89 protein-coding genes, 16 tRNA genes, 3 rRNA genes, 11 pseudogenes and 1 riboswitch are annotated in these 115,343 nt (G+C 48.1%); of the genes and pseudogenes, 84 read left to right on the top strand and 35 right to left on the bottom strand.

Annotated elements, in window-relative coordinates; translation table 11 throughout:
- The first annotated feature begins 53 nt into the window (after positions 1-53).
- A complete protein-coding gene (locus tag L0M14_RS25160; RefSeq protein WP_235119173.1) occupies positions 54-491 on the top strand; it encodes a BrxA/BrxB family bacilliredoxin in 438 nt (145 codons plus the stop codon).
- A gap of 103 nt (positions 492-594) precedes the next feature.
- Positions 595-1,403 (top strand): annotated as a pseudogene (nadE, locus tag L0M14_RS25155) (ammonia-dependent NAD(+) synthetase).
- A gap of 143 nt (positions 1,404-1,546) precedes the next feature.
- Here the strand turns inward: nadE and L0M14_RS25150 are convergent.
- On the bottom strand, positions 1,547-3,010 hold the full coding sequence (locus L0M14_RS25150) for an RICIN domain-containing protein (protein WP_235119172.1): 1,464 nt from the start codon (positions 3,008-3,010) through the stop codon (positions 1,547-1,549).
- A 402-nt stretch (positions 3,011-3,412) separates the two neighbouring features.
- Positions 3,413-4,390, bottom strand: a complete 978-nt coding sequence (locus L0M14_RS25145) for an aldo/keto reductase (protein WP_235119171.1) — start codon at positions 4,388-4,390, stop codon at positions 3,413-3,415.
- A 255-nt stretch (positions 4,391-4,645) separates the two neighbouring features.
- Between L0M14_RS25145 and L0M14_RS25140 the strand changes: the two genes are divergently transcribed.
- From L0M14_RS25140 to L0M14_RS25125, 4 genes are all read left to right on the top strand, one after another.
- The gene (locus L0M14_RS25140; protein WP_235119170.1) at positions 4,646-4,876 is read left to right on the top strand and encodes a hypothetical protein; all 231 of its coding nucleotides are present in this window, start codon (positions 4,646-4,648) and stop codon (positions 4,874-4,876) included.
- A gap of 330 nt (positions 4,877-5,206) precedes the next feature.
- On the top strand, positions 5,207-5,911 hold the full coding sequence (locus L0M14_RS25135; protein WP_235119169.1) for a GntR family transcriptional regulator: 705 nt from the start codon (positions 5,207-5,209) through the stop codon (positions 5,909-5,911).
- A 26-nt stretch (positions 5,912-5,937) separates the two neighbouring features.
- Positions 5,938-7,011: a mannonate dehydratase gene (gene uxuA / locus L0M14_RS25130; protein WP_235119168.1), complete on the top strand. Its 1,074-nt coding sequence runs from the start codon at positions 5,938-5,940 to the stop codon at positions 7,009-7,011.
- Between the two features lie 3 nt (positions 7,012-7,014).
- Positions 7,015-7,863, top strand: a complete 849-nt coding sequence (locus L0M14_RS25125) for an SDR family oxidoreductase (protein ID WP_235119167.1) — start codon at positions 7,015-7,017, stop codon at positions 7,861-7,863.
- A 296-nt stretch (positions 7,864-8,159) separates the two neighbouring features.
- Here L0M14_RS25125 and L0M14_RS25120 read toward each other — a convergent pair whose 3' ends face one another.
- Together L0M14_RS25120 and L0M14_RS25115 are read right to left on the bottom strand one after the other, a co-directional pair.
- Positions 8,160-8,576 (bottom strand): DUF4345 domain-containing protein, encoded by a 417-nt coding sequence (locus L0M14_RS25120; RefSeq protein WP_235119166.1) that lies wholly within the window; start codon positions 8,574-8,576, stop codon positions 8,160-8,162.
- Between the two features lie 112 nt (positions 8,577-8,688).
- Positions 8,689-9,132: a hypothetical protein gene (locus tag L0M14_RS25115; RefSeq protein WP_235119165.1), complete on the bottom strand. Its 444-nt coding sequence runs from the start codon at positions 9,130-9,132 to the stop codon at positions 8,689-8,691.
- Between the two features lie 197 nt (positions 9,133-9,329).
- Here L0M14_RS25115 and acpS point away from each other — a divergent pair, with 197 nt between their 5' ends.
- Positions 9,330-9,722 (top strand): holo-ACP synthase, encoded by a 393-nt coding sequence (gene acpS, locus L0M14_RS25110; protein WP_235119164.1) that lies wholly within the window; start codon positions 9,330-9,332, stop codon positions 9,720-9,722.
- Between the two features lie 171 nt (positions 9,723-9,893).
- On the opposite strand, the gene L0M14_RS25105 is transcribed toward acpS, so the two are convergent.
- The 3 genes from L0M14_RS25105 to L0M14_RS25095 form a co-directional block, all read right to left on the bottom strand.
- Complete coding sequence (locus tag L0M14_RS25105; protein ID WP_235119163.1) at positions 9,894-10,460, bottom strand: stalk domain-containing protein; 567 nt, start codon at positions 10,458-10,460, stop codon at positions 9,894-9,896.
- 274 nt (positions 10,461-10,734) lie between these two features.
- A complete protein-coding gene (locus L0M14_RS25100) occupies positions 10,735-11,163 on the bottom strand; it encodes a c-type cytochrome (protein WP_235119162.1) in 429 nt (142 codons plus the stop codon).
- A 34-nt stretch (positions 11,164-11,197) separates the two neighbouring features.
- A complete protein-coding gene (locus L0M14_RS25095; RefSeq protein ID WP_235119161.1) occupies positions 11,198-11,563 on the bottom strand; it encodes a hypothetical protein in 366 nt (121 codons plus the stop codon).
- Between the two features lie 327 nt (positions 11,564-11,890).
- Between L0M14_RS25095 and mutY the strand changes: the two genes are divergently transcribed.
- A complete protein-coding gene (gene mutY / locus L0M14_RS25090; RefSeq protein WP_235119160.1) occupies positions 11,891-12,994 on the top strand; it encodes an A/G-specific adenine glycosylase in 1,104 nt (367 codons plus the stop codon).
- On the opposite strand, the gene L0M14_RS31695 is transcribed toward mutY, so the two are convergent.
- From L0M14_RS31695 to L0M14_RS25070, 5 genes and pseudogenes are all read right to left on the bottom strand, one after another.
- On the bottom strand, positions 12,975-13,199 hold the full coding sequence (locus L0M14_RS31695) for a helix-turn-helix domain-containing protein (RefSeq protein WP_311198925.1): 225 nt from the start codon (positions 13,197-13,199) through the stop codon (positions 12,975-12,977). The two genes, mutY and L0M14_RS31695, sit on opposite strands and share 20 nt — an antisense overlap.
- A gap of 168 nt (positions 13,200-13,367) precedes the next feature.
- Positions 13,368-13,510, bottom strand: a pseudogene (locus L0M14_RS25080) (cyclic nucleotide-binding domain-containing protein); the annotation flags it as partial.
- Between the two features lie 171 nt (positions 13,511-13,681).
- The gene (locus L0M14_RS25075) at positions 13,682-13,984 is read right to left on the bottom strand and encodes a hypothetical protein (protein WP_235119158.1); all 303 of its coding nucleotides are present in this window, start codon (positions 13,982-13,984) and stop codon (positions 13,682-13,684) included.
- A 37-nt stretch (positions 13,985-14,021) separates the two neighbouring features.
- Positions 14,022-14,099 (bottom strand): annotated as a pseudogene (locus tag L0M14_RS32080) (hypothetical protein); the annotation flags it as partial.
- A gap of 4 nt (positions 14,100-14,103) precedes the next feature.
- Positions 14,104-14,799 (bottom strand): HD-GYP domain-containing protein, encoded by a 696-nt coding sequence (locus tag L0M14_RS25070; protein WP_235119157.1) that lies wholly within the window; start codon positions 14,797-14,799, stop codon positions 14,104-14,106.
- Positions 14,800-15,028: 229 nt separating this feature from the next.
- Between L0M14_RS25070 and L0M14_RS25065 the strand changes: the two are divergent.
- A pseudogene (locus L0M14_RS25065) lies at positions 15,029-15,676 on the top strand (Rpn family recombination-promoting nuclease/putative transposase).
- 184 nt (positions 15,677-15,860) lie between these two features.
- Here the strand turns inward: L0M14_RS25065 and L0M14_RS25060 are convergent.
- Complete coding sequence (locus L0M14_RS25060) at positions 15,861-16,472, bottom strand: superoxide dismutase (protein ID WP_235119156.1); 612 nt, start codon at positions 16,470-16,472, stop codon at positions 15,861-15,863.
- Positions 16,473-16,554: 82 nt separating this feature from the next.
- Complete coding sequence (locus L0M14_RS25055; RefSeq protein ID WP_235119155.1) at positions 16,555-16,755, bottom strand: hypothetical protein; 201 nt, start codon at positions 16,753-16,755, stop codon at positions 16,555-16,557.
- Positions 16,756-17,077: 322 nt separating this feature from the next.
- Between L0M14_RS25055 and L0M14_RS25050 the strand changes: the two are divergent.
- From L0M14_RS25050 to L0M14_RS25005, 11 genes and pseudogenes are all read left to right on the top strand, one after another.
- Positions 17,078-17,491: pseudogene (locus tag L0M14_RS25050) on the top strand (GNAT family N-acetyltransferase); the annotation flags it as partial.
- Positions 17,492-17,647: 156 nt separating this feature from the next.
- A pseudogene (locus L0M14_RS25045) lies at positions 17,648-18,201 on the top strand (DUF402 domain-containing protein).
- Position 18,202: 1 nt separating this feature from the next.
- Positions 18,203-18,559, top strand: coding sequence for a signal peptidase I (gene lepB, locus L0M14_RS31255; RefSeq protein ID WP_260115395.1), 357 nt, complete (start codon positions 18,203-18,205; stop codon positions 18,557-18,559).
- Positions 18,541-18,804 (top strand): signal peptidase I, encoded by a 264-nt coding sequence (lepB, locus tag L0M14_RS31250; protein WP_260115394.1) that lies wholly within the window; start codon positions 18,541-18,543, stop codon positions 18,802-18,804. Before lepB (L0M14_RS31255) ends, lepB (L0M14_RS31250) begins: the two co-directional genes overlap by 19 nt.
- Positions 18,805-18,834: 30 nt before the next feature.
- Positions 18,835-20,049 carry a tRNA epoxyqueuosine(34) reductase QueG gene (queG, locus tag L0M14_RS25035; protein WP_235119154.1) on the top strand — a complete coding sequence of 405 codons (1,215 nt, stop codon included), beginning with the start codon at positions 18,835-18,837 and terminating at the stop codon, positions 20,047-20,049.
- Position 20,050: 1 nt separating this feature from the next.
- Positions 20,051-20,593 (top strand): methylated-DNA--[protein]-cysteine S-methyltransferase, encoded by a 543-nt coding sequence (locus tag L0M14_RS25030; protein ID WP_235119153.1) that lies wholly within the window; start codon positions 20,051-20,053, stop codon positions 20,591-20,593.
- 22 nt (positions 20,594-20,615) lie between these two features.
- The gene (locus L0M14_RS25025; RefSeq protein ID WP_235119152.1) at positions 20,616-21,650 is read left to right on the top strand and encodes an HD-GYP domain-containing protein; all 1,035 of its coding nucleotides are present in this window, start codon (positions 20,616-20,618) and stop codon (positions 21,648-21,650) included.
- 103 nt (positions 21,651-21,753) lie between these two features.
- Positions 21,754-21,963: a YneF family protein gene (locus L0M14_RS25020; protein WP_235119151.1), complete on the top strand. Its 210-nt coding sequence runs from the start codon at positions 21,754-21,756 to the stop codon at positions 21,961-21,963.
- A 120-nt stretch (positions 21,964-22,083) separates the two neighbouring features.
- Complete coding sequence (locus L0M14_RS25015; RefSeq protein WP_235119150.1) at positions 22,084-22,662, top strand: TetR/AcrR family transcriptional regulator; 579 nt, start codon at positions 22,084-22,086, stop codon at positions 22,660-22,662.
- A gap of 23 nt (positions 22,663-22,685) precedes the next feature.
- Complete coding sequence (gene folE / locus L0M14_RS25010; RefSeq protein WP_235119149.1) at positions 22,686-23,273, top strand: GTP cyclohydrolase I FolE; 588 nt, start codon at positions 22,686-22,688, stop codon at positions 23,271-23,273.
- A gap of 238 nt (positions 23,274-23,511) precedes the next feature.
- Entirely contained in the window at positions 23,512-24,828 is a 1,317-nt protein-coding gene (locus L0M14_RS25005; RefSeq protein ID WP_405031134.1) for a deoxyguanosinetriphosphate triphosphohydrolase family protein, read from the top strand.
- Between the two features lie 104 nt (positions 24,829-24,932).
- Here L0M14_RS25005 and L0M14_RS25000 read toward each other — a convergent pair whose 3' ends face one another.
- The gene (locus L0M14_RS25000) at positions 24,933-25,946 is read right to left on the bottom strand and encodes an alpha/beta hydrolase (RefSeq protein ID WP_235119147.1); all 1,014 of its coding nucleotides are present in this window, start codon (positions 25,944-25,946) and stop codon (positions 24,933-24,935) included.
- Positions 25,947-26,199: 253 nt separating this feature from the next.
- Between L0M14_RS25000 and L0M14_RS24995 the strand changes: the two genes are divergently transcribed.
- Positions 26,200-26,943 (top strand): IclR family transcriptional regulator, encoded by a 744-nt coding sequence (locus L0M14_RS24995; protein WP_235119146.1) that lies wholly within the window; start codon positions 26,200-26,202, stop codon positions 26,941-26,943.
- A 230-nt stretch (positions 26,944-27,173) separates the two neighbouring features.
- A complete protein-coding gene (locus tag L0M14_RS24990; RefSeq protein ID WP_235119145.1) occupies positions 27,174-28,085 on the top strand; it encodes a cation diffusion facilitator family transporter in 912 nt (303 codons plus the stop codon).
- 96 nt (positions 28,086-28,181) lie between these two features.
- Here the strand turns inward: L0M14_RS24990 and sleB are convergent, their stop codons facing one another.
- Together sleB and acnA are read right to left on the bottom strand one after the other, a co-directional pair.
- Positions 28,182-28,844 carry a spore cortex-lytic enzyme gene (gene sleB, locus L0M14_RS24985; RefSeq protein ID WP_235123030.1) on the bottom strand — a complete coding sequence of 221 codons (663 nt, stop codon included), beginning with the start codon at positions 28,842-28,844 and terminating at the stop codon, positions 28,182-28,184.
- 302 nt (positions 28,845-29,146) lie between these two features.
- A complete protein-coding gene (gene acnA / locus L0M14_RS24980) occupies positions 29,147-31,864 on the bottom strand; it encodes an aconitate hydratase AcnA (protein ID WP_235119144.1) in 2,718 nt (905 codons plus the stop codon).
- A gap of 180 nt (positions 31,865-32,044) precedes the next feature.
- Between acnA and L0M14_RS24975 the strand changes: the two genes are divergently transcribed.
- The 5 genes from L0M14_RS24975 (at position 32,045) to L0M14_RS24955 (ending at position 36,185) form a co-directional block, all read left to right on the top strand.
- Complete coding sequence (locus L0M14_RS24975) at positions 32,045-33,052, top strand: amidase domain-containing protein (protein WP_235119143.1); 1,008 nt, start codon at positions 32,045-32,047, stop codon at positions 33,050-33,052.
- A gap of 33 nt (positions 33,053-33,085) precedes the next feature.
- On the top strand, positions 33,086-34,237 hold the full coding sequence (locus L0M14_RS24970) for a D-alanine--D-alanine ligase (protein WP_235119142.1): 1,152 nt from the start codon (positions 33,086-33,088) through the stop codon (positions 34,235-34,237).
- Between the two features lie 7 nt (positions 34,238-34,244).
- Entirely contained in the window at positions 34,245-34,562 is a 318-nt protein-coding gene (locus L0M14_RS24965) for a hypothetical protein (RefSeq protein WP_235119141.1), read from the top strand.
- 462 nt (positions 34,563-35,024) lie between these two features.
- Positions 35,025-35,678 (top strand): FusB/FusC family EF-G-binding protein, encoded by a 654-nt coding sequence (locus tag L0M14_RS24960; protein ID WP_235119140.1) that lies wholly within the window; start codon positions 35,025-35,027, stop codon positions 35,676-35,678.
- Between the two features lie 342 nt (positions 35,679-36,020).
- Positions 36,021-36,185, top strand: coding sequence for a hypothetical protein (locus L0M14_RS24955; RefSeq protein ID WP_235119139.1), 165 nt, complete (start codon positions 36,021-36,023; stop codon positions 36,183-36,185).
- Between the two features lie 135 nt (positions 36,186-36,320).
- On the opposite strand, the gene L0M14_RS24950 is transcribed toward L0M14_RS24955, so the two are convergent.
- Positions 36,321-36,752 carry an RrF2 family transcriptional regulator gene (locus L0M14_RS24950; protein WP_235119138.1) on the bottom strand — a complete coding sequence of 144 codons (432 nt, stop codon included), beginning with the start codon at positions 36,750-36,752 and terminating at the stop codon, positions 36,321-36,323.
- Positions 36,753-36,927: 175 nt separating this feature from the next.
- Between L0M14_RS24950 and L0M14_RS24945 the strand changes: the two genes are divergently transcribed.
- From L0M14_RS24945 to L0M14_RS24910, 9 genes and pseudogenes are all read left to right on the top strand, one after another.
- A complete protein-coding gene (locus L0M14_RS24945) occupies positions 36,928-37,719 on the top strand; it encodes an alpha/beta fold hydrolase (protein ID WP_235119137.1) in 792 nt (263 codons plus the stop codon).
- Positions 37,720-37,844: 125 nt separating this feature from the next.
- Positions 37,845-38,813 (top strand): UV DNA damage repair endonuclease UvsE, encoded by a 969-nt coding sequence (uvsE, locus tag L0M14_RS24940; RefSeq protein ID WP_235119136.1) that lies wholly within the window; start codon positions 37,845-37,847, stop codon positions 38,811-38,813.
- A 103-nt stretch (positions 38,814-38,916) separates the two neighbouring features.
- Positions 38,917-39,686, top strand: a pseudogene (gene fabI / locus L0M14_RS24935) (enoyl-ACP reductase FabI).
- Between the two features lie 328 nt (positions 39,687-40,014).
- Positions 40,015-40,638 carry a hypothetical protein gene (locus L0M14_RS24930; protein WP_235119135.1) on the top strand — a complete coding sequence of 208 codons (624 nt, stop codon included), beginning with the start codon at positions 40,015-40,017 and terminating at the stop codon, positions 40,636-40,638.
- Positions 40,635-40,835, top strand: coding sequence for a VanZ family protein (locus L0M14_RS32075; RefSeq protein WP_350340482.1), 201 nt, complete (start codon positions 40,635-40,637; stop codon positions 40,833-40,835). The genes L0M14_RS24930 and L0M14_RS32075 overlap by 4 nt, the downstream gene beginning before the upstream one ends.
- Positions 40,832-45,739, top strand: coding sequence for a hypothetical protein (locus tag L0M14_RS24925; protein ID WP_235119134.1), 4,908 nt, complete (start codon positions 40,832-40,834; stop codon positions 45,737-45,739). The genes L0M14_RS32075 and L0M14_RS24925 overlap by 4 nt, the downstream gene beginning before the upstream one ends.
- Positions 45,740-45,808: 69 nt before the next feature.
- Positions 45,809-46,687 (top strand): glycosyltransferase family 2 protein, encoded by an 879-nt coding sequence (locus L0M14_RS24920; protein ID WP_235119133.1) that lies wholly within the window; start codon positions 45,809-45,811, stop codon positions 46,685-46,687.
- A gap of 22 nt (positions 46,688-46,709) precedes the next feature.
- The gene (locus tag L0M14_RS24915) at positions 46,710-47,474 is read left to right on the top strand and encodes a GT-D fold domain-containing glycosyltransferase (protein WP_235119132.1); all 765 of its coding nucleotides are present in this window, start codon (positions 46,710-46,712) and stop codon (positions 47,472-47,474) included.
- A 23-nt stretch (positions 47,475-47,497) separates the two neighbouring features.
- On the top strand, positions 47,498-49,003 hold the full coding sequence (locus tag L0M14_RS24910; protein WP_235119131.1) for a lipopolysaccharide biosynthesis protein: 1,506 nt from the start codon (positions 47,498-47,500) through the stop codon (positions 49,001-49,003).
- Between the two features lie 11 nt (positions 49,004-49,014).
- On the opposite strand, the gene L0M14_RS24905 is transcribed toward L0M14_RS24910, so the two are convergent.
- From L0M14_RS24905 to L0M14_RS24860, 10 genes are all read right to left on the bottom strand, one after another.
- Positions 49,015-50,421, bottom strand: coding sequence for an O-antigen ligase family protein (locus L0M14_RS24905; protein ID WP_235119130.1), 1,407 nt, complete (start codon positions 50,419-50,421; stop codon positions 49,015-49,017).
- Positions 50,422-50,424: 3 nt separating this feature from the next.
- Entirely contained in the window at positions 50,425-51,504 is a 1,080-nt protein-coding gene (locus L0M14_RS24900; RefSeq protein ID WP_235119129.1) for a glycosyltransferase family 4 protein, read from the bottom strand.
- A gap of 41 nt (positions 51,505-51,545) precedes the next feature.
- Positions 51,546-52,064 (bottom strand): glycosyltransferase, encoded by a 519-nt coding sequence (locus L0M14_RS24895; protein WP_235119128.1) that lies wholly within the window; start codon positions 52,062-52,064, stop codon positions 51,546-51,548.
- 113 nt (positions 52,065-52,177) lie between these two features.
- Positions 52,178-52,735 (bottom strand): hypothetical protein, encoded by a 558-nt coding sequence (locus L0M14_RS24890; RefSeq protein ID WP_235119127.1) that lies wholly within the window; start codon positions 52,733-52,735, stop codon positions 52,178-52,180.
- Positions 52,736-52,802: 67 nt separating this feature from the next.
- The gene (locus tag L0M14_RS24885) at positions 52,803-53,555 is read right to left on the bottom strand and encodes a CpsD/CapB family tyrosine-protein kinase (RefSeq protein WP_235119126.1); all 753 of its coding nucleotides are present in this window, start codon (positions 53,553-53,555) and stop codon (positions 52,803-52,805) included.
- A gap of 20 nt (positions 53,556-53,575) precedes the next feature.
- Entirely contained in the window at positions 53,576-54,103 is a 528-nt protein-coding gene (locus tag L0M14_RS24880; RefSeq protein ID WP_235119125.1) for a YveK family protein, read from the bottom strand.
- Positions 54,104-54,161: 58 nt separating this feature from the next.
- Positions 54,162-55,433 (bottom strand): nucleotide sugar dehydrogenase, encoded by a 1,272-nt coding sequence (locus tag L0M14_RS24875; protein WP_235123029.1) that lies wholly within the window; start codon positions 55,431-55,433, stop codon positions 54,162-54,164.
- Positions 55,429-56,199 (bottom strand): WecB/TagA/CpsF family glycosyltransferase, encoded by a 771-nt coding sequence (locus L0M14_RS24870; protein WP_235119124.1) that lies wholly within the window; start codon positions 56,197-56,199, stop codon positions 55,429-55,431. Before L0M14_RS24870 ends, L0M14_RS24875 begins: the two co-directional genes overlap by 5 nt.
- 2 nt (positions 56,200-56,201) lie before the next feature.
- The gene (locus L0M14_RS24865; protein WP_235119123.1) at positions 56,202-56,855 is read right to left on the bottom strand and encodes a sugar transferase; all 654 of its coding nucleotides are present in this window, start codon (positions 56,853-56,855) and stop codon (positions 56,202-56,204) included.
- Positions 56,856-57,063: 208 nt separating this feature from the next.
- The gene (locus L0M14_RS24860; protein ID WP_235119122.1) at positions 57,064-57,636 is read right to left on the bottom strand and encodes a hypothetical protein; all 573 of its coding nucleotides are present in this window, start codon (positions 57,634-57,636) and stop codon (positions 57,064-57,066) included.
- 529 nt (positions 57,637-58,165) lie between these two features.
- On the opposite strand from L0M14_RS24860, the gene L0M14_RS24855 reads away from it, so the two are divergent.
- From L0M14_RS24855 to L0M14_RS24820, 8 genes and pseudogenes are all read left to right on the top strand, one after another.
- Complete coding sequence (locus L0M14_RS24855; RefSeq protein WP_235119121.1) at positions 58,166-59,026, top strand: inositol monophosphatase family protein; 861 nt, start codon at positions 58,166-58,168, stop codon at positions 59,024-59,026.
- 498 nt (positions 59,027-59,524) lie between these two features.
- A complete protein-coding gene (bioB, locus tag L0M14_RS24850) occupies positions 59,525-60,520 on the top strand; it encodes a biotin synthase BioB (RefSeq protein WP_235119120.1) in 996 nt (331 codons plus the stop codon).
- Between the two features lie 135 nt (positions 60,521-60,655).
- Positions 60,656-61,621 carry a sugar kinase gene (locus L0M14_RS24845; RefSeq protein ID WP_235123028.1) on the top strand — a complete coding sequence of 322 codons (966 nt, stop codon included), beginning with the start codon at positions 60,656-60,658 and terminating at the stop codon, positions 61,619-61,621.
- A 121-nt stretch (positions 61,622-61,742) separates the two neighbouring features.
- A complete protein-coding gene (locus L0M14_RS24840) occupies positions 61,743-61,988 on the top strand; it encodes a hypothetical protein (protein ID WP_235119119.1) in 246 nt (81 codons plus the stop codon).
- 223 nt (positions 61,989-62,211) lie between these two features.
- A pseudogene (locus L0M14_RS24835) lies at positions 62,212-62,873 on the top strand (bifunctional 2-keto-4-hydroxyglutarate aldolase/2-keto-3-deoxy-6-phosphogluconate aldolase).
- A gap of 124 nt (positions 62,874-62,997) precedes the next feature.
- Complete coding sequence (locus L0M14_RS24830) at positions 62,998-63,882, top strand: DinB family protein (RefSeq protein WP_235123027.1); 885 nt, start codon at positions 62,998-63,000, stop codon at positions 63,880-63,882.
- A gap of 347 nt (positions 63,883-64,229) precedes the next feature.
- Positions 64,230-66,458 carry an RNA polymerase recycling motor HelD gene (gene helD, locus L0M14_RS24825; RefSeq protein WP_235119118.1) on the top strand — a complete coding sequence of 743 codons (2,229 nt, stop codon included), beginning with the start codon at positions 64,230-64,232 and terminating at the stop codon, positions 66,456-66,458.
- A 131-nt stretch (positions 66,459-66,589) separates the two neighbouring features.
- Positions 66,590-66,865 carry an ATP-binding domain-containing protein gene (locus L0M14_RS24820; RefSeq protein WP_235119117.1) on the top strand — a complete coding sequence of 92 codons (276 nt, stop codon included), beginning with the start codon at positions 66,590-66,592 and terminating at the stop codon, positions 66,863-66,865.
- A 21-nt stretch (positions 66,866-66,886) separates the two neighbouring features.
- On the opposite strand, the gene L0M14_RS24815 is transcribed toward L0M14_RS24820, so the two are convergent.
- The 5 genes from L0M14_RS24815 to L0M14_RS24795 all read right to left on the bottom strand — a co-directional run bounded on the left by L0M14_RS24815 (position 66,887) and on the right by L0M14_RS24795 (position 75,579).
- Positions 66,887-67,078 (bottom strand): hypothetical protein, encoded by a 192-nt coding sequence (locus tag L0M14_RS24815; protein ID WP_235119116.1) that lies wholly within the window; start codon positions 67,076-67,078, stop codon positions 66,887-66,889.
- A gap of 69 nt (positions 67,079-67,147) precedes the next feature.
- A complete protein-coding gene (locus L0M14_RS24810; RefSeq protein ID WP_235119115.1) occupies positions 67,148-67,261 on the bottom strand; it encodes a DUF6254 family protein in 114 nt (37 codons plus the stop codon).
- A 684-nt stretch (positions 67,262-67,945) separates the two neighbouring features.
- Positions 67,946-72,484 carry a glutamate synthase-related protein gene (locus L0M14_RS24805; protein WP_405031131.1) on the bottom strand — a complete coding sequence of 1,513 codons (4,539 nt, stop codon included), beginning with the start codon at positions 72,482-72,484 and terminating at the stop codon, positions 67,946-67,948.
- Between the two features lie 588 nt (positions 72,485-73,072).
- Positions 73,073-74,458 carry an aspartate aminotransferase family protein gene (locus L0M14_RS24800; RefSeq protein ID WP_235119114.1) on the bottom strand — a complete coding sequence of 462 codons (1,386 nt, stop codon included), beginning with the start codon at positions 74,456-74,458 and terminating at the stop codon, positions 73,073-73,075.
- A gap of 125 nt (positions 74,459-74,583) precedes the next feature.
- Positions 74,584-75,579 (bottom strand): LCP family protein, encoded by a 996-nt coding sequence (locus L0M14_RS24795; protein WP_235123025.1) that lies wholly within the window; start codon positions 75,577-75,579, stop codon positions 74,584-74,586.
- A gap of 235 nt (positions 75,580-75,814) precedes the next feature.
- On the opposite strand from L0M14_RS24795, the gene L0M14_RS24790 reads away from it, so the two are divergent.
- From L0M14_RS24790 to L0M14_RS24740, 11 genes and pseudogenes are all read left to right on the top strand, one after another.
- On the top strand, positions 75,815-76,870 hold the full coding sequence (locus L0M14_RS24790; protein WP_235119113.1) for an ABC transporter ATP-binding protein: 1,056 nt from the start codon (positions 75,815-75,817) through the stop codon (positions 76,868-76,870).
- Positions 76,863-77,657, top strand: coding sequence for an ABC transporter permease (locus tag L0M14_RS24785; RefSeq protein ID WP_235119112.1), 795 nt, complete (start codon positions 76,863-76,865; stop codon positions 77,655-77,657). The genes L0M14_RS24790 and L0M14_RS24785 overlap by 8 nt, the downstream gene beginning before the upstream one ends.
- Positions 77,658-77,660: 3 nt before the next feature.
- A pseudogene (locus L0M14_RS24780) lies at positions 77,661-78,447 on the top strand (ABC transporter permease).
- A 141-nt stretch (positions 78,448-78,588) separates the two neighbouring features.
- Positions 78,589-79,458, top strand: coding sequence for a pentapeptide repeat-containing protein (locus L0M14_RS24775; protein ID WP_405031128.1), 870 nt, complete (start codon positions 78,589-78,591; stop codon positions 79,456-79,458).
- A gap of 406 nt (positions 79,459-79,864) precedes the next feature.
- Complete coding sequence (locus L0M14_RS24770; RefSeq protein WP_235119110.1) at positions 79,865-80,749, top strand: carbohydrate ABC transporter permease; 885 nt, start codon at positions 79,865-79,867, stop codon at positions 80,747-80,749.
- Positions 80,749-81,591 carry a carbohydrate ABC transporter permease gene (locus L0M14_RS24765; RefSeq protein WP_235119109.1) on the top strand — a complete coding sequence of 281 codons (843 nt, stop codon included), beginning with the start codon at positions 80,749-80,751 and terminating at the stop codon, positions 81,589-81,591. The genes L0M14_RS24770 and L0M14_RS24765 overlap by 1 nt, the downstream gene beginning before the upstream one ends.
- A gap of 114 nt (positions 81,592-81,705) precedes the next feature.
- Positions 81,706-82,989 carry an ABC transporter substrate-binding protein gene (locus L0M14_RS24760; protein ID WP_235119108.1) on the top strand — a complete coding sequence of 428 codons (1,284 nt, stop codon included), beginning with the start codon at positions 81,706-81,708 and terminating at the stop codon, positions 82,987-82,989.
- A gap of 138 nt (positions 82,990-83,127) precedes the next feature.
- Positions 83,128-88,632, top strand: coding sequence for an alpha-amylase family glycosyl hydrolase (locus tag L0M14_RS24755; RefSeq protein ID WP_235119107.1), 5,505 nt, complete (start codon positions 83,128-83,130; stop codon positions 88,630-88,632).
- Positions 88,626-89,123 carry an S-layer homology domain-containing protein gene (locus L0M14_RS24750; protein ID WP_235119106.1) on the top strand — a complete coding sequence of 166 codons (498 nt, stop codon included), beginning with the start codon at positions 88,626-88,628 and terminating at the stop codon, positions 89,121-89,123. The genes L0M14_RS24755 and L0M14_RS24750 overlap by 7 nt, the downstream gene beginning before the upstream one ends.
- 191 nt (positions 89,124-89,314) lie before the next feature.
- Complete coding sequence (bcp, locus tag L0M14_RS24745) at positions 89,315-89,782, top strand: thioredoxin-dependent thiol peroxidase (protein ID WP_235119105.1); 468 nt, start codon at positions 89,315-89,317, stop codon at positions 89,780-89,782.
- 69 nt (positions 89,783-89,851) lie between these two features.
- On the top strand, positions 89,852-90,238 hold the full coding sequence (locus L0M14_RS24740) for a VOC family protein (protein WP_235119104.1): 387 nt from the start codon (positions 89,852-89,854) through the stop codon (positions 90,236-90,238).
- 199 nt (positions 90,239-90,437) lie between these two features.
- Here the strand turns inward: L0M14_RS24740 and L0M14_RS24735 are convergent, their stop codons facing one another.
- Positions 90,438-91,655 (bottom strand): methyl-accepting chemotaxis protein, encoded by a 1,218-nt coding sequence (locus tag L0M14_RS24735; RefSeq protein ID WP_235119103.1) that lies wholly within the window; start codon positions 91,653-91,655, stop codon positions 90,438-90,440.
- A 50-nt stretch (positions 91,656-91,705) separates the two neighbouring features.
- Positions 91,706-91,954: a hypothetical protein gene (locus L0M14_RS24730; RefSeq protein ID WP_235119102.1), complete on the bottom strand. Its 249-nt coding sequence runs from the start codon at positions 91,952-91,954 to the stop codon at positions 91,706-91,708.
- A gap of 173 nt (positions 91,955-92,127) precedes the next feature.
- On the opposite strand from L0M14_RS24730, the gene L0M14_RS24725 reads away from it, so the two are divergent.
- The 29 genes and pseudogenes from L0M14_RS24725 to L0M14_RS24585 all read left to right on the top strand — a co-directional run bounded on the left by L0M14_RS24725 (position 92,128) and on the right by L0M14_RS24585 (position 115,287).
- On the top strand, positions 92,128-93,543 hold the full coding sequence (locus L0M14_RS24725; RefSeq protein ID WP_235119101.1) for a polysaccharide deacetylase family protein: 1,416 nt from the start codon (positions 92,128-92,130) through the stop codon (positions 93,541-93,543).
- A 105-nt stretch (positions 93,544-93,648) separates the two neighbouring features.
- Positions 93,649-94,627: pseudogene (locus L0M14_RS24720) on the top strand (AAA family ATPase).
- Positions 94,628-94,639: 12 nt separating this feature from the next.
- A complete protein-coding gene (locus L0M14_RS24715; RefSeq protein WP_235119100.1) occupies positions 94,640-96,232 on the top strand; it encodes a DUF58 domain-containing protein in 1,593 nt (530 codons plus the stop codon).
- Complete coding sequence (locus L0M14_RS24710) at positions 96,141-98,216, top strand: transglutaminase TgpA family protein (protein ID WP_350340526.1); 2,076 nt, start codon at positions 96,141-96,143, stop codon at positions 98,214-98,216. Before L0M14_RS24715 ends, L0M14_RS24710 begins: the two co-directional genes overlap by 92 nt.
- A 134-nt stretch (positions 98,217-98,350) precedes the next feature.
- Positions 98,351-99,888, top strand: a pseudogene (guaA, locus tag L0M14_RS24705) (glutamine-hydrolyzing GMP synthase).
- Positions 99,889-99,983: 95 nt separating this feature from the next.
- A riboswitch (purine riboswitch) is annotated at positions 99,984-100,084 on the top strand.
- Between the two features lie 125 nt (positions 100,085-100,209).
- Positions 100,210-101,607 (top strand): NCS2 family permease, encoded by a 1,398-nt coding sequence (locus tag L0M14_RS24700; protein ID WP_235119099.1) that lies wholly within the window; start codon positions 100,210-100,212, stop codon positions 101,605-101,607.
- Positions 101,608-102,018: 411 nt separating this feature from the next.
- Positions 102,019-103,560 (top strand): 16S ribosomal RNA (locus L0M14_RS24695).
- A gap of 315 nt (positions 103,561-103,875) precedes the next feature.
- Positions 103,876-106,802: ribosomal RNA gene (locus L0M14_RS24690) — 23S ribosomal RNA — on the top strand.
- Positions 106,803-107,079: 277 nt separating this feature from the next.
- Positions 107,080-107,195 (top strand): 5S ribosomal RNA (gene rrf / locus L0M14_RS24685).
- Together the 16S, 23S and 5S rRNA genes with 16 tRNA genes alongside form the textbook arrangement of a ribosomal RNA operon.
- 43 nt (positions 107,196-107,238) lie before the next feature.
- Positions 107,239-107,315 (top strand) — tRNA-Ile (locus L0M14_RS24680).
- A 65-nt stretch (positions 107,316-107,380) separates the two neighbouring features.
- Positions 107,381-107,456 (top strand) — tRNA-Ala (locus L0M14_RS24675).
- A gap of 4 nt (positions 107,457-107,460) precedes the next feature.
- Positions 107,461-107,533 (top strand) — tRNA-Asn (locus L0M14_RS24670).
- A 73-nt stretch (positions 107,534-107,606) separates the two neighbouring features.
- Positions 107,607-107,694, top strand: a tRNA-Ser gene (locus L0M14_RS24665).
- Positions 107,695-107,707: 13 nt separating this feature from the next.
- A tRNA-Met gene (locus tag L0M14_RS24660) sits at positions 107,708-107,781 on the top strand.
- 10 nt (positions 107,782-107,791) lie between these two features.
- Positions 107,792-107,883 (top strand) — tRNA-Ser (locus tag L0M14_RS24655).
- A gap of 11 nt (positions 107,884-107,894) precedes the next feature.
- Positions 107,895-107,970, top strand: a tRNA-Val gene (locus L0M14_RS24650).
- 8 nt (positions 107,971-107,978) lie between these two features.
- Positions 107,979-108,055 (top strand) — tRNA-Asp (locus L0M14_RS24645).
- A 16-nt stretch (positions 108,056-108,071) separates the two neighbouring features.
- Positions 108,072-108,144 (top strand) — tRNA-Thr (locus tag L0M14_RS24640).
- Positions 108,145-108,156: 12 nt separating this feature from the next.
- Positions 108,157-108,238, top strand: a tRNA-Tyr gene (locus L0M14_RS24635).
- Positions 108,239-108,245: 7 nt separating this feature from the next.
- Positions 108,246-108,317 (top strand) — tRNA-Gln (locus tag L0M14_RS24630).
- Between the two features lie 8 nt (positions 108,318-108,325).
- Positions 108,326-108,401 (top strand) — tRNA-Lys (locus tag L0M14_RS24625).
- An 18-nt stretch (positions 108,402-108,419) separates the two neighbouring features.
- Positions 108,420-108,499: transfer RNA gene (locus L0M14_RS24620), tRNA-Leu, on the top strand.
- Positions 108,500-108,540: 41 nt separating this feature from the next.
- Positions 108,541-108,615 (top strand) — tRNA-Gly (locus L0M14_RS24615).
- Between the two features lie 11 nt (positions 108,616-108,626).
- Positions 108,627-108,700, top strand: a tRNA-Arg gene (locus L0M14_RS24610).
- Positions 108,701-108,720: 20 nt separating this feature from the next.
- A tRNA-Pro gene (locus tag L0M14_RS24605) sits at positions 108,721-108,794 on the top strand.
- A gap of 161 nt (positions 108,795-108,955) precedes the next feature.
- Positions 108,956-110,023, top strand: coding sequence for an FUSC family protein (locus L0M14_RS24600; RefSeq protein WP_235119098.1), 1,068 nt, complete (start codon positions 108,956-108,958; stop codon positions 110,021-110,023).
- Between the two features lie 239 nt (positions 110,024-110,262).
- Complete coding sequence (mreB, locus tag L0M14_RS24595) at positions 110,263-111,309, top strand: rod shape-determining protein (RefSeq protein WP_235119097.1); 1,047 nt, start codon at positions 110,263-110,265, stop codon at positions 111,307-111,309.
- A gap of 157 nt (positions 111,310-111,466) precedes the next feature.
- Positions 111,467-113,353 (top strand): WG repeat-containing protein, encoded by a 1,887-nt coding sequence (locus L0M14_RS24590; RefSeq protein WP_235119096.1) that lies wholly within the window; start codon positions 111,467-111,469, stop codon positions 113,351-113,353.
- A 179-nt stretch (positions 113,354-113,532) separates the two neighbouring features.
- Complete coding sequence (locus L0M14_RS24585) at positions 113,533-115,287, top strand: methyl-accepting chemotaxis protein (protein ID WP_235119095.1); 1,755 nt, start codon at positions 113,533-113,535, stop codon at positions 115,285-115,287.
- Positions 115,288-115,343: the final 56 nt, after the last annotated feature.

Below are 115,343 nucleotides of genomic sequence, written 5' to 3'. Positions count from 1 at the left end.
TGACTTAATCAACATTCATGTTTGTCAAACTTATATCCTAAGGGGTGGAACATATGGCAATGTCTTTTGATTCTTATATGAAAGATATGGTAAAACCGATGAGAGAGGACTTGACCCGTCTGGGCATCAAGGAGCTTCTTACACCGGAGCAAGTAGATGAAGCGATTGAAAATTCCAAGGACGGTACGATGCTGCTGGTCATCAACTCCGTATGCGGCTGCGCCGCTGGACAATGCCGACCTGGCGTTGCAAGAGCGCTTCAGAACGATACACTGCCTACTTACACGTACACCGTGTTTGCAGGACAGGAAAAAGATGCAACAGCGAAAGCGCGTGAATATTTGGCTCCTTACCCGCCTTCTTCACCGTCCATCGCCTTGTTCAAAAATGGGGAATTGGTTCACTTCATCCAACGTCACCAAATCGAGGACCGCTCTGCAGAAATGATCGCCGGCGACCTGATCGGCGCCTTCAACGAATATTGCAATTAAGCAAGTGGTATTACTCATACATCATGAGGCATGAAGCCCGCATTGCAAAGCTCTTGCAAGGTGGGCTCTTTGTTACTATTACAAAGATAAGGTGGAGAGAGAGATGAGCTTGCAGCAGGATATCATTGCCAAACTCGGCGTGAAGCCGGAGATTGATGTGGACGAAGAGATTCGCAAACGCGTCGATTTTCTCAAAAATTATGTAAAAGGCGCGAATGCCAAGGGGCTTCTGATCGCGATCAGCGGCGGTATCGACAGTGCGGTAGCCACAGGTCTTTGCAAGAAGGCAACCGATGAATTGACGGAAGAAACAGGAACAGAGTACAAGACGGTAGGCGTATTCCAGCCTTACGGCGAACAGGTTGACATTGAAGACAGCTACGCGGTCGCCAAGGCCTTCGATTTGAAGTATCAGATCGAGAATAACATTCAGGAAGCGGTTGATGAAATCGCCATCGAAGTGGAGTACGGCTTGAAGCACATCGGTGTTCACCAGCATATCAGCCGCGGCGGCAAAGGCAATGTGAAAGCGAGAACGCGCATGGTGATGCAGTACGCGATTGCTTTTGAATTGGGGCTAATCGTTGTAGGGACAGATCATGCATCCGAAGCGATTACAGGCTTTTTCACCAAATACGGGGATGGAGCTGTAGATATTACACCGCTTAGCACTCTCAACAAGCGCCAAGTCCGCTCCTTGGCATCCAAGCTTGAGTTCCGCAAAGCGTACTCGATAAAGCGCCGACAGCCGGCTTATGGGATGGTCAGACCGATGAGAACGAGCTGGGCATTACATACGGAGACAACAGCGACTACCTGGAAGGTAAGCAAATCGATCCGGCCGTACAGGAAAAGCTGGAGAAGCAATATTTGAAAACCGAGCACAAGCGTGCGCCAATACCGGGAGTTTAACGGAGTAATGTGGGGCTCAGCCGTTTTTCGAGAGGCGAAGCGGCGGCTTTTGACAGGTGCAATCAAGTAACATCACTCAATCAATAACCCAAAGGAGCTAAGTCAAGTAAACGACTTAGCTCCTTTGTTGTATGTAATCGGTTCTATGGGCTAACGATCTGCCATTGCTGGTTGCTGCTGCCGCTGCTTGCGTATTGGCCGAGATTGCTGCCGCTTGCTGTGCGGCCCATGCCGTCTAGGTACAATCCTGTCGCTGCATTCTTGAACCTGACATTCGCTCCGGAGGAGACCAGCTGCCAGATTTGATTGCTGCTGGAGCTGCTGCTGTATTGTCCGGCATCGCTTCCGTTCGCGGTTCGGCCCATACCGTCCAGATACAAGCCGGTTGCACGGTTTTTCAGCTTGTAATTGTACCCTGACGGCTCGAGCGCCCACTGTTGATTCGTGCTGCTGCTTGCCGAATATTGCCCTGTTGCCGATCCGTTTGTCGTCCGGCCCATGCCATCGATGTAAAGGCCGGCTGTCACATTTTTGATTTTCACATAAATGACCGCCGGATCGTCTGAGCCCATACCCCAAGCATATTGAAGCCTTGTGAGTCCCGACGGATTATTCACTGTCAGGCTAATGCCGGAGCCGCTGCCCGACTTGGTGGTCATGCTGTAGCCATCACCGTCCCGGAGTCCGGGCCAATATACGCTGCCCATTCCCCATTCTCGCAGCTGGCTGCTGATTCCCCTCACATAGGCGACCCACAGTGAGCCTCCCGGTGTGTTGTAATCCTGAAGCGGATAGGTCGTATTGTATCTCGAACTGTACCCCGCTTGCATCATCGAGCCCCATTCCGTCATGATCGTCCGGGACGCATAGCTGCCGACATAACCCTTCAGATGATCCGCCCACTGAGCTTCGCTCATGTAAGGCGTGCCCACAAAGAACGAATAATCATGAACGGCAAGTAATGTATCATTCAAGCGGGAATCGCCGCCGGGAACAGAAACGTTCTGCGCATAGCCCGCGCCATCAAGGATAATTCTCCCCTTGGGAATCGTGGAGTATGTCGTCAGCCAATCGTTGTACATATTGTTCAGATCTGTGTTGCTGTAGCCATAAGGCTCATTGATGACTTCAAAATAGACATTGGCATTGCTGCCGTACTTATTGACGACCGTCGTCCACATGTTCCAGAAGTCAGTCATGTTTGCAGGCTTACCGCTGCTGTACGCCCAGTAGGCGAGGATCACATTTCCTTTGGTTAGCGCCTTGTCGATGGCCCCGGTATAAGTGCCCCAATAGCTGGAGACCGTCGGCTCATTGATCGGCATGCGGATGGTATTGGCGCCGAGTGTTGACACGAATTGTCCGACGACTTTGTCGGCGACGGTAGACGCAGATGCATAGGTGTCGGAAGAGCTTAGCCCGGATACGTAGAGCACTCCATTCACAAAATTATCCCGCGAATCTGCCCAGTTCACCCCCTTGAATGCGCTCGTTGCCGCTTCCGCCGTCTGGGGCTTGCCCAGACTTAAGGTGCTAAGCATCACAAGCGACAAAGTGAGCAGCGTTGCAAGCAGCAGAGGCATCCATTTCTTCCTTAATTTCATCATTTCATTCCTCCTTCAAAATTTGTTTTAAAGCGCTTACATTTATGAGCATAGCAAATAATGGATAAAATTGGATGCTGTTTTCTTTACCGTTACCGAACAATATTGACTTCTTGAGAGGTGTTCGCTTTGAAGGAATTCATTTAATTCGATGATGCTTGTCAAAGCCCACGGATCAATCGAGATGAAACATATGTGAGTATCTGGATCAACCGAGATGAAACATATGTAAGTATCTGAATCAACCGAGATGAAACATATGTAGGTATCTGAATCAACCGATATGACAAGGGTATAAGTCCCTGGGCCAACGTAGATGAGGCAAGCATAAGCCTTTGAATCAACTAAAATGATACCAATAGGAGCCCCCAGATCAACCGGAGGCTCCTGCAAATTACAAAAATATTAAGGCACCCGCACGCCACGTGCGCTTGTATAAAGCGCATACCAATCTTCGCGGCTCATCAGCTCCGCTTGGCGAACCGCATCCTTGCAGGCCTTCACACGTTCAGCGGAAGATGTGCCGATGACCGGTTGAATCTTCGCAGGATGCTTCATTAGCCAACCGAGGAGAATCGCCTCGGGCGTCGTTTCGCGCTCCTGCGCCATCTTCGCGATGAGCGCGGTCGTTGCTTTCACCGGCTCGGAGGCCCCTTCGAGGCTTTTGCCCGTAAAGCGTCCCTGCGACAGCGGTCCCCATGCTTGCAGCTGGATGTCTTCCATCAGGCAGTGCTGCAGAATGCCGTCATCGAAGTTGAGAGAGGATCCTTCGGCGCGGTTCACGAGAATCCCTTGATCCAGCCAGTCCAGCCTGCTGAGGTGAAGCTCCAGTTGATTGACAACGAGCGGCTGCTCGATGGATTTTTGCAGGTAGCGCATTTGAGCGGCTGTCATATTCGATACGCCGAAGTGGCGAACCTTGCCGGAGGCCTTCAACTGCTGAAACGCTTCTGCAATTTCATCAGGCTCCATCAGCGGATCCGGACGGTGCAGCAGCAGCACGTCCAAGTAATCGGTTCCAAGCCGCTGCAGAATGCCGTCAACCGAGCTTAGAATATGGCTCTTGGAGAAATCATACCGCTGCGGCAGTACGCCGTCGGTGAAGCGGATCCCGCATTTGGACTGAAGTACAATCTGCTCGCGAAGTCCCGGCTTCGTTTTCATAACCTCACCGAACACAGCCTCGGCTTTTCCCATTTTATAAATATCTGCATGATCGAACATGGTGATGCCGGTTTCCAGCGCAGCCTCAATTGCCTTCTCTGCGATTGTTACCTGTTCGTGCGTGTAAGGGTCGTAGTTCCAATCTCCACCAAGCCCCATGCATCCGAAGACGATGCGGCTGTCGGAAATTTCTCGTTTTTGTATCGGCATTACCTTCATAACTATCAGCCTCCTAACGTTGGACTAGGTTCATTATACCTGCTGCAGAGAAGAGGCATAAGAGCTGAAAATGCTGTTACTTACTCACCTGCAGGTAAGGAGTGAATTATTGAAGCGTACAGAGACAGGCTTTCTAACATACGTTCTGTGAATGTTGACGTTGAATCTCCAACTGAAAAGTTAAGTTAGGGATTAACATATTTAAGTATTAAATGTAAAATAGTGGTTGATCTGAAAGAATTGGAGGTCTCCGACATGAAAAGAGCAAAGTTACCTATCGCAATTGTTGGTGGAGTGGTATGGATATTGAGTATGATTGCATGTGTAGTTATTCAGGTACAGAATATGACAAGTATCGAAAAAGGATTTCCTCCTCAAACTTCTTTTTCACTGTTCATGATAATTGGAGCTATCGGATTTATTGGATTTCTTATCATGGTTATAGGAATTGGATACATGATTTATAGTCGGACACAGTCCAAATAGGCCTCAACCTGATTCCTGAATTCAAGGAGGAAGTCATGTTTATATTAGGAATTGTTTTATTATTTGCGGCTTGGCTATCTCAGTATTTGGTTTGTACCTTCTTTTTTTTGGGCGATTACCAATGTGACTGTGCCCCTTGGCGTCGTCTTATTTATAACAGGACTGGTGTTGTCTATTTCTAGTATAAAGAAGAAGTTGAATGGATGACGGAATCATTCGATAAAAAACGCTTGCGAGTCCTGACTAGTCAGGGCTCTTATTCAACCCAATTGACTTGTATACAAGAACACAAGTATACTTGTTGTAACAAAATACATCGAGGTGATTGCCATGCCTAACCTATCACCATTGCCACCGCAGCTTCAGCGGAAATCGCTTGGCGATCAGGTTTACGAAACAATTCGGGAAAGCATTGTCTCCCTGCGACTAGAGCCCGGTAGTATGATCTACGAGAATGAGCTTTCGGAGACGCTGCATGTTAGCCGTACGCCGATCCGGGAAGCCATCCGGCTCCTGGTAAGCGAGCAGCTGCTAGAGGTGCTTCCGCAAAGAGGGACGCGAATATCGCCTATCTCGGAGCGGAAGGTGAACGAAGCCCGGTTTATTCGCGAGCATTTGGAGCTTGGCGCCTTCAAGTTGGCGGCAAGAATGTGGGGGCTGCAGGATCGGCAAGCCGAGCGCGCGAAGCTCGACCAGCTCCTCGCTGGTCAGCAGGAGGCCGGGGCAGCGGGAGATATAGAGCTGTTCCTGCAGCACGATGAGGCCTTTCACCGCACGATCATGGAAGTGACAGGCAACGTGACCTTAATGCAGGTCATCAATCACATGCGCGGACATCTGAATCGTCTGCGGTATTTGGCACTGAAGGAGTTCCACTACCTGGATCAGGTCATTCAAGAGCACAAGGATCTGATCGCAGCCATCGATCAGGGAGATGAGGCGCTGGCAGGCTCAAGGCTGGAGCGGCATATCGGCAAACTGGATAACGAGATGCCTGCGTTAAGGCAGATGTTTCCACACTTTTTTACGGATTGAATCGATATATTCGGAGGAATCAGACGATGAAAATGGTGTTCAGATGGTACGGGGAAGGCAACGATACGGTATCGCTGCAGCAGATCAAGCAGATCCCCGGCGTGGAAGGAATTGTATGGGCGCTGCACGATGTGCCTGCGGGTGAAGAATGGCCGATGGACAAAATCATGGCCTACAAGCAGCTTGCCGACCAGTACGGACTGCATCTGGAGGTCGTGGAGAGCGTTAACGTTCATGAGGACATCAAGCTGGGGCTCCCGACACGGGACCTATATATCGAGAATTATAAGAAAACAATCGAGAAGCTAGCGTCCGTAGGGGTTAAGACGATCTGCTATAACTTTATGCCGGTCTTTGACTGGATTCGCACGGACTTGTTTAAAGAGCTGGAAGACGGCTCGACGGCGCTCTTTTATGAGAAAGCGAAAGTCGATCAGATGGACCCCGAGGAGCTGGTTCGCAAAATCGCAGATACGCCCGATTTCACAATGCCGGGTTGGGAGCCGGAGCGTCTAAAGAAGCTGTCTCCGCTGTTTGAGGCATACAAAAATGTGAGCGAGGACGATCTGTGGAACAATCTTCAGTATTTCCTCGAGCGTGTTATTCCGGTAGCGGAGCAGCATGATATTCGAATGGCCATCCATCCGGACGATCCGCCTTGGTCCATCTTTGGGCTGCCGAGGCTCATGACGAGCCAGGACAATTTCCGAAAGCTGCTGAAGCTCGTAGATAGTCCGTCCAACGGGATTACACTGTGCAGCGGTTCCTTGGGAGCGAATCCGAAGAACGATATCCCTTCCATGGTCCGAGAGTTCGCTGACCGTATTCCATTTGCGCATATACGAAACATCCGTGTCTATGACAACGGGGATTTCATCGAAACCTCGCATCGCGCCTGCGACGGAACTGTCGATATTGTTGAGATCGTAAAAGCCTACCACGAGAGCGGCTTCACCGGTTATGCAAGACCGGACCATGGCCGTCATATCTGGAATGAACAATGCAGACCTGGTTATGGTTTGTATGACAGAGCTTTAGGCATTATGTACTTATGGGGCATTTGGGATTCATTAGAACAAGCCAAAAAACGGGGGAATTAAGCGATGATACCAATACATGATAATTTGAAGGGCAAAGTAGCCGTCGTTACGGGCGGAAGCGGGGTACTCTGTGCGGCGATGGCGAAGGAGCTGGGACGTCACGGTGTGAAGGTAGCGATTTTGAACCGGACCGTCGAGAAAGGCGAGCAGGTTGCTGAGGAAATCCGCCAAGCGGGAGGAGAAGCGATTGCGGTTGCTTGCGATGTATTAAGTGCGGATAGCGTAAAGCAGGCTGCGGCTGTGATCACGGAGAAGCTCGGCGAATGTGATATCTTGATCAACGGAGCAGGGGGCAACCACCCGAAGGGCAGCACGACGAACGAGACGTTCAAGCCGGAGGATTTGCTAAATTCCGAAATCACAACGTTCTTTGATTTGAGTGAAGAAGGGTTCGGTTTCGTTTTTAATCTGAACTTCCTGGGGACGTTGATCCCGACACAGGTTTTTGCCAAGCAAATGATCAACAAGCCGGGAGCAGTGGTGATCAACATGTCTTCCATGAGCGCGCCTAGCCCGATGACCAAAGTACCTGCTTACAGCGCAGCAAAAGCGGCCATCAACAACTTCACGCAGTGGATGGCGGTCCATATGGCCGATGTCGGCATTCGTGTGAACGCAATCGCGCCGGGATTTTTCCTTACAGAGCAGAACCGCAAGCTGTTGACGCATGAAGACGGCTCGCTGACGGAGAGATCGCATAAAATCATTACGCACACGCCGATGCGCAGATTCGGCAAACCCGAGGATTTGCTGGGCACACTTTTGTGGCTGGTCGATGACAGCACGGCAGGGTTTGTAACGGGTATTACAGTTCCGGTGGACGGCGGCTTCATGGCCTACGCAGGGGTATAGATTGTTTATTGAAAGTCCCTCATTCCCATTTGGGAAGGGGGATTTATTCGTTAAATTGAGCCAGAAGGGACAGTTAGATCACGTTCGTTGTAATCAGTTCCTAGTAGTTCTTCAATAAATGAAATAATCCATGTAACTTCTACATGAAATTAATGTTTCTCAATGCCAGATCGGAGAACGCCGTAGGTGTCAGCAGAAAATAAAGTTTTAGACTGACCTAAGAGTATGGATCAGCGACAGTTAAGGACGAAAAATAAAGTGCTAGCCTTTCGCTGTTCCATTGAACTCCACTTAGCTTAATGCTCGATTCTGTTCAACTTTCTCATTGCGGCCTGGGCTACTCGTGACTGCCACCAAATGAACAGAGGCGCTCCTATTACTTCTAGAATAGTAAAGCCAATATAGGGAGGGAGCGGCATACCAGCCAGCACCAGTGACAATAGACGCCCAATACCTCCGATGAAAATCATTAGCCATAGGAAGCGAAATAACACTGTCTCGCGTTCGATTCGCGGAAGTAGCCAGAAGGCAGCTGCACCTAGTCCAAGCCAGACCCCGGCGTAGAATCGCAGGTTGCTGTCGAGGGTGGCGTCCCGCGGTAATTGCAGCGCGTGATAAAGCGGATCATCTAGGCCAGTCATGGCCAATAGGCCAGTGACAGTGGGCACGCAAGCCAGGACTGCTGTAGCGATTTGAAGTAGGCGTCTGTTCATTTTTGGTCAACACCTCAAAAGGGATTAATCTTAGTGTGCATATTACATTCATAACAGGCTATATATCGGACCTTGTACCAAATTATAACATACCAATCCAGCGTAATCTGCCCTATGTTTCCTCGTATTCATTTGCTGACCAATCATCAAAGCCAATACCGTCATATAGAGAAATCCTATCTTTCTGGATTGTGCAAATACTGTTCTGATATGTAAGTGATAACCCATCAGTATTATTTCTTAATAAAAGCATAACCGTTGTTCCTCGACTCGGAAAATCATAAGGTACTTCTCCAGGATGAAAATGTACATCTCGCTTTAAAACAATTTCTTTTTGTTCAAGTTGACCTTTTAGCACATCTTCTACTGACAATGTTATTTTCTTGTATATAGCGCGATTTTTAACAACAGAAATTTGCTCCAATACCTTGCCAACAACAATATAATCTGAACAATTTAACATATCTTGCGGTGGGATAATTGACATCTTTGCGCTTACTGTTTGAGTTATTAAAAAAATACATAACAATAAAATCAGTAAAATAGCATTTTTCATATCTACCCTCCGAACAAATTTTTCCTTATAGTTACCAATAACCGATTTTACATACAGAAAAAGGGTCGGTCCCTGACTGCGTGCTATGCTGCCAGTTAGTCTAAGACTTTATTTTCTTTCGATAGCAGGCCTTGACCAACCATCAGGAATCGGGTACATTGAACGCAAAATAACACCAATTCGGCATGGGGGATTTCATGATTATTGGAGTAGGAATGGACCTAGTTGAAATATCCAGACTCAAGCATATACTCGACAGCAGTACGGCGGACCGCTTTTTGCAGAGAATCTTGACACCCGGCGAGCTGGAGCTTGCGCGCCACCGTCAGGGCAGGCTGGCGGAATTCGCGGCAGGGCGATTCGCTGCCAAAGAGGCGATTGTGAAAGCCATCGGCTGCGGCATCGGTAAGCAGGTCGGCTTTCAGGATGTAGAGGTGCTGCCGGATGCGTTGGGCAAGCCGGTTTGCTCCGTTGCGCCCGCTGCGTTGGAGCGGGCCGGCATAAGCGGCAGCCCGCGGATCCATCTCAGCATCACGCATACGGATACGATGGCTGCGGCTTATGCGGTGATTGAGCAGGCGGAACTGTGAAGCAGCTGAGGCCATGAATTGAAATGTAGGGACGAACTGTCTGTCGGTCAGCAACGCTCTTCAAGCTTGATCGTTTATCAGAAAAATCCACGAAATAGTGTGCATTCGTGATCATTGATAACATAATTCAGGTTCACGAATCATGCGTGGTAGAATTCTAGGGCGAAACCTTCAAGGCTTTTTCGGCGAGATTTTCTTATTTTCAACTAAATCACCAATAATGTATGGATCTAGAAAATCAAATGAATCTTCTTCGCCCTTCTGAATAACTCGATTTATTACAAGTCCCATTGAGGTATTAATAGCAACACTTGAATGATTTCGTTTCAAAATAATCGCAGGCAAATAATTGGATATATACCCAAAATCGCTGTTGACCAGTATTCCATCGACGATTACATCATTCGGAAGTTGCACCTCAGTTCCCCTAATACATAGCTTCCTGATGTTATTTATATCCTCAGATCCACAATCTTGATAGATTTTAACCGTTTGCTTAGATGCATCCCAACTAACGGTATATCCTAAATACTCAGCAAGAGAGCGTAGTGGCACATAAGTACTGCCGTTATAGATAAATGCTGGTGTGTCTGAAGGAAGATTTAGATCGTCAGTGTTCACAACTATCCTTTTGATGGATTGGTATACTTCGATAAGAATACTCGAGGAAGCAAATACAGATTGGCTAAATCCCATTATCATAATGCCTATCAATATTCCTGAAACTAATTTTTTCATATGCTGCTTCCTTTCTGGACTAAGAATCGGATTTAGTAGAACTTTATATCACCTAAGACCAATCTAATAGAAAGCTGTGCAGGTGCTTAGGTGAAACGTTCCCTATGTTACAAGTTATACCAATTTATGTATGGGCTATAAATAGGGAATGAGTTGTGAATACTTTGTCGAATAGAAGAGAATCATGATTTCTCTACTGCACCGGCAAGCACCGCCGCCGCACACACAAAAAAACGGGGCCCCGCCAAGCGGGCCCCGCACATCAACCACAGGCTTATTTCTTCGAACTAAGCCAGTCTGTGAGCTGTCCGATTTCATCCTCGGACAGCTTTGTTTTATAGGCGGGCATACCGCCCCCGCCGTTTGCGATCTGAGCCGCGATTTGCTCCTTGCTCATCGCGGCGCCGACCTTCTGCAGGTTGGTCTTCGGACCAACCTTGCCTTCGAGATCAACCCCGTGGCAGCTGATGCACTTGTTCACGGTGAACAGCTCCTGAGCTTTCACGAATGCGGGGTTGCTTTCCGTCTGCGTAGCAGCAGGCGAAGCCGCCGAAGTACCTGCTGTGCCTGCCGCCCCCGGCGAGGCCGCGGCGCCGCCATTCTTGCCTCCACACCCCGTAAGGGCAGCCATCACAGCAGCCGCCAGCAGTGTGCAAGCGAGCAGCCGCCCCGTAGATGTAACATCTCCGATTATTCTCCTCATACGTACGAACACCATCCCTTCGCTATGCGTTAGCTTATTTTGCCCATGAATGCAGCATGTAGCCCGCTGCGAGGAGGCTGAATCCGCCCATTCCTTCGAGGACGATGCCGGAGTAGCCCAGGTACCATATGCCCATGACCGCAGTTAAGGCGAACAGCCAGAAACCAAGGTACAACAAGGACCTCCCCAAGATCAGGCCGAACTGCACGAAGCCTACCGCTAGAAGAAATGACCGCAGTATGGGAGCAAATAACGGATTTACGGCACCAACGGCTTCCAGCAGCGCGATCGCGGCGATCAGCAGCACTCCCGGCAGCAAAAGTAGAGCGGGATGACCCCAGCTCGATCCATCGGAAAGCCTCTCCGAAGAGCTTGTCTCCCCGCGATTTCCTTTCCGCAATCCCCCCTATCTGCACCAAGCTCGCAATGACAGCGGTAATCAATGCTGCTTCCCTCAACCAATCCAGATCCCGCCATATGATGGCAAAGTCTACCACAGCGCTGAATATCCATTCTATGCCCCATATAAAAAGCAGAGGAATCAAAGGCCGGGCCTCTTCAAGCCAATTTTTTCTCCTATTCGCCCAACCGGGCTGCTTCTCGTTCTGCATACATTCACCTCTAGTTTTCTTGCACGCACTTCTCTTATAATGAAGTCAGAAGTCATGTCCATACGTACCATTATAACTTGAACCGCTTCGATAGAGAAGGAGAGCAAGATCAGCCCATGTACAGCGAAGACAAGAAACGGCATTTTTCCGTGAATCTGCTTGAGTGGTACCGCGCTCATAAACGGGATTTGCCTTGGAGAAGAAGCAAAAATCCTTACCATATATGGATTTCCGAAGTGATGCTGCAGCAGACGAGAGTGGAGACGGTTATCCCCTATTTTCACCGGTTTACGGAACAGTTTCCAACGGTAGAGGCACTGGCTAATGCACCTGAAGAGGATGTGCTGAAAGCCTGGGAAGGCCTTGGCTACTACTCGCGTGCGCGTAATCTGCAAAGTGCCGTAAGAGAAGTCCATGAACGCTATGGCGGCATTGTTCCGCAGGAGAAGGAAGAAATTTCTTCACTTAAAGGGGTGGGTCCCTACACGTCCGGTGCGATTCTCAGCATCGCTTATAATAAGCCTGAGCCTGCTGTGGACGGCAATGTCATGCGTGTGCTTTCGCGTTATTTTCTGATTGAAGAAGATATTATGAAGCCTTCGACCCGCGTGAAGATGGAAAAGCTGGCGCGTGAGCTCATTTTGGAGGGGACTGCGAGCGACTTCAATCAAGCCCTTATGGAGCTTGGAGCTATGGTGTGTACACCGCGTTCGCCGCATTGCTTAACCTGCCCGGTTATGGCACAGTGCAGTGCGAGGGAAGAGGGAATGGAAGAATCGCTGCCTATCAAAAAGAAAGCCAAACCGCCTCGCCCTGAGCTGCGAGCCGTAGCTTTCATTGAAGGTACAGGAGAGAATGAAGGAAAGTGGCTAATCCGGCAGCGCCCTCAAGAGGGATTGTTGGCCCGGATGTGGGAGCTGCCTCATATTCAGATGCAATCCGCTGCCTGGGGCTCTGATCAAGAAGTCATGAACGAGCTCAAGGATTCGCTGATGCAGCAGGAGCAAATTGCAGTGAAGCCAGCTTCGTGGTTCCTGGATATTGAACATACGTTTAGCCACATTCAGTGGCAAATGAAGGTGTATCGCTCCCAAATGAACGATGCGGGAGAATGGATTCCATTTCATTATCGGTGGGTAGGTGCGGATGAACTGCAGCAGTATGCATTTCCTAACGTATTCTTGCGGATCATGAAAGCTGTTAGCGGATCTCCCGTCTGACGGCTTCCGCATTTTTCAGTGTGATCTTCTTTTTATCGATTTCAATCGATCCTTCGTCAAGAAGCTCTTGAAGCACCTTGGTGACGGATTCCCTGACGGTTCCGACCATGTTGGCGAGCTGCTGATGCGTAAGCTTCACATCAATAAGCAGACCATCCTTGGTTGGGATGCCGTGCTGCTCGGACAGACGAATAATCGTCTTCATGATGCGGGAACGCACCCCGAGAAACGTGAGATCGTAGATCTGCTCGTTCGCTTTGCGCAGTCTTTCCATGGTAGTTTCCAGGAGCTTTAAGCACAGCTTAGGGCTCTTTTCTATGTATTGCACAAAAACGGAACGCTTCAAAGCATACAAGGTGCAGGGCTCCATAGTCTCAGCGGTAGCAGAACGGGTAGTGCCTTCCTGAACCAAAGCCATTTCGCCAAAAAATCACCTTCCCGGAACAACGCGAGAATAATCTCCTTCGCATCGTCCAAGCGATATATTTTGACAACTCCGCTCTTAATCAAATACATTTCCTCTCCGGTATCGCCTTCCAGAAACAGAATGCCGCCTTTTTTAAACTTTTTTCGGTAAAAGGGAGCGAGCCCAGTAAGCTCTTCTTCTGTTAGTTCCTGGAAAAGGGGGACATTGTGAAGAAGCTGAACAATCGTTTTCAACAGTCTATCAACTCATTTCGGTCATAATCAAACGACCAGCTGTTCTCCGATTTCTTCAATCATAATGTTCAGCGTACGCGATAAATCAACTTCATAGGGCTCCTTCAGCTCTTGTCCGGTTGAGGTTCTAAGCACACGAACGACGGGGCGCTGCATGCTGTGGTTGTTTAAGCGTGATACGATGCCCTTCTCGCCTGTACTTAGTGAAACGCTCAGGCCTAAGGGGTAGATCGCGACGTTGTTGCGGAACAGCTTGACCATATCTATATCGTACAGCTTTCCGGCGTTGGCGTAAAGCATTTCGAGGGCTTGATGAGGGCGCAATTGCATTGCGGTAGCTTCTTGCGTGAATCATAGCATCATAAGAATCCAGCATGCCGACCCAGCGGGCATAAGGATGAATTTGATCGCCCTTGAGATTGTACGGATAGCCGCTTCCGTCCATCCGCTCATGATGCTGGAGAGCACATTGTGCTGCAAGCAAAGGGAATTCCTGCTTCATCCTTCAGCATTTGAAAGCCATAGGTAACATGCTTTTGGATTTCCAAATATTCGTTGGGGGTGAGACGAGCGTTCTTTTGCAGCAGCTGGACCGGAATATGGATGCTTCCTACATCGTGCAGAAGCGCACCGAGTCCAATCGCCATCAGACCGTCGCGTTCATAGATACCCTGGGCCATAGCCAGCTTGGTAGCATAGATACATACATTAATGGCATTCTGGCAAAAGTGCTGCTCCATATTAGTAGGTGGAACCATGTTCAGCGTGGTTAGCATGACGGGGTCGTGCTTGCGGTACTGAAGCTCATCAATGACCTTCGACATGCCATTGAGGAACAGCTTGCTCATCGGGGTCGTGCTTCGAATAGAGGAGAATCCAGACGTGGGGCTAAACTTTTTAAAAATTTTGCCCAGAGAATTCCGGAGGTTGGCCCTAGTCTCTTCATGAATCGGATCCTCGATGACAATATCGTCCGTTCGCGAATCCTCTATATATAAGTAATCTATGCCGATCTGGCTCAATTTCCTGAGCATCGAGCTGGTCAATTCCACACGGTAGCCGACGAGGACTTGTCCTTCTTCAGTAAAAATCGCTTTGCCGAGTCTCATTCCAGGCTGACACATAATGGTCGGAATAATTCTCACTGCTGCATCCCTTCTTTCTCTTACTTGGAAAATGGTTCTATGGTCTTAAGAAATCCATTCAATGGACTCATTTATTTTGAGAGGCGATGATTATTATTTCATAGATGGAAACATTTTTCTGTGAGAAAGGTAACAAAACATTTGGGATTTTTTGAAAGCCCCACGAGATGAGGGGGGAAAGGAATGAGTCGTTGCAGGGATGATGATTATGATAGAATAGAAGCAGTCCATTCTAGATATCCATGCGAAGACAGCGGACGGCAAGCTGGTCAATATCGAGATTCAGCTGTGTAACCGTTACGATATGGAGAAGCGAACGCTCTACTATTGGAGTAAAATGTTTGCTGTGCAGTTGACGGAAGGTAAGCCGTACAAAGACTTACGCAAAACAATAGCGATCAACATCGTAAACTTTGCATATGTAGATAATGAGAGATTTCATAACGTGTTTCACATGCGAGAAGATCAAACTGGAGTCATGCTAACGGATTTAATCGAGATTCATTTCCTGGAACTGCCTAAGCTGGAGCAACAACGGGCGATATTAAACAACAAACTAGTCAAATGGCTGCTTTTCCTAAAAGGTGTGTAAAAAGATCGTTGGGAGGAATTAGCGATGAATGAACCTACATTGCGTAAAGCGATGGATACGTTGGAATTCCTGAGTCAGGACAGAGAGGCACGTCAGCTGTATGAAATGCGGCAGAAGGCGATTCATGATGAAGTGTCGATGATCGCTGGAGCGAAAGAGGAAGGAAAGGCTGAAGTAGCGATAAATATGCTTGATGAGGGTCTAGGAGAAGGACTCATTATGAAAGTAACAGGGCTATCGGCAATGGATATTGAGAAGCTGCGACAGAAGCATAAGCCGAATTAACCTGCAATGGTGTGCTTGCGATGAAACTCGCAGGCATGTATAAAATCGAAAAAGGCCACTCGCAAGAACTTTTTGCGAATGGCTTTTTTTCGCCTTGGCATCGCAAGGGTTCCCTACACGCTTAAATTAAAAAACCGCCGAGTTACCTCGACGGCCTTCAAGCCCTCGCGGGCCGCTTCTTCTATTACTTCGCTGCTTCGTAACGCTTGCCGACTTCTTCCCAGTTCACAACGTTCCAGAACGCTGCGATGTAGTCAGGGCGTTTGTTTTGGTATTTCAGGTAGTAAGCGTGCTCCCATACGTCCAGACCTAGGATTGGCGTTTCGCCTTCCATGATCGGGCTGTCTTGGTTAGGCAAGCTGTACACTTTCAATTTGCCGTCTTTGGTAACTGCCAGGAACGCCCAGCCGGAACCGAAACGAGTTGCGCCAGCTGCTGCGAAAGCTTCTTTGAACTTGTCAAAGCCGCCAAGCTCGCTGTCGATCGCTGCTGCAAGAGCGCCAGTAGGAGCGCCGCCGCCGTTAGGACCGATAGTTTCCCAGAACAGGGAGTGGTTTGCGTGTCCGCCGCCGTTGTTGCGAACTGCTGTGCGGATATCTTCAGGAACGCTGTTCAGGTCAGCGATCAGGTCGTTTAAGGATTTCTCGTGCAGTTCAGAATGTTTGTCCAAAGCTGCATTCAAGTTGGTTACATATGCATTATGGTGACGATCGTGGTGGATCTCCATAGTCAGCGCGTCGATGTGAGGCTCCAGCGCGTTGTTCGCGTACGGTAGTGCTGGTAATTGATGTGCCATGCTTAAAATACCTCCTAATAATATGTAATTTCAACACTTTCATTATGACCCATATTCTATAATAAATCAACATGTATGTTTACTAAGTCAGCCCGCCTCGGCGCTCGATTTCCTGTATGATTTGGCTGTGAATGTGTGCGCCTTGAGCGTTCAGCCAGGGAGACAGCTCACTCATCGTGCCGTGATGGTACGCAAGTTCTTCCTGGGTCCATTCTCCAGTAGAGAGGGAGCTGAGCTCATGGAGGTCTCTGGCGTTCCCGTTCGTGGTAACAGATGGTCGCATCCGTCTATGTTCACCTCCTTTGTAGGTCTATGCTTGCCTTCAAATCCCTTCCATTAAACTCCGAAAGAACCGGACTTTTTATGCATCGTCTCCGAACCGATTTATGCAGCTGCTGCTTGTTATGGAAGAAAACAGTGGAATTGTGCTAAAAAACAAATGAAAGCGCTTAAAATAAAGCGTTTTCAAGAGAAAACCTTGAATAATCTAAAGATTTTGTGAGTTTTTTCGCATTTTCAGCAGGATTTCGCATTTTTTTGTCGTATTATTTATTAACCAGTAAATGTTTCCTAAACAAATTCATCTGAAATTAGGAGAGAAACGTATGCACGTTCGTTCATTTCAGCTTGCAGATTCATCTTACGTTACAGCACTTCTTGAAGACGTATTATCAGAATTGTGTTACGAGGAAACGATGGAGGCCTTTGCCCGTCAGTTGTCCTGGGACACCGAGCTTGTCTTGATTGCCGAAGAGGAAAATGAGATCGTAGGCGTCATCATCGGCACGATCGACAACAACAACGGCTACTATTATCGCATCGCGGTTGCTAGTGAATACCAGCGCAAAGGTATCGGCAAGGCTTTGATCGAAGCGATGAAGCAGCGGTTCCTCCAGAGGAAAGTGAACAAAATCATGGTTACTGTTGATGTTCACAACGAAATGGTGCTGCCTGTCTACGAATCAGCGGGCTACAGCACATCGGATTTCTCCCACACACCTCACCGACTGAGCATTGTAAAAAAGTTAGCTGCTAATCACAAGTCGGCGATTATACAGATAAATATGTTCGGACCTTATAGCATATCTTTTCCGCCGTTGCAATTGGGGAGGAGATATGCTTTTCTATATATAATAGAAAGCTTTCGGAAGGAAAAGCAGAAGGGGCTTTGTGACATGGATGTGTTTACGCCGTATGTAATAAAAAGCTTCAAACACGATGGGCACCTTCATCGAAAGTGGCTCACGAATTGGCTTGTTCCACCGGAGCTGCTGGATGCCGCGCATCAGCAGGAAGACATGATGGTGTTCATTAACTGCCAGACCAAGATCCAGGAAGCGGACGGTAAAGAATGGGTAAGCAAAATACCGGGGGTCTCTTTTTTATCCCCAAAAAGTGGTATAACGTGGTCGCTCTCATCGAGGAGAGCGGGATTCGCTATTACTGTAACGTTGCTTCTCCCCCTTATGTGTCGGGAAATGTGCTCACTTATATCGATTATGATTTGGATGTCATTCGCATGCCTGACGGTAATGTTCATGTGGTAGATCAGGAAGAGTACGAGCAGCATAAGGTCAACTATCATTACTCCGAACTGGTGGAGTCCAAGGTTCAGGAAGGCTTGGCATGCGTGCTGCAAATGGCGCGCGGGGGACAAGCTCCTTTTCAAGATCAGCAGGTGCTGGACTATTATGAAGCATGGATGAAGGCGAAGAACGGAGGAGCTTGAGTTGAGTTTCTTCTTACAAAGAAATGATCGGCACGCAGCCGCGCCGCGCCAAGCTCAGGGAAGCTCGGAAGAGAAAAGCTTGAGCCATGAACTGTGGGATTGGACCAAATCGATCCTTGTGGCTCTTTTTGTCGTCATGCTGCTGCACAAGTTTGGCTTCAACCTCTCGATGGTACAGGGCAGCTCGATGCAGCCCACCCTTGCCGAGGGGGAGTGGCTTTTTGTCAACAAGGCGATCACATACTTGAGGGCACCCAGCCGTGGAGAAGTTGTTATCCTAAGAGAGCCGATGCCCGAGCATGCGGAAGAGCATCCTTTTCTTGGAAAAGGGTCGTCGCCGTGGCCGGGGATGAAGTGAAAGGGGAAAACGGCTTCCTCTATGTGAATGGGTCTCTCATGAAGGAGTCCTATACCGATACGAGAATCGGAGACGGTGATTTTGGACCGATCCGCATAGAGCAAGATATGGTATTCGTCATGGGAGACAATCGACATGCAAGATCGAGCTCGGACAGCCGAGTCTTTGGCGCCGTGGCGGTAAGCATGATTGAGGGACGAGCGGAGTGGATCTTATGGCCCTACGCGAGCTTAGCGAGATTGTAAGGCGACACGTGCGAACGAGAGGTGAACAGGATGAGTGTTTCCATACAGCAGGGTACCCGCGAAGATTGGCAGAGGCTGAAGCAAGAGATTATAGAGGCAGCTTCCAGTCTCGGCATCGACAAAGTGGGCTTCACGACGGCGCAACCGTTCACGGAACTGAAGGACATCTTACTGCAGCACAGGGACAAAGGCTATGAATCCGGCTTTGAGGAACCGGACATTGAGAAGCGGGTACGGCCGGAGCTCAGTCTAGAGGAACCTCAGTCCATCCTTGCAATCGCGATCGCCTATCCGTCGAAGCTGCCTAGCCCTCCGCGCTCGGAGCCTGGGGCTTACCGAGGGATGATTTCCCGAACTTCCTGGGGCATGGACTACCATCATGTGCTCAGAGACAGGCTGGCCAAGCTGGAAGCTTTCATTATGGAGCGGGTGGACGGAGCTAGAATGCAAAGCATGGTCGATACGGGGGCCCTGGTGGACCGGGCTGTCGCCGAGCGGGCGGGCATAGGCTGGTCCGGTAAAAACTGTGCTGTCATTACACCGGAGTGGGGATCCTGGGTGTATTTGGGGGAAATCATTACAAATATTCCGTTCCCGTCCGATACATCTATTATGGATGAATGCGGGGACTGTACGATCTGCATAGACGCCTGTCCGACAGGCGCGCTGGTAGGTCCCGGCCAGCTGAATTCCAGCCGCTGCATCTCGTTCATCACACAGACCAAAGGGTATGTGGAGGATGAGTTTAAGCTAAAGATCGGCAACCGTCTGTACGGGTGCGACACGTGTCAAGTTGTCTGCCCCAAGAACAAAGGCAAGAACTGGACGCATCAGCCGGAGCTGCAGCCGAATCCCGAGAAGGTGAAGCCGCTGCTCATTCCGCTGCTGACCATGGGAAATAAAGAATTTAAAGAAACTTACGGACAGAGCGCTTCCTCCTGGAGAGGGAAGAAGCCCATTCAACGTAACGCGATTATTGCGCTCGGTAACTTCAAGGACAAGACGGCGGTTCCGGTACTTGCAGAGCTGCTTCGCACGGATCCGCGTCCTGAAATCCGCGCGACAGCGGCATGGGCGCTGGGGCGAATTGGCGGCGATGAGGCTGACCAAGCCGTGCGTTCCGTGCTGGATGCGGGCCGGGAGCAAGAACCTGCGGTCATTGAAGAGCTTGAGAAAGCAAGGGCTGCGCTGCACCTGATGGAGCAAGCAGCCTCTACAACATACATCAAAGAGAAGGATGTTTGAGATGAGTAACTCCACAACTGTGCTGCATGTTCATGAAATGGCTTCGCCTATTGGCCCGCTAGTGCTTGTAGCCAGTTCCGAGGGGCTGTGCTCGATTGAGTTTGGTACGATGGAATCGAATCGCGGCAGGCTGGTTGCTTGGGCGAATCGCTGGTTCGGCGCTCATGAGCTTGTACCAAGCCCTGAAGCGCTGCGGCCTGTGCATGAGCAGCTGGAGCAATATTTTCGCAAGGAACGCAAGAATTTCGATTACAAGCTGGATCTGCACGGTACCGAGTTTCAGAAACGGGTATGGACCGGTCTCTGCTCAGTCGCCTATGGAGAAACGGCATCCTATAAACAGATCGCGGAGTCCATTGGTTCACCCAAAGCGGTCAGAGCTGTAGGCGGCGCCAACAACCGCAATCCGATCCCGATTATCATCCCGTGCCACCGGATTATTGGTGCGGGAGGAGCGCTGGTCGGGTACGGCGGAGGTCTGGACATCAAAATTCATTTGCTGCGTTTGGAAGGCTCTGCAGCAGGAAACGAACGAACAATCTGACCGTGATGGAGTGTGCGAGACCATGAAGTATGTGCCGCTGGAATCGGTAGAGGCTGGACAATATTTGGGCCGGACGATCTTTTCAAGCAATGGGGCCGTTCTGCTCTCCGAAGGAGTTCAGCTGACGGTATATATGATTAATACACTGAACCGAATTGGGGTATCCATGGTTTACATCAAAGATCCTTTGATGGAGGACGTGGAAATTCCGGAAGTGATCTCCGATGAAACGAAGCGGGCTGTCATGAAACAAATGGGAGATACGTTCAATTTCATTCGATCCGGCAAGGAGTTTAACTCTCGTGCGATGAGTGTCACCATCGATTCGTTATTGGAAGAAATCATGAAGAATAAGGATGTACTCGTACAGCTTTCGGATATCCGAACCGAAGATAATGAAATGTATGTACACGCAACAAACGTGTGTATGATGTCTGTGCTAGTCGGCATGAATATGGGGCTGAACGCCCTGCAGCTCAAAGAGCTCGCGATTGGCGCGCTGCTGCACGATGTCGGCAAGATCGAGCTGATCTGTGACGATGAGTCCGAGGATATCAGAAGACATCACACGTGGCGGGGATTTGAGCTGTTAAAGAATAAGCGTGAATTCAGCTTGCTTATCGCGCACGTGGCGTTTCAGCATCATGAAGCTGTGAATGGAGAAGGCATCCCAAGAGGGCTGGCCTCCGATCAAATTCATATCTATGCCAAAATTACAGCTGTCGCCAATATGTACGACAACCTGCTCTATGATCGTGTGAAGGGCCGCGGTATGCAGCCTCATGAGGCATGCGAGCATATGATGGCGCTGGCGGAAACAAAGCTGGACCGCGACGTGCTGATTGAATTTTTGAAAATCGTCTCGATTTATCCGACCGGCTCCTCCGTCCGACTATCCACGAGAGAAACCGGCGTTGTCGTCGGACAGCATCGCGGTCTGCCGAGCAGGCCGATCATTCGAGTGGTCAAGCAGGGGACGGATGAGAGGGAGCTTGAGATTAAAGAGATTGATTTGGCCAAGCATACAACCGTATTCATCGATCAAGTGCTTATGTAATGTTACCCAAGCGGCAGAAGTGATTTGTAAACGGTTCGGCAGAAGTGCTATGATGAGACCATCAGAAACTCTCTATTTTTATACTAGCAGGGGGCAAAGTAACATGTGGAATATTATTATCCCTATCGTAACCTTGATTGCGGGACTGGCTGGCGGCTTTTTTATTGGGGTCTTCTACTTGAAGAGGCAGCTGGAATCGATGCAGAGCAATCCTGAAATGCTGCAGAAAATGGCCAAGCAGATGGGTTATAACATGAACAAGCAGCAAATGGCGAAGGTTCAGCAAATGATGAAGAACCAGAAGTTTAAGTAAGAGGTAAGCGCTACTGGAACTGGCGAAAAACGGGCACGGCCATCAAGGAGCTGGCCCTTTTTCCTTGTTTCGTTCGATATGAGTAGGACGTACCAGTACTATCAAGAGGTGGGCGCATTCATGGCGAACAATAAGGACAGAATTGTAGAAGCTGCTATGGATTTGTTTCACGATAACGGTTTTCAGGCTACAGGTCTAGAAGAGATTTTGTCCAGCAGCGGTGTGTGCAAGAGCAATTTTTATTATCATTTTAAAAGCAAGGAAGAACTGGGCATCAAGGTCATTGAACGCAAGGTAAGACAGATGCGGGAAGCTGTCATGGACCCGAGTTTGGGCAATAAGCAGCTCTCGCCTAAGCAGCGGGTTGTAGAACTGTTCAACTGTATGCTCGCGTTCTGCGAGGCACACGAGTGCCGCAGAGGCTGCTTCTTTGGGAACCTGTCCCTAGAGCTTAGCGATCGCTCTGAAGAGCTACGAAGGCCCCTGAGCCTTTTCTTCAGCGAACTGGAGGCTATGGTGGAGACATGCCTGCAGGAAGGACACAGTCAAGGTGAGCTTACGCTTAGGGGACTGCAGCCTGCTGAGTTGGCACTGCCGATCGTCTCGCTGCTGCAGGGAGGGCTGCTGCTGACCAAGACGCATAAAGATAGCGCGGCGCTGAGAGACAGCATCAAGTTTCTCCGAACGTGCATCGGGTAACATAGGAAGGGGAGAGGATATAAATGGCATCCATTGAATATAAAAACACGCTCGTCGCGGAGAACCGCGAACAGATCGAGCATCATGTCAAAGAGATTTTGCGCCTAATTGGTGAGGACGTAGATCGTGAAGGGCTTCTGGATACACCGGCTCGGGTGACCCGGATGTACGAGGAGATTTTCTCCGGCTATGCGGCTAATCCGCGCGACGTGTTGGGCGTTACGTTTGACGAGCAGCATGAAGAACTGGTCATTATCAAAGATATCGTATACTACAGTCAGTGCGAGCATCATATGGCGCCTTTTTTCGGGAAAGTGCATGTCGGATACCTGCCTAGCGGCAAAGTCGCGGGACTTAGCAAGTTCGCCCGTCTGGTTGATGTGGTTACCCGCAAGCTTCAGGTGCAGGAGCGCATCACATCCGAACTAGCCGACATCCTCGACGAGGTGTTGAAGCCGCACGGTGTGATGGTCGTCGTAGAGGGAGAGCATATGTGCATGTGCTCCCGCGGTGTGAAGAAATACGGCAGCCAGACGGTAACTTCTGCTGTTCGCGGATCTTTCCGTAAAGATTCGACCCTGCGGGCAGAATTTCTTTCATTGTTAAAATAAGTGGTCATCCATAAGGGAATGTGTGCGCAAGTCACAAACGACTTGTGCGGCATTCCCTTTTTTGCGTCTCTATGGGGGAAATGACTTGTTGTGCCGCGAGCAGATATAGTATTCTGAATAACAATACAAAATTCAAAACGGTGGAAAAGCCTTGTGATGGACATACCAGGAGAAGCATAAACTGATGGTAAGAAAAGCCGAATGAGGAGACCGCATCTAAGATGGAGGGACGCATATGATTGATCTTAGAAAATTCAGGCCTGGGGAGGCGGCTTCCTCTAAAATAAGCGAAGAACGGGATGAGTTCGAGAGAGACTACGCCAGACTCATTCAATCTCCGGCATTTCGCAGGCTGCAGGGGAAATCTCAAGTGTTTGGTGCGGGGTCAGGAGATTATTATCGAACGCGATTAACGCACTCCTTAGAGGTGGCTCAGATTGCCAGGGAAGTGGCGAAGCGGCTGAACCGGACGAACCCTTTTCTGCAAAAGCGGGAGCATCCGGGTCTGGTCATGGACCCTACGGTTGTTGAGTGTGCTTCACTGGCGCACGACTTCGGTCATCCTCCTTTCGGACATAAAGGGGAGGAAGTGCTCAATCATATTCTGATGAATGAGCATGGGCTCAAGTACGAGGGCAACGCGCAAAATTTCCGTATTCTTATGTTCCTGGAAAAAAGAGCGGGCAGTGAGAGCGGACTCGATTTGACCGCTGCCGTGCTTCTTGGCATTAATAAATATCCGTATCTCCTGGAGGAGGAAGACCGCATCAAAGGTGTATACGCTACGGAATGGGCGGGCATTCATGAACTTAGAGCGCTCTGGGGGATGCCGGCTGGCTGCTCCACGCTGGAGGCTCAGTTGATGGACTTGTGCGACGATATCGCCTACTCCACGCATGATATTGAGGATGGGATTCGGGCGGGTAAAATTCAGATGAACGCCACCTTTTTCGAAGATCAACGGCTGATTCGGCATGTCGTGATGGAGATCGTCAGCGACCCGAACAGTACAAGGTTTGGCTGGGAAGAGGTCGATATCGAGCAAATGGTGCGCAGAGTGCTCTCCTGCTACTTGGAGCAGTGGCAGCAAATCTTCATCGAGTGCAACCGCGAGGAGTCTAGAACGCGCAGAGAGATGAAGGCCAGGTGGGTGAGCAGTTTTGCTAATCGCCTAGACATTATCGACGACCCGGATAAGGGCTGGAAGAAAGTCGCGATGGTCAAGGACGGAGCCGAGGACAGAGACTTGCTGCGGACCATGGAAATTTTGAAGAAGCTGGCTTGGGTGACGCTAATCAAGGACTTCCGTGTGCAACGCCTGCAAAAGCGCAGCGAGATTATTGTGGAGAGCCTCTGGAACAGCTTTAAAGACCCGGAGAAGGGTCAATGGATCATTCCGCCGGACTGGATGGACAGCTACGAGCGCCATAAGGACAAATGGGCCTGGCCGCGCTTTGTGGCCGATTATATGTCAGGCATGACCGATGCCTATGCGGAGAAAGTATACGCCGAGCTGTTTGCGAGCAAATCGGGCTCGATTTATGAGATGGATTAATAGGCACGGCCAATCTTTTTTGAAAGACCTTGTTCAAGAAATTATCTCAACAGTGTTTCTCAGATATAGCTCAAAAAAATGGACCCCATGACGGGGTCCGAGTTCTATAAGGAGGAGGAAATACCGAGATCAGCGTGCATAGGAGTGGAAATCTCCTTCAGAAACCCAAGCGTCCTGCTGAGGTAGGCTTGAGGCTCGGCACGGTATAGCAGTTCATGCTGTCCGTCTTGCAGAATCCAAAGTTTTGTCTTCGTATGGTCAGTTTGCTTGGCAAACGTATCCTCAACCAATTCATAAGGAGCCTTGCTGTCGGCCGTTCCGTGAATAAAGAAGATCGGCATGTCATAGGAAGTGTTGGTGACCTTCTTGTAAGGCACTTCCTGCAGGCTGACTCCGTTCAGCAGCGGGAAGAACAGACGCACTAGAGGCAGGGATGGGAACTTCGGCAGATTCACATACTGCTGCATGTTGTGATACAGCGTATCCGGGTTCAGCAGGAATGTGCTGTCCAGAATCATACCGGAAATGTCCGGACCGCTTTGCAGAGCCGCTTGCAGCGCTGTTCCTGCTCCCATGGAAAAGCCCCAGATATAAATCGGTCCGCTCGACATCTGCTTCACATAATCCACAGCTCCCAGCAATTCCTGGGATTCCTGAATCCCGCCCGTCATCAGACGGTTGTTATCCGGATTCACATAACCGTAGTCGAACATGAGTACGTTATAGTTCTGTTTATGCAGCTCCTGGGCCAGGGTGTAAAGCGGAACCCATAGCTCCTCGCGATTGCCGCCGTAACCGTGAGAGAAGATGACGGTTTTGTCGGAGTTGCCCGGGATGAGCCAACCCTGAAGAGTCGAATTGCCGCTGCGGCTTGGGAATGTGACATCGGAATAAGGAAGTCCCACAGCTAGCTTAGGATTGGAGTGCAGAGGATCGATATGGGGACGAGCAAGCGTCCAGGCGATATAAGCGTGAAAAGCTAGCAGCATACTTGTGCAGAGCACAAGAAATGAAATGAGTATGGTCGGCAGCAACCGCCGTTTGCGCAGCAGCGTTTCGGCAGCCGCTTGTTCTATAGGAGGGCGAAGCGCTCCGGTAGAAATAGACGTAGATGACATGATGAGTCCCTCCTTGCAAGAAAAAAATGCCAAATAAACAAAATATTCTGATAAGTGTTTCTCTACTTTCATGTTAAACTGTATGCGCTTACAAGTCAACGGGCGTACGGAATTGTAAGCCTTCTGTAATGCTGCTGTAATAATGGAAAAGCTAGGAAGGCTTGCTCCTTTACGTGCGCTGCTCGTTTCGCTATACTAGAACTACTTGGTTTCATTTGGTGAAACAACCCTAACGATGAGAGCGGTGTACAGGATGGAAGATGGCAAATTGACCGTGCGCGCGGTAGAGCGCGCTCTAGATATTATGCTTTGTTTTACAAACGCTGCAGAACTTACCTTAACGGAAATTGCAGCTCGGGTTGATCTGCATAAGAGCACCGTACACCGGTTGCTGGCGTCTTTGGAAGGCAAAGGCTTCATTATGCGAGACACCTCAACAGATAAGTATCGCCTAGGTTATCGGCTTTGGGAGTTGTCCGCGCACCTGTCGCCGGATACCGATCCGAGCGTCCTGCTGCTTCCGGAGATGGAGAGGCTGCGCAATCAGCTCGGCGAGACGATCTCCCTGTACGTGCAGGACGGCCTGGAGCGGGTCCGCATCCAGGCGGTGCAGAGCAACCATGCCATTCGCCGCGTAGCCCCTGTCGGGGCGCGAATGCCCCTATACGTCGGCGCCTCGAGCAAGGTGCTCGTCGCCTTTGCTGAGCCTGCTGCGCAGGAGCGGCTGAGCGCGTCGGCCGATTGGCCGGCCGGACTCGATCAGCAAGCGTTCCAGCAGCAGCTCAGCGAAACTAGACGCCTCGGCTACGCCACAAGCGTCGAGGAGCGCGAACCCGGCGCGGCGGCTGTGGCCGCGCCGATCTATGACCGCGGGGGCCGGCTAGTCGCCGCCCTCGCGGTATCGGGCCCAGCGAACAGGCTGACGCTGGAGCTGATGCAAGAGCAGGCGCCGCTGATTATGGAAGCGGCGCGGCGTATGGGGACGATGCTGCGGTAGGCATCGTTCAGACGCTCCTCAGCCTTGCAGCACGTCATGCAGTACGTCGTCCAGAATGCGACTTGTGCTAATCGCAGCATAGATGTTCATCGAGCGCCGCGCGCTGTGACGGATGTTTTATTTGCCGCGGGTCATACTAAGACCTCAGGTTGTACTTGAAGCACAACGTACATAGCTCAGCACATATCATACTTATCAGCCGAAACGATAAGCAAAGGAGTGGCAGCAGCATGCGCAAGACGTCATCCATGATGGCGATCTGGATCAGTTTGGCCAGCAATATTGTGTTGACCGCGCTTAAGATTATCGTCGGATTGTTGTTCAAGAGTCAGGTTTTGATTGCTGACGGCATCCATAATGCAGGGGATGTCATCGCCTCGGCGACGGCTTACAGCTCGATGCGCGTATCCAGTAAACCGGCCGATGAGGAGCATCCTTACGGGCACGGAAAAGCGGAAGTGCTCGGAGCTTTTATTGTAGCCATTATTTTGGGCGGTGCCGCTCTCTATATGGGTTATCATTCGATTCACGCTTTATTCCAGGAGCCGGAAGAGGCGCATATCATGGCATTTGCTGCAGCAATAGTTTCCTTGGTGTGGAAGCAGGTCCTCTATATATACACGATGCGGGAGGGCCGCAAACAGAACAGCAAGGGACTGATAGCTACTGCGTATGATCATTTGGCGGACGTGTATGCTTCCATAGCGGCGTCAATAGGGATCGGGCTTGCGCTGCTGGGGGACCATTACGGCATCCATCTGCTTGCCTATGGAGATCCCGTAGCTGGGATTATTGTTTCCTTTCTTGTCCTGAAACTTGCTTATGAGATGGGCAGCGAATCCTTCGATATTCTCATGGAGCGAAGCGTCAGTACAGATCAGATCGACCAGTACGCGGCTCTGATCCGAACCGTACCGGAAGTCAAGCGAATCGACAGGCTGAGAGCGAGAGAACACGGTCATTACATTCTTGTGGACGCCCGGCTCGGTGTTTCAGGTACGCTGACTATTCAGGAAGGACACGATATCAGCCGTCTGATCAAGAAGAAAATTCAAGATGCTCACACGGACGTGGATGAAGTCCTAGTACACTTAAATCCTTGGTATGCAGATGATTCTAAGGCACCTAAACCGAAGCTTTGACAGTAGCTGCAGAGTACAACGAAGCGGCTTATTCAAGAAAGAGAGGCTATCCGATGTCGGCTTGACATCGAATAGCCTCTCTTTTCGTTTCATGAATTATTTTGCGAATATATGATTGCCGATTTGTACGGTCTGTGGTCTGGACCAGATCCAACTGCTTGTTGCGGTTGCTGGATTAAAATAATATAGAGCACCATAGGTGGGGTCCCAACCTCGAACAGCGTCCTGAGCTGCCATGTAAGCTGCGCTGTCCGGTGTCAGCCAATACTGGCCGTCGCTAACCGCGGTGAAGGCTCCAGGTTGAAATACGATGTCATGAATGTTGTTCGGAAAGCTTCCCGATTGCAATCGATTCATCACAACAGCCCCAACTGCTACTTGTCCTGTATAGCTTTCTCCTCTTGCCTCGCTGTAAATGATTTTAGCTAATATATCAAGGTCCGCTTGGTTGACGGTGTATTTCCGCAAAGCGTTCCATGTGTCTGTTCCTGTATAGCCGTCGGCTGTAAGGCCATAGACCTGTTGAAAGTTTCGTACGGCTGCTGCTGTAGCTGAACCGTAGATCCCATCGAGCGGCTTCGTATAGTAGCCGAGTACTTTTAAACGAAATTGCAGGTCCCATACATCACCGCTGACACTTCCCTGCTTCAAAACAGTAGAAGAAGCCGCGTAAGCCGGCTCACTGAGGCCGCTTGTTGTAGTCCCCACAGCGATAACGGAAAACAGCGTGACAAGGATGAGCTTCTTGATTAATGTCATCATTCATCTCCCCTTTCGCTTTCTCATTATAGGGACGAGGGAGAGCGGGCTCAACCTACACTTATTGGCAAACAGCGGAAAACCCTGCAGCGGCACGCTTTTGAAAAGGTGATGAAGCCTCTGAGCATAATGCTGATTGCTATCTTTTCCTAACTTCCATTTATGCTTCGAAAAGCTGCGAAAGGGGACTGGAATACGCCGACCTTAGCACGTTAGGAATGATCTTAGGCACAATGTGTTGTATTTCTACACAAAAAAAAGCCCGAAACCACCGTTTCCGGCAGTCTCGGACTTTTCCTATATTACTTCTTCTCAGCTATGATTTGGCGAAGAACAGTTTGCAGAATACCGCCATTACGGTAGTAGTCTACGTCTACCATGCTGTCCAGACGCACAAGGGCGCTGAACTCGAAGGAAGTACCGTCTTCACGAGTAGCTGTTACTTTTACAGTGGAGCCTGGTTGCACATCGTTGCTCAGACCTGTGATATCGAAAGTCTCGCGGCCTGTGATACCCAGGGACTTCCAGCTTTCACCGTTTACGAATTGAAGAGGCAGTACGCCCATACCAACCAAGTTACTGCGGTGAATACGCTCGAAGCTTTCTGCGATAACAGCTTTCACGCCTAGCAAGAACGTTCCTTTTGCCGCCCAGTCACGGGAGCTTCCTGTACCGTATTCTTTACCTGCGATAACAACAAGGTTAGTTCCGGCATCTTGATACTTCATGGAAGCATCGTAGATGGACTCAACTTCACCGGTAGGCAGGTAAGTCGTTACGCCGCCTTCAGTTCCTGGAGCCACTTGGTTACGAATGCGGATGTTCGCGAATGTACCGCGCATCATCACTTCGTGGTTACCGCGGCGGGAACCGTAGGAGTTGAAATCTTCTCTCTTCACGCCATGCTCGATCAGGTATTTACCCCCAGGGCTGTCAACTTTGATGTTACCTGCAGGGGAGATATGGTCTGTAGTAACGGAATCGCCCATGAGCGCCAAAGTTTTCGCGCCGCGGATGTCGGCGATATCGTCAAGAACGGTACCCAAGTCTGTGAAGAAAGGAGGCTCTTGAATGTACGTGGAGTTCGTATCGAACTCGTACAGGTCGCCTTCCGGAACAGCGATTTGGTTGAAGCGCTCGTTGGCACGGAATACGTCTTTGTATTTATCACGGAACATGTCTGCAGTCAGTGCAGTTCCCAGAGCTTCTTGGATCTCTTGGTTTGTAGGCCAGATGTCTTTCAGGTAGACAGGCTTATCGTTCTGGTCGTAACCGATAGGGTCCTTAGCCAGGTCGATGTTCACTGTTCCTGCAAGCGCGTATGCCACTACAAGCGGAGGAGAAGCCAGGTAGTTTGCTTTTACTTGAGCATGTACGCGGCCTTCGAAGTTACGGTTACCGGAAAGAACAGCCGCAACTGTCATGTCGTTGTCAGCGATTGCTTTGCTAACTTCGTCAGGAAGCGGACCGGAGTTACCGATACAAGTCGCACAGCCGTAGCCAGCAACGTGGAAACCAAGTGCTTCCAGGGATTCAAGCAATCCTGCTTTTTTCAGGTACTCGGTAACAACCAAGGAACCTGGAGTCAGGGAGCTCTTCACGTATGCCGGTTTTTTCAGACCAAGAGCAACAGCTTTCTTTGCAACGAGGCCCGCGCCCAGCATAACACTTGGGTTGGATGTATTCGTACAAGAAGTGATCGCTGCGATAACAACTGCGCCAGTACCCATTTTCACGGAATCGCCATTAGCGTAGTTTACATCAACAACTTCTTCGATTTTCTCTTCAGTGAGGCCGTATCCGCCTTTTTCGATTGGCGTACGGATGATGGAGTTGAAAGCTTCCTTCATATTCGTAAGCTCAATGCGGTCTTGCGGGCGCTTAGGACCAGCCAAGCTTGGTACGACTGTGCTCAGGTCAAGCTCGATCACGTCTGTGAATACTGGATCCGGAGTTTCGTCGGTACGGAACATGCCTTGAGCTTTGTAGTAAGCTTCTACAAGCGCGATTTGATCTTCTTCACGGCCAGTGCCTCTCATGTAGTTCAGCGTTTCGCTGTCTACAGGGAAGAAGCCGATGGTAGCGCCGTACTCAGGAGCCATGTTGGCAACTGTTGCACGGTCAGCCAGGGAGATGTTGCTCAGACCAGGACCGTAGAATTCTACGAATTTACCTACGACGCCTTTTTTACGAAGCATTTGTGTAACAGTCAAAGCAAGGTCAGTTGCCGTTGCGCCTTCTGCCAGGCTGCCAGTCAATTTAAAACCGATAACTTCAGGAGCTACGAAGTACAGCGGTTGTCCGAGCATTCCAGCTTCTGCTTCGATACCGCCGACACCCCAACCTACGACACCAAGACCGTTGATCATGGTTGTGTGGGAGTCTGTTCCTACAAGGGAATCCGGGTATACGACAGTTTCGCCGTCAATAGTTTTGGTAGCTGCTACGGAAGCCAGGTACTCTAGGTTAACTTGGTGAACGATACCTGTTGAAGGAGGGACAGCACGGAAGTTATCGAATGCTGTTTGCGCCCAACGCAGGAAGCGGTAGCGCTCTTCGTTACGTTCGAATTCCAGGTTAATATTGGTATCTAAAGCGTCAGGCGATCCGAAAGCGTCGACCATGACGGAGTGGTCAATAACAAGGTCTACAGGAACAAGCGGGTTGATCCGTTTAGGATCTCCGCCTTCACGAGCCATAGTCGCGCGCATTGCCGCAAGGTCTACGACGACTGGAACGCCTGTGAAGTCTTGAAGAACGATACGTGCAGGAATGAAAGGAATTTCTTTGTTCTCGTCACGGCCGTTAGCCCAGCCTGCGATTTGTTTCACGTGCTCTTGCGTAATAGCTCTGCCATCGAATTGGCGAACAGCCGCTTCCAGCAAAACTTTGATCGAGAACGGCAAGTTGCTGATCGTGCCGTTGCCTTGGTTCTCAAAGTCAGGCAGGCTGTAATATTGGAAGTTTTGGTTTCCAACGTTTAACTGCTTACGAACAGAAAAAGTGTCCTTGTTGGACATGGTGAGTTCCTCCTCAAATCAAATTTCATTCGGTTTCATGTGGTGAAACTGAATTTCATTTATCCCTCTGTCTCAAGTATACCGTCTTACCAAGGCTACGTAAAGAATTATTTCAATCATTTTTCGCCCGAAAAAAACATATATTGAATCAAATTCATGCCTGCTCGGAGGTCTAAATCCATGTCCTGGAAAACTGCTGTCTACCATTATGTGCATGCAAAAAATCAAGCCGAGCTTCTGGGCTCTGCAGAACCGATTTCTCCCTATATGAAAGACGATGGTTATTTGCAGATTCAGCAGCGCAGATTGGAGCAAATGAGCGGCAGCTGCAAGACACGAGGAGCACAGGCTCTCCGGTCTGAAACGAAGCTTCGATTCACCCGCGTCAAAACAACGGAGCACGGAGTTATAGCGGAAATTGAGATGCGCCGTCAGCTTCACTATCAAATTGGAACAGCAACCTATACAGAGGAAAGAATAGAGCCCGAACGCCTGCTGCTCGACACCTACGAAGGCAAATGGCTTGTGCGAAGCGCTGAAGCTTTAGGGCGTGAGAGAGGCACATCGATCAAGCATGGAGCTTTCCCAACCATAGCCGAGGCCGGAGATCAGCCGCAAAGAAGTCCTTCGCTCCCTTTTCTCAATCATAGTATACTCAACAGCACGGAAAGCCTATCAAGAAAAATCCGTTATGACCGCGAGAAGGCCGTGGCATATGCCGAAACTTGGTGGAATCGGTCTAATCCCCGGTTTATGGAGTTTGAAGTTGACTGTACGAATTATGTCTCGCAATGCCTCTTTGCAGGCGGGGCGCCTATGGACTATACTGGGAAAAGGGATTCAGGCTGGTGGTTTTCAGGTAAGCAGGGCTCCCAGGAGCTTTGGAGCTTCAGTTGGGCGGTCGCCCACAGTCTGCAATCGTTCGTTACCCGTAGTCGTAGAGGACTTCATGGCGTTGAAGTAACGGAACCATGGGAGCTTCAGCCTGGTGACATGATCAGCTATGACTGGGATGGCGACGGGCGATTCCAACACAATGCAATTGTAACTGCAAGAGATGTGAACGGGATGCCGCTGGTGAACGCACACACGTACAACAGTCGTAACCGTTACTGGGATTACCGGGATTCTCCGGCATGGACGGAACGTACTCGATATGTTTTTGTTCGAATTGCCGATGACATGTAACTATAGAACAGGAATATTAGACGGAGGTACGTCATGAACCGCAAAATACGAGTAGGATTGGTATACGGGGGGAAGTCAGGAGAGCATAACGTTTCCTTGCAAACCGCGCTTGCCGTCATGAAAGCCATGGATTTCAGCAAATATGAAGTAACGCCTTTTTACATAACCAAGCAAGGAGAATGGAAAAGCGGTCCAAAGCTCCTTGCAGCGCCTGCGGGAACCAAGGAATTGACCTTCGGGGAGTCCGCGGCGGAAAGCGGTTCCTCCACCTCTTATGCGCTTTCCCCCATTTTCAGCTCCATGGGAGCCAAAGGAGAAGTACAGGTTGCAGCGGCCTCAGGGCAAGAGCAAGCTTCGTCGGCAGGACTTGATGTGATATTCCCCTTGCTGCACGGGACCTTCGGTGAGGACGGTACGATTCAGGGATTATTCGAAATGGCGAACATCCCTTATGTAGGTGCAGGCGTACTGGCTTCTTCAGTAGGCATGGACAAAGTCATGATGAAGAAGGTTTTTGCTCAAGAGGGGCTTCCGCAATGCGTATTCCGTCATTTTACGAAGACGCAGTGGGAGAAGGACAGAGCTTATCATTTAATGGAGCTCGAAACTGCGATCGGCTACCCCTGCTTTGTAAAACCAGCTAATCTGGGCTCCAGCGTCGGCGTGTCCAAAGCTAGAAACCAAGAGGAACTGATCCAGGCTGTCACATTCGCGTTCCAATACGATCGCAAAGTGATCGTGGAGGAGAATATCGATGCGCGGGAAGTAGAGGTCGCGGTACTTGGCAACGACGAACCGCAGGCATCCGTACCAGGTGAGATCGTATCCTCGAATGAATTCTACGATTATAAAGCAAAATACATCGACGGCAAATCCGCTATGAACATTCCGGCTGAAATCTCCGAAGAGATCGGCGAGCAGCTGAGAGAGTATGCGATCCGCGCGTTTCTGGCTATTGATGGCAGCGGGTTGTCCCGTGTCGACTTCTTTGTTGGCAAGACGGACGGCAAAATCTATATTAATGAAATTAATACAATGCCAGGCTTTACGCCGTTCAGCATGTATCCGCTGTTATGGAAAGAGACCGGCAAGCCGTACAGCGAGCTGCTGGATGATCTGATTCGTCTGGCTATTGAGCGGCATGAGGCGAAGCAAGCGATTCAATATACTTTTGATGTGGAGTAGATGAAGCATGGGATTCCAAACCGAATTTAATTCTGTCTGTAAATTCAAGTCGGAGCAGGAGCTGTACGAACTATTGGAATACGGCCGTGGCAAGATGGTGAAAAGCGGCTTTCGCGTATTTCCTACCGGGCAAAAGGTGGTCGCCTACACTCCGGATAACCAGGCCATTGCCATTGTCAAGATCGTGGCTTCCATCGCCGAAATTAATTTTCAAGGCGAAGAAGTGACGCAGGTGGAAATGGAGCTTGTGCGGAGGCTGACCGAGGAAGAGGCTAGAATCCAAACAGCGCTGGCTCATGAGATGTTTTTTGGTGAACAGGGGTAGGCCCCCAGGGGCGATAAGCGATTAAGGATTTACACGTCAGTAACCCGTTTTGCAGGCCGCTTGAGCGCGCATGTAGACGGGTTATTTATATTGATTGGCAGTCTAGGTATTCACCGGAATGATTGGTCATACCGATACTCTCCATTGAAACAGGCGAAATGCCTTGTTAAAATATAGAGGCACTCCCGCAAAGCCAGTGAATAAGTCTTAAAAGCCAAGTCAAGGCTCCACTTTGCGAGGTTTTGTTATCATTGGGGTAGTTCTGCCCAAAGGAGTTGATACCGGTGGCAATAAAGGATTGCCAGATTGGCTCAAGTTCATGCAAAGCCCATTATAGAGGCGATACTTTGCATGGGCGTATAACGAATTGATAGAAATCGCCCGTTAGCGCAACAGGTCGGTTCTAACGATGCGGCTTTGCCCTTATTGAACGTCTATATCTAATAAGGAGCTGAACCCATCATGTGTGAACCATTTATCCATAATCATCAATATAATTTAGTGAAAAATCAAGCTGATTTGCTGCTACAGGCTTATCGGACGGCCTCTGACTCGAAGGTGCTGGAATCGGTGAAGTACTCGGTAGAAACGAAGATCCTTGAGCTGTTTCCTGACGCTACCGCTGCTCAGAAGCAAATGCTGGGTGCTGTGTCGGTCTTACGGGCTGCGGAGGAATTTCAAGCGTATCTGAAGGCTCTTCAGGAATATCTGCTTCCGTTCCCGGCCATTACAGCCAAGCAAATCCAGAAGCTGTTTCCGAAAAATAAAAAGCTAAAGCTTCCCGATCTTGCCGGTCTCGATTACCGCTTTATGACGTATTTGAGCTGGGTCGATATCTCAACCAATAAATTGTTTATCGTGGTTCCTATGAACGGGCAGTTTGTCGGCGTGGAGGGAAGGTATACCCTTACCCATAAAAAGAGCTACTGCTTCGTGTGCAACCAGTTTGAGGAGCTTGCTCTGTTCACCGCCGTTTCCCGCAAACGTCCTGCGAACACCTCGCCTGATTATTACAAGGCTGTCGGTAATTATTTGTGCATGGACGGTCATGAATGCAACAAGAATATAACGGATACCGCTTCACTGGAACAGTTTGTTTCTAGCGTTATAGGATAGGTAAATGCAAACGCCCAAAAACCATTACTTTCGCCTTTTCGGCTGAAGGTAATGGTTTTTTTTGATGATCCAATTAAGTGTCTTGGGTCGTCGAGCATTTTTGCAGTACTATACAAACTTAGTACTTACTCTTTCGCTTCTTAGAACATAAACTAGGAATAAAGTGATAATGAGGAGCGGGAGTGAGGATATGGAGCATCGAGAGCGCCATGATAGACGATTCATTTCCTATTGGATTTTTAATCTGCTTCTGGGGATCCCAACCCCTTTTGTGTGTATATGGCTAATCTTTCATTTCTACGGTTTTATGGCTCGGCCCAGCCGAAGGAGAAGCTCATTTCCGTGGGTGTTATGATTATATATGCAGCCATCTGGTTTATGGGCAACTACCTGAGTCTTCGCAAGGAAGATGCCGGTACTAGAATCGGGATGCAGCTGCTAAGTCCCGTCATAATAGGGGCTGTCGCTTACGTAAGCTTTCAAATTTTTAAGATGCTCGTACAATAAAATCTAAGGTGCTCGCAAGCAGCTCTAACGCTGTTGTGAGGCCTTTTTTTATGCTTTACAAGAGGGGGAAGTAAAGTAATTGAAAGTAATTGAACCAGCTTCGCTAGTCTGTCTCTACTTGTGGGCCTATTTCATTCAACCCTCTGAGATGATTTGGTGTGCGAGCTGGCTAATGGTGACTTGGGAAAGCTGTTGCTCTAAGGCGGCTTGTACGTTTCCGTAGACTCCGTGTAATAAAAAAGGCATTTTACTGCCTACCGGACACTCGGGATTGGGGTTTGGGTGGATAACAAATAATTCACTATGCTCTTCCTGCTGAATAGCCTGATACACCTCAAGCAGTGTAATTTGCTCGGCGGAGCGGGTCAGGCTGATTGCGGCGCCGGCCCCTAAGGTAGATACAAGAAGTCCTGCCTGGGTTAGCTTCCGCATGATGCGCCGAATGACAGCGGGATTCGCGTTCACACTTGCTCCAAGAAGCTCGGAGGTTGTCCTGCCTGCCTTATTGAACTCCAAAAAACAGAGTATGTGAATGGCTACAGAAAATTGCTGGCTGCTGTTTGCCACTAGATTTCCTTCTTTCTGGTCTTGTTACTGTAAGTGTAGAGCTTCGGGGTCATGAAATCAACGGTACCTTTGGCAAATGTGGAAGTTGACATAATGAAAATACACAGCTAATATAAATGTAATGGTAACAGATACTGTTACATAAACTAAACAATAATCAGTGAGGTGCTTGAATATGAAAGTTCGAGTAAACGGTGTAGAGCTATTTGTGGAGTCAAGTGGTCAAGGAGACGTAGCTCTTGTTTTTATGCACTATTATGGGGGATCGTCGAGAACATGGCTGGAGGTCATAGACGGTTTAAAGGAGCAATACCGCTGCTATGCTTATGACCACAGAGGGTGGGGAGAATCGGATAAATCAGCCGTTTCCTATGGGATTACCGATCTCGCAGACGATGCCGAGGCGCTCATTCGAGAGCTTGGATTAACTAGGTATGTGCTTGTAGGACATTCCATGGGAGCCAAGGCGGCGCAACTTCTGGCATCCCGCTGTCCAGAAGGGCTGGAGGCTCTTGTGCTTGTAGCTCCATCTCCGCCTACACCTCAGGATATGCCTCCTGATTTCAGGCAGGCGATGGTTCATTTCTATGACACGAGAGAAGGTGCCGAAGCAGCCTTCAACAATATCGTGAGGCTGCCTCTGAAGGAGCACGTCAGAGAGATGGTGCTGGAAGATATGCAGAAAAGCTGCCCGCCAGCCCGTGCCGCATGGCCGGAAACTGCTATGATTGAGGATATATCTGCCTCCGTCGCATCGATTCAGGCCCCGACACTCATACTGGCCGGTGAGATGGATCCGGTTGATCGTCTCGAAGCTGTCGAAAGAGAGGTTGCTGGAAGAATCCCGCCGGCTAGACTGGAGGTTCTTCGTAATACGGGGCACTTGTCGCCTCTTGAAGTTCCCCGAGAAATCGCTGAGCGCATTACTGCATTTTTATCTGAAACAGTTCCCGGTGCTTCTGCATAAAGAAAGTTCGTATCCCTGATCGGAAATTACCGCACTAGATAAACGCGAGAACGCGATTCCTTCATGCATGTCCCTAATCTGGATCGGGTAACCTATTCAGGAATCTGTAAGGGGGACTTTGGAGAATGATCATTCGTTTCGGTTACGTTGCCATGTCAACCATGGTCAAAAATGCTTCTCCGTCCAGAACGATGACGGTTACAAACTTTAATAAGCTTACCGACAGAGAGGCGGCTATTCGAAAGTTGGAGCGTCTGGGCGCAGAGAATATCCATAACTCGCTCAGGCTGCTTCGGCATAACCGCGCCCATGATATACACGTTTTTCGTTTCTCATCCAAGCTGATTCCACTGTTCGGTCACGAAATGCTGGAGGACTGGGACCCTATTACAGTGCTTGCGGAGGATTTTAAGGAGCTTGGCAACTATGTCAAAGAGAACCAGATGCGCGTCAGCTTTCATCCGGATCATTTTACAGTGCTGAGTACACCGAAGAAAGATGTGTTGAAAAAGTCAGTAGAAGATCTCCAAAGGCACTCCGCGATGCTGAATGCTATGGGCCTTGGCAGTGAGTCGCTATGCAACATTCATGTCGGAGGCATCTATGGAGATAAGCCCAAAGCAGGCGAACGGTTTGTACAGCAGTTCTCGGATATGAGAACCGAAATTCAAAAGCGAATCACGCTTGAGAATGATGACAAGACGTTCACCGCATTGGAAACGTTGGAGATTGCCGAGCAGGTAAGCACTCCGATGGTGCTCGATGTCCATCATCATCAAGTCAATAATAACGGGGAGGATGCCGCCAAGCTTTGGCCGCGGATTGCGGAGACCTGGAAGCGCGAGGACTTAGCCGGACTGCCTCCCAAGATTCACGTTTCCAGTCCGAAGAGCGAGAAGGACCCCAGAAGCCATGCCGACTATGTGGAGGCTGAACCCCTGTACCGATTTTTCAAGGAGATTGCTCCGATTACCCCGAGGCTCGACGTCATGATTGAAGCCAAGATGAAAGACGGGGCGCTTGTTCAGTTGATGGAAGACTTGAAGTCCTTAAGTGGGGTTACGGCTTTGAATCAAGCTTCAATTGAGATGTAAGCCGGTAAGAGAAGTTATTTCTTGAAATGTGGGACAAAATGGGTTACTTTGAAGATTGAAAGTCGAAGTACAATCCATTGGTGAGAGGGGTTTCTTAATCCAAATGAGTCAATTGTTATCCGGCAAAAATATACTGGTCATGGGTGTAGCCAACGATCGAAGCATCGCTTGGGCTATCGCTCAATCCCTTGCAGCGCAAGGCGCAAAGCTCGCTTTTACCTATGAGAACGAGAGAGTGGAAGAGCGAGTGCGCAAACTGGCTGATACCATTCCAGGATCGATCCTGCTGCCATGTAACGTCACTGTAGACGCAGAAATCGATACGCTCGTAAGCACATTGAAAGAAAAATTTGGGGTGCTTCACGGCTTTGTACATAGTATTGCATTTGCCAAAACGGAAGAGCTGGAAGGTCTGTTCGTAGATACTTCTCGCGAAGGCTTTGCTTTGGCGCACGATATCAGCGCCTACTCGCTGGTTGCCGTATCCAAGCGCGTGTATCCGCTGATGACAGAAGGCGGCAGCATCATGACGATGACCTACCTGGGCGCTGAGCGTGCCATGAAGAATTACAACGTGATGGGCGTTGCCAAAGCGGCTCTGGAAGCCAGTGTGCGCTATCTGGCGAATGACCTCGGTCAATTCGGCGTCCGTGTGAACGGATCTCCGCCGGCCCAATTCGTACCTTGGCTGCGAAAGGCATCAAGGATTTCAACTCGATTCTTCGCCAAGTGGAAGAGAAGGCGCCTCTGCGCAAAACAACAGAGACAGCCGAAGTTGGGGACACCGCGATGTTCCTGATGAGCAACCTCTCCCGCGGTATTACGGGCGAAGTGATTTATGTAGACGGTGGCTATCATATTGTGGGTGTGTAAGTAGGAAAGCGTACAAGTTTAATTGAAGAAGCCTTTTCTAAGTGTATTTTCTTGGATAAAGGCTTCTTTTATATTTTTTCGATAAAAAGGTATATATTACGACAAAAAATAAGCAAAAAGACCCAAATGGTGATTGATGGAAATAGTTGTTCCATGATAAAATGCAGTTGCAGGTTTCAATTTTTATTAAATATGAAAACCTTAGAGGCCTACATATGAATCATCTCCCCCACGATCAACGAAAAGAAACGTAAAAAGGCTCCCTTTTCATAAACGGTATATTCTGATTTCATCTGTACTTATTTGTTTATTTGCTGCAGCTTATTATTTGAGCAGTTTGTCTGAAGAGTTTTCTCTTTTTCACTCAACCCCCACGCAAAAGCCTTTGCTTATCTCTATTGATTATTTTATTCCCAATCTTTCGATACCTTACGGAGGCAAACTTATTCAAAATCATCCAGTAAGGCTTCAGAATCCAAGTTTTTCAGGAGGTACAGCGACCTATTCTGTATCACCTGATTCGGCAATTCAGTTAGATTTTAATGGTGATGGCATTACATGGATAGGATATTCCAGTGATTTTAATGGCTGTGTGAATGTCTATATTGACCATAAGTTGGCAACTTCTAAAGATTTATATTCCTCCACTCTCCTTCTTCATCAAACTTTATTTGAAACGGATGGACTGCCTAATGGTGCCCATACTATTTCCATACAAGCAAATGGAAAGAAACATGAAGATTCTAAGGGCTATAATATCGGAACAGATTACTTTGTGATATCAGATAGGAATGATAACAGTGTTATTCAAGATACAGATTCACGTGTTACATACATAAATGCGAATCATTATGCTTATTTGGATTTTGTGGCTAGAAAAATGGCACATTTTATTGAGTTTTTTATATTATCGGCTGGGCTGATGGTGGGGGGCGTTATCTGTTACCAATGAAACAGGGATTGCTTATCTTCATTGTCTACACAACTATTTTGATTTGGGCGGTTCTAGATGAATTCCATCAATCATTTGTACCTGGTAGAACACCAAGTGTGACCGATATATGTGTTGATTATGCCGGAACAGTTGCTTTCGCACTGCTTCATATCATATATTCTGTTTTTTGCAAAAGGGGAGGTAGTACGAAGTGAAGAAAATGGTTTCTCTCGTATTAGTGTTATTACTTTTGATTCAGGGATTTGTCGGAATTGCATGGGCCACGGCTGATACTAAATGGGTAACGATTCCAATGAATGGGCAAAATTCGGCTGTTCAATTTTCAGGTGAATGGGATGTGGTATCTGAAAGTATCCTTTCACAGAATACATCTTATTTCACTAAAGATAGTGCCGCAAGCTTTTCATTTACCTTTTCAGGAAGCGGATTCAGGTATACGGGGACCAAGACGAAATATAATGATGCATTGTACATTGCCATTGATGACCAACCTTACACCAGGGTAACGTCTGTTACAAATAAAGAATTGCAGTATCAACAAGTACTGTTTGAAAAAATGGGGCTTACGAATGGACCTCACCGTGTGCGGATCTCACTGCAGCAGAATCCAGTTGTAAAAGCTTCATCCGTGCAGAACATCCCACTGCTTAGACTACTTTTGCGTATTGGCCAATACAGGATGAATGTTGGAAGTATTCAAATTATTCCTATCGTACCGGATCCTCCGGTAGATGTCGCTGCATCTTGGCAAGATGGTAGTGTTCGATTGTCTTGGAAAGCGGTGCCTATGGCTGACGGGTACCAAGTATACAAATCTGAGCGGATCGATGACGGTTATACGATAGTATCCACGAATATCTCTACAACGGAGTATACAGATGCCAATGTAACGCCTTCATATAATAATTCCAAGGTGTACTACTATAAAATCGCTGCACTTTCGGGTACAGTCTCTTCCGATCTATCCAATTTTGCGAGTGTTGTAGTTCCTCAAAAAGTTGATCCCTCTGTGCAATTTGTTACAATTGAAGATTCAGATCCATTTATCCATTATGCGGGAAATTGGGATGATGTGAACGATAGTTCTCTTTTTTCGGCGGGTCATTCCAAGTTTTCTAAAGATAAGAATGCCTCATTGTCATTCACATATACAGGCAAAGGATTTCGTTATGTTGGAACGAGAATAAAGAAGAACGGGCTTTTACTGGTAGAGATCGATGGTAAGTTGACTACAGCAGTATTGCCGATTGCTCTTAAAGATCCCCAATATCAACAAGTGCTTTACCAAAATGAAAATTTGACCTATGGGCTGCATCAGGTTCGTATCTCGTTGCAGATCAAGGATGATGATACCAGCGTGTCAAGGGATTTTCTACTTGATAGCACGCAAAGCGTTCTGGAATCTGTCTATAGTGCCGTCACAGCCCATAATACGGAGCCTTCATCCGCATACGAATCTAACAATAAATGGAACCAGTACCGTATCAACACGGATCGCATTGAGATTGCTATGGGTGTACCAGAATCTCCAGAACATCTAAAAGCGACATGGGCGAATGATCAAGCTGAATTGACGTGGGATGTCGTAGATCTGGCTCAAGGTTATCAAGTGTATCGATCTGAGCAACCCGATCAGGGATTCCAGGCTATTTCTGGCATTGTAACTTCTCCGTCCTACATCGATAGTTCCATACAACGCTCGAATGAGGGACAAAAAACGTACTACTACAAGGTAGCCAGTAATGCCTACTCCAATCAATCATCGTTGTCTAGCTCTGCTAGTGTTATTGTGCCACAAGTTGCAAGCCTTTCGCTGCAAGCTGCTTTCGTTGATAGTGAAGTTAAATTAACATGGAATTCGTCGGTAGACGCAGCGCGATATTGGGTGTACCGATCCGAAGGTTCTGATTCTACCTACACGAGGATAGGAGAAGGCTCGATATTGTCGGGTAGTCAAGGAACGTTTCATGATACTTCTGTACTTGGAACCTATGCAGCGGACAAAACCTTTAGATATTATGTGACCGCTACTGACATGGGGGGCATACCTTTAATTACCTCAAACATTGCTTCAGTAACAATAAGTAAGAATGCAGCTGAGGTGCCGACTCAAGTAAATGCTTTGAAAGGTGCCGATGGGAAGATTGAGCTATCGTGGTTGCCAAGTTACAACGCCAAGGAGTATCGAGTATATAGAAGCACTGAACCTAATGAGGATTTGCAAAATATTAGCAGTGGTGTCTTGCTGCAGGAGACTAGCTACAAGGACAGCAACCTTCCGATAAGTACCGATCGTGATACCGTTGTTCGATACTTCGTGACGGCAGTGAATGTCTATGGAGTCGAGTCAGCTTTCTCAACACCGGCCACCATTATCATCCCAAAACCTGTAGTTCTCACATTGAATACATCATTTTCCTCCGACGGAGTGAATTTGAATTGGAATCCGATTGATGGAGCCAAGTTCTATGAGGTTTACAGGTCGAGCGATGGATCCGCCTATAGAACGATAGGTGCCGGGGCTGTAATGTCTAATGTATACGGGCAATTTACAGATTCGTCCGTATTGACAAGTGTTGCAATGGATACAGAATACAAGTACTATGTGACGGCACTTGATGAAAATAGGAAGATGATGCTTCAATCGATGCCGGTATCTTGTATGATCCCTAGGAATACTGCTGATGTCCCTGAACAATTGAACGCAGTAAGAGACACAGACGGAACAGTAAAGGTCACTTGGCTGCCGAGTTCTCATGCTGCGGGATATCGCATTTATCGCAGCGTTCCACCTACAGGGAAAATGCAGATAATTAGCGGAGATGACTTACTGGTAAATACAAGCTTTATCGACAGCAGTCTTCCGACAAATTTAGAAATTGACACCGTATTCCAATACCAGGTAACAGCGGTGAATATGTTTGGGGTAGAAACAGAGCTATCGACAGCAGCAGCGATAACGATCCCTAAGTCGGAATCCCTTACTTTGAACGCAACCGTCTCCAATGAAGGCGTCAATTTGAATTGGAATGTAATCAACGGAGCAGTTGAGTACCAAGTTAACCAATCTACAGACGACGGTTCCACTTATACGATTCTCGGCTCAGGATCGGTAGTTTCCAATGTATATGGTCTATATATAGATACGTCAATCTTGGTCTCACATGCTAATAATAAGACATACAGTTACTACATAACAGCAATTAATAACACTGGCAAAGTAGTAGTCAAGTCGAATGTCGCATCTGTAATGATTTCAAAGAACACAGCGGATACACCGGAACAAGTAAACGGTATTAAAAATAATGATGGCTCTGTCACGCTTACTTGGGCGCCGAGCCAAAATGCAAGTGAATATCGCGTGTATCGGAGCTTAAAAGCGAATGAAGGCTATGTGAGAATAAACGGAGAGTTGCTGCAAAAATCTACTTACACGGAGATTAGCCCTCCTTTGAATGTAGAAGGGGAGACGATGTTGTATTACGAGGTGACGGCGCTGGATGCATATGGCAATGAATCCGCCGCATCGGTACCTGTCTCCATCTCATTTGCTCCAAAGGTGACAGCCAGTCTTATTCTGGACAGTGGAGACCCCGGTCTCATCTACACCGGTAAATGGTATGATTTATCGGGTCAATCCTATCAGAATGGGCATGCTGCATACACGTATGATTCGGCTGCTTCAGTCAATGCCTTTTTCAAAGGTACTTATTTTGAATGGATGGGATTTAAAAATCTTTATGGCGGGATGGCAGATATTTATGTAGACGGTGTGCTTAGCGCTACAATTGATACCTATGCAAACTCTATGCAGGAGAAGCAAGTTTTATTTAGTAAGAGCCTAACAGATGAGATTCATAGTATTAAAATTGTAAAATCCCGTTCTGTTAATCCCAAAGCATTAGGCTCCAACATCCCGGTAGATTCCATTGGCATAAACGGCACGCAGATTACGCGTCTAGAGGAAACCAGTTCAGCTGTCCGATATACAGGAACCTTCTCAGTGTTGAATAATGACCAGATCTCAGCAGGTAAAGCATTGTACTCTTATGGAAATGGTGCTCAGGTGGCAGTTGTTTTTAAGGGTACCAGTTTTGAATGGTACGGATTTAAAGGGCCGTGGAACGGAATTGCCAATGTGTATATCGACAATAAGTTAGTAGGTACAGTAGATTCATATCAATCTTCTTTTTCCTATATGCAAAGATTATTTGCTGCTCAAGATCTGACGGACTCTTTGCATGTATTTAAAATTGTAAATACGACAACTAGAAACCCAAATTCTCAAGGCTCTAACTTGCCTGTGGACTTCTTTCAAATCGATGGACGGGTTGGATCTCTCATTGAAAACGACGATGCTTCACTGAAGTACAATGCCAATTGGAGCCAGAATCTGAATGACGCCCATTCCGGTAAGACTGCTAGCTATTCATGGGATTTATATGCAAATGTACAGTTTACATTTACAGGTACTTCTGTGGCATGGTTCGGATACACTAATATGTATAATGGCATTGCGGATGTATATATCGATAATAAGTATATTACACAAATTGATACTTATTCGAGTGAGGCTAAGTTCAATCAATTATTGTATCAGACCTCGAATCTCACTAATGGAATTCACACGATAAAAGTTGAACGAAGCGGCAAGAAAAATACAGCATCCTCTGGTACAAATTTACCTATAGATTACTTCATAACGGATGGGGCAGCCAGCAAAATTAGCGATGATAAAGATGCGAGCGTTCAATACACTGGCACATGGACAACGTACTCAAATAGTATTTTCTATAATTTATCATCGCAATATACTTGGTACCCAAGCGCCTCAGCGACCTATTCCTTTACTGGAACGGGCGTGTCCGTAATTGGCTTTAAAAGTGACTGGGGTGGCAAGCAAAGCTATTATATCGATGGTAGATTTGCAGGTGAATCAGATACGTATGCAGCGACGTTATTACCAAACGTAGTCTTGTATGAAAATAAGGGACTGAGTGCTGGCACACATACGTTAAAAATTGTTCCAAGCGGCTCATCGAACCCGTTATCGCATGGTAGTAATATTAGCATTGATGCTTTTGTGGTATATCCGTAAAATAGTGATAAGGGGTTACAGTCGCGTAACCCTTTTTCTTTTTGATCCCAAATAGACGGGAGAATGGCCATGGAATCGTTTCTTACAGTGTTCACTCCGACATACAATCGCTCCCATACTCTGCCTCGATTATATGAGAGTTTATGTCAACAAACCCGCAAGGATTTTATATGGATCGTAGTGGACGATGGATCTACGGACCATACTGCTGCTCTAGTTAACACATGGATAAAAGAAGAACGCTGTAATATTCAATATTACTTTCAAACTAATCGAGGCAAGCAATTTGCTCATAATCGAGGAGTTGAACTAGCTACTACCGAGCTCTTTGTTTGTGTAGACTCAGACGACTATTTGACTCCTAACGCTGTAGGTAATATTGGCTCAAAATGGGAAAGGTGTAGTGATACGAAACATGTTTGCGGTATTCTTTCCTTGCGCGGGTATCCAGATGGAAGTTTAAATGGAAGCGGGTTTCCACAAGGAGTGGAGACAACTTCTATTTATGACCTTTATACAAAGCATGGATTTAGTGGGGACACCATGCTTGTTTTTACCCTAAATATTTTACGGCAGTTTCCCTTTCCTGAAATTCCAGGAGAACGTTTCATTAATGAGGCTATTGTTTACAATCGTATTTCTAAACAATACACAATGGCTATATTGGATCAAATTTTATATGTAGGACAATATTTGCCTGATGGGTACACCCATAACATCGTTGAAATTATGCGCCAAAACCCAAGGGGATTCAGCTTGTATTACAAGGAACTAGTGCTTATGGAAAAAAGCCTCCTTAGGAAATGGAAGTATGCAGCGCAGTATATTGCATTTGCCGTTCATGGTGAAGAACAGCATATGATCAAGAACTCGGCCTTTCCATTGCTTTCATTGTTGTTGTTTCCACTTGGGCTGTGGTACTACAGAAAGAAGCTGAAATCCGTCTAGAAGGGAAAGAGTTGATCTAGATTTGAATTCAAGAAAAATAATAAACAAAGTAAAGAACTGGTCTAGAATTCTTTCAAGCTTAACGTGTTCTTTCATGCCCAGCCGGGCGACTATCATCAATGATAGGGACACCGCGCAGTGTCTGATTAGACAACCTTTATCGCTAATTCGTTTTGGAGACGGAGAATTTATCATAATCAATGGAGGCAGCATTCATTATCAGGCGTATTCTGATGAATTGAAGCAGCAGCTCCTTCAAATTGTTGAGGAATATAATGAAGAAGGTGTTGAGGCAGGTTATATGCTGGCAATGCCAAGAGCTTTCTTTAAGTCTTCAGGATTCTATTTATTAAAGAGGCTTATATATGTACGTTGCTGGGCTATACCCAAGCAAACTTTTAGGAAATTGTGCAGGCAAGATGGTGGTTTGTATGGAGATGCGTTTTTATTTCAAAAAGGCAATAAAGTCATATATCAGCCAATCTGGAAGCGAGCAAAAAACATTATATTTATTCACTCCAATCCAGCATGCTATCAGTCTTTTAGAGAACAGTTCAATGGGCGAACTTACTATATTGAAATTCCCACAGCCAATTGCTTCGATTATATTCATGATATAATTCATCAGATTCATCATATAGCAAGTACACAGCAATTGACTTTGTCTAAGACAAGGGTTCTTATTTCAGCAGGACCCGCTGCTAAAGTAATGGTTCATCAGCTTTGTAAGCAAGGTATCGTTGCCTATGATACGGGGCATTGCTGGGATGATCCCTTAGTGTTGTAATTCCTGCATAGATGGAGACTATGATGCGTACAAAAAAAGCCATGTATAATTTTTTAACCTACTTTCTCTTACAAATCATATCGAATGTAACGGGATTCATTTTACCTGTTATGGTCATTCAACATTATGGCTCTGTTGTGAATGGTATTATTGCAGTTGTTAAGCAATTTATGGTGTTTTTCAACTTAATCGAAACGGGGGTGGGAATGGCCGCCATCCAACTTTTGTTTAACCCATTAGCTAATCGGGAAGCCATGAAGATCAATCAGATTCTATCGGCATCTAGAAGGTTCTATCATCGCACGGGGGCGTGGCTTGCTCTCATCGTTACATTGTTTGCCATCGTCTATCCTTCGTTAGTACATGGTTCTCTTTCAAAGGTGTATATGACTGCTCTCATATTGGTCGTATTAGGAGCGGGAGTAGCCGAATACCTGCTTATGGGAACCTATCGGGTATTACTGACAGCTGACCAGAAGAGCTATGTGGTAAGCCTAGTCCAGTCGGTAGGATTGATAGCTAATAATATGATAGCCATTACATTAATTACGTTGGACAGCAGTATCTTGATCGTACAATTGATAGCTTCTGCTGTTTACGTTTCACGTGTGTCCATTTTAGCTTTTTATGTGAAGAGGAACTATAAGGATTTAAATATAAAGGTAAACGCTACAATGGATGTTATTCCAACTAGATGGGATACCTTTATGCAGCAAATTGCTTCAATGGCTATTTTTAACATGCCAATGATCGTCTTAAGCATGTTCTCCGATTTTAAAGCAGTTAGTTTATATGCTGTTTACAATACAGTTTTTGGCGCAGTTAGTATGCTTATTCTTTCATTTTCTAGTGGTATCATGTCGGGATTTGGGCAATTAATTGCACTTAAAGATAAAAGACAGCTTCAACAAGCGTACAATATGTATGAATACATCTACTATATCATCATGATTTGGGGATATACCTGTTCAGTGCTTCTAATTATGCCCTTCGTTCGTTTGTATACGGCAAAGCTACATGACCCGGCGTACGTCGACCCTTTATTAGCTATGATGTTTGTTGCGGTAGGCCTGCTTAACCATATAAGGGAACCGCAGTACACGATCGTAATCGCAGCAGGGCACTATAAAGAGACTAGGATGAGAATGCTCGTCGAAGCCTGCATTAACGTTGTTGCCTCACTTGTATTTGTCATGTTTTTTGGAATTTACGGTGTGTTGTTAGGCGGAATTTGTTCGTTCTTATTTAGAGCCATAGACTTAATCCATTACGGAAACCGTGTTGTATTGAAAAAATCCCCTTACCATTCTGTAAGGAGATTAGTCGTTAATATCATTGCTGCGGCATGTATAGTTGGGGGAGGCGGGAGATTCATAGAAAACTCTTCAAATTGGATCGAATGGATTTTTGAATCGATAATCGTGGCGATAGTTGTAATGTCAGTATTTATCGTCTGCAATGTTGTCGCGGAACCGGCATCAGCTAAAGAGCTTACCTCTAGAATCAAAAGGCTGATAGGAAAAACATAATAGTTGATCTATTAGGCCAATTTGATATTTACTGGAAATCTGGATAAAGCAGCAGCGTAACGTTCTCCTATAAATACGAGCACCCAAAGCATCATTTGGACTGTAAATGAGCCGTTCAAAGCATTAAATGTGCCTAAATTGGCTAAGAAAGCAATAAACCCTACTAGGAATCCAATTAGCGTTAGGGAACTGGTTTTATCACGAGAACGAATGATAGCTCCGATTAGTCTACTTATAACAATGATTAAGATCAGGAAGAAAGGAATGCTTCCCATAACGCCGTGATCCAAAACTAAAGCAGTCCAAGAATTTTCCATGCCCCAATTCGTAGTAACCGTGTACTTGCTGTACCTATCTGTTTGTTTAAAGTTATCTGCATTTAAAGGACCCAATCCCCATAGCCAATAATGCTTCATTGTATCTATAGCCCATAGTACGGAGTAGTACCTATTTAAATCTCCCTCACTGGACAAAGACTCGCTACTTGTAGCCTTTACACGCGTCAAAATTTGATTGTCTGTAGTAAGAAGACCAATTAGGAGCATAAAGGCCGTAGTAATGACGACGATCACTCTTAAGCTTACCAAGCGTTTTATAAAAATAAATAGTACGAGCAGCATACCGCTGAGGAGAAGGAAGTAAAAGCTAGATCGTGATCCTGTTACGAGAATACCACCTGATAAGAGCAGTGATGATATCAGACTTTTGAACTGTAGTCTTTCTTCGAACATTCTAGCTACGTTAATCGGAAACCACATTAAAAAAAGCAACCCGGCAACAAGGGGGTGCTCCAGTGTCCCTGCTGCCCTGTAAACGGCACTGTATTGCTTGCTGACATCGACAAAAGAAGCTAAACCATGATATAAGAAGTTGTATTTCATGACATATTCGATAAGACAATAACCTGCAACAATAGTTAAAATTGAGTTAATCAGCTCAAAGATCCATATGTGGAGATTTTCTTTTTTTTGTGTATATTGTTTTAAGCAAATATAGAATAAATAGCCACCAAAAATGTTGACATATAGATATTTAACTCCCCATGTTGCATTCATAATAGAAAGTTTTGTGGAGATCGCACTAGTCACTAAGTAAATAAGAATCAAGACATCGAAAGTAGAAAATTTGTCAAATTGAAAGCGGCATGTAAATAATACAGTAACCGCAAAGATTTGGCACAATATTAATGCGGGAAACAGGAAAAACCTTCCGTTCTCTACAACGTTCATTCGCATAATAGGTACGGTGAACAGAATGAGGAAGATTACGAAAATAAGCCATTTCGGGCTTTCTTTGAGTTGAATCAGAGCAATCAATAAAGGAATCGCTGATAAGAATAGAGCAATGTATTCATTCTTTTGAAATAGCAATCCGAGAACTATTCCAGATAAGACATAAAGTACAATCGCAGCTTTCATGAACTACCTCCGGGATACCTCCCTGTAGACTTCTAAGAGTCGGTTCAGCTTGGTTTCTAATCGAAATCTATCTTGTATGGACTGGAGAGCATTTGCTTTCAACGAGCGCCTCAGTAGTAAATCTCTTTGAATGAATAAGATTTTCTCGGCCAATTCCTCGGAAGAAGGTTCAATTAAGAATCCATTGAATCCATCTGTAATGATTTCACTAACGGCTCCCCGATTAAAGGCGATGAGCGGAATTCCTGCCGAAAGCGCCTCAAGCAGTGTCATTCCGAAAGATTCTTGCCAGATGGAGGAGAATACGAAAGTATCAAAAAGCGTGTAGATTTCAGAAGTATCAGTAAGCAAACCAGTAAACTGGACATATTCATTTAGAGACAATTGCTCTGTAATATGTTCAAGTTCCCCACGATAAGGTCCTTCACCAACTATAACCAATTTGCAGGCTACACCTTGTTCAATAAGTAGCTTGATCGCATGTATGACGTACTGTACGCCCTTTCCATGTAAAAGCCTTGCAACTACCCCGACTACAAAATCATCTTCATTTAGGTTTAATTGTTTACGCAAATACTGACGATTGTTCAAGACCGGTCTAACAAGGATGCCATTATGTATTACCTCGATTTTTGAAGAAGCAATGTTATAAGTATGCTGAAGTTGCATGTTAACAAGATTGGATACGGCTATATGCTTGTTTATTAGTAAATCAATGAACCGCATGACCCATCGATCCCGTTTTAGTTTCCAGCCTTTCGTATTTAGAAGCCTACCTCCATGGTCAGATCGAATAATATGGGCAGAATTAAATAACCACGCGAACACAATTGTCGAAATAATGGAATGGAAGTGTATGATATCAAATGGCTGGCTTCGCAAGTAGCGAATAAACTTCCCTATTTCCTTCACATCCAATCCATGTTTCGCCATGAAATAAACTGTCGGAAAGCCTGTCGCTTGAAACTCGGAGAGCAATGTGCCAGAGCCATCAATAACACATATATGGTGCTGGAACTCGCTATCGTTTTGAGCAGCAAGCTCTCTCAGCATATGTAGAAGCAGTTTTTCAGAGCCTCCCATGTGACTTGACCAAGTTACATGTAGAATCGATTTCATAAGATTCACCTGCAGATCGTATACAGAATGTCAGCGAACTTGTTGAACATGGCTTGCTGTGAATACATGTTGGCTGTTCGAACCGCCTCACCAGCCATCATGGGGAAGCGATTCATCATATGTTTACAAGCAGCTGCATAGGAAGTGATGGTGCGATTATCGAGAATCAAGCCATTGCATCCATTGACGACAACGTTAGCGATATCTCCGGCCCTTGTTGTAACGACGGGCAGACCAGAAGCCATGCATTCAAGCAATGCTAGAGGGAAGCCCTCCGTGTGAGAGGCGAACATGGCAAAATCGCCACACGCAAGAATCTCAGGTAATTCTGTGCTTTCTTTTTGTCCGATAAAAAAAATCTGTGACTCTAGAGACAAACGGCTACAAAGCTGTCGAAGCGCTTGTTCCTGCTCTCCAGACCCTACTAATGCCAAATATAATACAATACCTTCTTGACGAAGCGTTGCAATCGAATGGAGAATCAAATCTAATCCTTTGACATTGCTTAATCTGCCAAGAAACATACCTAATGCTCCATCAAGCGGGAGATTGTATTTGTTCCGAAAGTGATTTTTTCGTCCAAGAACCGTATAGTGCGAAGTGTCTACTCCGTTAGGAAGAACGAAGGATTTATTCATTAGGTAAGGAAAAAAGCTGAAGCTTCTTCTAATCCTGAACGACTTGACCAGATTATATGGTCGGCTCGCTGGAAGACACGCTCGATAATTGACATATATAATTTGCCTGCTATACCCGATTGAAACCAAGAGTACTTGGAATTTGCTGCTTTATGCAGTGGAGTTCCATGGACATGATAAATCATTTTGTGCTTTTCCTTTAAGAATGGAATCAACACTTCAGGATTATGAGCATATAGAACCAATTCAGGGTCGTAATGCAGCAGTTTGGCTTTATAGTAGGCCGCTCCCCACGTATAGCGTAAACTTATTGGAATCCTTTGTTTGGTTGGTTTTCTCGAAAGAGCCCCGAGCGAAAAGAACGAGTAGGCATTGTCATGAATCATTCGAGTATGCCAGGAGCCTGGAATCTCATTAGGGTCACTAGACAGTCCAGCGAGACTGAACTCCACTCCTTCATATCTCTGACTCAATAATATTCGCTGAAAGTTTAATTGTCCTCCTAGAGGGAAATCTTTAAAATTATGACCATCGAGATTTAATATCCTAGTTGTCATATGACATATACCTTCCATTAACGTTGAGGATACTTACAACTTCACTGTTAATTCGCTCTCACTTTTATCATTTACAATAATGCCTAAAATTTTGTTTTTTGAAGTATCCAGCAGTTGTAAGGTTTTTCTTAATATGATCTTTTTTGGTGCTGTTGAGGCGAATAGTAATAATGATTCCGTCCATATTCTTTTTAATAATTCTAGCATCTGTCACGGAGAGTAAAGATGGACTATCGATGAATACACAGTCAAATTGCGTTTTCAAATTCTGGCAAAGCTCATCCATTCTCATAGTGCCAAAAAGTTCAGCTGGATGCGGCTGAAGAGGGCCGGCGGGCAAAATGAATAAGCCTGGAATTTGAGTCTCCCGTACAGCATTTCCTAATGTTGAATGTCCTGTAAGGATTGAGCTTAGTCCAACGCGATTTGGAATTTCAAAAACATGATGCAGATGGGGATTGCGCAAATCTCCATCGATCAGCAATACCCGCTTTCCGTCCAGTGCGGTAATAATGCTTAAATTAGAAACAACAGTAGTTTTGCCTTCCCCGGGAGCAGCGCTGCATATTAGAAATAATTTCTGATCTTCGTCCTGCCTTAAATAATGCATGGAGGTGCGAATGGTGCGAAAAGTTTCAGCGATAGCTGAAGCGTGGTCCATTTTAGTGATTAAGATTATACCTTTCTTAACTTTCTTAAAAGATTGAATAGTACCAAGAATAAATGAATCACACACAGTGAATAAATCCTCTTCAGTTCGAATTCGTGTATCTAAAAGTCTAATGGAAAGAATGAGACCAAGGGAGAAAACGATACCCATAACTGCACTTATTGCTGTATTCAATTTGGTTGCAGGGCTAACGGGGGAACCGGACTATTCACAACCGCTTCATCCACAATAGATACATTGTCTACATTCATAATCGCTTTGAGATTTTCACTGAAGGCTTTAGCCACTAAATTGACTAAATTAGTTGCAAGAATATAATCAGTATACTGTGCTGTAATGGTAATAACCTGGGAATTGTTGGACGTACTAACTGTAATAATTCGACGTATTTCTGAAGCGGAAAGAGTGGTGTGATACTCCGTCTGCATTTCATGAGAAACGATATTTAATACCTTATTACTTAAGATGATATCTCGATATGTACCTATTAATTTCTCATAAAGTAAAACATCGTCAAAGGTTAAGGAATACTTTTCATTGCTGTGTCGGTCATTAATAAGCAAAGTAGCGGAATTGGCATACTCCGGCTTAACAAAGTATGAATTTTGAATATACGTAATGGTTGTGGTGGTAACTGTGATGCAAACAATAATCCACCATCGTGTTCGTAATAATCGCAGAAATTCTTGAAAATTCATTGGAACCCCCCATTATTTACTTGCAAAATTCGGTTCATTAGTCTTAATAAATTCGAACTCATGCTGTATCGGGGATTTCGTTTAAATTATTGTAACTGATATATTGAATAGATGGGTGATTGCTAAGCTTGACGCAGTTTTTTGTATCAAAAATGATGGGAGACTTCATATGCGCTAGCAATTCTCCAGCATCTAAATAATAAAACTCATCGTGGTCAGCTAATACAATAAGTAACTCGCTGCCCACAAGGCAATCTTCCAAAGAAACGAGAGGTACGGGGGAATGATGCGCCTCTACCTTAGGGTCATGAACGTTAATTGTATATAATTCTTTAAGAATATGAATGACTTCCAGTGCAGGGCTTTCTCTGAAATCACTCACGTTACCTTTGTATGTGATGCCAAAAATACTAATTTTTTTATTCATAGAAGGAGATACTATTCTAGTAACTTGTTCTGCTACAAATGCAGGCATAGAGGTGTTGATCTCCCGGGCTGTTTGCATAAGAGGGGTTTGCCCATGAGCCTGCTGAATGATGAAGTAAGGGTCAACTGCTATACAATGACCGCCTACACCCGGACCAGGTTGCAAAATTTGTACACGAGGATGATGATTGGCTAGTTGAATAACTTCTAGGGGATTTACCCCTAAGACGGATGAGGCTTTGGCTAACTCGTTGGCTAAGGCAATATTGACATCACGGTAGGTGTTCTCCATGAGCTTGCACATTTCTGCATTGATACTACTTGTTGTTAAGATGGTGCCAGTTACAAAGCTACGATAGAGACTAGCGGCTTTATTACAAGAAGCTTCATTAATACCGCCAATGATTCGAGCGTTTTCCCTCATTTCAACAATAATTTTACCAGGGAGGACTCTTTCTGGGCAGTGGGCAAGGAAAATGTCTTCACCAACTCTCCAACCCGCTTGAGTTAAAAGATTTGTGACAACACCATCGGTTGTTTTGGGAGGGATAGTTGATTCTATAATTATTAAATTACCGACTTCGAGTACAGGAAGGATGGAATTGATAGCTGATTCTACGTAAGTCAGGTCAGCTTTGTATTCTTCACGAACTGGTGTAGGTACAGCGATAATGAACACATCTGAAGTTGAAGGCGTAGGGAGATAGCTTAAACGATTATGGTTTACTTTTTCGAAGTATGTTTGCAGGAGTGGCTCATCAAAAGGTATCTGTCCTTGTTCAAGCTGAGCAAGCAGCCTGAGGTTGGTGTCGACGCAGATAACCGTATGGTCAGCGCGTGCGAACATAACAGCAGTAGGCAGCCCGATATATCCTAGTCCAACTACACAAATCGTTTCCTTAATTGATGTCATGATTGACTGCCTCCACGGGGTTAAAGTAATGTCTAAGGACGAGCTGGATGAATTTGGTATTACCAATGAGATAGCGCTTCCACATGCGTTGAGGCTCTTGACATAGTCGATATAACCATTCCATCCCAGCTTTTTGCATCCATACAGGTGCTCTGTTTGTATATCCCGCCCAAATATCCAGGCTTCCCCCAACACCCATATTGAAGGGGGTTTGCAAATCGAATAGGTGCTTATTAAGCCAGTACTCTTTTAACGGTGAACTCATTCCTACAAACAATATGTCTGCTTCGCTAGCAGAGATTCTTTTAACAATTTCTTGTTCTTGATCTCTGTGAAAGTAACCATGATGATATCCTGCGATCTGCAGTTTAGGGAAGCGTTTAACCATAGCAGAGACAGCAAGCTCCAACACATTTTCTCTGGCACCTAAAATATATACTCGATACTGTTTTCGTTCGGCCATTTGCAGTAGATGATACATTAGATCAACACCAGCTACACGTTCAGGAATAGGGATTCCTAGTAGTTTGCCTGCCCAAACGATAGCTTGTCCGTCAGCATTAATGATGCTACAGTTGTTAACGATTTTCGTTAATTCCCGATTATCCTTCATTAAAATCAATTTACTTGCATTAATGACTACATGCTGCATAGGGATGCGTTGTTCAATGCAATGCTTGATTTGCTCAATCGTTTGCTGCATGGTTAAGGAATCAATGAAAGTATGCATGAATGAATAGCGATGCTTACTATGCATAATCAAAACGCCCCCTTCCGAGTTATCATAACGGGGATGGTCATGACAATGATTTTCAAATCGAGCCATAAAGAAGCTTCGTTGATGTAGGTGAAGTCCAGGCGGAGCATGTCATAGAAATCAAGCTCATTTCTTCCTGATATTTGCCATAACCCTGTACAGCCGGGAATGACTGAAAGCCTTTTTATTTCATATAACGTGTATTCAGCTACCTCGCGTTCTAAGGGTGGTCTTGGCCCAACTAAACTCATACTTCCAGTTAGAACATTCCATAATTGGGGTAACTCATCTAAACTAGTCTGGCGCAGACATTTTCCGATTTTCGTAATTCTTGGGTCGTTTTTAATTTTGAACATTTTTCCATGGATTTCATTATGTACTTTGATTTCTTCGAGTAGAGTATCGGCCTCAGATACCATCGTGCGGAACTTGTACATTGTAAACCGTTCCCCATGTTTGCCAACACGAATTTGTTTGAAGAGGATAGCCGATGATGGGTTTTCAAGTTTAATAAGGAGAGAAATGAGTAAGAGTAGAGGGGATAAAAGAATCAGTCCTGCCAGAGCACCAATACAATCAAGAACCTTTTTGCATATGATGTAGATTCTGCTCTCTGCTTTTTGGGAATGGATTAGGAAAGTGTCGTTAATATTCATAGTGGCTCCTCCATTTAGATAGAATAGGTGGAGGTTGCGCCACTTGCTCCATGTATGCCTAGCGCCCAAAGAAGCGGCATACACATCATCGCACACCTAGATGAAGTTACGAAATATTTAGGGGAATCTAAGTTTTTCATGGTGTAATTGGAATTATAAGAGTAGTTTGAGGGAAAATAGTTATTTGATATCTTGTAGATGAATGATGCTAGAAGAAAAATGAACTCATTGCATTTAAAAGAGAGCCATTTCGTTTTTTTTGACGGCGCTTTGAACGTGGTGGAAGTCCCTCAAATCGATTAGAAGTCGTGGGAGTTTCTTCCTTAGAAACATCGAGTATGTTTAGTTCTCGTTTGGGATGGTGTATTTCAGATAATTGCTGCATCGGATTGAAGACAGCGTATCCTTGAAGCTTAGCTTTCATTGTAATGTTCTCATCTATAGTAACAATCGTCACTTTTGTTATTGAAACATGTGGTTGTGAGGCAATTTGATGCAAATAGCTGTTTCCATCGTACAGGCTGCTAGTACGTCTATCTCGAATTAGTTTGTCGGGATGTGTGGAAGTGAGAGTTTCTATTACAGTAAGTATGCGAGCCCGTTCACTGCAATCTGGAACAAGTTGTTCAATTTCCTTATTGTAATGAGGACTAATAATGAGCTTGCTATGCTCAATCCATTGTATGAGCTCTTCAGGAAATCTACATAAAACTTGGGAATCAATGAGCATAACATTATTATGCAGTTCTTGTTGTGGGGGGTAAGGATGGCATACTTTCATAGTTGTTTGAACTACTATAATAATTATCGAGCAGTAGTTGGTAGACGGTTTTTTGACAATATACGTAGTGATTGCCGCGGTTGTCATCTATCGTAAGAACAATTGGATGTTTGTCTTTAGTAAGGATTAGATAAAGGGTTTGCTGCTTGAGTCGATTTCGAATCACTTTTTGAATTGAGGCAACAGAGATCATAATCTCCATTGAATATTCATTCAAGTATATATAGAGGTTGAGTGGATTACCATCCGGAAGACATTGGACTTCTGTTACATACAGTTGAACGTCTCCGTAGCGGTGAAGCACACGTTTGAATCTACTGAATACCACCGTCTACACGCCTCCATTCTAAATAATACTTGGTACTCAAGTGCTATTATATCATAATTGCCACCATGGTAAATATAACTAAATGACGAAAATTGTTGGATTTTGGAGGAAATTTAGATGAAACATACTGGTTTTCAAAGCGTATAATTACTATACTTAGTTAGCGTAGATTCTAAATGAAAAGAAAGAGTTGATATATACATGGCAAATGGAACAACTGAACCTTTTGTAGTAGGCAGCAAAAGCTTTACGGCGGTGGCGATTAATACGGCGGCCAAAGCGGGTGAATGGATTAAGAGCAAGCTTGGAGATTTTAGTAGAGTTGATGAAAAATACTCTTCGCATGACCTCGTAACTGAGGTGGATAAAGGCTCGGAGAAACTGATTAAGAATCTCATTATGACGCATTTTCCCAGCCATTCTTTCTTAGGCGAGGAAGGCGTAGAGCCGGGGCCGGCTGCATCGGCCAAAGCTCTGGAAGCAGCAAGTGATGCAGAGTATTTGTGGATCGTAGATCCTATTGACGGCACGACCAATTTCGTACACGGATTCCCTTTCTTCTCTGTCTCGATTGCGCTGGCGTTCAAGGGAGAAGTCATCGTGGGTGTTGTGTATGACCCGATTCGCGATGAATTGTTCGTAGCGGAGAAGGGCAAAGGTGCTTACATGCACGGGAAGAAGACGGCGGTTTCCTTGGATGCGACCCTGGCAGGCAGCCTTGTTGCTACGGGCTTTCCGGCGGACAGAGAAGGGGCGCTTCCTATCAATCTCCGCGGCGTGCAGGCTGTAGCTCCGAAGGTGAGAAATCTTCGGGTAGCGGGCTCGGCGGCGCTGCACATGGCATACGTAGCTGCAGGGAGATTGAGCGGCTTTTGGGAGGTCGGTTTAAGCTCTTGGGACATGGCTGCAGGGGCGTTGCTGATCATAGAATCAGGAGGTAAGGTAACAGACACTCAAGGGAAGCCTTACGAGCTTTCCGTTCGCAACGTGTTGGCGACAAACGGCAGTATTCATGAAGAGCTTCAGCAAGAGCTTGCGAAGGCGGAAGCTACGGGCTTCTAATATCAATGCATACCATAAGGCATGGTTTCGGATACAACTTGGTTGTAGCGAATCCATGCTTTTTTACTTTTATGCATGACCAAGCCTCCTTGTATGTACCGGAATCTATATGTGGGAAACTCGCGGCCCCATTTTCGGTTCTAAGAACACGGGCTCTTCGAGACGACTGAGGTTCCTTTTTCGAGGAGAGTATCGAGTCTTGATTAACGCTTGCCTTCATATTCTACGAGGTGCCTTTACGTGGTTGTGGATAACTTGTGGATATCTGCCCTGAGGCTGTGGGTAGAAGAGTATGTAGTTGTGGATAACCCTCAAAAAGTATGCTTTGTTTGCTAGAGGATAAAGGAGGTAAGCAGACTTTTAAGTTTATGGAATATTTTGGTTGAAGGTGGTAGAATAAAAGCTGGATTGTAAACTGTGTGGTTTGTATTTAGGTTGACAATCGATAATTGGACCAAGTCACGATTATGTTTTCGAAATGGGAAAAGGATGGGGAGAATGAAATCTATCTATGGAGTGGGTTGGCAGCGGTTAGCGGAGAAAGTGCTGCAAGGCAGCGTTATTACAAGGGAGGAAGGGCTAGCGATTATAACGGCGGACGACGATGAGCTGCTGTCCATGATGCAGGCTGCTTACCAGGTGCGAAAGTATTACTACGGCAAAAAGGTCAAGCTCAATCTGATTATTAATGCAAAGAGCGGGCTTTGTCCGGAAGACTGCGGTTATTGCTCACAATCCATAGTTTCCAAGGCGCCGATTGTAAAATATCCGCTTTTGGAGAAGCAGATTCTTGTTGAAGGGGCGCATAAAGCAAAGGAGCTGCAGGTAGGTACATATTGTATCGTGGCTAGCGGCAGGGGGCCTACAGAGAGAGAACTGGATCAGGTGGTTGAGGCAGTGCGGGAAATCAAGGCGACTCTGCCGATGAAGATATGTGCTTGTCTTGGCATTTTGACTGATGAGCAAGCGAGTCGGCTCTACGAGGCCGGTGTGGATCGATACAACCACAATGTGAATACAAGTGCCGGACAATTTAGGCGGATTACCTCGACGCATACCTATGAGGATCGGATTCAGACGGTGGAGAAGGCCAAGCTTGCAGGTATGTCCCCCTGTTCGGGAGCGATCATCGGCATGGGAGAGTCGGACGAGGAAATCGTCGAGATTGCGTTTGCGCTAAGAGAACTGGATGCAGACTCTATTCCCATTAATTTTTTGAATCCGATTCCCGGGACGCCTATGGAGAATAGAAGAGATCTAGATCCTCGAAAATGCTTGAAAGTGCTAGCATTGATGCGGTTGGTGAATCCAACGAAAGAGATTCGAGTTGCGGGCGGACGTGAAGTGAATTTGGGCTCGCTGCAAAGCTTGAGTCTCTATGCGGCCAATTCTGTGTTTGTTGGTGATTATTTGACAACGGAAGGACAGGAAGCGGAGCAAGACCACCGAATGATTGAAGAGCTTGGATTTGAAGTTGAGCAATGCGCTTTATGATTTTTTGGCTAAACAATGGTGGTGAAAACGGTACGGATACACTATAATAAGTTTTGTATCTTAGTTTAAACGTTTCAATTAAACGTAAAGGCATGTTCCTAGTGCCGGTATATAGATGGAGGTCGTATGTCGAATATGCAAAATGAATCCGTTCAAGCCCCTGAAATCGTCACTTTTGGTGAAACGATGGCGTTGCTTATGCCTACGAGCGGCAAAGGACTGGAGTATTCTTCGCAGCTGGACAGCTTGTTCGGTGGAGCTGAAAGCAATGTAGCGATTGGAGCGGCAAGACTTGGAGCGAGGGTGGGATGGTTCGGACGCTTGGGTAAGGATCCATTAGGTCGCATGATTCTCAAAAGAATCCGCGGTGAAGGAGTGGATGTCTCGAGGGCAGAGCTGACTGCAGAAGCGCCTACAGGCTTAATGATGCGGGAAGTGCTGATGGGCAAGACATCCGTATATTACTATCGAAAAAACTCTGCGGCAAGCCGCATGACACCAGAGCACTTGGATGAAGCGTACATCGCCCAGGCGAAAATTTTGCATGTTACAGGTATTACACCTGCTTTAAGTGAATCCTGTAAGCAGACTGCCATCGAGGCGATCCGTCTGGCTCGCAAGCATGGAGTTAAAGTAAGCTTTGATCCGAACCTGCGGTTAAAGCTTTGGTCCATTGAAGAAGCGCGCGGCGTCCTGCTGGAGCTTGCTAAGGAAGCGGATTATTTTCTTCCGGGACTGGATGAGCTTAAGCTGCTGTATCAAACAGAAGATTGGGACACGATTGTGACCAAGCTGCGCGAGCTGCCCGGCATCTCTATTGTGAAGGGCGGGGAAGATGAGACCTACGTAGTGGATAAAGAGTCCATTACGGCTGTGCCTTATTTCAAAGCTGAACAGGTCGTGGATACAGTCGGGGCTGGAGACGGCTTCTGCGCAGGTTTCTTAGTTGGACTTGTAAAAGGCTATGATTATGCGAAAGCTGTCCGCATCGGCAACTTGGTCGGTTCCCTCATTGTACAAGCTGAAGGGGACTGGGAAGGCGCTCCGACTTGGGAGCAGGTCGAGGCTGTATTAAACAACGTAAAGCATGTTGAGCGTTGATACAAATGCATGAGCGAGTGCAAGCGCAAGAGCAAGAGCAATAGCAAATGCAGGAGCAAATTGTAGGGGCAAGAGCAAATGCAAGAGCAAATGCAAGAGCAAATTGCAGGAGCAAATGCAGGTGCAAGAGCAAAAGCTAGAGCAAAAGCAGGAGCGAATTGCAGGAGCAGGTGCAAATGCAATAGCAAATGCAGGAGCAAATTGCAGGGGCAAGAGAAAATGCAAGAGCAAATTGCAGGAGCAAATGGCAGGTGCAAGAGCAAAAGCTAGAGCAAAAGCAGGAGCGAATTGGCAGGAGCAAAGCGCAGGAGCAGATGCAGACGCAAACACGTACACTAAAGCCCGTGTCAAAATGATGCATTACTAATGCTAACTAGGATGCATTCAAGTTATGCAAACGGTAGAGTACAGAATAATGCAAGAAAAATGCCATGCACATACGATGAAGCAAACAATGAAGATGCATTGAAGCGAACAATAAAGCCAATACATGCACCCACTCACATGGGAACAGAAACAAAAGAGGTAACAGAAACAATCACAATGTCCAACTCATACACAACACTCATTTCAGGAAGGTGCTTACACTCATGAAAAAGATTCAATTGATTCAGAAAATCACACAAGAAGGTGTTGTCGCCGTGCTGCGCGGCGAAACGCCTGAGGAAGTCGTAGAAATGGCCGAACAGGCCATTTCCGGAGGCATCAAGGTCATCGAGGTCACGATGACCGTACCTTTGCGCTGCGCGCCATCGAGGAGCTGGCGAAGCGCTACTCGAGCACAGCGCAGGACGCGGCGAAGTACGCGATCATCGGGGTCGGCACGGCACTCGACCCCGAGACGGCGCGCGCCGCGATTCTAAGCGGGGCCGAATTCGTCGTCGGCCCATCGCTAAACCCTCAAACGGTTGCGCTCTGCAACCGGTATCGAGTTCCCGTCATGCCCGGCTGCATGACGATTCAGGAAATCCAAACGGCGCTGGAGCTTGGCGTCGATATCGTGAAGCTGTTCCCGGGCAATCTGTACTCCCCGGGAATGATCAAGGCCATCAAAGGGCCGCTGCCGCAGGCGAACATCATGCCGACAGGCGGCGTATCGCTGAGCAATCTCGGCGAATGGATCCAAGCGGGCGCAGTTGCCGTCGGTATTGGCTCCGACCTGACAAGCGATGCCGTCAAAACAGGCGATTACAGCCTGGTGGCCAAGAAAGCTGCCCAGTACATCGAAGCTTATCGCACAGCCAAAAAGTAGGAAATCATGGTGCTCCGTCGAACTCAGATGGAGCGCTATTTTTTTTAACTCGCCAGAATTTATAAGTTTTGGGGTGAGTGCAGCTTAGCCCTTATTTAGTAGAAAAGAGGGTTTGCCGTTGACGATGATGAAAGCAAAGCTGCTGCTTCAAGTGGACAGCCTGGAGCAAGTAGAGACTATTTACATATCGAGACTGGGCTGGCGGGCGTTCGAATCGGACGTAAGCTTGCCTATGGAAATGGGGATGCTGGAGATTGTACCGGAGTATCCGGTTTTGTTCATCAACAGAGAAAAGTACCAAGCTTTGAAGCAGCAAGGAAAACAGATGGAAGAGCTTCAGAATTGGCTTGCAGCCAGTGCTCATCGGCCTAAACAGGGGGACAGCATCTATGTGGGAGTGTCATCGATAGCGGAAATGGAAAAGAGTCTCCGTATGCGGGGCTGGGACGAATTTTCCCGCGACGAGGATCCTGGCTCCATTCGCAAGCTCCTTGTCCCAATCCCTAATGAATACCTCGTCGTCTACTGGGAGGAGTTGTTTCCAAGTCATGAAGAGATTCTGGACCGGTATGCGCGGGGAGCGGATGAGCTGGAAGCTGCCATTCAGGGATTGACCAATGATCAGCTTGATCATAGGGGAACCCTGGGAAAATGGTCCATTCGCGAGCAGCTTCTGCATGTTGTAGATCTGGAGCTCATAACCATACACAAGGTGAAATTTGCATTGGCGGAGCCGGGGAGAAGCTACCAGGGCAATCCCTTTTCACAGGATGACTGGAGCGTCGGGCTATCGTATGCCAAGAGGTCGATTGAAACGGAGCTTCTCCTGTTTCGCACTATTCGCGCACATATTCTCGGTCTTTGCGGCTGTTTGCCGGACGCGTTAGAACGGCGGGTGATTACTTCAGCACGGGAGGAATCGGTCGGTCAGCTTTTGAAAATGATGTCAGGTCACGCCTATCATCATATTCGCGCCATTCAAAGAATCAGGCAGCTTCATAGGGAATGATCGACTATGGATTACAAGAGGGGGAAATCGGGCAAGAATAAAACGGGTTGTTTTGGCGCATAAAGGGGAAGCAAGTACTCATTCGGAAGAGCACCGAGCAGCCCCGGATCACCAGCCTCGGCATCTTCTACATAGCACCTTAAGGGAAGAAATGTAAACTTATAAAAAAACGACCGAATCTCTAAGAGATCAGGCCGTTTTGATTGATTTCATATGTAGGAATTGTTATAATAAAAATTAGCTTGAAATAAATTTTATATTAAACAAAGTTATCCTAATATAATTATACCACCAAGAAGATGGGTTGTCAAATCCTTTCTTAATCCTGTATGAAAAGGGGCGAATGCATGAATAAGACCGAGCAAGAAGAGCAGGTGCCGCACGACCAGGATTGGGCCGCTGAGCAAGCTAGAGTAACGGATGTCACTTCCCAGATCCGGACTAAAATTCAGCAGCTGGAAGATGAAGTCGGTGAAGTTAGAGCAGAGGTTGTCGATATTCGTAAAAATTTCTGGGACCATGTCACGGTTGACTTCAGTACGGTGGATGATGCAATCGAATCGCATGCCAGCTTGAAGCAGCAGTCGGAGATTTTGTTTCATCGGGAGCAAAGACATCGTCATGCCGCGGTCACTCTTGGAAAGCTTAGGAGGCTGGAGCGTTCACCCTATTTTGGCCGAATTGACTTCGTAGAGCAGGGAGAGCAAATAACGGAAAAGATTTATTTAGGAATCGCAAGCTTTTTAGATGAAGCCGGCCTTTCGTATTTGGTCTATGATTGGAGAGCTCCCATCTCTAGTCTTTATTATGACTACGCTCCTGGTCAGGCGGCGTACGAGACGCCGAATGGGGCGATTGCTGGAGAAATGCTGCTCAAACGGCAATTCATCATTCGCGACGGTGTGATGGAGCTCATGTTCGATACGGGGGTCACCATAGGTGACGAGCTGCTCAAACGTGCTCTGAGCCGAAGTTCTGATGCTCAAATGAAAAGCATTGTAGCCACCATCCAAAAAGAGCAAAATCGGATCATCCGAAACGACCACAGCCGAATGCTGATCGTTCAAGGAGCTGCAGGCAGCGGAAAAACTTCAGCGGCTCTGCAGCGTGTCGCGTATCTGCTCTATAAGCATCGAGACACTCTGCAAGCCGATCAGATGGTGCTGTTCTCACCCAATCCATTGTTCAACAGCTATGTATCTACCGTCCTGCCAGAGCTGGGTGAGGAGAACATGCAGCAGACGACGTATCAAGCATATTTGGAGCATCGGCTTGGTTCCATGTTCGACATCGAAGACCCGTTTACGCAGCTGGAGTATGTGCTAGGCGGTGCTGGTGTCGACGGAGACATCGCTGTGAAGGCGGAACTCGAGTGCGCCCACGCATCTGAAGGGGCTATTCTACTAGAGTCATGCAAGGGCTCGGAAATATCCGAAGCAGCTTCGCTATCCCAAGCTAACGGAAATTTAGGTGCAATTGTGTCTGAGGCGTTAGGAGACAATAGAGCAGCGGAGAAGGCAGGGGGACATGCGTTATCAGGTGCGCATAGGGAACCTAGTGAATCCAAAAGGGACGGTACAACCATCCGCGATTCTGCAGGAATCGACTATGTGTCCCGAATCAGCGGTATCCGGTTCAAATCATCAGCCGAATTTTTATACATGATCCAGGGGTATAAGCAGCATCTGGAGGCAAGCGGTATGAAATTCAACCCAATTACTTTTCGCGGCAAGATCGTGATTGACGTAAATCAGATGGCGGAGCATTTCTATAGCTACGAAAAGGGCATCCGTGTGCCAAATCGGTTGGAGTTGATGCAGAAGTGGCTTTTGGACCGATTGAAAAAGTTTTCTGCCGCCGAAATTCACGCTCCATGGGTGGATGAGGCCATCGAGCTTCTGGACGCTGATGACTATCATAGAGCGTATCAGCGTCTGCGCAAAATGAAAGGCGGCGAAGGTATAACCTTTGACGACTTCGAAAAGGAGCGCGGGATGCTGGCCAAGATTGTCGTCAAAGACCAGCTAAAGCCGCTCAGGGAAGATGTGAAGCAGCTTGCTTTTGTGGATATGACAGGCCTCTATCTTCAACTGTTCAAAAATCCGCAGTTGGCACAGGACTTATCCGCAGGCGCGGAGCTTCCGGCTCATTGGGAAGGCATTGCAAGCCAGACGGAGCGGACGCTGATGCAAGGGAGCATGCTGTATGAGGACGCGACCCCTTATCTGTATCTGATGGAGACGGTCAAAGGCTTCCATACGAATACTTCCGTTCGTCACGTCATTGTTGATGAGGCGCAGGACTATTCCCCATTTCAGCTGGAATACCTGAAGAGGCTGTTTCCGCGCTCGCGCATGACGGCGCTCGGCGATCTCAATCAGGCGATCTACTCGCACGCTTCCGCGTATAGCGATATCGATCCGCTTGCCGCCTTGTACGGACCGGATCAAACGGAGATCATCCGTTTGACTCGCAGCTACCGCTCCACGCGTGAGATCGTGGAGTTCACCCGTGGCATCGTACCTGGCGGCGATGCCATTGAGCCTTCAACCGCAGCGGCGCGAAGCCGCTGCTGAGCCGAATCAGCGATCGCGAATCGCTGCATAGCCGCCTGGCAGCCGAGGTAGCGCGGCTGCAGGAGGACGGCTATGCGTCCATCGCGATCATTTGCAAGACCGCGAGCGAGAGCTCGCTCGCGCACGAAGCCTTGGCCGCAAGTATCGCGGACTTGCGGCTCATCACCAAGCACAGCCCTGAGTTTGACCAGGGCGTGCTCGTCATCCCTTCGTACTTGGCGAAGGGAGTAGAATTCGATGCCGTCCTCATCTACGACGGCAGCCAGGTGCGCTACGGCCGTGAACACGAGCGCAAACTGTTTTATACCGCTTGTACGCGTGCTATGCATTTCTTGCATATTTATGCATTGGGCGAGCCAAGCGAATTCATTACATCGCAGCATGAGGAAACGTATGCGATTGAATAGTCAGGGTGAGGCAGATCGCTCTCAGCCCGACTCGGCGGGATAGCTAGGCAGCTGATGTGAAAATTGTACACTCTCAGTAGCACCATCAATATCACCGTCAGTAGCACCATCAATAACACAGTCAATAACACCGTCAGTAACACCATCAATAACACCATCAATAACACCATCAATAACACAATCAATAACACCATCAAAAAAACCAGTCGACACGGTTTCCCGTGTTAACTGGTTTTTTTGCCATAATCGCAGCTTACGCGAGCGAATACTGGCAGCGGTGATCTACTTCGTTCCTTCATTAGCCAATTCTGCAAACGACTTTATTTTTCCGTGAGGATGCTGCTCTTGCTTGCGGCTTTTCCATGCGGCTTCTTGTCGACGCTTTTGGTGGCTCATGCGGTTTCCCTCCTAGGATCGGAAATAGATTGGTGCTGCTCTAATAAAATGCGGAGAACAGGTAAGCAATATACGAGGTAGAAGGCATACCGGACTAGTAAATTATGCATGCTCTGTGGGGGGAACAAGACACTCCAGTACAAAGGTTTAGATGTACGATAGCTGGACTACCATCGGATACTCCTGTACTAGGCTTGGGTTTAGGATGACTGGACCACCATCGGATACTCCTGTACTAGGCTTGGGTTTAGGATGACTGGACTCCCACCAGACACTCCAATAAGGTTTAGATGTACGAAAGCTAGACTGTACTCTCCGTCAGCATATTCATGCTTACATGATCATCACACCGCGCAGCCCGTTTTAACCGGATTACGACGTAAAGCAGTGGAGACTTAGACTTATAGCGCCTCTAATCGTCGGTGACCCACGTCTCCTCGGAAATCTGACGTGTTGGGTAGGCCTTTCCATCTATACAGATACACATGTGATTGACCGTTATGCGACACACCGCGTGCTGAGAACTTCGCCTCAACACAGAAAAACCTCAACACATAAAAAAACCTCTACACAGCGCCTCGCGGCGTAAGTGTAGAGGTTTGAATGGTACTAACTTAGAACGTGTAGGAGTCCTACAAGTACACTACGATACCTTCGTGTAGAAACCTATCGTTTATCCTGCAATTACTCCGTAGCAACCGACTGGTCAGCCTGCATGCCAACCGGGGAGATGCGGATGAAGTTGCCGGCCAGATCGCTCAGCAAGCCTTCGATTTTAGCTGCAGCTTCGGATTGACCGGAGCCTGCAAGCTCATCGCGGTATGCGGTAAGCAGTTCAGTAAGATCCTTCGTACTTTGAGCGCCAATCGCTTCGATTTTCACTTTTGCGCCTTTTGCAATACGGCGTTCGATAGCTGCTTGATCCAGACCCATCTCTGGAACAAGACGCTGATAGATTACGCCGCCAGTCATACCTGCGCAGATCCATGGACCTGGGTCGCCCATGACCACGGCACGGCCGTTTGTCATGTACTCGAACGCAAAACCTTTCAGGTTCGCGCGAGCTGCGATTCCGCCAAGCTCATCCTGCAGTGGGCTGGTGATTTCGCCGCCGAAGACAACGTCAGCTCCGGAGAAACGGATGCACGCACGAGTATCAGCGCCGCCTTGAATCAAGAAGAGACCTTTTTGAGCGCCGTAACCGAACGATTTACCAACGCTACCGTTGATGTACGTTTTGTCTTTGCTCAGGGATTTCAGGATCGCTACTTTACCGCCTAGCGCCATTTTACCTACGCCGTCTTCTGCGCCGCCATGTACGGTAATGTCTACGCCGCGTGCGTTGAATGCAGCCAGACCGTTACCAGGGACGGATCCGTCGATCAGGTTCAGCTTGAAAGCAGGAAGTTGATCGTAGCTGCCGTCGAAACGGTCTCTTACGCGATGGCTGGAGTAACGGCTTCCCAGAATACGGGACTCCGCGTCCACTTTGGACCAGTTGCGTACGATCGGTGCGTCAAGCTGCAAGGAATCCGGGAAGAATTCTTGGCCTTCAGCGCCGGCTGCGATACGAATATCAGACGATACAGCCGCTTCTTCCAGAGCACGGTCAGCTTCAGAGATGAATTGAAGCGGAGCCGGACGAAGAAGATCGGTCAGATCGATACGTTCTTGATGAAGCACTTGCTCAAGCAGGTCGGAACGGCCTACGAGGTCTTGCAAGCTTTTGAAACCAAGTGCAGCTACGATTTCACGGACTTCTTCGCCCATACCGCCGAACAGACGCACAAGGCTGTCTACAGCAAGGTCGTATTGACGAGGAACGAAGCGGCGAAGACCTTTCTCTTCAGCTTCTTCCAGGGAATCGATTTGTGTTGCGATACCTACGTGGCAAGTATCCAAGTGACAGCCGCGGCATGTTGTACAGCCGATGGACTGCATCGCGATACTACCGAATCCGGCGCGGTTTGCGCCGAGCATAACCATTTTTACAACGTCAGCACCGGATTTCAAACCGCCGTCGGACCACAGCTCAACGCGGTGACGAAGACCTGCTTCGATCAGTGCAACGTGAGCCAGTTTCGTTCCGATCTCTGTAGGAAGACCTACGTGAGTCAAGGAGTGAATACGAGCCGCACCAGTACCTCCGTCGAAACCGGATAGAGTAATCACGTCAGCGCCTGCTTTAGCAACACCGACAGCAATTGTACCTACGCCTGGAACGACAGGGATTTTTACGATGATTTTCGCCTTACGGCCACTAGCTTCTTTCAGCTCGGAGATAATTTGCGCCAAATCCTCGATCGAATAAATATCATGGTTATTCGATGGAGAGATCAGGTCCGAACCGATGGTTGCGTTACGGGCAGCAGCGATTTTCGCTGTAACCTTGGATCCTGGCAAGTGACCGCCTTCACCCGGCTTCGCGCCTTGACCGATTTTGATTTCAAGGAAAGCAACAGCGTTAGCCAGCTCTACGTTGATACCGAAACGACCGGATGCAACTTGCGCGCCGCGAGTCTTTTTGTAACGGCCCAGCATATCTTTAATCTCTCCGCCTTCACCGTTCATGGTAACCATGTTCAGGCGTTCGCCGGCTTCGGCGTAAGCGCGGAAAGCTGTTTCGTTCTGAGAACCGAACGACATGGAAGAAATCAGCATCGGCAGGGAATGTCCGCCAATCGAGATGTCCACTTCGGAAGGATCAAGAGCCTTGCGTCCTTCGCTCAGTGCTTTCTCATAATTGAATTCTGCAATGTGTCGGATGGAGATTGCGTTCTTTTTCTCTTCTTCACGAAGCTTATTTTGGTAATCGCTGTAAGGCGCTGCGCCGGAAGCGGCATCGCCTAACGCTTTCCACATACGCTGGAAGAAGCGGAAGTTTTTCGCTGCTTTTGCTTTAGGGTTTGTGAAGTCTTCATAGCGTGCTGCTGCGTCAGCTTCCAGCTGTGCGAAGCCAGTGCCGCCTTTTTCACTGCCCAGGTAGTTCACGATATCTAGCACCTCAGCCACTTCCGGATGGAAGCCGATGGAGGAGAAGAAACGTGTGTAGCCGCGAAGCTCATGCGTACCGATGGTGGAGATTACTTTCTCCAAACCTTTGCTTAGAGCTGCGTAAACCTTGCGTGCTGCTGCTGCGTCGCCGTCTTTATCCGAAGCTGTTGCGAACAACAGGTAAGGAGAGATGACGTCAGCGCCAAGTCCGCAAGCAACGGCAATATCGTGCAGATTACGGATTGCTGCGGAACGCAGAACGATCGTGACATGACGGCGAAGGTTATCGCCGAACGCCAATTTCTCAGCGCGAAGCGCGATATCGATTTTGGATACTGCAAGATGCGGATCCAGCCATAGACGATCGTTTTGATGAGCTTCCGAATCGTCGAGAACGATCAGGGAAGCACCAGCCTTAGCAGCTTCCAAAGCGCTTGCTGCAAGGTTTTCCAAGCCATCACGAATCGATGTGCCGCGTGCGAAGGTTACAGAAAGTACCTGAACGGCATCTTTGTTCTCAGCACGGAACATCGTAAGCAATTGCTCATAAGAAGGCTGGGACAGATGCTCTTCACTGTCAACGCCGTTCGTACCTTCCAGAACAAGCGGAGAAAGCAGCTCAACGCGCAGATTGGATTCTACTTGACCGTATACGGTTGGACGGCGTCCTACAACGACACGAGTCGAGAAGTGCTCCATTTCGCGGTCACGGTCGATCGCAGGATTCGTTACGACAGCAACGCTTTCTTTAATGAAATCCGGAACGTTTTGACGCTCCCAGCTAATCGCGGCATGAGGTGAATCATGACCTAGGGAACGAATAGGCTCAGCGCCTGTTTCGGACATCGTTTCGATATGCTGGATGCCTTCGCGATCCCAACCGAACGCACTGTAGATCGGATCTGTTGCTGCAGCGTTCTCGTTAAGATCAGCTTGGACATTCGATTTTACAGGGTTCAAGTATTTGCGCATGCCTTCTACATTCAGGCGTTTGCTGGCGCGCTCAAGCACGATGCTCTGTACCTCATGGTAAGGAATGACTTGTACATGCTCACCTGGAGTCAGCACTACGCCGACTTTCTCGCCTGGAGCGATTGGCTTCGGATCAGCGACCATTTCGCCAACTGTAATCACACCTTGCTCGGAAGAGAAGTACAGGGAAGTTTCGCTTTCCACCATCCACACTGGACGAAGACCCAGAGCGTCAACGCTGAAAATACATTCGTTGCCATAACGGGAAACAATACCGGCAGGACCTTGGTTAAAGTGACCCCAAACTTGGCGATAGTATACATACAGGTCTTGAAGCTCCAGACGGAACTGCTTCATTTCATTAATGATCGGCGGGAACACCATTTCCATCGCTTCAAACAAGCTGATGCCAAAACGGTGAATGAACGTTTCAAGCGTACGGTTCATATCCTGAGAGTCGGAACCGCCGTCAACGAGCGGAACGCCTACCATCTCGGCTTCAAGACGCATTTTTTTAATCGTATTGATTTCTCCGTTGTGACCGAGCAAAGAGAACGGTTGTACGCGGAAGAAGCTGGATTGCGTATTTGTAGAATAACGGTTGTGTCCGATCGTAACTTGCGCCTTAAACAAAGGATCGCGTGTATCGTTAAAGTATTTAGGCAGGATGCTTGCAGCGCCCATTACTTTGTATGCTGCGGTTACATTGCTCAGTGTAGCAACGTGCACGTTATAGCGGCTTTCAATCGCGATATGAAGCTCGAACAGGTGATCCGCAACAGTGACATCGGCTTGCTCGCAAAGAGCAGCAACCTGCCAGAATGTCGGTTCGTCAGCAAGTCCGTTAGCGCCTAGCACGCTGTTATCAACTTGGTTTTCTTGCTCCAGAATGATGGAGACGTTGTGCTGCTTAAACAGGTCGCGAATTCCGTTCTGCATGTCGGCGACGGAGAGTTCAAGCTTGCGCGGAACAAAAATATGAGCTACTGAAAAACGATTGTCATAGGCCAATTTACCGTCCAGGCCGGCATCTGTTAATTTTTTCTCCCAAAGCGCACGCGGAATATCGGTTAAAATCCCGCAGCCGTCGCCTTCGCCGTTAATAAAGCCCGAACGATGCTCCATTTTTACAAGGGCATCAATCGTTTTTTGGATATTATCACGGGAAGGGTGACCGTCTTTTTCAATAATACAAATAATGCCGCAGCTGTCGTGTTCCATTCCTAGCAGATTCTGAAAACGGCCTTCATTACGCATCAATTCATTCATTTGCACTAGGTCAGTCGCCTGACCGTCACCTCCAATACAGAATTAAACTCCTCTTGCGTTGCCTTCTTGCATTCATGCACTGCCAAGTCTCGCAAACGTGCAAATCCCCCGAAATTACCATGAAATGGACAAAATCCGAAATATGCAAGCACATGCATAAAAATACAAAATAGTTGAATAACATGCCAATTCCAAGAAGCTATGTTCCCTGAAATACGGCAGATAGCGACTTGTGTGATCGTAGGGCACCATGCACAAAAACATTGTCGAATTCTGTAAAACGCGCCCTAACTTCCTAATAAAATAAGGTGAAAACAAGACATTTCGCCAAAAGGGTAAAAGTAACTTTAGAATAGCATGAAAAAGTGCATCGTACAATAGTCGGCATAAGAAAACACAAATGTAAGCGCTACCTTTTGTGCATATTGGTGAATAAAACCATTTGAAATAGTAAAATTAGGCTTCTAAAAAACGAACGAACTGGATTATCGAGAGATCCATAGTTCGTTTCTAGAACATAAAAGCCCGGACATCGGATGATGTGATCGGGCTTCTAAATAGCTGTATGGAGGATTTTTATCGGCGGTTAGCCATCGTTTTGAAGGCTTTCTCCGCCGCTTCGAGTGTCTGTGCGATGTCATCTTCGGTGTGGGCTGTTGTCAGGAACCACGCCTCATATTTGGAAGGGGCGAGATTAATACCCTGTTCCAGCATCAAACGGAAAAACTGGGCGAATTTCTCGCCGTCGGTATCCTGCGCCTGGTCATAATTGGTGACCGGATGGTCACAGAAATGCGTCGAGAACGCGCCGCCGATCCGGTTCACGGTCAGGGCGATGCCGTGCCTGGCGGCGGATTCGGCGATGCCGTCCGCAAGCGCCCTGCCAAGCTGCTCCATCTTGGCGTAAACGCCGTCCTGCTGCAGCACCTGCAGGCAGGCGATCCCGGCGCTGATGGAGGCGGGGTTGCCCGCCATCGTGCCGGCCTGATAAGCAGGTCCGAGCGGAGCGACCTGCTCCATCACGGCTTTGCGGCCCCCATAGGCGCCGATCGGCAGGCCCCCGCCGATCACCTTGCCGAGGGCCGTCAGGTCCGGCTCGACGGCGGCGAAGCGCGCCGCCGCCTCGGCGTCTCCCGCGGCTGCTGCCAGCGCCGCGGTACCAGCGGCCTCTGCGAGCGGGAGGCCGGGGTAGGTCTGCGCCGTTCCGTAGTGGAACCGGAACGCGGTGATCACCTCGTCATAGATGACGAGGGAGCCACTCTTGCGAGCAGCTGCGCACAGCTGCTCGAGGTAGCCGGCATGGGGCATCACCATGCCGAAGTTGCCGACGATGGGTTCGACCATGACAGCGGCCACGTCCTCGCCCCAGCGTGCAAGCGCAGCTTCCAGTGCCGGAATATCATTGAACGGCACCGTAATGACCTCTTGCGCAATGCTGGCCGGCACTCCTGCGGAGTCCGGCGTGCCTAGCGTGGACGGCCCGGAGCCCGCCGCCACAAGCACAAGATCCGAGTGACCGTGGTAGCACCCGGCAAACTTAATGATTTTCGTGCGGCCTGTGTAGGCTCGCGCAACGCGAATTGTCGTCATCACGGCCTCGGTGCCGGAGTTGACGAAACGGACTTTGTCCAGCGATGGGATCGCTGACTTCAGCATCTTGGCGAACTCGATTTCGAGCTCGGTCGGCGTACCATACAGCGTACCGTTCTGCGCAGCACGGCAGATCGCTTCGGTCACATGCGGATGCGCATGACCGGTGATGATAGGGCCGTAGGCGGCAAGGTAATCGATATATCGGTTGCCGTCTTCATCCCAGAAGTACGCGCCTTGCGCGCGCTTCATGAAGACGGGAGCGCCGCCGCCGACCGCCTTGTAAGAGCGGGAAGGACTGTTGACGCCGCCTACGATATGTTGGAGTGCTTCCTGGTATAACTGCTCGGATCTTTTTCGTTCCATGTTCATCACCATTCCTTTGTCTATTCATCTATGAAGCTGTATGTAATCTTCAGGTGCGGCAATTCCCCGCAAAAAACCTCTACCTGTTGGAAGCCGACGGGCATCGTCCAGGTAGAGGCGGTTCAGATGTGTTACTTTTTCGTTGTTTTTGCCGTTGTTTTGGAAGTTGGAGAAGGCGATGGTTTGGTCGGGCCCGTATCCGCGTCCGCTGTTCCGGCAAACAAGTCTTTGACATAAGTTTGCAGCCTGTTTTTATCCGCTGTTAGGACGGCTGCGCCACGTACGGTTTTCTCAACCAGCAGGTCCGAAGGAGGCAGCTGGGAAGTGACAACGCCGTCTGCCTTGGCCTCAAAACCGAGTGCGCTGAGCTTAAGCATATCCGTCACGCTTAAATTCGTATCAATATAAGGATCGATGGAATTCAGTATTCGCGGCAGCTTAATTAAGGAAGACGTAGATTGCAGCTTTTGTGCTACAGCAACCAAAAATTTACGTTGACGCTCGGTGCGTGTGAAATCGGAAAGGGCATCATGCCGGAATCGCACATATTGCAGAGCCGTGTCGCCGTCGAGATGCTGCATGCCCTTTTTCAGATTAATATCATAGATGTGATCGTCTTCGGAATCCGTATACTTCATATCCTTTTCCACGTCGATATCGATGCCGCCGACTGCGTCAATCAGAGCGATGAATCCTTTGAAGTCGGTGTACACGTAGTATTGAACCGGAATGCCGAGCAGGTCGCTGACCGTCTTCATGGCCAGATTCGGTCCCCCTGTTGTGATAGCGGTATTGATTCGGTCATCGCCGCTTCCGGGGATTTTCACATAGGTATCACGGAGGATCGAGAATAAGTACGCTTTTTTCGTAACTGGGTCGATCGAAGCAAGCATCATGCTATCCGACCTTGGCAGTTCATTGTTCTTCAGTCCGCGTGAGTCGCCTCCAAGAAGAAGGATGTTGACTCGTTGACTGCCTTCCCACTTCGGGGGCGAATACTTGTTGTCTTGGTTCTTAAATGAAGTTGCGGATATGGGACCGCCGCCGCCTTGAGGATCGTCTGACTTATTTGAAATATTATTGGCAAAGTTATAGATAGAATAAGAATAATAACCAGCAGCTACCATGAGCAGCAGACCGATCAGGAGCAGCGTTCGCTTCACAATTTTCAAAAGATGTTAGCTCCTTTCACTGAAAATTTAATCTGTACTTTTTTTATTTACAGAATTCATGTATCATGGATGATGGTGTACAGGGGAAAAGTTCCTGTTCAATATTATAGTAGGTAAGAAACTTGGATAGCAAGTTTAGGCGAATATTGGCATATTTTGTTGCCGAGTCTACACAGACAGGAGGTTGGCCATGTTAGCGATTGATGTTCATCAGCTTCGTAAAGAATTTACAGTTCAGCAGAGCCGGGGCGGATTAAAGGGTGCATTTCAGGATCTGTTCAAAAGGGAATACAAGCATGTGGCAGCCGTCAAGGATATTAGCTTTCAGATCCCCAAGGGCGAAATTTGCGGATATATCGGCGAAAACGGTGCAGGTAAATCCACAACGATCAAGATGCTGACCGGCATCCTTGTTCCGACTTCGGGAGAGATTAAGGTCAACGGCTTTGTGCCTTTTAAGGAAAGGGAAAAGTTTGTTTCCGGTATCGGGGTCGTATTCGGCCAACGCAGCCAGCTCTGGTGGGATATCGGCGTCGTGGAATCATTTCAGCTGCTTAGAAAGGTATACCGTGTATCAGAGGCGGATTATAAGAAACGTCTAGATGAATTGGTAGAACGACTTCAGCTTTCTGAACTGCTCTCCCGCCCCGTGCGAAAGCTTAGTCTAGGACAGCGCATGCGTTGTGAATTGGCCGCATCACTCATTCATAACCCGGCCATTTTGTTTTTGGATGAACCTACCATTGGTTTAGATATCGTGGTAAAAACAGAGATTCGCGAATTCTTAAAGTCGTTGAACCAGCGTTATGAGACGACGATTTTGCTTACCACGCATGATCTTCAAGATATTGAAGCGCTATGCTCGAGGGTCATCATGCTTGATGACGGCAGGATCATTTACGATGGCGGTCTGGATGAGCTGAAGGCTAGATGGGGCAAGGGCAAAGAAGTAGTGCTGCAATTCGCCGATTCGGTTACGCTCGCGCGTCTGCAAGAGCTGACCCAAGGCCTGGACGTCGCTTGGCAGGTAGAGAATGAGCTGTCCGCCAAGGTGTTTATTCCTCATGAACGGGCTAACGTCTCAGAGGTGCTTGCGCGCGTAGTCGGCGTGCTTCAAATTGAAGACATCAAAATTCTCGAAACGAACACCGATGATATTGTCCGTGAGATCTACAAATCCGGGTCGGCCGAAGCGAAGCGCGATTTAGCGGAGCTGCAAGCAGAAGGAGCCGCGGCTCATGTTTAGCGCTTATATGGAAATCATACGCATGCGTTTTCTGATGATGCTCGCCTATCGTGTGAATTATTACAGCGGCATCCTGATTTACGCCTTGAATATCGGCTCTAACTATTTCATCTATAAGGCCATATATAGCGGGCACGCAACGATTGGCGGTCTGACAATTGGCCAAATGACAACTTATGTCGCTATTTCCTGGATGGGCAGAGCCTTCTATTTCAATAACCTGGATCGGGAGATTGCCGGTGAAATTCGCGATGGCAGTGTTGCTATTCAATTTATACGACCCTACAATTATGTGATTGTCAAAATGATGCAGGGTTTGGGTGAAGGCGTGTTTCGTCTCCTGCTGTTTACCGTTCCGGGGATGATCTTTGTGTGGCTGCTGCTTCCAATTGAATTGCCGACTGAGCCTGGACGTTGGGGCCTTTATTTACTGATGTTGTTCCTTAGCTTTTTAATCAATACTCAGCTCAATATCATCACGGGGCTGTGTGCGTTTTTCTTAGAGAATAATGAGGGCTTAATGAGGATGAAGCGCGTAGCTGTGGATTTGTTTTCCGGTCTGTTGCTGCCGATCAGCTTGTTTCCAGGCTGGGCTGCTGCAATTCTAGGGTGGCTGCCTTTCCAAGCCATTACCTATTTGCCTAGTGCTGTCTTTACGGGTAAGTTTACGGGCGCGGAGGTTTACCATCAGATCGGCATACAGGTCATGTGGTTCGCTCTCCTTATCATTCCCATCCTCTTTATTTGGTACAAATCAAGAACTAGACTGTTCGTGCAAGGGGGTTAAGGTATGTTCTATCTATCCATGATCCTCGACTATTTTAAAAACTACATGAAGACTCGTCTCACGTACCGGTCCGATTTCTGGATTGAAGTCTTGTCGGACTTAATGTTTAACGGGCTTAACCTGATCTTTCTTATTGTGATCTTTAAGCAGACAGCCTCCATGGGAGGATGGGATAAGGACCAGGTGCTGTTCATTTACGGGTATTTCATGATCCCTTATGGCATTTTTACGAGCTTCTTCAATTTATGGAACTTCGGAGATCGGTACATAGTTAAGGGGGAAATGGACCGTGTGCTAACCCGGCCCGCCTACAATTTATGGCAGCTAATGCTGGAGAATCTGGATCCTGCTTCCCTATTCAGCGCGTTGGCTGGAGCGGTGGTCATGATATATGCGTGGGGGGAGTTGGGACTGCCATTTCACTGGTATGATCCACTGGTATTTATTCTACTGACAGTCGGTTCCGTATTGATCTATGCGGGCATCTACATATCGCTGACGGCTCTATCCTTTTTCTCGGATGCTCCTACGGGAATCATGCCTTTGATCTGGAATATTCAGAACTACGGGCGTTATCCGGCGACCATCTATAATAAGCTTCTCCGCGGTATTTTAACGTGGATCTTGCCGTTTGCCTTTGTCGGCTTCTACCCGGCAGCTTACTTCCTGGATCCGATGAATTGGAAAGGGTTTGCGCTGCTCACGCCGGTGGTAGGGATCGTGTTTAGCATAATTGGCATCAATATATGGAATTTCCGGTGTGAAACGTTATAGAGGAGCAGGCTCCTAAGGTACCGACGATGATCACAATAAAGCGGCAGTATCGGAGATCAACACAGCTCCCTTACTGCCGCTGTTTTTGTTGCTGACACAAATGAAGTGGAGTGTGGACCTCTCAATGCGATGCTATAATAAAATTATCGAACAAGCAATGGAGGAGCATATAGAAGCCATGGGTGAGAGTGTTAAAATAATGGACAAGGAGTTTCAAGCAGATTGCGAAAACTGCTTTGGGTTATGCTGCGTAGCACTGCCCTTTGCGGCTTCCGCTGATTTCGCGATGGATAAAGATGCCGGGATGCCATGCCCGAATCTGAAGGCGGATTATCGCTGTGGTGTACACAGCAATCTTCGGAAGTTGGGCTTTCGCGGTTGTACCGTATATGACTGCCTCGGCGCGGGTCAGAGGGTTTCCCAATCAACCTTCGAAGGAAGGGATTGGCGGCAGTCACCGGAATTGGCAAAGCTGATGTTCGAGGTGTACCCCATTATGAAGCAGCTGCATGAGCTGCTTTGGTATTTGAAAGAGGCGCTTAGCTTGAAAGCGGCACAGAGCATACATGCTGATCTGCAGGCCGCATTCGAAGAGACTCGGCAGCTCACACAGCTCAGTCCTGAGAAGCTGAAGGCTCTGGATGTGCCTGCACAGCGAGCAAGGGTCAACGAGCTGCTTCTAAAAACGAGCGAGCTTGTTCGCGCGGATGCATGGCGTAAGCATGCAGGGGCCCCGAAGAAGAACCAAACATACAGCCGAGGTGCCGATCTAATCGGTGCCAAGCTCCAAAAGGCGGATCTTCGCTGTGAGAACTTGAGAGGCGCCTATCTAATTGCAGCTGACCTGCGGGGAGCGGATTTGAGATCGGCGGATCTGATCGGAGCTGACTTTAGGGATGCTGACCTTAGCGGAGCCGACCTCACAGATAGTTTTTTCCTCACCCAAGCGCAGTTGAATGCGGCTAGGGGGAGCGCTGCAACCAAAGTGCCTTCTTCCTTAGTTCGACCAGGACATTGGTCGGTCTAGACGTTGAATAGCTGTTCATAGACTCATAGGGTATAAAGGGAATACGCATGTAACTATTTAGGCTATCAACACATGCGTGTTCTTTGTTGACTTGTGATTGATATAGTGCAATAAAATACACCTAACATATCAATATTGACGGTGGTAAGATATGGGCCAAAGCGTACAATAGAGATATCCAAGTTGATAAACACCTCGTTCATAGGTTGTGAACAAACGGTTATTTAGGAAATGTAAGCGCAGACAAAACGGAAGAGTGAGTAGGATTTTTTTGAAGTGCTATTCAAACGTTTGCGCGAAGGTCCTAAATTTTTATTTGACTCACAATACAAACGTTTGCACTATGCGAGATTAGCGGGTTTACAACTGACAACTGAACTGAAACATCGGAGAATGGAGGAGCAACATGCATAGCAGAAGGAAGGGCAGCGAATGGCTGCAGCAGATTGTGTTTACCGGACCCGGGCAGCTGTTCTTTTTTGTCATCGTCCTGGTGCCGTTTTTACTAGGCTTTTACTACTCGTTCACGGATTGGAACGGATTGGATTTAGATAAAGCCAATTGGACGGGATTGTCCAACATTCAGAAGATTATGACCGACGATAAACTCTGGGCGTCACTGTGGTTTACGATCCGTTTCGCGGTCGTTACGGTCATTACTGTGAACGTGTTGGCGTTCCTGTTAGCGGTTCTGCTGGTGCAGCCGCTTAAGACAAGAAAAGCGCTTCGTACGGTGTTCTTCATGCCCAATGTAATTGGAGGCATTCTGCTCGGCTTTATCTGGCAGTTTATTTTCACCAAGGGCTTCAACACCGTAGGGGAATTAACGAACATTCCATTCTTTCAGCTTCCTTGGCTGGGAACGGATACGACAGCATTCTGGGGGATCGTCATTGTATTCGTTTGGCAAACCGCCGGTTACATGATGGTCATCTATATCGCAGCGTTAGCGGGCTTGCCCAAGGATTTACTTGAAGCAGCGCGCATCGATGGAGCCGGTTACTGGGATTTGCTCAAGAGCGTGATGATTCCACTGATCATGCCTGCGATCACGATCTGCTTATTCTTGACAATCTCAAACGCATTCAAGACCTTCGATCTCAACCTATCCTTGACAAAGGGCGGTCCTGGGACATCTACGCAATCGCTTGCATACAACATCTACGCTGAAGCTTTAAATAACAATCGATACGGACTTGGTACGGCCAAGGCGATGCTGTTCTTCTTCTGCGTATCCCTCATTACGATCACACAAGTGTGGATCACCAAGCGCAAGGAGGTAGAAGCATAATGGAGCGCGCTCTTGAAAAGTACACAGGGAAGTTGTTCATCTTTGAAATTATTTCCATCATTCTGGGATTGATGTTTCTGGCTCCTTTCTACTTTGTTTTGGTGAACTCGGTAAAAACGCTCGGAGAGATTTTAACGGATGCTGCTTCGCTGCCGGCTATCTTTCACTGGGGCAATTACTCGAAGGTTTGGGACATCATCAATTTTCCGAAAATTTTGTTTAACTCCTTTCAAATTACGGTTATCAGTGTCATAGGCATTGTGCTGATCAGCTCAATGACAGCGTACCGCTTGGTTCGCAGACCTACGATATATAACAAAATTTTGTTCAATGTCTTTATCGCATCGATGATCATCCCATTTCAATCCGTCATGCTTCAGTTGGTTCGAGTGACCAGTATTTTGGAGCTCCGGGGAAATTTATTCGGTATCGTCTCTTGTTACTTAGGCTTTGGCTTGGCGCTGTCGGTATTCCTCTTTCATGGCTTTATCAAGACAGTACCGATGGAAATTGAGGAAGCGGCAGTCGTGGACGGCTGCACGCCATTCGGGGTATTTTTCAGAATCGTGTTCCCGCTGCTTCGCCCGATCATGGTTACCGTCACCATGCTGAATTGCTTGTGGATTTGGAATGACTATCTGCTGCCTGTACTCGTTATCGGTAGTAACAAAGAGCTTCTTACGATTCCACTGGCGATCACCAAGTTTTTCGGTCAATACACCAAACAGTGGGATATGGCGCTTGCGGGTCTTGCCATTGGCGTAACGCCGATTATCGTATTCTTCCTGTTCTTGCAAAAGTACATCGTGGAAGGCATCACAGCAGGCTCCATCAAAGGTTAATGAGTAGACTTAAGCACCGGTATCCCAGGTTCATACCCTGAACCTAGTTATACATATTTCAATTATAAATATTGGGAGGTTCTTACAAATGAAAAAAGCTTCACAACGATTGCTTTGGCTTCATCTCTAGCTGTATTTGCGGCAGGCTGCGGAAGCAGCACAAACAATACGGCCACTCAAAGCACTGCTCCTGCACCAACAGCGGCAGCTGAGAAAGCAGCAGCTACAGAACCGGCTAAGAAAAAAGACGTTTCCATTAAAGTGTTCCAATTTAAAGTAGAAATCGCAGATGCACTTAACAAAATGGCGCAAGAGTATGAAAAAGAAACGGGCGTCCATGTTGATATCGAGACTCACGGCGGTGGAGAAGACTACGGCGCTTTGTTAAAAGCTGAGTTTGCTTCTGGCTCCGAGCCGGAAATCTACAACAACGGAGGATATGCTGCGCTTAAGCCTTACATGGACCGCGCTGTTGATCTTAGCAACGAGCCTTGGGCCAAAGACCTGATTGATTCTGCTAAGCTTCCTACGACAGTGGATGGCAAACTGTACGGTATGCCAATGAACACAGAAGGTTACGGACTGATTTACAATAAAGATTTGTTCGCTAAAGCTGGTATCACAGAAACTCCTAAAACGCTTTCCCAATTGACAGATGCTGTGAAAAAACTGCAAGCTGCAGGAATCACTCCATTTGAGACAACAAATGAATGGTGGTCACTCGGTATCCACTTGGTGAACGTTGCTTTCGCCAACCAAGATAACCCTGCGCAATTCATTGAAGACCTGAAAGCCGGCAAAACAACGATCAAAGGCAACAAACAGTTCGAAGATTGGGCGAACGTTGTAGATTTAATCTTCAAAAACGCTCAGAAAAACATGCTGACTACTGATTATGCTACTCAAGTTGCTGATTTCGCAGCTGGTAAAGCAGCTATGATGCAGCAAGGGAACTGGGTACAAGGCGATATCGACAAAGTGAATGCGAAGCTGAACCTTGGCGTACTTCCACTGCCAATCAACGATAAAGAAGGTAAAGTATACATCGGCGTACCTAACAACTGGATCGTGAACAGTAAGTCCGCTCATCCGGATGAAGCGAAGAAGTTCCTGAACTGGATGGTTGCTTCCGAGACGGGTAAGAAGTACCTGACTCAAGAGTTCAAGTTCATGCCTGCTGAGAAGAACATTCCAGCAACACCAGAGCAAATCGGTCAAATCGCAGCAGCAACACAAGCTCAAGCGGCAACAGCACTTGGCTGGCATTGGGACCGTTTCGCAGACGGTACAACTCAAGGCTTCGGTGCAGCCATGCAAGAGTACCAAGGCGGCAAAATCAACAAAGATCAATTGCTTGAAAAATTGGATAAAGCCGTACAAGACATTGTGAAAAAATAATGCTCATCGAGTAACTGTTTTCCCTGAACCCGGTGGTTCAGGGAAAACATGTTTATTCTTTTTAACAGGCATATGCAAACGCTTTCTCTAAATAGTATGGAGCTAGCTGCAAGTTATTTTAGGAGGGGACATTTGGGAATGACAAAAAGTAAAAGCAAGCAGCATCGACGTGTCTGGTCTCTTGTTACCGCTTTACTGTTGGTGGTTCAGCTTCTTGCCGGTCTACGCCCATTAGCTGCATATGCGGCCGATGGTCCGGTAGCGGATCCGCTGACGAGCCAGCCTGGTGGAACGAACTGGGTTGTAGTAGGGAGCTTCCAAGGTTGGAGTAATAATTCTGCTGATACCAGGATGGCTTATTTAGGTACAGGTTTTTATGAGTACTCTACAGTTTTGCCTGCTGGGCACCATGAATTCAAAATGGTAAAATCAGGGACCTGGGAGGGGTTTAGTGATTCTGGAGGAAATTACGGACTCGATCTCGCTGAGACAAGCAAAGTTAACTTTTACTTGAACGAAAAAACCAATCAGGCAAGAATTAGTGTGCCTGGCGTACACGGGCTGAGCCAGTATATTCCGGCGCTAAGCGCTGATAAATGGCCTCGGCTTGTAGGAGATATTCAAAGCGTCTTTGGCGAGCCCGTCTGGTCGCCGGATAGCTCCAATCAGTATTTTGTAGATTATAACTTCGATGGTACGGTGTATAAGCTGCAGTGCTCGCTACCGATAGGTAAATATAAAGCAAAGGTTATATTCGGGTCTAATTGGACTGATAGTGAGAGCTACGGGGATCCCAATAATACTTCCGATGATCAGAATCTGGTAGTTAACGTGCTCGATCCGGCTGATGTTACGTTCAGCATTGATTACAGCGCCTCTCCGAGAGCGCTTACTCATGACTATGTAGCCAAAGATTCCGCGTTTGACGGACTCATTAATCAAAGCAGTATTAAGTTTGACAGCAGGTCTATCACATACAAGAAACCTTTCGGTGCTATTAAGCAAGGTCAAGAGGATTTGACGCTTCGAATTGCTGCGCAGCAAGGCGATGTGCAGCTGGCCAAAGTCGAACTGACTAGTCCGGACGGCATTTCCAGCAATTTTACGATGAATCGAGTGACTTCAACGAATCAGTTGGATTACTTCGAAACCATTCTGCCGAAAACTGCTTTTTCCAAAATCGGCGTTTGGGGTTACAAGTTTATTTTGATTGACGGCAGTACCAAAGTGGAATATGGCGATGACAGCTCTAGAGGCGGAACAGGAAGTGTAACCAACGAAGGCGCTGTACCTTTCGATCTGACAGTTTACGATTCTAGCTTCCAGACACCGGATTGGATGAAAAATGCAGTCGTGTATCAAATTTTTCCTGACCGCTTCTTTGATGGGGATAAATCCAATAACCGTGCCAAGCTGCTGGACGGCTATCGCGGTGTGATTCCGAACGGCGATGCGACAAGCAAGGGCGGGCAGAAGCTTCAATATTTTGACGGCGGGGTTCCTAATGATCCTGCTGCAGATCAAGTATGGGGTCAGTGGTCTGATGTGCCTGAGAATCCGGATCGAATCACACCGGAGAACAAGCCGTACTTCCCAAATGCGAAGTCGGACGGAGCGTGGACGAATGAGTTCTACGGAGGGGATATTCAAGGGGTTCAACAGAAGCTTTCCTATCTGAAATCTCTCGGTATCACGACGATTTACCTGAACCCGGTCTCATGGGCGGCGTCTAACCACAAATATGATGCTACCGACTATGGTCATCTAGACCCGATGTTCGGCGAACCGGTGTACAATACGCCTGGCGATCCGACTTCCGGACTGAATTACACGGAAACCCGAGCCAAGTCGGACCGCGTTTATCAGTTGTTCGCGAAGGAAGCCCGCGATCTGGGGATGCATATTTTGAACGACGGCGTGTTTAACCATGTTGGTGATGATTCCATTTATTTTGACCGTTACAGCAAATATCCGGAGATTGGTGCGTATGAGTATTGGGCAAAAGTCTTCGATATGATGAAGGCGCAAAATATTACACAATCCGATGCAGAAACAGCGGTACGTGCAGATTTTGAAAGCCAAATGAATCCCCTTACCGGTGTAAACTACAAGTACCCAGATGATTTCAGGTATATCAGCTGGTTTACGGTAACTTCTAATAAAGTTAAAAATCATGACGATGACGGACTGCACTACGCTTACGATGCATGGTGGGGCTATGATTCGCTTCCTGCCATGGACGCGAAAGAGCCTCAACTATCCGCAACGGACTATTATCCGGCTGATACAGACTCCATTCCGGGACAGCATGAGTGGAACAATATTGGTTACAGAGAAGCGGTAATCGGACACGATCTCAATGGACTGACCGATCCGCAGGCTGAGCAAAAGATGCAGGAAACCAATTCGCAGAGATGGCTCTGGATGGGCTCCAGCGGCTGGCGCTTGGACGTTGCTCCTGATGTCTCCCACGGCACCTGGCAGCAGTTCCGCAAGGCGGTGAAATCAGCTACAGGACGTACGGACGCGAACGGTAATCCGATCGAAGAACCGGTTATTCTTGGTGAGGAGTGGGGCGTGGCAACGCCGTACTTGCTCGGAGATCAATTCGACTCGGTTATGAACTATCGTTTCCGTAATGCGGTACAGGGCTTTATCAGCAGCGGCGATGCTGCAACGATGAATCAGGCACTCGAATCCATTCGTGAGGATTATCCAAAAGAAGCATGGCAAGCCATGCTGAACCTGGTGGATTCACATGACACTACGCGTTCCATTACCAAATATGATCACACGGATTGGGAAGAAGAGCACAAGGCCATTGCCCCGGATGCTACGGATAAAGCACTGAAGCAGCAGGCGCTAACTGCCATTATGCAGCTTGGCTATCCTGGAGCACCAACGGTGTATTATGGCGATGAAGTGGGTCTGACTGGTACGAAGGATCCGGATTCCAGACGTACCTTCCCTTGGGAGCGGATTGCTGATAATGGGAATGGTACCTTTAGCGGAGCTGGTCGATATGCCGAGCTGTTCGGTACTTATCAGAAAGCTGCTGAGCTTCGCAATAACAACGACGTATTCCGTACAGGCGATTTGAAAGTAGCTTACGCAAATGGCGATGTGGTTGTTTATGCACGCAAAAGCGATACGAAAGGTGCGCTGGTTGCAGTAAACCGCGGGGCTAATGCACAGACGGTTCAAGCTGATGTTGCAGGCTTCCTTCCTGACGGTCTGAATCTCACCGATCAACTGGGTGGAGTGGCAACTGGCACGGTAACAAGCGGTAAAGTTTCTCTTACCATTCCTGCGCTTTCCGGTATGATGATGCTTTCCGACACTTCTCTTTCCTCAGTAGCGCAAGTGACGAATTTACATGCGCAAGGAAATAACGGCAATGTATCTGTAAGCTGGGACACTGTAACAGGAGCAGATAGCTACCACGTTTATCGCGCAGCGATCGAAGGCGGGGACCTTCAATTGGTTGGTGATGTAACCGGTACTAGCTGGACAGATGTCAACGTACAAAATGGAACGAAGTATTACTACACCGTAACTGCACGATTAGGAGCTAACGAAAGCACGCCATGTGATATGGCTGCGGCTACACCGGCGTTCGTGATTACGTCCGTACAAACCGTTCAGGAAGCTACGTATATGGATGTGGGTGTAGGCAGACTGACTTCTGAAATTAAGGTAAGCGTGAATGTTCCAGGCTTGACCGATAATGCCGCTTATGCAGGTGTAGAAGCTCCGGGACTCATCACGAAGCTGTTCTACTACCCTAGCACGAGCACCATTGATCAGGCTTCCGAAACCAAGCTGCGTTACAAATCGGATGACGCTGGCACAGGCTCCAAAATCTATTGGTCGCAATTTGAACCAACCTATGCAGGCACGTACTTGTATCAAGCCAAAGTTTCTTCCGACAATGGCGAGACCTATGTATCGTCTCCTACCGTAACCTTACAGGTTTATGCCGATTCTCATGATATGACACCTCCAGCGGCACCCGTGCTGAATGACATTCAGGTGGAATCCAACCTGGCTCATTTAAGATGGTCCCTGGATGATACCGATGTATCAGGTATTGAAGTTTATCGGAAAGACGGAACGAACGATTATCATTTAGTCACAACATTAGCAAAGACCGATCGTGAGTATGTGGATTACACCGTAAGCAATGATACGGCATACACGTACAAAGTCGTTGCTTTTGATCAAGCATATAACCGTGCAAGCTCTGCTGAAAAGCAAGTCACACCTAAGCTCGTTATGGTTGACGTGAAGCTGAGACTGCATCTGCCGGATTATACGCCGACTACCGATGGAATCTTTATCGCAGGTGATTTTAACGGTTGGAGTGCAAGCTCCACAGCGCTTAAAGTACCTAGCGGAGCTACGGACCGCAGTGTGGTTGAGTACAGCTTTAAAATGATGGCAGGCAAAGCGATTCAGTACAAATACACGCGGGGCGATTGGGATAAAGAGGCGTTCACTAGCCACCAGCGACTTGCTAACGACACCGTGGATCCGGGTAACTGGGCGTACAGCTCCACGAACACGAACATGATGCTGACCATTTCCAATCAAGGAGATAATCAAATGGTCGTCGATGATTACGTGCTTCGTTGGGTCGATATGCCGATGATGATATCCTTGCCGCGTACCTCTTACGGCTCGGACATTAGCTACACCACAGACGAAAGCAGCATGAATTTGAAAGCCGTTGTGCCGTTTGGCGTAGCCTTTACGATCAACAATCAACCGATTGCTGCAGAAAGCATGGACGCACACGGTAATGTAGAAGTGAACAATATTCCGCTTAACTTTGGTGAGAATCAGTTTGTCCTTCATATCGAACCTACGGCGGAAACATTGGCGCTTCCATTCTATGAAGATAAAGGCCGTGCCAGCCAGGCCACCAAGTCGCTGACGATTAACGTAACGCGTACTGGAGAGTCGGGCGGCAAGAAGCATAATGGTTCAGGCTCATCAGGTTCTTCTTCGACTACGGACAGCAATAAGCAATCCGTTACACTCGATCAAATGAAGCCGAATGATAAAGGACGCGCTACTGTTTCTTTGGGCGCAGGCATGAAGGAACTGCGTCTGCCGATTCAAGCAAGCTCAGCAGCCGGCACGAGTGCCGTTGAGGTGAAAGGCGAGACCGTCTCCGTTACGCTGCCATCCGATGTATTGAAAGCAGCTTCCGATCTGCTCACATCTGAGGAGCAGGATGGAGCGGAAATCTCCTTGAGCGTCAACAAGCTGGATGATACGGCAAAGCAAGAAGCGAAGAAGAGTGCAGTACTGCCTAAGCAGACGGATATCAGCTTTGCAGGCGATGTGTATGACTTTACACTTTCTGTGGTTACGAAAGACGGCAAGACCATGACCCTGTCCAAATTCTCTAAACCAGTGACATTGACATTCCATGTTAATGCCGATGCTGATGCGCAAATGACAGGCGTTTATTACATCAGCGACTCCGGGCAGCTTGAGTATATCGGAGGAGCTTGGAGCAATGGTGAATTGGCTGCAGATGTGACGCATTTCAGCCGTTATGCCGCATTAGAGTACCATAAGACATATGCCGATGTACCGGCTAACCACTGGGCTTCAAAGCCGTTAGCGTGCTAAGTGCGAAGCATATCATTGATGGAGTCAGCGACACGGACTTTGCGCCAAGTCAATCTGTGACACGCGCCCAATTCGCAGCGATGATCGTTCGTGCCTTCGACCTTCATGCAGCCAAGACAGCCGCGTTTACGGATGTAAACAGCAGCGACTGGTTTGCTGATGCAGTGGCAGCGGCTGCCGAGAACGGAATTGTTAACGGCACCTCCGACAATACCTTCTCGCCGAACGAACAAATCACGCGTGAGCAGATGACAGCGATGATCGTTCGCGCTTATCAAGCGAAGTATGGTAAAGCGGCAAGCAGCTCCGCGAACCAGCACTCCGCCTTTAACGACGCTTCCTCAATCAGCGCATGGGCGGCTGATGACGTAACGATCGCAGTATCGCTTGGTCTTCTGCAAGGTCGCGACGGCAACCTGTTCGCGCCACAGGACCAAACGACACGCGCAGAAAGCGCGCAAGTGCTCTATAATGTAATCTCAAAGCAGTAATAACGAAGGTCTGTATAATTGAAAATGGCTGGTTGATCAGGTTGATTCCTGACCGACCGGCCATTTTTTCATAGATGAAATGGTAGGAGGGAAGAGGGGCTCCGCGGAAGCCAATCACTCGCTATTTGCAGCAAGAAGTCCAATGCCGCATAATGGTACTATGCATTTTCCGCAGAGAAGGAGTACTGAACATGACGCAATCAGCAAGACCCGCAGCCCCTGACTTCACCCTTGCAGCATCCAATGGGAAAGAAGTTTCCCTTCACGATTATAGAGGCAAGAAGCTGGTCATTTACTTTTACCCGAAGGACAACACACCGACTTGCACGACGGAGTCTTGTGACTTTCGGGATTTCAATGGGAAGTTTGCTGAATACGGCGCCGAAGTTATGGGAATAAGTCCGGATGATTTGAAAGCTCACGACAAATTCATAGCCAAGCACGAGCTTCCATTCCTGCTATTATCCGATCCTGAGCATCATGTGGCCGGGAGATACGGCGTCTGGGCGCTAAAGAAGCTCTATGGTCGCGAATACATGGGCATTGTCCGCTCTACCTTTCTTATTGATGAAGAAGGTAGAATTGCAGCTGAATGGCGCAACGTACGGGTGAAGAACCACGTGCAAACCGTATTGGGTGCTGTCAAATCATTGTCATAAGCTTCTGGAAGAATACATATTTGCATAGGAATGTAGAGGCCAAGAACGAAGCAAAAGGAGGCAGCTGCCATGCCATCACCAATTTCACCTAAAATAGCAGGTACGTTTATTCCGGTCCGTGATATAGAAAGAGCTCGTGATTGGTACTGCCGATTGTTCGGATTCCCATCGGATACGCCAATACTGTTCGGACATCTCTGTCCGCTGCCCGTAGAAGGTCCGGCGGTCATTCTGGATACGATGCCAATGTGGGGAGGCATGCAGCCGCAAGGCGCAGCACCCTATCAGGCTCCAGCCGTGATGTTCCCAACCAGCGATATAGAAGAAGCCTATCAGTATGTGAAGAATGCCGGAGTAGAGATCGTAACCGATATTCAGGATGGTCAGTGGTTTGTGTTTAAGGACCAGGATGGCAACCATTTAATGGTCGTGAAGGAAGGACCGGGAGGGTGCTAGCTTTGTTCGGATTCTAAGATTATTCATTCTAAATGTAACAAAGAAGAAAAGCTGCCTCCGCCATAAACGGATGCAGCTTTTATAATTTTGGGGCTTCTTGCATAGTACCTGCGTTAGCATCAAAGCCAGGGCTCCACTATGCGCGGGTATTTGACTACAAAAGCAAGTATAAGTTCGAAACACCTCGTAGTGGTTTATCTTATTGGATGACAGACCGCAACCCTTGCTCAGCATCCTTAATGCGATCCAGGTTCTTACGGTTATTTTGCAGCAGTGTCTGGAGCGTCGCAGAAAGCTCTTCAAGCGTAGCCGATGCTTCCTGACTGATAGAGGCCAGACTGTTCGTGGAATCCCCGATTGAGGCTGAGGAGCTGGTGATTCGCTCCATGAGCTCGCTATAACTGGTGGAGAGCTCCTTCAGCATAACAACAGAATCCGTAATGGATTCAAATGCCTGCTTCGTTTGACCGGTAATTTCATTGCTTTGTTGCATCCGCACAGCGACTTGCTCCATTCTCGTACGGGTCTGTCCAGAAAGGGAAGTGAACTCCTGCAGCTGCTCGGAAATACGAATGGCCGACTTGGCCGTCATATCAGCGAGCTTGCGGATCTCATTGGCTACAACGGCAAAGCCTTTGCCATGCTCGCCTGCACGGGCTGCTTCAATACTGGCGTTCAAGGATAAGAGATTCGTCTGGTTAGCAATGTCTTGAATGGTATCGCTGAATTGGCTGGTTTCATTCAAACGGTCGATCAGCAGGCTAGTGTCCTCGGATACGGCACCGATGTCTTGGGTGAAAATATCCAGCGTTTCAGAGAGTTTGTCCATTCTTTTCATTCCTTGCTCCGACAACTGAGCCGCTTCATTGGTTTGAGCAATCAGAGTATGGATCGATTTGGACATTTCTTGGATTAATTCATTCGTACTCTGGATGGAGTTGTTAATGGTCATTGTGGAATCAACCTGATCGGCGGCTCCGCTGGCAATATCCTGGAAAGCATTATTCATTTCGTCAAAAGAAATACTGTCCTCTTCGCCGGTTTGAGAGATTTGTCTCAAATGGTCCGTAATCGAGGTGACTTGGTTCTTAGCTTGTAAGCGCTGTTCCTCCTGTGCATGAAACAATTGCTCGGCTCTCGCTCTGGACTCTTCGATGTTCCTGATCATGTTGTTGGATACTTTCAGGGCACCAAGCATCAGGACGGAAATCAGAATGAAATAAATGATATAAGTCGGAGCGGAAGTTGCGTCCAAATGAAGAGCGGAATGCTGCGCCGTGATCATATAAATCGTTAATCCTAGCCCCCACACGGCGCTGATTAACCAAGGAATCATTTTCATAAAGATGAGGGCAAGGATCATAGCGTAATAGATACTGAACATATTGGTCGGGTCCGGATGTTGAATGATCTGCATCGATGTGCTAATCCCACTGGCTAAAACGGCGAAATAACAGAGCTGATGGATCATCCTTTTGGAAAATGCAGAATGCCGTACACAATCCATACGGCCGTTTCAATGATGTAGGTAAGACTGGTGGTTTGATCGAGTGAGCCGTTTAAGGAGAACAAGCTCATGTACATGAGCAGAACAGTTGCTGTAATTGCCAAAAACACGATAAAGTTTCTACGAATTGCATCTTGATCGCGTAAAGAGTATCGGGTATCACTACCGGAGGACGCTCCCTTCTTGATCAGTTCTGAGAAATTAGGCATTTCCATCGCCTTCCCTTTGTCGAATTTTGTCTAACTTTGTGAATTGAAATTCTACAGGCCCTAAATAATCTCCTTCTAAATACAATCTATGAAACAGACATACTCCCGCTGCTTCTCCCATATACTCTATCAGCAGGCCAAAATGATAGATCAGTAGCGGAGGGATATCGAACATGCACGCTCATTCAAGTAGTTGGAGAAGCAAATATCGGAAAAGTATCCAGATCTTAATGGCAGTCTTATTAGTAGTTTATTTGTGGTTCCCGGCAGGACCAGCTTACGCGGATGAGAGCGCGGAGGCTTCAAATGCGGCGATGAAGCAGCAGGAAGACGTCTACCAGCAGCTAAAGACAGGTAAGCGCGTAGAACAGCAGCAAGAATATACAGCTCCGGAACAGCCTACCGTGTATTTGACGTTTGACGACGGGCCCAGTAAGCTCACCGGGCAAGTGCTTGATATATTAAAAGAAAATGACATCAAAGCGACGTTTTTTGAGTTAGGGGAAGAGGCTAAGGCGTATCCTGATTTCGTTAAGAGGGTCGTGGACGAGGGACATACACTCGGCAATCATACTTATAATCATGTGTATAAGCAGCTTTACGGGGATTTCCAAACCTTCTGGGATCAAATTCAAACAAGCGAAGACATCTTTCAAGATGTAGCAGGAGTTCGGCCAAAGTTTGTAAGAGCACCGGGAGGGACGTATACGAACTTTGACGCGTTTTACTATTACTTTTTGAATCAGGCGGGTTATACGGTGGTAGATTGGAATGTAGACAGCGGAGATTCCAAGCGGCAGAATGTGCCGGTCAATGAAATTATTCATGAAGTGGAGCAAGCGCCGCTTAAACATGAAATTACAGTTCTTTTTCACGATGGAACGGGACACGAGGAGTCTGTGAAAGCGCTGCCGGAAGTGATCAGCTATTACAAAAAACACGGCTATGTATTTGCACCCTTAACAGCGAATGTAAAACCGGAGCAGTTTCATGTCGGTAAATCGAAATGGACTAGAAGCATGAGTGAAGCTCATTTCATGGACTTGCTCAAAGAAACACAGAATTATGTGCTTGCCCATACCCCCAAACCCGACCCCACCGAGCAGAATGCCATGCAAATGCTGCAGGAGCAATCGGAGGTGGCGCGAGAGGAATCTACTGAAGCGCTTGCCGGGCAGGAGGCAGCCGTGCCTCTTGAAATTTGGTTGGGGCAAGGGGAGTGTATGGTACTGGGGAACGATCAATATGAACTGGAGAACGGCCGGATTGAGCTGCCCATTCGTACGTTGATAGAGAAGCTGGGAGGACAAGTTGAATGGGAGGCGGATACAAGGACGGCCAAGATTCACTACGGGAAGAAAGACATGGAATACGATATTCCTTTAAAAACGATCCGTATCTATACCTGGGGGAAAGAAACGGGCCGTTATCCCTTAGCCGATATGAAGCTGGAAGATGGAGTTATTCAAGTGCCTCTTCGCAAGACAATAGAGCTCCTGGGCGGACAAATTACGGAAGCTGTGATGGATTCCAGGCAAAGAGAAGTCTCTTTGTCCTTTCGAAAAAGCTTTCTTTTTCCGAGAACATGATTCGATTGCTCCAAACTCTCTATTTGCGATGGGCTACTAGTGTCTAAAATGATAGACGACTGGAAATGCTAGAAGTTATAACCTATTAAAGGAGGCTTCTTGCCAATGCAGTCGAAAGCCCGAGCATTCGATCAGCCACAGCCTCTAGTGGAACGGATGATCATGAACGTAGAGAAAGTGCTGATTGGAAAGAGAGAAACGATAGAGCGCTCATTTGTTGCGATGATCAGCGGCGGACATGTGCTCTTAGAGGATGTGCCTGGCGTTGGGAAAACGATGCTGGCGCGCGCGCTGGCCATTACGATCGGTTGCGAATACAAGAGAATTCAATGCACGCCTGATTTGCTTCCGACAGATGTGACGGGAGTTTCCGTCTACAACGGCAAAACAGGGGATTTTGAGTTTCGTCCTGGTCCCATCATGACTCCTGTTGTCTTAGCGGACGAATGCAACCGTACCTCCCCGAAAACACAGGCTGCTTTTTTGGAAGCCATGGAGGAGAAGCGGGTTACGGTTGACGGAATAAGCCATGAGCTGCCGCAGCCCCTTTTTGCTGCTTGCCACACAGAATGCAGCTGACTATGAAGGGACCTATACACTGCCGGAAGCGCAATTGGACCGTTTTCTCATGAAGCTGAGCCTTGGATATCCGTCGCTTGAACATGAAATCCAGATGCTGGACCGATTGCAGGATCGTCAGCCTATTGACAAGCTGAGACCGGTCATCGTGCAGGACGAGTTCGTTCAGCTGCAGAGGGAAGCGCGGATGGTGCATGTCGATGAGACGTTGAAGGAATTCATTGTAAGGCTTGCTCTGGCAACCAGACAGCATCCAGATTTATATTTGGGTGTCAGCCCACGAGCTTCCTATGCTCTCATGCGCGCAGCTCAGTCTTTGGCTTATATGAGAGGCCGGAGCTTTATGATTCCGGATGACATTAAAGAGCTTGCGGCAGTTGTGTGGTCTCACCGATTGCAGGTAACGTCGGAAGCCCGAATGAACGGCAAATCAGCTGAGTCTGTCATGAATGCAATCCTGGCATCGGCTCAAACGCCTGTGCTTCGTTACGCTTCTTCGAAGTAGGTGGTTGAAGCGATGAGAAGCTCAGGGAAAATGTTGCTGCTAACAGCAGGCTGTGTGCTTTTAGCTGTTTTGGTTTTTCGCAGAGGCGGATTTGCCGCCTGGTTTGTTTTGGATATCTTTTTGATGATTTGGCTGCAAGCTGCGCTCCTGCAGGTTTCTGCATTTCGGGGCTTTCGGATTGAAAGGACCTTGTCTCAGACAGTGGGGGTGTCCGGTCAGGAGCTGGACATCACGCTGCAGATTGCTCATTCCTCCTGGCTGCCTATGCCATGGCTGCTGATTAAAGAATCTTGGACACACAGCGCCTTCGAGGGCAAGGTGGTGTATCGCAGGCTGCTCTTTCCGTGGTTTCGCAAGTCGATTGTGCTACGCTACCGGATTACAGGACTGATGAGAGGTGTATATCGTTTTGCACAATTCGAAGCGGCGACCGGCGACTTGTTCGGGTTTGCGGTCAGCCGTGCGCAGGGCACATCCGAGCTCAGCTGCGTCGTATATCCGAAGCCGGACTCGCTTAGCCGGGCCGTGATGACATTTCAAAGCGAAGACGGAGATAAACCGGCTCAAGGCTTACACTCGTCGGCTATTCCGATGGTGGGCGGCGTTCGCGACTATGTCAGCGGAGATCCGTATCACCGCATTCATTGGAAGTCTACAGCCAAGCTGGGCAGGCTGATGACCAAGGAAGCAGAACGAACGGCTTCTGCCAAAAAGATGCTCTTACTGGATGCGTCGCCTACAAGTGCGTCGCCCGATGCCTCCCGGCCGCTGCTCGATGCAGCTCCGGCAGGCATTGCGCCCGGATCCCTCCAGCCGCTGCTGGAGAAGGGCATCGCCCTCGCCGCCGGCTTCTTCGAAGCGGCGGCCCGTGCGGGCGACAGCTGCGGCTTCGCCAGCAGCTCGGCCCAGGACAGGCGAATCGCGCCGGCGATCCGCCAGGACCTGACGCTCGCGTACGAAGCGCTCGCGAGCCTGGGCGGCCGCCTCGGCCTCTCCTTCCCTGACCTTGTCAGGAAGGAGGCCGGGACGCTGCCGCCGGATACGTCGATGCTGTGCATCACATCGACGCTGGGGCAGGACCTGCTGCGCGCCATTGCGGAGGCGCGCAGCAGGCGCAGAGCCGTGCACGTCGTGTACGTGCACGCGCGGCGTTCCCCTCTCGGTCACAGACCGAGAGGCGGCCTTGCAGCTGCAGGCGCTGGGCTGCAGCTTCACGGAAGTGCCGCATCCGCCGAGCGAGTGGCCCAAGCAGGGAGGTGTGGCGGATGCAACAGCTTGAACCCAGGGGCCCTTCGGGTATTGCCCTTTAACGGCAGGCGCGCGTTCACACCAGCGCGCCGCAGCGCCGCTCCAGCAGCAAGAGATGAACAGCTCCTTGGCACGCGACTGCTTCTTGTCGCTGCTGCTGTTCCTGCTGCTGGCAGAATGGCTCATTCCGCTGCCGATGCTTGCGGAATTCTCAGAAATTTATATGATCAAGCCGTTCCTGATCATCTTCGGCTTGTGCATCGCCATGGACGCCTTAAAGGTTCCTTATGCTTGGGGCTGGGCTGCCAAAAGCCTGCTTCTGCTGCTGTTCATTGGCTTCATGTTCTACCGCAGTGAGTTTATGACGGGCACCTGGGTCGCAGACCTGCTGCAAACCGCTGTGCAGGACGTTACGCATTTGCTTCAGGGACGGCTGGAGGCCATCAGCGCGCAGTCCCGGACGCTGCTGTTTGTCATCGGCTGGACGCTGATGATCTCGGTTACCCAGGCTCTGATGCTCCAGCGCCAACACAGTCTGTGGTTTATCGGAGCGACTTTACTCTATTTAATCGGTTTGCAATTGGCTTTGAGCGCGGATACGACACTAGGTATCATTCGCACGCTGGTGTATGGCTTACTTCTGTTAGCCATGCTGAACCTGAGCAGAATTGAAGCTTCGTACGGGCTCCGCATGTCGAGATCGGCAGGAGCACTTACCTGGATGTTCGCCAGTGCTGTGATCATCGGTTTACTCGCGGTAGGGGGATTGTATGCAGCTTCTGCTGTGGAGTCAAAGGCGATGATGAAACCGCTGGATATAGGTCATTTATCCGACTCCCTGCTTTCCTTGTACGATGACAATGAAGCCTTTCAGGGCGCTGCCGCCAAGAGCGGCTACGGTCAGGACGATTCAGTGCTCGGCGGACCGCTGCAGGCTGACAATACGGTTGTATTTACAGCCAAGTCATCAGAAAAGACTTATTGGAGAGGCGAATCCAAGAGCCTTTATGACGGCAAGGGCTGGACCCAAGCAGAACCGGAGTGGGAGCCTTATTCGTCAGGGGCAGTGAATGCGGGCGTGGCCGTGCATACCTCCGGAACAACGGTTACGCAGGAGGTTCTGCTGGATAGCAATTCGTATGGCCGGCAGCTGTTTGTCGGGGGTGGTCTTGAGCATATTCAATTACTTGTGAGTGATCGGGACAAGCCGATCTCTGACGAACAAGTGCTTATAAGTACAACCAGCGGTAAAATAAAACTGCCGGAAATGTCCGCCCCTCTTTCTTATTATAAAGTAACGGTAAGTCCGCCAAATGCAGAACCGTCCGTTCTGCAGGCTGACACTGGATCGTATCCGGAAGATATAACGAATACGTATCTTCAACTGCCTGCACAGCTTCCGCGAACCGTCCGTAAACTAGCTGAAGATATAACCGAAGGCAGCGCGACTCCTTACGCTAAAGCGGCAGCAATTGAGCAGTATCTGCGCAATCACTACACCTACAGCTTGGACAAGCCAACCCGACCGGCCAAAACGGAGGATTTCGTCAGTCACTTTCTGTTCGTCGATCAGATCGGCTATTGCGATCATTTCTCTACGGCTATGACGGTCATGCTTCGAGCTGTCGGCGTGCCGGCCAGATGGGTGAAGGGGTACGCGCCGGGTACGGAAATCTCAGCAGCCAAAGACGGTATGCACGAGTTTACGGTGACCAACAAGGATGCCCATTCATGGGTGGAGGTCTATTTTCCACAGACGGGCTGGGTGCCCTTCGAACCGACACCCGGCTTTTACGGGTCCGAAGAATCCAGCTCCAGAATGGCTCTTGCCAAGCCGGATGCAGTGTCGCAGCAGGGAGTTTCATCAGAGCAGAAGCGAGGTTCGACTTTTAAAGAAAGCCTTCAATCTCAGCTTTATGATGTTAAGCAGCTGCTTGTCTCGAACTGGAGGCAATGGAGTATAGGAGCGGCCGGCATTCTTCTCCTTTTCGCGATAGCGCTCATGGTGAAATGGGCGTCTGTCTCTAATCGGTTCGGCAAACTTGCGAAACAGACAGGCGTTAGGGTCTCACCAGCCCAGCCTTTGATACGACTTATGGATCGCTTATGGCAGCAGCTTTTCCGGAAGCACGGGAGAATTACCTCCGAGCAGACGTTAAGGGAATACGTCTCTGCGCTGACATTGGATAACGATAACCAAAAGGATGCTTTGCTGCAGTTCGCCCTTGTTTACGAAACGATGAGATACGCTCCGTCGCAGCCCGTCAACTATTCCAAAGCTGAGATTATGAGACTGTGGAAGGCGATCCAATCAAGGGAACAGCGGACTAAGAGCTCATAACCGAATAATCGCAAAGCTCTTTGCTATAAGCCCTTTACATCCTAGGCAGGTCATGGTTAAAATTAGTACCTAGAAATAGCGATTTGGACAAGCTAAGAAAGTCGCTATGAAACTAGGAGGCGGATAGGCGGATCATGAGTAAACCGAGTGAAATGATTGTTGTTCTGGATTTTGGGGGTCAATACAACCAGTTAATTGCAAGGCGGATTCGCGATTTGGGCGTATACAGCGAGCTGCTGCCTTTCAACACTACTGTAGAGAAAATTCGCGAGCTTAACCCTAAAGGGATCGTGTTCTCCGGCGGACCTGCCAGTGTGTATGGCGAAGGCGCGCCAGCTGTTGACCCGGCCATCTATGATTTAGGTATTCCAATTTTTGGTATTTGCTACGGTATGCAGCTTATTGCTCACCAATTGAACGGAAAAGTAGAACGTGCACAAACTCGCGAGTACGGCAAAGCGGAGCTGGAGTTCAAAGGCGGAAGCCCTTTGGTAAAAGATCTGGATGCCAAGCAAGTGGTATGGATGAGCCATGGCGATCACGTGTCGGAGCTGCCTGAAGGCTTTGTGCTTGAAGCAAGCACGGATTCACTGCATATCGCTGCGATGAGCCATCGCGACAAAAACATCCACGCCGTACAGTTCCACCCAGAAGTTCGCCACTCGGTTAAAGGGAATGAAATGATCCATAACTTCGTATACGGCGTGGCGGCTGCGAAGGCAACTGGAGCATGGAAACCTTTATTGAAGATACAATTCGTGAAATCCGTGAGCAAGTCGGCGACCAAAAAGTTCTCTGCGCGCTTAGCGGCGGCGTAGATTCTTCCGTCGTGGCTATTCTGATTCATAAAGCGATCGGAAGCCAATTGACATGTATGTTCATTGACCACGGTTTGCTGCGTAAAGGTGAAGCGGAGAGCGTCATGGAGACCTTCGTCGGTAAATTCGACATGAAGGTTGTGAAAATCGACGCCCGCGACCGTTTCCTCGGTAAGCTTGCTGGAGTAGACGACCCTGAGCAAAAACGTAAAATCATCGGAAACGAGTTTATCCGCGTGTTTGAAGAGGAGTCGGGCAAGTTCGACGACTTCGCATTCTTGGCGCAAGGTACACTCTATACAGATATTGTCGAAAGCGGCACCGCTACGGCACAAACCATCAAATCTCACCATAATGTAGGCGGTTTGCCAGAGGATATGAAATTCAAGCTGGTAGAACCGTTGAAAACATTGTTCAAAGACGAAGTGCGCAAAGTCGGCGAAGAGTGCGGCCTTCCTCCTGAAATCGTCTGGAGACAGCCATTCCCAGGTCCTGGACTTGCGATTCGTGTATTAGGAGAAGTAACCGAGGACAAGCTAAAAATCGTACGCGAGTCCGATGCCATCCTTCGTGAAGAAATCGCAAAAGCAGGACTTGATCGCGAAATTTGGCAGTACTTCACTGCGCTGCCGAACATGAAAAGCGTTGGCGTTATGGGCGATGCCAGAACTTACTCCTACACCGTAGGTATCCGCGCCGTTACTTCCATTGACGGTATGACCGCAGACTGGGCGCGTATTCCGTGGGATGTATTGGAGAAAATCTCCGTGCGTATCGTCAACGAGGTCGACAACGTTAACCGTATCGTCTACGATGTAACTTCCAAACCGCCTGCTACCATTGAGTGGGAATAATTCCATATTTGCATACGAAACCGAACATCCGGGAAAATTAACCCGTGTATTGTTCGGTTTTTTTATTGACAATGTTCGACACGAATCTTAAAATATGAAATGGATAACAGTTTTTTCGTATAATCTCGGGAATTGGCCTGAGAGTTTCTACGAGATCACCGCAAATGATCTGGCTACGAAAAAAGGACGGAATCCTTATGAGATCGTACCTGCACGCATGCTATAGGCAGCTCTCATATGGAGTAGCTCTTTTTCGTACCCGGAATCATTCATGATTCCGGGTTTTTGCTGTTCCCAATATGCTATAGGAGGAATAAGTAGATGGATCGGTTTTTCAAGTTAAAAGAGAACGGCACCAGCGTAAGGACGGAAATCATGGCGGGTATTACAACCTTCATGACCATGGCGTACATATTGGCCGTGAATCCGGATGTTCTCAGCGCCTTTAAGTCAGGTGCAACTGGCGGTGATTGGACAGCTATCTTCTTGGCCACAGCAATTGCAGCAGGTGTGATGACGATTGCAATGGGATTGTTCGTGAATTTCCCGGTTGCGCTCGCGCCTGGTATGGGACTGAATGCTTATTTTGCAACTATTATTCTTTCATCGCAAGGCAAGTTCACGTTCTCCATGGCATTAACGGCTGTATTTATTTCTGGGATTATCTTCTTGATTTTAACGGTATCAAAAATCCGCCAAATGCTGCTTGTTGCCATTCCTGACAGCTTGAAGCATGCCATTACGGTTGGTATCGGATTGTTTATCGCCATGATCGGCTTTAAAAACAGTGGAATTCTCACAGTTGCTGTAGAAGGATCTAACGATATTGCGGCACATAAATATACAGATCTGCTTTCCTTTGAGACTATCTTTCATATGGGTTCCCTTGAAGACAAAAATGTTATCTTGGCTATTGTTGGAGTCCTTTTGATCTCCGTATTCATGGTACTGCGTATTCGTGGGGCTATTTTATTCGGGATTCTAGCTACGACGGTTGTAGGCTTCTTCATGGGCCTTGTGAATTTAGGCTCTCTTACAAGTCCAGAAACCACATGGGTTCCTAACATGAGTAAGCTTGCTTTTGCTGATTTTGACTTTGCAGGCATTATGAACACAGGCATCATCTCCGTTATTGCAACGTTTACGTTCGTTGAGCTTTTCGATACATTCGGTACGATGGTTGGAACTGCAAGCCGTGCAGGAATTATGAAGAACAAAGAAGAAGGCAACAAACGTGTCGGTAAAGCGATGTTCGTGGACGCGATCGGGGTAAGCGGCGGTGCACTGGTGGGTACAAGTACGGTAACAGCATTTGTAGAAAGTGCTGCGGGTGTTGCTGAAGGTGGACGTACTGGTCTGACTGCAGTAACAACTGGTGTATGCTTCCTGCTCTCCTTGTTCTTAGCTCCAATTGCTATGCTCATTCCAGGCTCTGCTACAGCGGCTGCTCTTATTGTAGTCGGTGTACTAATGGTGCAATCGGTTCGCGAGATTGATTTTCAAGATTTCGTATATGCCATTCCAGCATTTCTTACTATTGTATTGATGCCATTCACTTACAACATTGCGAACGGAATTTCTTTCGGAATCGTTACTTATGTAGTCCTTGCTGCGGCAGGCAACATTCGTAACAAAGGCCAATACCAAATCCACTGGCTGATGTGGGTACTTGCTATACTTGTCCTGGCTCGTTACATTTTCATTGGTAGCCAAGGCTAGAAAGATACACAGTCATTACATGAAACTCTGGTGCATATGCGCCGGAGTTTTTATTTATTAATTTTTTTATAAAAAGACTTGCATTCCGTATTTCGTTTTGATATATTACTCCTTGTCGCTTCGGAAGACGAACGAAAGAACAAAAGAAACTAAATAAAGTTCTTGCAATCGACTAACTGAATGTGATATATTAATCGAGCTGCTTTCGACAGGAAACAGCAAAAACGAAAGAAATTTGTTCTTTGAAAACTGAACAACGAGTGAAGAAAGCATAGGCTTTCGAAGTAACATTTCCTAACGGAAATGTCTTAAGTCGAGCAATCGACTCTAAACAAAAGAGATTGCAAAATCTCGTCAGCTTTGACATTGAGCTATTCAGCTTAACAATAACGGACAAGCGATTGTCCAACCTTATTGGAGAGTTTGATCCTGGCTCAGGACGAACGCTGGCGGCGTGCCTAATACATGCAAGTCGAGCGGGCTTGTCCCTTCGGGGACAAGCTAGCGGCGGACGGGTGAGTAACACGTAGGCAACCTGCCTGTAAGACCGGGATAACTATCGGAAACGATAGCTAAGACCGGATAGCTGGTTTCTCTGCATGGAGAGATCATGAAACACGGTGCAAGCTGTGGCTTACAGATGGGCCTGCGGCGCATTAGCTAGTTGGTGAGGTAACGGCTCACCAAGGCGACGATGCGTAGCCGACCTGAGAGGGTGAACGGCCACACTGGGACTGAGACACGGCCCAGACTCCTACGGGAGGCAGCAGTAGGGAATCTTCCGCAATGGACGAAAGTCTGACGGAGCAACGCCGCGTGAGTGATGAAGGTTTTCGGATCGTAAAGCTCTGTTGCCCTAGACGAACAGCAAGGCGAGTAACTGCGCTTTGTGTGACGGTATAGGAGAAGAAAGCCCCGGCTAACTACGTGCCAGCAGCCGCGGTAATACGTAGGGGGCAAGCGTTGTCCGGAATTATTGGGCGTAAAGCGCGCGCAGGCGGCTATTTAAGTTTGGTGTTTAAGCCCGGGGCTCAACCCCGGTTCGCATCGAAAACTGGATGGCTTGAGTGTAGGAGAGGAAAGTGGAATTCCACGTGTAGCGGTGAAATGCGTAGAGATGTGGAGGAACACCAGTGGCGAAGGCGACTTTCTGGCCTATAACTGACGCTGAGGCGCGAAAGCGTGGGGAGCAAACAGGATTAGATACCCTGGTAGTCCACGCCGTAAACGATGCATGCTAGGTGTCGGGGATTCGATTCCTCGGTGCCGAAGTAAACACAGTAAGCATGCCGCCTGGGGAGTACGCTCGCAAGAGTGAAACTCAAAGGAATTGACGGGGACCCGCACAAGCAGTGGAGTATGTGGTTTAATTCGAAGCAACGCGAAGAACCTTACCAGGTCTTGACATCCCTCTGACCGTCCTAGAGATAGGGCTTCCCTTCGGGGCAGAGGAGACAGGTGGTGCATGGTTGTCGTCAGCTCGTGTCGTGAGATGTTGGGTTAAGTCCCGCAACGAGCGCAACCCTTGATCTTAGTTGCCAGCATTTCGGGTGGGCACTCTAAGATGACTGCCGGTGACAAACCGGAGGAAGGTGGGGATGACGTCAAATCATCATGCCCCTTATGACCTGGGCTACACACGTACTACAATGGTCGTTACAACGGGAAGCGAAGGAGCGATCTGGAGCCAATCCTAAAAAGGCGATCTCAGTTCGGATTGCAGGCTGCAACTCGCCTGCATGAAGTCGGAATTGCTAGTAATCGCGGATCAGCATGCCGCGGTGAATACGTTCCCGGGTCTTGTACACACCGCCCGTCACACCACGAGAGTTTACAACACCCGAAGTCGGTGAGGTAACCGCAAGGAGCCAGCCGCCGAAGGTGGGGTAGATGATTGGGGTGAAGTCGTAACAAGGTAGCCGTATCGGAAGGTGCGGCTGGATCACCCTCCTTTCTATGGAGACTCGGTTCTGAAACGAACCAGTCAAGTGCTTAAAGCACAAACAGCTTCTTCACTCGTGTTCAGTTTTGAAAGGTCAATCTTGGTCCCCAAAAAGTGAAGATAAGCTTCACAGCCGATTCCGAATACTTTCCGGGGAGCCCCAAAACCCTTTCTTCTAAGTTGACAACTGACATCGCTTCGGCGAATGTAACAGTTGCAACATTGTTCCTTGAAAACTAGATAACGAAAACGAAACGTAAAGCGTGAAACTTAGAAATCCTTTTCGTTGACTGTGTCATAGCAGTTAATGAAAGTTATTTTTAGCTGGTTAAGCTAGAAAGAGCACACGGAGGATGCCTAGGCGCTAGGAGCCGAAGAAGGACGTGGCGAACGACGAAATGCCTCGGGAAGCCGTAAGCAGGCTTTGATCCGGGGATGTCCGAATGGGGGAACCCAGCTGTGGTAATGCGCAGTTACTATGCAGTGAATACATAGCTGCATGAGAGGCATACCCAGGGAACTGAAACATCTAAGTACCTGGAGGAAAAGAAAACAAAATGTGATTCCGTCAGTAGCGGCGAGCGAACGCGGATTAGCCCAAACCAAGGAGCTTGCTCCTTGGGGTTGTAGGACCTCAACGTGGCAAAAGTTTGTTAGGCGAAGTGATCTGGAAAGGTCCGGCAAAGAGGGTAAAAGCCCCGTAGCCAAAAACAAACGTATGCCTAGAGGGATCCTGAGTACGGCGGGACACGTGAAACCCCGTCGGAATCCGGCAGGACCATCTGCCAAGGCTAAATACTACCTAGCGACCGATAGTGAAGCAGTACCGTGAGGGAAAGGTGAAAAGCACCGCGGAAGCGGAGTGAAAAAGAACCTGAAACCGTGTGCTTACAAGAAGTCAGAGCCCTCTCTATGGGTGATGGCGTGCCTTTTGTAGAATGAACCGGCGAGTTACGTTCCCGTGCGAGGTTAAGTCGAAGAGACGGAGCCGCAGCGAAAGCGAGTCTGAATAGGGCGCTTGAGTACGTGGACGTAGACCCGAAACCGTGTGATCTACCCCTGTCCAGGGTGAAGGTGAGGTAACACTCACTGGAGGCCCGAACCCACGAATGTTGAAAAATTCGGGGATGAGGTGGGGGTAGCGGAGAAATTCCAATCGAACTCGGAGATAGCTGGTTCTCCCCGAAATAGCTTTAGGGCTAGCCTCGGAGTAAAGAGTTGTGGAGGTAAAGCACTGATTGGGTGCGGGGCCCGCCAAGGGTTACCAAGTCCAGTCAAACTCTGAATGCCACAAACTCATATCCGGGAGTCAGACAGTGAGTGCTAAGATCCATTGTCAAAAGGGAAACAGCCCAGACCATCAGCTAAGGTCCCCAAGTGTGTGTTAAGTGGGAAAGGATGTGGAGTTGCACAGACAACCAGGATGTTGGCTTAGAAGCAGCCACCATTGAAAGAGTGCGTAATAGCTCACTGGTCGAGTGACTCTGCGCCGAAAATGTAACGGGGCTAAACACGCCACCGAAGCTATGGCAACGTGCAAACAAGATTTGCACTTGGGTAGGGGAGCGTTGAATGCGGGTAGAAGTCAGACCGGAAGGACTGGTGGACTGCATTCAAGTGAGAATGCCGGTATAAGTAACGAAAAGATCAGTGAGAATCTGATCCGCCGAAAGCCTAAGGGTTCCTGAGGAAGGTTCGTCCGCTCAGGGTCAGTCGGGACCTAAGGCGAGGCCGAAAGGCGTAGTCGATGGACAACAGGTTGATATTCCTGTACCACCGTAGCCGTTATGAGCGATGGAGTGACGCAGAAGGATAGTGACGCGAGCTGATGGATGCTCGTCCAAGCAGTGAGGCTGGTGTGTAGGCAAATCCGCACACCATAAGGCTGGGCTGTGATGGGGAGGGAAACTTATAGTACCGAAGGTCATGATTTCACACTGCCAAGAAAAGCTTCTAGCCAGGCGAAGGTGCCCGTACCGCAAACCGACACAGGTGGGCGAGAAGAGAATTCTAAGGCGCGCGGAAGAACTCTCGTTAAGGAACTCGGCAAAATGACCCCGTAACTTCGGGAGAAGGGGTGCCTCGGTAGGGTGAATAGCCCGAGGGGGCCGCAGTGAAAAGGCCCAAGCGACTGTTTAGCAAAAACACAGGTCTGTGCGAAGCCGCAAGGCGAAGTATACGGGCTGACGCCTGCCCGGTGCTGGAAGGTTAAGGGGAGCGGTTAGGGGTTTACCCCGAAGCTGTGAACCGAAGCCCCAGTAAACGGCGGCCGTAACTATAACGGTCCTAAGGTAGCGAAATTCCTTGTCAGGTAAATTCTGACCCGCACGAATGGCGTAACGACTTGGGCGCTGTCTCAACGAGAGATCCGGTGAAATTTTAATACCTGTGAAGATGCAGGTTACCCGCGACAAGACGGAAAGACCCCATGGAGCTTTACTGCAGCTTGATATTGGACTTTGGTACGATCTGTACAGGATAGGTGGGAGCCGTTGAAGCCTGAGCGCCAGCTGGGTGGAGGCGCCGTTGGGATACCACCCTGATCGTATCGGAGTTCTAACCTGGTACCGTGAACCGGTATGGGGACAGTGTCAGGTGGGCAGTTTGACTGGGGCGGTCGCCTCCTAAAAAGTAACGGAGGCGTCTAAAGGTTCCCTCAGAATGGTTGGAAATCATTCGAAGAGTGCAAAGGCATAAGGGAGCTTGACTGCGAGACAAACAGGTCGAGCAGGGACGAAAGTCGGGCTTAGTGATCCGGTGGTACCGAATGGAAGGGCCATCGCTCAACGGATAAAAGCTACCCTGGGGATAACAGGCTTATCTCCCCCAAGAGTCCACATCGACGGGGAGGTTTGGCACCTCGATGTCGGCTCATCGCATCCTGGGGCTGAAGTAGGTCCCAAGGGTTGGGCTGTTCGCCCATTAAAGCGGTACGCGAGCTGGGTTCAGAACGTCGTGAGACAGTTCGGTCCCTATCTGTCGCGGGCGTAGGAAATTTGAGAGGAGCTGTCCTTAGTACGAGAGGACCGGGATGGACGTACCGCTGGTGTACCAGTTGTCTCGCCAGAGGCATAGCTGGGTAGCTATGTACGGAAGGGATAAGCGCTGAAAGCATCTAAGCGTGAAGCCCACCTCAAGATGAGATTTCCCAATTCAGTAAGACCCCTTGTAGACGACGAGGTTGATAGGTTCGAGGTGGAAGTGCAGCAATGTATGGAGCTGACGAATACTAATCGGTCGAGGGCTTAACCTAAGAGCTTTCCGGAGGAAAGCTAGCTTCGGAAGCATAACAAAGTCCCCACAAAGTGACGCGAAGCTGACGAAGCGAATTCCGATTACTTTGCGAGGAGCCCCGAAGGTCACAAACCTAAGGGACCGGAAACAAACCGGTTTAACAAATACTCACACTTTACGTAAGTTTCGTATCTAGTTTTCAGGGTGCAAGTCACCTTGAGTCAAGAGCATAAGATGTTTCCTGGCAGAAGCATCGTAAGTATGCTCACCACAGTTTTGCTAACGCAAAACAATCGTTTGGTGATGATGGCGGAGGGATCCACGCGTTCCCATCTCGAACACGACCGTTAAGCCCTCCAGCGTCAATGGTACTTGAACCGAAGGGTTCTGGGAGAGTAGAACGTTGCCAAGCGATTTCCACCTTGTGGATTTCATTACGAAGCTGCGTCCAGTAAGGGCCCTTAGCTCAGCTGGTTAGAGCGCACCCCTGATAAGGGTGAGGTCGGTGGTTCGAGTCCACTAGGGCCCACCATAGTAACTTGTGCCAAGGGTGCATATGAACATCAAGTAATGGGAATACCATATAGGTCAACATTTGGGGCCATAGCTCAGCTGGGAGAGCGCCTGCCTTGCAAGCAGGAGGTCAGCGGTTCGATCCCGCTTGGCTCCACCAATATTCCCTGATAGCTCAGTTGGTAGAGCACTCGACTGTTAATCGAGTTGTCACAGGTTCGAGTCCTGTTCGGGGAGTCAAGTCCCCAAAAAGTGAAGAAATGCTCCGAGTGAGTAATCCGATTACTTTTTGGGGGCCCCAATTAACTTTGGAGAAGTGTCCGAGAGGCCGAAGGAGCACGATTGGAAATCGTGTAGGCGTCACAAGCGTCTCGAGGGTTCGAATCCCTCCTTCTCCGTAGCATGTAGTTTGGCGGCGTAGCTCAGCTGGCTAGAGCGTACGGTTCATACCCGTAAGGTCGGGGGTTCGAGCCCCTCTGCCGCTATTGTAATTTTGGAGAGATACCCAAGTGGCTATAAGGGGACCCTCTGCTAAGGGGTTAGACTGCGTAAGCGGTGCGAGGGTTCGAATCCCTCTCTCTCCGCCATTTCTTAATTTGAACGCTTAGCTCAGCTGGGAGAGCATTACCTTGACAGGGTAAGGGTCGGCGGTTCGATCCCGTCAGCGTTCACCATACTATGTGGAGCCGTGGTGTAGAGGCCTAACATGCCTGCCTGTCACGCAGGAGACCGCGGGTTCGAATCCCGTCGGCTCCGCCAGTATTTTTTAATGTATGCCGTTGTAGCTCAATTGGTAGAGCAACTGACTTGTAATCAGTAGGTTGGGGGTTCAAGTCCTCTCGACGGCATGTTTTTATTTCGGAGGCTTAGTGAAGTGGCTAAACACGGCAGACTGTAAATCTGCTCTCTTCGAGTTCGGTGGTTCGAATCCATCAGCCTCCATTCATATTGGGGATTAGCCAAGCGGTAAGGCAACGGACTTTGACTCCGTCATGCCTAGGTTCGAATCCTAGATCCCCAGTATTACACGAGCCATTAGCTCAGTTGGTAGAGCACCTGACTTTTAATCAGGGTGTCGTAGGTTCGAGTCCTACATGGCTCACCATTTGCCTGCAAGACATATGCGCGTATGGCGGAATTGGCAGACGCACTAGACTTAGGATCTAGCGGGCGACCGTGGGGGTTCAAGTCCCTCTACGCGCATCATATTTTCCAAAAGTGAATGTCTTTTGGAAGCAATTCAAGCGGAAGTGGCTCAGGGGTAGAGCATCGCCTTGCCAAGGCGAGGGTCGCGGGTTCGAATCCCGTCTTCCGCTCCATTTGTATGTTTGTGCCCTTAGCTCAGCCGGATAGAGCGTTTGACTACGAATCAAAAGGTCGGGAGTTCGAATCTCTCAGGGCACGTAAGGAAAGACAGCATGAAACGGGACGTAGCTCAGCTTGGTAGAGCACCTGCTTTGGGAGCAGGGGGTCGCATGTTCAAATCGTGTCGTCCCGATACAAGAGAATGTATCTTATAAAAGGCATAATCGGATCAGCAATTGCGGTCTGATTGTGCTTTTTCTATTTTTGACGTCTTATCGCTTTGCAACCGAACTTTAGGCTGTGTAAGATAGGATGTAACAGTTTGCAGATGAGAAAGGAAAAGGAGGAAGCATTGTGGTATTTGGAGCCCGTGTCTGGAAAACGGGAATGGCTGTCGCACTTGCGCTTTACATCAGTGTATGGCTTAACTTCACGCCTCCGGTTATCGCGGCAGTTGCGGCGATTTTTGCTATGCAGCCTTCGATCTATAGATCCTGGCGCTACTTCTTGGAGCAATTGCAGACGAATGTACTGGGAGCTGTACTCGCCATGCTGGCAGGGATGGTCTTCTCTCCTAATGCCATTGCTATTGGAATTGTATGCATTCTAGTTATCATTATTTGCTTACGGATGGGGATGGAAGAAACGATTGGCTTAACCCTTGTTACTGTGGTGGCGGTCATGGAAGCTTCGGGGGAATGGCAGTTCGCATTAAATCGCTTTTTGCTTAGTTTGATTGGGATAGGCTGCGCATTTTTGATCAATATTCTCTTTTTTCCTCCTAAGCCTAAGGAACAATTTGCCCTGCAGATTCATTCGGTTTTTAATAAAATGTCACTGCTGCTGCGGACAGTTATATCTGATGAAATGAAGGAAACTGTGTTTCGTGAAGAGAAGGAAGACTTGGAGCGCTCCATACAATCGTTAACATCGAAGTATGCGTTAATGGAGGAAGAGATTAAGAAGATGAAGAGAGCGGGCTTCAGCCGTATTCGTCAGCTCGTGATATACAAGCAGAAGCTGCTTGCAATGAGTAAAGGTCTTGGTATCCTCGAAGCTGTGGATGAGCATTATTTTCAGGCGGCGCGAACGTCGCAGACAGATCAGTTTTTTGATGCGCATTTAGAACGTTTGATTAAATTTCACGAACATATCTTGCTCAAATTTGATGATAAGCTGAAAGCGGACAGCTCGGAGGGCCTGCAAATAGAGGCGGATAATGAGCAATTTATGTCCACCTTAATCGGGAAATATGAAGGAAGTTCACCAGGGATGCTGAGACTTTCCGTCGTAGCAGCAGCGATGTATGATTACGGGCATCAACTTGCTCGTTTGGATAAGCTTGTGGAGCATTATCACCGGGGAGAAGCGATTGAAAAAGAACCGATGGACTTGCTGCTTAGAAGTATGCGGTTGAAATAGCCTACAGCCCGTGTTCAGGCTAGAACGAGTACAATCCTATCATTGAATAGTCCCGCTGTTTTCAGTGGGCAAGGAAAGACAATAAGGAGCAGGCATGCCGATAGCACTCGGGTGCCTATTTTTATTTTGCCGACATCCCCCTCAAAATGTACCTGTCCTCAGAATACTATAAGGTCTATACATGACATGTCCGCCTCCCGACACCATGAAGAATCTTGTAAAAAAAAGGAGAGGTTCTTATGCTGAAACGTTTTGGAAAAGTGTACGGCATTGATCTGGGAACATCCAATACCGTTATATTTGAAAAAGGAAAAGGAATTATGCTTAACGAACCGTCTGTGGTCGCTATAGATCAACGCACGAGTGATCTGATTGCAGTAGGTGCGGAAGCACAGGCTATGGTTGGCCGCGCCCCCGAGCATGTGGAAGTCACATATCCATTAAAGAACGGCGTGATTGCCAACATCGATATGACAAGCAGCATGATTCAACAATTTATAAAAAAAATGCAAGCTCGTTCCTTCTTTCTTAGCAGTGCTCAAGTGTACATCTCTGTACCCTGCGGCATTACCAATGTGCAGAAGCGAGCTGTCGAACAGACAGTCGTCCGTAAAGGAGCTAATCGGGCCATTGCTGTGGAGGGGCCTTTGGCTGCTGCATTGGGTGCAGGGATTGAAATTGAGAAGCCCTTGGGGAGACTTATTCTTGATATTGGAGGCGGCAGCTGCCAACTGGCCGTACTGTCATTGGGCGGTATTGTGACCAGTCACAAGATGCAGCGGGCCGGTATGTCCATCGATCAGGATATTATGGAATATGTAAAAAAACAATACAATATGGAAATCGGAGAACGCACAGCGGAAAAAATTAAAAGAGAAATTGGTTCGGTCAATGAAATGGCCGCGGTGCGAATTTTGGAGGTTCGCGGACGCGATGTGGTTCATGGTCTTCCACGGTCCATTCAACTATCATCCGACGAGATTTATGAAGTTATCAATGAATTTGTAACAGCCGTTGTAGAAGCCGTCCGAACGACATTGGAGCAGTGTCCGCCTGAATTAGCCGGAGATGTTCTGGAGCAGGGAATGCTGCTTTGCGGAGGAGGTTCTCTGCTTGATGGACTTGCTGCGAGAATTCGATCAGATACTGGGGTACCCGTGCTGATTGCCGAACGCCCGCTCGAATGTGCAGCGCTGGGTACAGGAATGATGCTGGACAAGCAAGCTGGAAGTAAGACGGTGGAATGGAGAGAAACCGTACGGGAAGATGAGGCGACTTCAAATTGAATGAAACTTTAAGAGGATTCACCCGTCTAATTAGTAATTGCTGATATAACTCATGGGTAGGATTGCCGTCAATGCTGAGCAACGCAGTACGGGTCCGATATACAGTTATCATTAGCAAAATCTTGCGGCTTACGCTGCAAATAAAGGCGGGATTGTAATGAAAGGAATAAGGTCCAAAGGACGTACTCATATTGCATTAGGAGCTGCTATGCTGCTGCTATTGCCGATCTGTCTAGCTGCCGAGCCATTAGCAGCCCAAGAGAACGGGGCACCTGATGCCGCGGCCAATGTTCAAACCTCTGCGACGCCGGAACAACCAATTGAGGATTTGTACCCATATTATTCAATGGCTAAAGGGAAAAAGTGGGGGTACTTGAATCGAGAAGGAAAAACGATCATTGAGCCCCAATTTGATTCGGCTGAAAGCTTTCAGGAGCAAGGTGTAGCAGTGGTTGGTGTTGAGGATTCCAGTGATGGGTATTTTGAAAGTAAATACGGTCTAATCGACCGATCGGGGAGCTTTGTTGTCCCTGCGGAATATGAGTACATACAAGAGTTTGGCTCAGGATTTGCAGCTGAGGATTTCGAGCATCATTCTTTGATCTTAGATGGCCATGGTAACAAGGTCAATGAAATGGCTGGTGATCTGGGCTCCTTAAGCGAGGGGCTGGCAACCTTTTATAAGGATGAGAAGTATGGGTACGTTGATGGAAGCGGCAGCATCATTGTTTCGCCGCAGTATGAGAGCGCCAACGATTTTAAGAATGGAAAAGCTGTGGTAAAAACGCAAGACGGTCAATATTCGATCATCAATACGAAGGGCGAAACGCTGCGTTCTTATGAAGCTGAATATATGGGAGATTCATTCTCCTACGGTTTAAGTGAAGTCAAGAAATCGGATGACTCTCTGTGGGGGTATCTCGGCGAGAACGGTAACATGATGATCCCGGAGACTTATGAAATCGCAGAACCCTTCCAGGAAGGAAGAGCGGTCGTCAAGCTGAAAAGCTTCGGAGCAGAGACGGGGCTGATCAACACCAAAGGCGAATATGTACTAGAGCCTCATTATGCGATTATTCAATATGTTGGAGAATCCATGTGGGCTGTTGCCCGCAAAGACAGATATTTCCCTGATGGTGAAAGCAAGGACGATCTTTATAAATTTGCTTTATTTAATAAAGATGGAAAGCAGATCACGGATTACTTGTATGATGACGTTGCGTCGTTCAAGGACGGTTACAGCGTAGTCAGCCAGGGACTTACCTCTTTCTTTATCGATAAAACAGGGCAAAAGGCGCAATCGCTGCCGATCATCCAAGGTACCGGTACGATACAGCGTGATAAGGGCCTAATTAGCGCCAATGTGGATAACCGCCTTCAATATATAGATATGGATGGCAACGTCATTTGGAAAGCGGAATATCTAAAGGATTTGGGGAATGGAATTGTTTTGAAAGAAGCCAAGGAACGGCCCCATCGCAATACGCTCATCTATTATCCGGTGATTGAGGGTATACAGGATAAGCAAGTTTCAGAGAAAATTAATGCTGAGTTGATGCCAAGTGACGCCACAATTTCAAGCGAAGATCAATCTGCGTCGTATGATGAGGATTTTACAGTTCACATGTTTAAGAAGGATCTGTTAGTAGTAGGAGCTAATGGTTACTATTATCCTTTCGGAGCCGCTCACGGCATGCCCTCACAGGTATACAAACACGTGAATATCCGCAATGGCAGCATCTATAAGCTTGCCGATTTGTTCAAGCAGGACAGCGGCTATCTCAGTCGCATCAGTGATTTAATTAGGGAACAATTGAAGGACCATGCAGAAGAGAAGGGTGTGTTCCCTCAGGCTGCAGAGGATTTACCGGATATCACAGACAGCCAGGGTTTCTATCTCGACTCGGATGTACTGAACATCTACTATAACCCTTACGACATTGGACCTTATGCGGCTGGCTTTATTACATTCCAGATTCCGCTTAGTGATCTTGATACGTATATCGATAAGCAAGGCGAGTTCTGGAAATCATTTCACGAATAACAGGTTATCAACATGGAGCCACTCCTTTCGGAAAAGAAAGGGGTGGTTTTTATTTTAAAATTCTTATTTCACAGAATATTCACCCTTGTACGAAAATGAAAGGAGGAATTGTGTCGATTTTCTAGTATATATCGAGTAAGGATTGGGACTTGAGTCTTAGTTCAAAGGGAGGGTTATCGGTGCAGAATAATAGGGGATTTTGGAAAATTACAATTAGAAAGAAACTGCTGTTGATTTCTTTATTTATGCTGTTGGTACCTGTGTCTATACTCGGGTATGTCAGTTATCATGTTTCGTCGCAGGAGTCGGATGCATTAATTCGGAGTAATTTGCAAAATTCAGTAAAAATGGCACTGGAGCTTACAACTTCTATGGAAGAAGCGGTCAAGGCGGGAGGCATGACGAAAGAAGCTGCCCAGGAGAAGGTAAGAGAAGCGCTGATCGGACCGCTGAAGGACGGCAAGCGATCGATTAATCCGCACATTCAGCTAGGGGAGAACGGGTACTTTTTTATCCTTAATGCGAATGGCGATCTGATGGGTCATCCGTTATTGGAGGGGCAAAACATTCTGGATAAGCAAACCAGCAGCGGCTTCTTCTACGTGAAGGATATGATCGAGAAGGCGAAGGGCGGCGGCGGTTTTACGACGTATGATTGGCCTTTACCTGATTCGTCAAAGGAAGCGGAGAAGATAGCGTATGCGGAATCAGCGGGTCAGGACTGGGGCTGGATCATAGCAGCCGGCTCGTACATGCAGGATTATAATCAAGGCCAGACGCATATTCTGAACACGATTCTGATTACCCTGCTTTGCTGCTGGGTGATTGGAGGAACTTTGATGACATTGTTTGCTCTACATATCTCCAGACCGATCAAACGTCTGGCGGATCAAGCCAGCCAGTTTGCTCAGGGTGATTTAAGAGCCTCAGCGCTTAATATTAAGAACAAAGACGAAATCGGCGATTTGGCCGTTTCCTTTCAGGCGATGTACGTCCATCTCCGGGAAATGGTTGCGGGGCTTCTCTCTAGTTCTGACAGGCTGTCAGACGCATCGCATGATCTAAGCGGTTCTATTGGGGAAACGACACTTGCGAGTAATCAAATCTCTGTTTCTATTCAAGATATGGCTGGAAGTAATGATACACAGGCGCGCAGTGTGAAAGAGAGCTCTGTGGCGATGGAGGAAATGGCCTACGGCATTCAAAGAATCGCCACCACATCGTCAACAGCCTACGAAGCTTCCGAGATGACCTTGCGGGAAGCCGAGCAGGGCAATCTGCTGATCAAGCAGTCTTCCGAGCAAATGAATGCGGTCAATCGAACAGTAAGCGAACTGGCTGAAATTGTGGAGAAGCTTACGGAACGCTCCCAATATATCGGTGATATCGTTAGGGTGATTACCGATATATCCGCGCAGACGAATCTGCTGGCTCTAAACGCATCGATCGAGGCTGCAAGAGCTGGTGCGGAAGGAAAGGGCTTCGCTGTGGTAGCCGGAGAGGTTAAGAAACTGGCGGAACGTTCGACCACCTCCGCAGCGGAAGTGGCTGAACTAATCGAGGCGATTCAAGAAGATATGAGACGCGCAGGCGATGCCATGGCGAAAGGGGAGCAGGAGGTTGCTGTAGGTGTGCAGTCCATCGAGCACACGGGCCAAGCGTTCGTTCGCATTCTTGAAGCGACCCGTAATGTTGTGGAGCAGGTGCAGGAGGCTTCGGCTTCAGCTCAGGAGATGTCGGCGAGCTCGCAGGAAATCTCTGCATCCCTGCAGGATATGGAACGCATGGCCGATCAAACGAACCAGCTTGCACAGCAGATCTCCGCTTCTACGGAGGAACAGCTTGCGGTGATGGAAGAGCTGTCATCATCGGCTGAATCGTTGAATGTGATGTCATCCGAAATGCAGGTTTTGGCTCACAAGTTTAAGCTATAGAAGTTTGGTTATATCAAAATAAAAAAGAGCTGTCTCCCTGTGCAGTAAATGTGCCG

This window comes from Paenibacillus hexagrammi (assembly GCF_021513275.1).
Taxonomy (GTDB): domain Bacteria; phylum Bacillota; class Bacilli; order Paenibacillales; family NBRC-103111; genus Paenibacillus_E; species Paenibacillus_E hexagrammi.
This window is presented reverse-complemented; position numbering and strand designations above follow the sequence as displayed.

Excerpts from the sequence above, each read along its gene's own strand:
- L0M14_RS24740 (WP_235119104.1), top strand. The coding sequence starts at position 89,852 with ATGCCATCACCAATTTCACCTAAAATAGCAGGTACGTTTATTCCGGTC.
- L0M14_RS24845 (WP_235123028.1), top strand. The coding sequence starts at position 60,656 with ATGCAAAATGAATCCGTTCAAGCCCCTGAAATCGTCACTTTTGGTGAA.
- L0M14_RS24770 (WP_235119110.1), top strand. The coding sequence starts at position 79,865 with ATGCATAGCAGAAGGAAGGGCAGCGAATGGCTGCAGCAGATTGTGTTT.
- queG (WP_235119154.1), top strand. The coding sequence starts at position 18,835 with ATGAGTGTTTCCATACAGCAGGGTACCCGCGAAGATTGGCAGAGGCTG.
- acnA (WP_235119144.1), bottom strand. The coding sequence starts at position 31,864 with ATGTCCAACAAGGACACTTTTTCTGTTCGTAAGCAGTTAAACGTTGGA.
- sleB (WP_235123030.1), bottom strand. The coding sequence starts at position 28,844 with ATGACATTAATCAAGAAGCTCATCCTTGTCACGCTGTTTTCCGTTATC.
- L0M14_RS24990 (WP_235119145.1), top strand. The coding sequence starts at position 27,174 with ATGCGCAAGACGTCATCCATGATGGCGATCTGGATCAGTTTGGCCAGC.
- L0M14_RS24790 (WP_235119113.1), top strand. The coding sequence starts at position 75,815 with ATGTTAGCGATTGATGTTCATCAGCTTCGTAAAGAATTTACAGTTCAG.
- L0M14_RS24725 (WP_235119101.1), top strand. The coding sequence starts at position 92,128 with ATGCACGCTCATTCAAGTAGTTGGAGAAGCAAATATCGGAAAAGTATC.
- L0M14_RS24870 (WP_235119124.1), bottom strand. The coding sequence starts at position 56,199 with ATGCATAGTAAGCATCGCTATTCATTCATGCATACTTTCATTGATTCC.
- L0M14_RS25025 (WP_235119152.1), top strand. The coding sequence starts at position 20,616 with ATGAAGTATGTGCCGCTGGAATCGGTAGAGGCTGGACAATATTTGGGC.
- bcp (WP_235119105.1), top strand. The coding sequence starts at position 89,315 with ATGACGCAATCAGCAAGACCCGCAGCCCCTGACTTCACCCTTGCAGCA.
- L0M14_RS25150 (WP_235119172.1), bottom strand. The coding sequence starts at position 3,010 with ATGATGAAATTAAGGAAGAAATGGATGCCTCTGCTGCTTGCAACGCTG.
- L0M14_RS24735 (WP_235119103.1), bottom strand. The coding sequence starts at position 91,655 with ATGCAGATCATTCAACATCCGGACCCGACCAATATGTTCAGTATCTAT.
- L0M14_RS32075 (WP_350340482.1), top strand. The coding sequence starts at position 40,635 with ATGAAACAGGGATTGCTTATCTTCATTGTCTACACAACTATTTTGATT.
- L0M14_RS25015 (WP_235119150.1), top strand. The coding sequence starts at position 22,084 with ATGGCGAACAATAAGGACAGAATTGTAGAAGCTGCTATGGATTTGTTT.
- acpS (WP_235119164.1), top strand. The coding sequence starts at position 9,330 with ATGATTATTGGAGTAGGAATGGACCTAGTTGAAATATCCAGACTCAAG.
- L0M14_RS24885 (WP_235119126.1), bottom strand. The coding sequence starts at position 53,555 with ATGGGTATCGTTTTCTCCCTTGGTCTCATTCTTTCCATTAGACTTTTA.
- mutY (WP_235119160.1), top strand. The coding sequence starts at position 11,891 with ATGTACAGCGAAGACAAGAAACGGCATTTTTCCGTGAATCTGCTTGAG.
- L0M14_RS24910 (WP_235119131.1), top strand. The coding sequence starts at position 47,498 with ATGCGTACAAAAAAAGCCATGTATAATTTTTTAACCTACTTTCTCTTA.
- L0M14_RS25055 (WP_235119155.1), bottom strand. The coding sequence starts at position 16,755 with ATGCGACCATCTGTTACCACGAACGGGAACGCCAGAGACCTCCATGAG.
- L0M14_RS24855 (WP_235119121.1), top strand. The coding sequence starts at position 58,166 with ATGGCAAATGGAACAACTGAACCTTTTGTAGTAGGCAGCAAAAGCTTT.
- L0M14_RS24795 (WP_235123025.1), bottom strand. The coding sequence starts at position 75,579 with ATGGTAGCTGCTGGTTATTATTCTTATTCTATCTATAACTTTGCCAAT.
- uvsE (WP_235119136.1), top strand. The coding sequence starts at position 37,845 with ATGATCATTCGTTTCGGTTACGTTGCCATGTCAACCATGGTCAAAAAT.
- L0M14_RS24785 (WP_235119112.1), top strand. The coding sequence starts at position 76,863 with ATGTTTAGCGCTTATATGGAAATCATACGCATGCGTTTTCTGATGATG.
- L0M14_RS24800 (WP_235119114.1), bottom strand. The coding sequence starts at position 74,458 with ATGAACATGGAACGAAAAAGATCCGAGCAGTTATACCAGGAAGCACTC.
- mreB (WP_235119097.1), top strand. The coding sequence starts at position 110,263 with ATGCTGAAACGTTTTGGAAAAGTGTACGGCATTGATCTGGGAACATCC.
- bioB (WP_235119120.1), top strand. The coding sequence starts at position 59,525 with ATGAAATCTATCTATGGAGTGGGTTGGCAGCGGTTAGCGGAGAAAGTG.
- L0M14_RS24970 (WP_235119142.1), top strand. The coding sequence starts at position 33,086 with ATGAACCGCAAAATACGAGTAGGATTGGTATACGGGGGGAAGTCAGGA.
- L0M14_RS25060 (WP_235119156.1), bottom strand. The coding sequence starts at position 16,472 with ATGGCACATCAATTACCAGCACTACCGTACGCGAACAACGCGCTGGAG.
- L0M14_RS24730 (WP_235119102.1), bottom strand. The coding sequence starts at position 91,954 with ATGCCTAATTTCTCAGAACTGATCAAGAAGGGAGCGTCCTCCGGTAGT.
- L0M14_RS24905 (WP_235119130.1), bottom strand. The coding sequence starts at position 50,421 with ATGAAAGCTGCGATTGTACTTTATGTCTTATCTGGAATAGTTCTCGGA.
- L0M14_RS24810 (WP_235119115.1), bottom strand. The coding sequence starts at position 67,261 with ATGAGCCACCAAAAGCGTCGACAAGAAGCCGCATGGAAAAGCCGCAAG.
- L0M14_RS24975 (WP_235119143.1), top strand. The coding sequence starts at position 32,045 with ATGTCCTGGAAAACTGCTGTCTACCATTATGTGCATGCAAAAAATCAA.
- L0M14_RS25075 (WP_235119158.1), bottom strand. The coding sequence starts at position 13,984 with ATGCAATTGCGCCCTCATCAAGCCCTCGAAATGCTTTACGCCAACGCC.
- L0M14_RS25125 (WP_235119167.1), top strand. The coding sequence starts at position 7,015 with ATGATACCAATACATGATAATTTGAAGGGCAAAGTAGCCGTCGTTACG.
- L0M14_RS25020 (WP_235119151.1), top strand. The coding sequence starts at position 21,754 with ATGTGGAATATTATTATCCCTATCGTAACCTTGATTGCGGGACTGGCT.
- L0M14_RS24900 (WP_235119129.1), bottom strand. The coding sequence starts at position 51,504 with ATGGGAGGCTCTGAAAAACTGCTTCTACATATGCTGAGAGAGCTTGCT.
- L0M14_RS25120 (WP_235119166.1), bottom strand. The coding sequence starts at position 8,576 with ATGAACAGACGCCTACTTCAAATCGCTACAGCAGTCCTGGCTTGCGTG.
- L0M14_RS24700 (WP_235119099.1), top strand. The coding sequence starts at position 100,210 with ATGGATCGGTTTTTCAAGTTAAAAGAGAACGGCACCAGCGTAAGGACG.
- L0M14_RS24890 (WP_235119127.1), bottom strand. The coding sequence starts at position 52,735 with ATGACAACTAGGATATTAAATCTCGATGGTCATAATTTTAAAGATTTC.
- L0M14_RS24965 (WP_235119141.1), top strand. The coding sequence starts at position 34,245 with ATGGGATTCCAAACCGAATTTAATTCTGTCTGTAAATTCAAGTCGGAG.
- L0M14_RS24995 (WP_235119146.1), top strand. The coding sequence starts at position 26,200 with ATGGAAGATGGCAAATTGACCGTGCGCGCGGTAGAGCGCGCTCTAGAT.
- L0M14_RS24710 (WP_350340526.1), top strand. The coding sequence starts at position 96,141 with ATGGACGCCTTAAAGGTTCCTTATGCTTGGGGCTGGGCTGCCAAAAGC.
- L0M14_RS24865 (WP_235119123.1), bottom strand. The coding sequence starts at position 56,855 with ATGAATATTAACGACACTTTCCTAATCCATTCCCAAAAAGCAGAGAGC.
- folE (WP_235119149.1), top strand. The coding sequence starts at position 22,686 with ATGGCATCCATTGAATATAAAAACACGCTCGTCGCGGAGAACCGCGAA.
- L0M14_RS24715 (WP_235119100.1), top strand. The coding sequence starts at position 94,640 with ATGAGAAGCTCAGGGAAAATGTTGCTGCTAACAGCAGGCTGTGTGCTT.
- L0M14_RS25030 (WP_235119153.1), top strand. The coding sequence starts at position 20,051 with ATGAGTAACTCCACAACTGTGCTGCATGTTCATGAAATGGCTTCGCCT.
- L0M14_RS25145 (WP_235119171.1), bottom strand. The coding sequence starts at position 4,390 with ATGAAGGTAATGCCGATACAAAAACGAGAAATTTCCGACAGCCGCATC.
- uxuA (WP_235119168.1), top strand. The coding sequence starts at position 5,938 with ATGAAAATGGTGTTCAGATGGTACGGGGAAGGCAACGATACGGTATCG.
- L0M14_RS25100 (WP_235119162.1), bottom strand. The coding sequence starts at position 11,163 with ATGAGGAGAATAATCGGAGATGTTACATCTACGGGGCGGCTGCTCGCT.
- L0M14_RS24755 (WP_235119107.1), top strand. The coding sequence starts at position 83,128 with ATGACAAAAAGTAAAAGCAAGCAGCATCGACGTGTCTGGTCTCTTGTT.
- L0M14_RS25105 (WP_235119163.1), bottom strand. The coding sequence starts at position 10,460 with ATGAAAAAATTAGTTTCAGGAATATTGATAGGCATTATGATAATGGGA.
- L0M14_RS25115 (WP_235119165.1), bottom strand. The coding sequence starts at position 9,132 with ATGAAAAATGCTATTTTACTGATTTTATTGTTATGTATTTTTTTAATA.
- L0M14_RS25000 (WP_235119147.1), bottom strand. The coding sequence starts at position 25,946 with ATGTCATCTACGTCTATTTCTACCGGAGCGCTTCGCCCTCCTATAGAA.
- L0M14_RS24960 (WP_235119140.1), top strand. The coding sequence starts at position 35,025 with ATGTGTGAACCATTTATCCATAATCATCAATATAATTTAGTGAAAAAT.
- L0M14_RS24765 (WP_235119109.1), top strand. The coding sequence starts at position 80,749 with ATGGAGCGCGCTCTTGAAAAGTACACAGGGAAGTTGTTCATCTTTGAA.
- L0M14_RS25160 (WP_235119173.1), top strand. The coding sequence starts at position 54 with ATGGCAATGTCTTTTGATTCTTATATGAAAGATATGGTAAAACCGATG.
- L0M14_RS24880 (WP_235119125.1), bottom strand. The coding sequence starts at position 54,103 with ATGAATTTTCAAGAATTTCTGCGATTATTACGAACACGATGGTGGATT.
- L0M14_RS24895 (WP_235119128.1), bottom strand. The coding sequence starts at position 52,064 with ATGTTTCTTGGCAGATTAAGCAATGTCAAAGGATTAGATTTGATTCTC.
- L0M14_RS24805 (WP_405031131.1), bottom strand. The coding sequence starts at position 72,484 with ATGCGTAATGAAGGCCGTTTTCAGAATCTGCTAGGAATGGAACACGAC.
- L0M14_RS24945 (WP_235119137.1), top strand. The coding sequence starts at position 36,928 with ATGAAAGTTCGAGTAAACGGTGTAGAGCTATTTGTGGAGTCAAGTGGT.
- L0M14_RS24920 (WP_235119133.1), top strand. The coding sequence starts at position 45,809 with ATGGAATCGTTTCTTACAGTGTTCACTCCGACATACAATCGCTCCCAT.
- helD (WP_235119118.1), top strand. The coding sequence starts at position 64,230 with ATGAATAAGACCGAGCAAGAAGAGCAGGTGCCGCACGACCAGGATTGG.
- L0M14_RS31695 (WP_311198925.1), bottom strand. The coding sequence starts at position 13,199 with ATGAAGACGATTATTCGTCTGTCCGAGCAGCACGGCATCCCAACCAAG.
- L0M14_RS24775 (WP_405031128.1), top strand. The coding sequence starts at position 78,589 with ATGGAGGAGCATATAGAAGCCATGGGTGAGAGTGTTAAAATAATGGAC.
- L0M14_RS24830 (WP_235123027.1), top strand. The coding sequence starts at position 62,998 with ATGATGAAAGCAAAGCTGCTGCTTCAAGTGGACAGCCTGGAGCAAGTA.
- L0M14_RS24590 (WP_235119096.1), top strand. The coding sequence starts at position 111,467 with ATGAAAGGAATAAGGTCCAAAGGACGTACTCATATTGCATTAGGAGCT.
- L0M14_RS24860 (WP_235119122.1), bottom strand. The coding sequence starts at position 57,636 with ATGAAAGTATGCCATCCTTACCCCCCACAACAAGAACTGCATAATAAT.
- L0M14_RS25140 (WP_235119170.1), top strand. The coding sequence starts at position 4,646 with ATGAAAAGAGCAAAGTTACCTATCGCAATTGTTGGTGGAGTGGTATGG.
- L0M14_RS25135 (WP_235119169.1), top strand. The coding sequence starts at position 5,207 with ATGCCTAACCTATCACCATTGCCACCGCAGCTTCAGCGGAAATCGCTT.